100 protein-coding genes and 4 tRNA genes (1 of these 104 running past the window's edge) are annotated in these 115343 nt (G+C 58.3%); 48 read left to right on the top strand and 56 right to left on the bottom strand.

From position 1 onward, the window contains the following. From VGM18_12700 to VGM18_12670, 7 genes are all read right to left on the bottom strand, one after another. Positions 1-2456, bottom strand: partial view of a glycosyl hydrolase gene (locus VGM18_12700; GenBank protein ID HEY3973857.1) — the 5' portion only. It extends 751 nt beyond the left edge of the window; the window shows 2456 of its 3207 coding nt (coding positions 1-2456); its start codon is at positions 2454-2456; its stop codon lies beyond the left edge, outside the window. Positions 2457-2524: 68 nt separating this feature from the next. After that, entirely contained in the window at positions 2525-3292 is a 768-nt protein-coding gene (locus VGM18_12695; GenBank protein HEY3973856.1) for a hypothetical protein, read from the bottom strand. 200 nt (positions 3293-3492) lie between these two features. Continuing rightward, positions 3493-4821 carry an MFS transporter gene (locus tag VGM18_12690; GenBank protein ID HEY3973855.1) on the bottom strand — a complete coding sequence of 443 codons (1329 nt, stop codon included), beginning with the start codon at positions 4819-4821 and terminating at the stop codon, positions 3493-3495. Beyond that, positions 4818-5372 (bottom strand): isochorismatase family protein, encoded by a 555-nt coding sequence (locus VGM18_12685; protein HEY3973854.1) that lies wholly within the window; start codon positions 5370-5372, stop codon positions 4818-4820. Before VGM18_12685 ends, VGM18_12690 begins: the two co-directional genes overlap by 4 nt. A 46-nt stretch (positions 5373-5418) precedes the next feature. Further along, a complete protein-coding gene (locus tag VGM18_12680; protein ID HEY3973853.1) occupies positions 5419-5727 on the bottom strand; it encodes a hypothetical protein in 309 nt (102 codons plus the stop codon). 25 nt (positions 5728-5752) lie between these two features. Further along, positions 5753-6181 (bottom strand): MarR family transcriptional regulator, encoded by a 429-nt coding sequence (locus tag VGM18_12675; protein ID HEY3973852.1) that lies wholly within the window; start codon positions 6179-6181, stop codon positions 5753-5755. Between the two features lie 189 nt (positions 6182-6370). After that, entirely contained in the window at positions 6371-7402 is a 1032-nt protein-coding gene (locus VGM18_12670; protein ID HEY3973851.1) for a VWA domain-containing protein, read from the bottom strand. 287 nt (positions 7403-7689) lie between these two features. Here VGM18_12670 and VGM18_12665 point away from each other — a divergent pair, with 287 nt between their 5' ends. Beyond that, a complete protein-coding gene (locus VGM18_12665; GenBank protein ID HEY3973850.1) occupies positions 7690-8403 on the top strand; it encodes a lipid-binding SYLF domain-containing protein in 714 nt (237 codons plus the stop codon). A 100-nt stretch (positions 8404-8503) separates the two neighbouring features. Beyond that, positions 8504-9085: a DNA-3-methyladenine glycosylase I gene (locus VGM18_12660; GenBank protein ID HEY3973849.1), complete on the top strand. Its 582-nt coding sequence runs from the start codon at positions 8504-8506 to the stop codon at positions 9083-9085. On the opposite strand, the gene VGM18_12655 is transcribed toward VGM18_12660, so the two are convergent. From VGM18_12655 to VGM18_12645, 3 genes are all read right to left on the bottom strand, one after another. Continuing rightward, positions 9076-9564: a DUF4149 domain-containing protein gene (locus VGM18_12655; protein HEY3973848.1), complete on the bottom strand. Its 489-nt coding sequence runs from the start codon at positions 9562-9564 to the stop codon at positions 9076-9078. The genes VGM18_12660 and VGM18_12655 overlap by 10 nt on opposite strands. Before the next feature lie 101 nt (positions 9565-9665). Beyond that, on the bottom strand, positions 9666-10649 hold the full coding sequence (locus VGM18_12650) for a MoxR family ATPase (protein HEY3973847.1): 984 nt from the start codon (positions 10647-10649) through the stop codon (positions 9666-9668). A gap of 217 nt (positions 10650-10866) precedes the next feature. Then, the gene (locus tag VGM18_12645; protein HEY3973846.1) at positions 10867-11739 is read right to left on the bottom strand and encodes a zinc metalloprotease HtpX; all 873 of its coding nucleotides are present in this window, start codon (positions 11737-11739) and stop codon (positions 10867-10869) included. 359 nt (positions 11740-12098) lie between these two features. Between VGM18_12645 and VGM18_12640 the strand changes: the two genes are divergently transcribed. Beyond that, positions 12099-12542: a hypothetical protein gene (locus VGM18_12640; protein HEY3973845.1), complete on the top strand. Its 444-nt coding sequence runs from the start codon at positions 12099-12101 to the stop codon at positions 12540-12542. Positions 12543-12627: 85 nt separating this feature from the next. On the opposite strand, the gene VGM18_12635 is transcribed toward VGM18_12640, so the two are convergent. From VGM18_12635 to VGM18_12615, 5 genes are all read right to left on the bottom strand, one after another. Then, positions 12628-14007 carry a carboxypeptidase regulatory-like domain-containing protein gene (locus VGM18_12635; protein ID HEY3973844.1) on the bottom strand — a complete coding sequence of 460 codons (1380 nt, stop codon included), beginning with the start codon at positions 14005-14007 and terminating at the stop codon, positions 12628-12630. A 116-nt stretch (positions 14008-14123) separates the two neighbouring features. Further along, on the bottom strand, positions 14124-14420 hold the full coding sequence (locus VGM18_12630) for a hypothetical protein (GenBank protein HEY3973843.1): 297 nt from the start codon (positions 14418-14420) through the stop codon (positions 14124-14126). After that, positions 14417-14896 (bottom strand): cytochrome c-type biogenesis protein CcmH, encoded by a 480-nt coding sequence (locus VGM18_12625; protein ID HEY3973842.1) that lies wholly within the window; start codon positions 14894-14896, stop codon positions 14417-14419. The genes VGM18_12630 and VGM18_12625 overlap by 4 nt, the downstream gene beginning before the upstream one ends. Positions 14897-15018: 122 nt before the next feature. Continuing rightward, positions 15019-17076, bottom strand: a complete 2058-nt coding sequence (locus tag VGM18_12620) for a cytochrome c-type biogenesis CcmF C-terminal domain-containing protein (protein ID HEY3973841.1) — start codon at positions 17074-17076, stop codon at positions 15019-15021. Between the two features lie 139 nt (positions 17077-17215). Next, the gene (locus VGM18_12615; GenBank protein ID HEY3973840.1) at positions 17216-17620 is read right to left on the bottom strand and encodes a DUF2934 domain-containing protein; all 405 of its coding nucleotides are present in this window, start codon (positions 17618-17620) and stop codon (positions 17216-17218) included. A gap of 340 nt (positions 17621-17960) precedes the next feature. Here VGM18_12615 and VGM18_12610 point away from each other — a divergent pair. Continuing rightward, positions 17961-18035: transfer RNA gene (locus tag VGM18_12610), tRNA-Glu, on the top strand. A 94-nt stretch (positions 18036-18129) separates the two neighbouring features. After that, complete coding sequence (locus VGM18_12605) at positions 18130-18672, top strand: hypothetical protein (protein HEY3973839.1); 543 nt, start codon at positions 18130-18132, stop codon at positions 18670-18672. Between the two features lie 205 nt (positions 18673-18877). Here the strand turns inward: VGM18_12605 and VGM18_12600 are convergent, their stop codons facing one another. From VGM18_12600 to VGM18_12585, 4 genes are all read right to left on the bottom strand, one after another. Continuing rightward, positions 18878-19912, bottom strand: a complete 1035-nt coding sequence (locus tag VGM18_12600; protein HEY3973838.1) for a beta-propeller fold lactonase family protein — start codon at positions 19910-19912, stop codon at positions 18878-18880. Positions 19913-20137: 225 nt separating this feature from the next. Continuing rightward, positions 20138-21415 (bottom strand): choice-of-anchor tandem repeat GloVer-containing protein, encoded by a 1278-nt coding sequence (locus tag VGM18_12595; protein HEY3973837.1) that lies wholly within the window; start codon positions 21413-21415, stop codon positions 20138-20140. Between the two features lie 249 nt (positions 21416-21664). Further along, positions 21665-22939: a choice-of-anchor tandem repeat GloVer-containing protein gene (locus tag VGM18_12590; GenBank protein ID HEY3973836.1), complete on the bottom strand. Its 1275-nt coding sequence runs from the start codon at positions 22937-22939 to the stop codon at positions 21665-21667. Between the two features lie 104 nt (positions 22940-23043). Beyond that, positions 23044-24741 carry a hypothetical protein gene (locus VGM18_12585; GenBank protein HEY3973835.1) on the bottom strand — a complete coding sequence of 566 codons (1698 nt, stop codon included), beginning with the start codon at positions 24739-24741 and terminating at the stop codon, positions 23044-23046. A 332-nt stretch (positions 24742-25073) separates the two neighbouring features. Between VGM18_12585 and VGM18_12580 the strand changes: the two genes are divergently transcribed. Genes VGM18_12580 through VGM18_12570 form a run of 3 tightly spaced genes read left to right on the top strand, consistent with a single transcriptional unit; the run spans position 25074 to position 28422 of the window. Next, complete coding sequence (locus tag VGM18_12580; GenBank protein ID HEY3973834.1) at positions 25074-26747, top strand: PQQ-dependent sugar dehydrogenase; 1674 nt, start codon at positions 25074-25076, stop codon at positions 26745-26747. Positions 26748-26807: 60 nt separating this feature from the next. After that, entirely contained in the window at positions 26808-27707 is a 900-nt protein-coding gene (locus VGM18_12575) for a nucleotidyltransferase (protein ID HEY3973833.1), read from the top strand. A gap of 7 nt (positions 27708-27714) precedes the next feature. Then, a complete protein-coding gene (locus tag VGM18_12570; GenBank protein HEY3973832.1) occupies positions 27715-28422 on the top strand; it encodes a metallophosphoesterase in 708 nt (235 codons plus the stop codon). Positions 28423-28435: 13 nt separating this feature from the next. Here the strand turns inward: VGM18_12570 and VGM18_12565 are convergent, their stop codons facing one another. The 3 genes from VGM18_12565 to VGM18_12555 form a co-directional block, all read right to left on the bottom strand. After that, positions 28436-31921, bottom strand: a complete 3486-nt coding sequence (locus VGM18_12565; protein ID HEY3973831.1) for an error-prone DNA polymerase — start codon at positions 31919-31921, stop codon at positions 28436-28438. A 97-nt stretch (positions 31922-32018) separates the two neighbouring features. Next, positions 32019-33671: a DNA polymerase Y family protein gene (locus VGM18_12560; GenBank protein HEY3973830.1), complete on the bottom strand. Its 1653-nt coding sequence runs from the start codon at positions 33669-33671 to the stop codon at positions 32019-32021. Between the two features lie 59 nt (positions 33672-33730). Beyond that, positions 33731-34699 carry a hypothetical protein gene (locus VGM18_12555; GenBank protein ID HEY3973829.1) on the bottom strand — a complete coding sequence of 323 codons (969 nt, stop codon included), beginning with the start codon at positions 34697-34699 and terminating at the stop codon, positions 33731-33733. A gap of 370 nt (positions 34700-35069) precedes the next feature. On the opposite strand from VGM18_12555, the gene VGM18_12550 reads away from it, so the two are divergent. After that, complete coding sequence (locus VGM18_12550) at positions 35070-36158, top strand: DUF2911 domain-containing protein (GenBank protein HEY3973828.1); 1089 nt, start codon at positions 35070-35072, stop codon at positions 36156-36158. Positions 36159-36240: 82 nt separating this feature from the next. On the opposite strand, the gene VGM18_12545 is transcribed toward VGM18_12550, so the two are convergent. The 4 genes from VGM18_12545 to VGM18_12530 all read right to left on the bottom strand — a co-directional run bounded on the left by VGM18_12545 (position 36241) and on the right by VGM18_12530 (position 41375). After that, positions 36241-39003: a phosphoenolpyruvate carboxylase gene (locus VGM18_12545; GenBank protein HEY3973827.1), complete on the bottom strand. Its 2763-nt coding sequence runs from the start codon at positions 39001-39003 to the stop codon at positions 36241-36243. Positions 39004-39137: 134 nt separating this feature from the next. Next, the gene (locus tag VGM18_12540; GenBank protein ID HEY3973826.1) at positions 39138-39638 is read right to left on the bottom strand and encodes a hypothetical protein; all 501 of its coding nucleotides are present in this window, start codon (positions 39636-39638) and stop codon (positions 39138-39140) included. A gap of 34 nt (positions 39639-39672) precedes the next feature. After that, positions 39673-40425, bottom strand: coding sequence for a response regulator transcription factor (locus VGM18_12535; protein HEY3973825.1), 753 nt, complete (start codon positions 40423-40425; stop codon positions 39673-39675). Positions 40426-40718: 293 nt separating this feature from the next. Next, complete coding sequence (locus VGM18_12530) at positions 40719-41375, bottom strand: PhoU domain-containing protein (protein HEY3973824.1); 657 nt, start codon at positions 41373-41375, stop codon at positions 40719-40721. A gap of 258 nt (positions 41376-41633) precedes the next feature. Between VGM18_12530 and VGM18_12525 the strand changes: the two genes are divergently transcribed. The 3 genes from VGM18_12525 to VGM18_12515 all read left to right on the top strand — a co-directional run bounded on the left by VGM18_12525 (position 41634) and on the right by VGM18_12515 (position 46162). After that, a complete protein-coding gene (locus VGM18_12525; GenBank protein ID HEY3973823.1) occupies positions 41634-42116 on the top strand; it encodes a DinB family protein in 483 nt (160 codons plus the stop codon). Between the two features lie 213 nt (positions 42117-42329). Further along, complete coding sequence (locus tag VGM18_12520) at positions 42330-45062, top strand: protein kinase (GenBank protein HEY3973822.1); 2733 nt, start codon at positions 42330-42332, stop codon at positions 45060-45062. 59 nt (positions 45063-45121) lie between these two features. Continuing rightward, positions 45122-46162: a kelch repeat-containing protein gene (locus VGM18_12515; GenBank protein HEY3973821.1), complete on the top strand. Its 1041-nt coding sequence runs from the start codon at positions 45122-45124 to the stop codon at positions 46160-46162. 99 nt (positions 46163-46261) lie between these two features. Here the strand turns inward: VGM18_12515 and purB are convergent, their stop codons facing one another. Continuing rightward, positions 46262-47587 carry an adenylosuccinate lyase gene (gene purB, locus VGM18_12510; protein HEY3973820.1) on the bottom strand — a complete coding sequence of 442 codons (1326 nt, stop codon included), beginning with the start codon at positions 47585-47587 and terminating at the stop codon, positions 46262-46264. A 209-nt stretch (positions 47588-47796) separates the two neighbouring features. Between purB and VGM18_12505 the strand changes: the two genes are divergently transcribed. The 5 genes from VGM18_12505 (at position 47797) to VGM18_12485 (ending at position 57021) form a co-directional block, all read left to right on the top strand. Next, complete coding sequence (locus VGM18_12505; protein ID HEY3973819.1) at positions 47797-48261, top strand: MarR family transcriptional regulator; 465 nt, start codon at positions 47797-47799, stop codon at positions 48259-48261. A gap of 67 nt (positions 48262-48328) precedes the next feature. After that, on the top strand, positions 48329-50158 hold the full coding sequence (locus VGM18_12500; GenBank protein HEY3973818.1) for a chloride channel protein: 1830 nt from the start codon (positions 48329-48331) through the stop codon (positions 50156-50158). 18 nt (positions 50159-50176) lie between these two features. After that, positions 50177-51358, top strand: a complete 1182-nt coding sequence (locus VGM18_12495) for a tetratricopeptide repeat protein (protein HEY3973817.1) — start codon at positions 50177-50179, stop codon at positions 51356-51358. Position 51359: 1 nt separating this feature from the next. Then, a complete protein-coding gene (locus tag VGM18_12490) occupies positions 51360-53228 on the top strand; it encodes a chloride channel protein (protein HEY3973816.1) in 1869 nt (622 codons plus the stop codon). 217 nt (positions 53229-53445) lie between these two features. Then, on the top strand, positions 53446-57021 hold the full coding sequence (locus tag VGM18_12485; protein ID HEY3973815.1) for a TonB-dependent receptor: 3576 nt from the start codon (positions 53446-53448) through the stop codon (positions 57019-57021). 184 nt (positions 57022-57205) lie between these two features. Here VGM18_12485 and VGM18_12480 read toward each other — a convergent pair whose 3' ends face one another. From VGM18_12480 to VGM18_12470, 3 genes are all read right to left on the bottom strand, one after another. Further along, positions 57206-58189: a serine protease gene (locus tag VGM18_12480; protein HEY3973814.1), complete on the bottom strand. Its 984-nt coding sequence runs from the start codon at positions 58187-58189 to the stop codon at positions 57206-57208. A gap of 209 nt (positions 58190-58398) precedes the next feature. After that, positions 58399-58656 (bottom strand): glutaredoxin domain-containing protein, encoded by a 258-nt coding sequence (locus tag VGM18_12475; GenBank protein HEY3973813.1) that lies wholly within the window; start codon positions 58654-58656, stop codon positions 58399-58401. A gap of 160 nt (positions 58657-58816) precedes the next feature. Continuing rightward, a complete protein-coding gene (locus VGM18_12470; protein HEY3973812.1) occupies positions 58817-59191 on the bottom strand; it encodes a cupin domain-containing protein in 375 nt (124 codons plus the stop codon). A 238-nt stretch (positions 59192-59429) separates the two neighbouring features. Here VGM18_12470 and VGM18_12465 point away from each other — a divergent pair, with 238 nt between their 5' ends. Further along, positions 59430-60581, top strand: a complete 1152-nt coding sequence (locus VGM18_12465) for a hypothetical protein (protein ID HEY3973811.1) — start codon at positions 59430-59432, stop codon at positions 60579-60581. 264 nt (positions 60582-60845) lie between these two features. On the opposite strand, the gene VGM18_12460 is transcribed toward VGM18_12465, so the two are convergent. Then, positions 60846-61832, bottom strand: a complete 987-nt coding sequence (locus VGM18_12460) for a hypothetical protein (protein ID HEY3973810.1) — start codon at positions 61830-61832, stop codon at positions 60846-60848. Positions 61833-62020: 188 nt separating this feature from the next. On the opposite strand from VGM18_12460, the gene ligD reads away from it, so the two are divergent. Then, positions 62021-63373 carry a non-homologous end-joining DNA ligase gene (ligD, locus tag VGM18_12455; GenBank protein ID HEY3973809.1) on the top strand — a complete coding sequence of 451 codons (1353 nt, stop codon included), beginning with the start codon at positions 62021-62023 and terminating at the stop codon, positions 63371-63373. A 143-nt stretch (positions 63374-63516) separates the two neighbouring features. On the opposite strand, the gene VGM18_12450 is transcribed toward ligD, so the two are convergent. The 4 genes from VGM18_12450 to VGM18_12435 all read right to left on the bottom strand — a co-directional run bounded on the left by VGM18_12450 (position 63517) and on the right by VGM18_12435 (position 69831). Continuing rightward, entirely contained in the window at positions 63517-64599 is a 1083-nt protein-coding gene (locus tag VGM18_12450; protein HEY3973808.1) for an ATP-dependent DNA ligase, read from the bottom strand. Positions 64600-64698: 99 nt separating this feature from the next. Then, positions 64699-67143, bottom strand: a complete 2445-nt coding sequence (locus tag VGM18_12445) for an ATP-dependent Clp protease ATP-binding subunit (GenBank protein ID HEY3973807.1) — start codon at positions 67141-67143, stop codon at positions 64699-64701. A gap of 351 nt (positions 67144-67494) precedes the next feature. Next, positions 67495-68208, bottom strand: a complete 714-nt coding sequence (locus VGM18_12440; protein ID HEY3973806.1) for an ABC transporter ATP-binding protein — start codon at positions 68206-68208, stop codon at positions 67495-67497. A 297-nt stretch (positions 68209-68505) separates the two neighbouring features. Next, a complete protein-coding gene (locus VGM18_12435; protein ID HEY3973805.1) occupies positions 68506-69831 on the bottom strand; it encodes an FtsX-like permease family protein in 1326 nt (441 codons plus the stop codon). A gap of 371 nt (positions 69832-70202) precedes the next feature. Between VGM18_12435 and VGM18_12430 the strand changes: the two genes are divergently transcribed. Further along, entirely contained in the window at positions 70203-71279 is a 1077-nt protein-coding gene (locus VGM18_12430) for a hypothetical protein (GenBank protein ID HEY3973804.1), read from the top strand. A 45-nt stretch (positions 71280-71324) separates the two neighbouring features. Here VGM18_12430 and VGM18_12425 read toward each other — a convergent pair whose 3' ends face one another. Then, a complete protein-coding gene (locus VGM18_12425) occupies positions 71325-71915 on the bottom strand; it encodes an isoprenylcysteine carboxylmethyltransferase family protein (GenBank protein ID HEY3973803.1) in 591 nt (196 codons plus the stop codon). A 194-nt stretch (positions 71916-72109) separates the two neighbouring features. On the opposite strand from VGM18_12425, the gene rlmB reads away from it, so the two are divergent. Beyond that, positions 72110-72859: a 23S rRNA (guanosine(2251)-2'-O)-methyltransferase RlmB gene (gene rlmB / locus VGM18_12420; GenBank protein HEY3973802.1), complete on the top strand. Its 750-nt coding sequence runs from the start codon at positions 72110-72112 to the stop codon at positions 72857-72859. Between the two features lie 59 nt (positions 72860-72918). After that, the gene (locus VGM18_12415; GenBank protein ID HEY3973801.1) at positions 72919-74571 is read left to right on the top strand and encodes a hypothetical protein; all 1653 of its coding nucleotides are present in this window, start codon (positions 72919-72921) and stop codon (positions 74569-74571) included. Positions 74572-74592: 21 nt separating this feature from the next. On the opposite strand, the gene VGM18_12410 is transcribed toward VGM18_12415, so the two are convergent. The 3 genes from VGM18_12410 to VGM18_12400 all read right to left on the bottom strand — a co-directional run bounded on the left by VGM18_12410 (position 74593) and on the right by VGM18_12400 (position 76849). Then, on the bottom strand, positions 74593-74847 hold the full coding sequence (locus tag VGM18_12410; protein ID HEY3973800.1) for a hypothetical protein: 255 nt from the start codon (positions 74845-74847) through the stop codon (positions 74593-74595). A 151-nt stretch (positions 74848-74998) separates the two neighbouring features. Next, positions 74999-76090 carry an anthranilate phosphoribosyltransferase gene (trpD, locus tag VGM18_12405; GenBank protein ID HEY3973799.1) on the bottom strand — a complete coding sequence of 364 codons (1092 nt, stop codon included), beginning with the start codon at positions 76088-76090 and terminating at the stop codon, positions 74999-75001. Between the two features lie 105 nt (positions 76091-76195). Beyond that, positions 76196-76849 carry an MOSC domain-containing protein gene (locus VGM18_12400; GenBank protein HEY3973798.1) on the bottom strand — a complete coding sequence of 218 codons (654 nt, stop codon included), beginning with the start codon at positions 76847-76849 and terminating at the stop codon, positions 76196-76198. Between the two features lie 213 nt (positions 76850-77062). Here VGM18_12400 and sucC point away from each other — a divergent pair, with 213 nt between their 5' ends. From sucC to VGM18_12375, 5 genes are all read left to right on the top strand, one after another. Beyond that, positions 77063-78259 carry an ADP-forming succinate--CoA ligase subunit beta gene (gene sucC / locus VGM18_12395; protein HEY3973797.1) on the top strand — a complete coding sequence of 399 codons (1197 nt, stop codon included), beginning with the start codon at positions 77063-77065 and terminating at the stop codon, positions 78257-78259. A 20-nt stretch (positions 78260-78279) separates the two neighbouring features. Then, positions 78280-79158 carry a succinate--CoA ligase subunit alpha gene (gene sucD / locus VGM18_12390; protein ID HEY3973796.1) on the top strand — a complete coding sequence of 293 codons (879 nt, stop codon included), beginning with the start codon at positions 78280-78282 and terminating at the stop codon, positions 79156-79158. Between the two features lie 28 nt (positions 79159-79186). Then, a complete protein-coding gene (locus VGM18_12385) occupies positions 79187-79441 on the top strand; it encodes a hypothetical protein (GenBank protein ID HEY3973795.1) in 255 nt (84 codons plus the stop codon). Between the two features lie 44 nt (positions 79442-79485). Next, on the top strand, positions 79486-79911 hold the full coding sequence (gene ndk / locus VGM18_12380; protein HEY3973794.1) for a nucleoside-diphosphate kinase: 426 nt from the start codon (positions 79486-79488) through the stop codon (positions 79909-79911). 76 nt (positions 79912-79987) lie between these two features. Continuing rightward, the gene (locus VGM18_12375; protein ID HEY3973793.1) at positions 79988-80179 is read left to right on the top strand and encodes a 2-hydroxymuconate tautomerase; all 192 of its coding nucleotides are present in this window, start codon (positions 79988-79990) and stop codon (positions 80177-80179) included. Positions 80180-80239: 60 nt separating this feature from the next. On the opposite strand, the gene VGM18_12370 is transcribed toward VGM18_12375, so the two are convergent. Then, the gene (locus VGM18_12370; protein ID HEY3973792.1) at positions 80240-80527 is read right to left on the bottom strand and encodes a putative quinol monooxygenase; all 288 of its coding nucleotides are present in this window, start codon (positions 80525-80527) and stop codon (positions 80240-80242) included. Between the two features lie 44 nt (positions 80528-80571). Continuing rightward, positions 80572-81897 carry an adenylosuccinate synthase gene (locus VGM18_12365; protein HEY3973791.1) on the bottom strand — a complete coding sequence of 442 codons (1326 nt, stop codon included), beginning with the start codon at positions 81895-81897 and terminating at the stop codon, positions 80572-80574. Between the two features lie 337 nt (positions 81898-82234). On the opposite strand from VGM18_12365, the gene VGM18_12360 reads away from it, so the two are divergent. Next, a complete protein-coding gene (locus VGM18_12360; GenBank protein ID HEY3973790.1) occupies positions 82235-82594 on the top strand; it encodes a (2Fe-2S) ferredoxin domain-containing protein in 360 nt (119 codons plus the stop codon). A 69-nt stretch (positions 82595-82663) separates the two neighbouring features. Here VGM18_12360 and VGM18_12355 read toward each other — a convergent pair. Together VGM18_12355 and VGM18_12350 are read right to left on the bottom strand one after the other, a co-directional pair. Then, a tRNA-Arg gene (locus VGM18_12355) sits at positions 82664-82740 on the bottom strand. A gap of 250 nt (positions 82741-82990) precedes the next feature. Continuing rightward, a tRNA-Val gene (locus VGM18_12350) sits at positions 82991-83065 on the bottom strand. A gap of 268 nt (positions 83066-83333) precedes the next feature. Here VGM18_12350 and VGM18_12345 point away from each other — a divergent pair. The 3 genes from VGM18_12345 to VGM18_12335 all read left to right on the top strand — a co-directional run bounded on the left by VGM18_12345 (position 83334) and on the right by VGM18_12335 (position 85194). Next, entirely contained in the window at positions 83334-83990 is a 657-nt protein-coding gene (locus tag VGM18_12345; protein HEY3973789.1) for a sigma-70 family RNA polymerase sigma factor, read from the top strand. A 68-nt stretch (positions 83991-84058) separates the two neighbouring features. Next, positions 84059-84538 carry a hypothetical protein gene (locus VGM18_12340; GenBank protein ID HEY3973788.1) on the top strand — a complete coding sequence of 160 codons (480 nt, stop codon included), beginning with the start codon at positions 84059-84061 and terminating at the stop codon, positions 84536-84538. A gap of 29 nt (positions 84539-84567) precedes the next feature. Then, positions 84568-85194, top strand: coding sequence for a DUF3106 domain-containing protein (locus VGM18_12335; protein ID HEY3973787.1), 627 nt, complete (start codon positions 84568-84570; stop codon positions 85192-85194). Positions 85195-85232: 38 nt separating this feature from the next. On the opposite strand, the gene VGM18_12330 is transcribed toward VGM18_12335, so the two are convergent. The 4 genes from VGM18_12330 to VGM18_12315 all read right to left on the bottom strand — a co-directional run bounded on the left by VGM18_12330 (position 85233) and on the right by VGM18_12315 (position 89170). Further along, complete coding sequence (locus VGM18_12330; GenBank protein ID HEY3973786.1) at positions 85233-86084, bottom strand: transglutaminase-like domain-containing protein; 852 nt, start codon at positions 86082-86084, stop codon at positions 85233-85235. 81 nt (positions 86085-86165) lie between these two features. Further along, positions 86166-87092: a proline dehydrogenase family protein gene (locus VGM18_12325; GenBank protein HEY3973785.1), complete on the bottom strand. Its 927-nt coding sequence runs from the start codon at positions 87090-87092 to the stop codon at positions 86166-86168. A 260-nt stretch (positions 87093-87352) separates the two neighbouring features. Beyond that, positions 87353-88285: a thioredoxin-disulfide reductase gene (trxB, locus tag VGM18_12320; GenBank protein ID HEY3973784.1), complete on the bottom strand. Its 933-nt coding sequence runs from the start codon at positions 88283-88285 to the stop codon at positions 87353-87355. Positions 88286-88369: 84 nt separating this feature from the next. Next, positions 88370-89170: a hypothetical protein gene (locus VGM18_12315; protein ID HEY3973783.1), complete on the bottom strand. Its 801-nt coding sequence runs from the start codon at positions 89168-89170 to the stop codon at positions 88370-88372. A 133-nt stretch (positions 89171-89303) separates the two neighbouring features. On the opposite strand from VGM18_12315, the gene VGM18_12310 reads away from it, so the two are divergent. The 3 genes from VGM18_12310 (at position 89304) to VGM18_12300 (ending at position 92313) form a co-directional block, all read left to right on the top strand. Continuing rightward, complete coding sequence (locus VGM18_12310; protein ID HEY3973782.1) at positions 89304-89504, top strand: allantoinase; 201 nt, start codon at positions 89304-89306, stop codon at positions 89502-89504. A gap of 127 nt (positions 89505-89631) precedes the next feature. Continuing rightward, a complete protein-coding gene (locus VGM18_12305; protein ID HEY3973781.1) occupies positions 89632-91857 on the top strand; it encodes a SpoIIE family protein phosphatase in 2226 nt (741 codons plus the stop codon). A 63-nt stretch (positions 91858-91920) separates the two neighbouring features. After that, the gene (locus tag VGM18_12300) at positions 91921-92313 is read left to right on the top strand and encodes a hypothetical protein (protein HEY3973780.1); all 393 of its coding nucleotides are present in this window, start codon (positions 91921-91923) and stop codon (positions 92311-92313) included. A gap of 356 nt (positions 92314-92669) precedes the next feature. Here VGM18_12300 and VGM18_12295 read toward each other — a convergent pair whose 3' ends face one another. From VGM18_12295 to VGM18_12280, 4 genes are all read right to left on the bottom strand, one after another. Then, positions 92670-95756 (bottom strand): vitamin B12-dependent ribonucleotide reductase, encoded by a 3087-nt coding sequence (locus tag VGM18_12295; protein HEY3973779.1) that lies wholly within the window; start codon positions 95754-95756, stop codon positions 92670-92672. 118 nt (positions 95757-95874) lie between these two features. Then, the gene (locus VGM18_12290) at positions 95875-98031 is read right to left on the bottom strand and encodes a tail spike protein (GenBank protein HEY3973778.1); all 2157 of its coding nucleotides are present in this window, start codon (positions 98029-98031) and stop codon (positions 95875-95877) included. A 136-nt stretch (positions 98032-98167) separates the two neighbouring features. Beyond that, positions 98168-98989 carry a hypothetical protein gene (locus VGM18_12285; protein ID HEY3973777.1) on the bottom strand — a complete coding sequence of 274 codons (822 nt, stop codon included), beginning with the start codon at positions 98987-98989 and terminating at the stop codon, positions 98168-98170. Between the two features lie 663 nt (positions 98990-99652). Continuing rightward, positions 99653-100234: a hypothetical protein gene (locus VGM18_12280; protein ID HEY3973776.1), complete on the bottom strand. Its 582-nt coding sequence runs from the start codon at positions 100232-100234 to the stop codon at positions 99653-99655. Between the two features lie 601 nt (positions 100235-100835). On the opposite strand from VGM18_12280, the gene VGM18_12275 reads away from it, so the two are divergent. Further along, positions 100836-100988: a YHS domain-containing protein gene (locus tag VGM18_12275; GenBank protein HEY3973775.1), complete on the top strand. Its 153-nt coding sequence runs from the start codon at positions 100836-100838 to the stop codon at positions 100986-100988. 132 nt (positions 100989-101120) lie between these two features. On the opposite strand, the gene VGM18_12270 is transcribed toward VGM18_12275, so the two are convergent. Continuing rightward, the gene (locus VGM18_12270; protein ID HEY3973774.1) at positions 101121-101771 is read right to left on the bottom strand and encodes a superoxide dismutase; all 651 of its coding nucleotides are present in this window, start codon (positions 101769-101771) and stop codon (positions 101121-101123) included. Positions 101772-101981: 210 nt separating this feature from the next. On the opposite strand from VGM18_12270, the gene VGM18_12265 reads away from it, so the two are divergent. Then, entirely contained in the window at positions 101982-102443 is a 462-nt protein-coding gene (locus VGM18_12265; protein ID HEY3973773.1) for a DUF2127 domain-containing protein, read from the top strand. A gap of 107 nt (positions 102444-102550) precedes the next feature. Here the strand turns inward: VGM18_12265 and VGM18_12260 are convergent, their stop codons facing one another. Both VGM18_12260 and VGM18_12255 read right to left on the bottom strand, forming a co-directional pair. Beyond that, positions 102551-102967 carry a PilZ domain-containing protein gene (locus tag VGM18_12260; GenBank protein ID HEY3973772.1) on the bottom strand — a complete coding sequence of 139 codons (417 nt, stop codon included), beginning with the start codon at positions 102965-102967 and terminating at the stop codon, positions 102551-102553. A 166-nt stretch (positions 102968-103133) separates the two neighbouring features. Beyond that, a complete protein-coding gene (locus VGM18_12255) occupies positions 103134-103604 on the bottom strand; it encodes a hypothetical protein (protein ID HEY3973771.1) in 471 nt (156 codons plus the stop codon). A 272-nt stretch (positions 103605-103876) separates the two neighbouring features. Here VGM18_12255 and VGM18_12250 point away from each other — a divergent pair, with 272 nt between their 5' ends. The 5 genes from VGM18_12250 (at position 103877) to VGM18_12230 (ending at position 106314) form a co-directional block, all read left to right on the top strand. Further along, positions 103877-104110: a hypothetical protein gene (locus VGM18_12250; protein ID HEY3973770.1), complete on the top strand. Its 234-nt coding sequence runs from the start codon at positions 103877-103879 to the stop codon at positions 104108-104110. A gap of 191 nt (positions 104111-104301) precedes the next feature. Further along, complete coding sequence (locus tag VGM18_12245) at positions 104302-104745, top strand: nuclear transport factor 2 family protein (GenBank protein ID HEY3973769.1); 444 nt, start codon at positions 104302-104304, stop codon at positions 104743-104745. 266 nt (positions 104746-105011) lie between these two features. Continuing rightward, positions 105012-105281: a hypothetical protein gene (locus VGM18_12240; GenBank protein HEY3973768.1), complete on the top strand. Its 270-nt coding sequence runs from the start codon at positions 105012-105014 to the stop codon at positions 105279-105281. A 91-nt stretch (positions 105282-105372) separates the two neighbouring features. Further along, positions 105373-105801 (top strand): OsmC family protein, encoded by a 429-nt coding sequence (locus VGM18_12235; protein ID HEY3973767.1) that lies wholly within the window; start codon positions 105373-105375, stop codon positions 105799-105801. 426 nt (positions 105802-106227) lie between these two features. Next, a tRNA-Leu gene (locus VGM18_12230) sits at positions 106228-106314 on the top strand. Positions 106315-106476: 162 nt separating this feature from the next. On the opposite strand, the gene VGM18_12225 is transcribed toward VGM18_12230, so the two are convergent. Then, positions 106477-106680 carry a cold shock domain-containing protein gene (locus VGM18_12225; protein HEY3973766.1) on the bottom strand — a complete coding sequence of 68 codons (204 nt, stop codon included), beginning with the start codon at positions 106678-106680 and terminating at the stop codon, positions 106477-106479. A gap of 775 nt (positions 106681-107455) precedes the next feature. Between VGM18_12225 and VGM18_12220 the strand changes: the two genes are divergently transcribed. Continuing rightward, positions 107456-107821, top strand: a complete 366-nt coding sequence (locus VGM18_12220) for an RNA-binding protein (protein ID HEY3973765.1) — start codon at positions 107456-107458, stop codon at positions 107819-107821. A gap of 60 nt (positions 107822-107881) precedes the next feature. Beyond that, positions 107882-108124 (top strand): hypothetical protein, encoded by a 243-nt coding sequence (locus VGM18_12215; protein ID HEY3973764.1) that lies wholly within the window; start codon positions 107882-107884, stop codon positions 108122-108124. A gap of 158 nt (positions 108125-108282) precedes the next feature. On the opposite strand, the gene VGM18_12210 is transcribed toward VGM18_12215, so the two are convergent. Further along, entirely contained in the window at positions 108283-109503 is a 1221-nt protein-coding gene (locus VGM18_12210; protein ID HEY3973763.1) for a DEAD/DEAH box helicase, read from the bottom strand. Between the two features lie 589 nt (positions 109504-110092). Between VGM18_12210 and VGM18_12205 the strand changes: the two genes are divergently transcribed. The 5 genes from VGM18_12205 (at position 110093) to VGM18_12185 (ending at position 114702) form a co-directional block, all read left to right on the top strand. Continuing rightward, positions 110093-111292 carry a hypothetical protein gene (locus VGM18_12205; GenBank protein HEY3973762.1) on the top strand — a complete coding sequence of 400 codons (1200 nt, stop codon included), beginning with the start codon at positions 110093-110095 and terminating at the stop codon, positions 111290-111292. 16 nt (positions 111293-111308) lie between these two features. Beyond that, positions 111309-112550: a glycosyltransferase gene (locus tag VGM18_12200; GenBank protein ID HEY3973761.1), complete on the top strand. Its 1242-nt coding sequence runs from the start codon at positions 111309-111311 to the stop codon at positions 112548-112550. Positions 112551-112808: 258 nt separating this feature from the next. Continuing rightward, positions 112809-113294: an Rrf2 family transcriptional regulator gene (locus tag VGM18_12195; GenBank protein ID HEY3973760.1), complete on the top strand. Its 486-nt coding sequence runs from the start codon at positions 112809-112811 to the stop codon at positions 113292-113294. A gap of 111 nt (positions 113295-113405) precedes the next feature. Continuing rightward, positions 113406-114047: a TonB family protein gene (locus tag VGM18_12190; protein ID HEY3973759.1), complete on the top strand. Its 642-nt coding sequence runs from the start codon at positions 113406-113408 to the stop codon at positions 114045-114047. 163 nt (positions 114048-114210) lie between these two features. Then, entirely contained in the window at positions 114211-114702 is a 492-nt protein-coding gene (locus VGM18_12185) for an energy transducer TonB (GenBank protein ID HEY3973758.1), read from the top strand. Positions 114703-115343 lie beyond the last annotated feature (641 nt).

Here is a 115343-nt window from a genome sequence, read left to right as displayed (position 1 = left end):
TTGCTCCCGGCGATGCTGTCGACAACCTTGCCGTTCGAGTCCAAAATCTCAATCTTCAAGTCGCCGAAGATGTGACGGCTACGCTGATAATAAGTAATCTGTGCTTCTCCTGGCCGGCTCCGCCCTGTGAAAGTTTCATCCCCTTCCGGCCAGCCGCCGTAGACATCGAAATATTGCACGGCCTTGTTTGGAATCAGCGCCGCCTCTTTTGACATCAGGTCCGGGGTCAAAGCCCGCAGCGGCGAAATGTCATCGATGATCCAGATTCCTCGCCCGTGCGTCCCCAGCACCAGATCGCTCTCCCGCGCTTGTACCGCGATGTCGTCCACCGGCACGGCAGGGAAGTTACTGCCCTTGTATTGTGCCCAGTGTTGTCCGCCATCATTCGAAATCCAGAAACCGAATTCAGTTCCCAGGAAAAGCAGATTCGGTTTTACCGAATCTTCCTTGATCACGTGCGCGAATCCGACGACGCCGCTTTCTTGCAGCGGAAGCGCCGCCCACGTCTTGCCGTAGTCGGTGGTCTTATACGCGTACGGCTTCATATCGCCAAATGTATGTCGGTCAAACGTTGCGTACGCGGTAGCTTCGTCGTAGCGGCTTGCTTCCACCGTCGAGACCCATGAATTTTTTCCCAGCCCGCTGATGTTACCTACGACGTTGGTCCAACTCTTGGCGCCGTCGCGTGTGATTTGCAGGTTGCCATCGTCGGTGCCGGCCCAAATAATCTGCCCGTTCTTCGGCGACTCCGAAATCGAGAAAATCGTGGTATGCATTTCCGCCGACGAATTGTCCACGGTCACGCCGCCGGATTCTTCCTGCTTCTGCTTTTCCGGATCGTTCGTAGTCAGGTCCGGCGAAATGCGATCCCACGACTGCCCGTGATCGCGCGAGCGAAAAAGGAATTGCGCTCCAATGTAGATCGTCCCCTTCTCGTTCGGGCTCAGGTGAACCGGCGTGTTCCAGTTGAAGCGAAGTTTCTTCTCGCCATAATTGGGCAGCGGCACGATCTCGCGAGCCTCGTGGGTCCAGCGGTTGATGCGGCCGAGTTCTCCGCCCTGCGATTCCGCATAGATGTAGTCGGGATCGCTCGGATCCTCGAACATCCAGAATCCGTCTCCCCCGAACATGCTCTCCCAACGCGAATTCGAAACTCCACCCGGATACGAAGAGTCCGCCACCCATGTGCTGTTGTCTTGCAGTCCGCCGTAGACGTGATAGGGATCGGAGTTGTCGGTGCTGACGTGGTAGAACTGCGAAATCGGCAGATTCATCTGGTGTTTCCAGCGATTGCCGCCATCTTCGCTCCGCCACAACCCCCCGTCGTCGCCGGCGATCACGATGTTCGGATTTTTGGGATTGATCCACACATCGTGGAAATCGCCGTGCGCGCCGCCGGAAACCACGTTGAACGTTTTGCCGCCGTCGGTGCTGTAGAGCAGGATGAGGTCGGGCTTGAAAATCTTGTTCTCATCTTTAGGATCAACGATCAAATTGCCGAAATAAAATGGACGCCACACCATGTAGTTGCTGGCGTCAAGTTTCGTCCAACTCGCGCCGGCGTCGTCGGAACGATAAAGACCCCGGCCTTTCTCCGCTTCGATATTGGCGTATACCACCTGCGGCTTCGACGGCGCGACCGCAATCGCAACGCGTCCCCAGGGCTTGGCCGGCAGACCCTTCGCGTTGCTGTCGTTCACTTCAGTCCAGTGGTCGCCGCCGTCGGTCGACTTGAAAAGTCCACTGCCCGGCCCTCCCGAGCGGAACGTCCAGCCCTGACGCCGGAAGTCCCACATCGATGCGAAAATTGTCTTCGGCTCCTGGCGGCTCATTGCGAGCAATGCGCAGCCCGACGAACCATTCGCCCCGGCGAGAACTTTTTTCCAGCTCTTGCCGCCGTCGGTCGTCTTGTAGACTCCGCGCTCGTCGTTATCGTCCCAGAGATGCCCGCTCGCGCACACCAGCACATTATTTCCATCGTTCGGATCGACCAAAATCTTCGCGATGTGCTCGCTGTCCTTAAGTCCAACGTTAGTCCAGTTCTCGCCGCTGTCGGTCGACTTGTACACGCCATTTCCCACCGACACGCTGTTGCGCATCCAGGCCTCGCCCGAGCCGACCCACACCGTCTTCGGATTGGAGGGATCAATCGCCACCGCACCAATCGACTGCACGCTCTCGCGGTCGAAGACCGACTTGTAGGTCGTGCCGCCATTGACCGACTTCCACACTCCGCCGCTGGCAGCGCCCACAAAGACGGTGATGCGCCCGTCCTGCTCAATCGCGTCGAGGGCCGCCACTCGCCCGCTCATCGCGGCGGAACCAATGTTGCGCGCCGGTAGTCCCGACACCGTCGCCGCATCGTAGCGGAGAGGAGCTTGGGCCTGCAAAACCCCACTTGGCAAAACTCCGGCTAGCACAGTCACTGCCCAAAAAAGGTTGACGGATGCTCTCATATCTACAAGTCCCTTTCGACGCGAACGATTTTCGTTGCAGCCTTCAACCTCGGGAATCGCCGATTTCATCAGTGAATCCCCACTATCCCCGACTTCTTCTCCTCGGTTTTCAGCGATGCCGGCACGCTAAAATCCCTGGGATCGATCGGCACATTCACTTCAATCTTCTCGATCGTCGTGGTCTGTTGCGCCGGATTCGCCTTCGATCCCTGCGAAATCGAGAACGGGTACATCACTCCCGCCACCGGCTTGTATGAGCCCATCTCCATCACGCTCTCGCGCACCGATCCGCGGATGAACTCCTGCACTTCCTTCCGAATCTCGAGATAAGTGTCGGGATCGAGATAGTAGTAGATGATATCGCCATCCTTCAGCGTAACTTTCAGGCGAAGGGCGTCGTCGCCGTCGACGACGTCGTGACCCAGAAACTCCACGGTGTTGCCCTTTTCTTTGTAGTCCACGAGCGGCCCGTCGAAATCGGCGTCCAGCAGCAGATCCCGCAGATCGTCCTCCCCCATGAACTCAGGATCTTTATGTCCGCCGAAGGGCTGAATCTGCCAGCCGGTCGTACCGTCATAGGCGGTCACCGCGGTCATTCCCTGCAACGAGAAAGTTTCGCGCACCAGGTTCGGCCGCTGATTTTCCTGGCCCATGACCGCAGTGAAGCCGCCGCCGCCGGTAAGTTTCCCCGTCATTCGAACCGACTTGATCGCCTTGATCTTGTCGATCCCGCCCTTCGCTTCAATGTTTTTGTTGACGAGTTCCTCGGCCGTCTGCGAATAAGCCAAAATACTCAGACATGACACCGCCGCCAGCACAATCACCGCGTGACGCATAGGAGACCGCTCCTGAATAGAACTTTTTCTTGGGAATTAAAGACGAACAGTACTCTACCCGGTAGTAGACGTACTTGCCAAGCCCAGGTGAGCGATTGTCCTTATGGAACGACGGACGCTTCGTCCGTCCCGCCAACGCGAAGTGAGGCAGAGCTATCCAAGCCTGGCCGACAAGAAAAGGCCGCCGGAACGCGGCACCCTCACATCGCCGCCGGATCGGAAATCAATCCCATCTCCCGATAAATCGGCCGCATCACCGCCCTGATTTTCGGCCGCTCGACGGCGAACCACAACGACCCCGCGAGGCAGAATGCGCCCGTGACCATGACTGTAAATGGCGCGCCGATCCGGTGAGCCAGTGCGCCCGCAAACAGGCTGCCGAAGGGCGCCGCGCCGAAAAAAGCCATCGTGTAATAACTCATCACGCGCGCCCGCTTGTCTTCCGTCACGAGCGACTGGATGATCGTATTACTCGCCGCCGCGCACTGCATAAGGCCGAAACCCACCAGGGCCATCAATATTAACGACAGCCAAAGCGTATGCGACGCGCCAAACAGAATCAGCGCTCCTCCCAGCATCGCAGACGCAATCTGCACCATGCGGGTCAGGCCGCGGACCGATTTGCGCGCGGCCAGCGATAGCCCCGACGCCAGCGCTCCGATACCGGAAGCCCCCGTCAACCATCCCAAAGTATGGGCTCCGCCGTGCAGCACCTGGCCAGCAAAAATCGGCAGCAGCACAGCATAAGGCCAACCCATCAGACTGATTAACGCAAACAGCAAAAGGATTGTGCGGATCGGGCGAAAGCCTCGCACATAGTCCCAACCTTCGCGCATTTGTTCGAGCATGCTCGTGGCATGGGGGCGTATGTCCATGGGCGTAATTCGCATCATCAGCAGGGAAGCGACGACTGCAAAATAACTGACGCCATCGATCAGGAAGCACCAGCCTTCGCCGGCGGCCGCGATCACCAATCCCGCGATGGCCGGGCCAATCAGCCGCGCACCATTCGCCATCGAAGAGTTGATGGCGATGGCATTGCTCAAGTCGTTCCGATCCTCCACCATTTGCACGAGAAACGATTGCCGCCCCGGCATGTCGAATGCATTGATAAGCCCTTGAAAGGCGCTGAGAGCGATGATTTCCCAGAGATTGATGACGTGCGCCAGAGTGAGCGCGGCTAAGGCCAGTGACTGGATAGCCGCCAGAGCCTGAGTCCATACCAGCAGCTTGCGGCGGTTCAATCGCTCAACCCAGACTCCGGCAAACGGCCCCAGTAGAAACGAAACAATCTGCCCGGAAAATCCTACGACGCCCAGCAGCAGCGCCGAATGCGTCATCCGGTAAACGAGCCAACTCGTCGCCAGCCGCGTCATCCAAGTGCCGATTACCGAGGTGCCCTGGCCGAAGAAAAAAAGTCTGAAGTTGCGGTGCCGCAGCGCTCGCCAGGCGTATGAGATCGAGGTCGGTGAAGTCGAAGCCCGCGAGATCCTAGCCTTGGACGTCGAACTTCCAGTCGAAGCGTTCACGGCGCCAGCGCTTTCAGCACGTCGTCAGTCGTGTCCGTCTCACCGATTCGCGGAAAAATCTTCTCGACGCTATGGCGGTGCGAGTCCGCGTCCCGGTCCGTCATCGCATCCACAACCAGCACCACGTTGTAGCCGAGATCGTAGGCGCTGCGCGCCGTCGCTTCCACCCCCGCGCTCGTCGCCACACCGGTGAGGAAGACCTGGGTCACGTTGCGTTTGCGGAGGTAATCGTCCAATGATGTTCCCAGGAACGCGCCGACTCGTTGCTTGGTCACCAGATAGTCGTCCGGTTGCGGTTCGAGTTCAGGCACAAGCTCGGTCCAATCCGGCGTGAACGAAACTTTGGGAAACCCCACATCGGTGCGCCCAGGGGCCCTGCCCGCCACGTTGACCAGAACCACCGGCAGTCCTCGGTTGCGGAACGCACGGGCGAGCTGCGCCGCTCGGCCGACGATCTCATGGGCAGGATGGACGGTTGGCAAACCCACGATACCCTTTTGCAGGTCAATCACAATCAGGGCGGCGGTGTCATCGAGTCTTGTAAGCGGCATACTTTCTTCTCCATTGAAACGGCGCCCGTCTTGTTCTGTGGGACGCTTACTGCGATTGCTTCTTCCCAAACAGCACGCTCGATATCAAACTGATGACGGTGACACCCGCGAAGAAAACCGCGACTGCTAAGTTGTCTCCACTCGAAACTTGCCCGAGTCGGAACAAAATGTACCCGACGACCAGATTAAACAACGCCCATGCGACATTCACGGTTGGAGACGACAATCCTTTTCCGGGAGGCTTCGCGAACGGCGTAGGGAAGCGGTTTCCGGAAATGCCGTGCACCAAATGAGGCACAGCATTCGCCAGAAACATGCCGGCGAAGAAACAAGGAACATAGCCGTTCCAGCTCAATTTGCTTCTCCCCTTTCACCCACAGTTACTTCTCCGCCAGACGCCCAATGATCTCGCCCGCCTTGAACAGCGTCTCCTGCTCGTGATCGTCGAGTTGGGCGATAGCCTGCGCCAGCCAGGTTCGTTTCGCGTCGCGTGCGCGGCTCCTCACGGCGGCGCCCTTTGCCGTCAATTCGATGTTCACTTGCCGGCCGTCGGTTGGATGCGGCCTGCGCTCGACCAGTCCCATCTCCTCAAGAGCCGCGATGGTGGTACCCATCGATTGCGGCTTCATGCTCTCCGCCCGGGCCAATTCGGCAGTCGTGGCCGGTCCCTCTCGGGCGAGGCGCGCCATCACGGCAGATTCAGTCAAAGAAAGCTCATGCGCCCCGCTCGCCGCACGGACGCGGCGCACCAAGAGCCCAACGGCGCGAAGGAAATCGGTCACGGCGGAGTCCAGCGTCTTACGTGGCATCGTGATTCAAGGATACACGATGAACAGGCGATCTTGCAAGAATAACTGGCAAGATAAGCTGTTAATATCCGGCCTCCGGCTCTCGGCTTCCGTTCAAGGCCGAGACCATACGGAAAAAGAAGCAACGGAAAACTATTCTGTGGGTTCGAGGTCTGAGGTCTGAGGCCGCGCGAGAGCCGGAAGCCGGAGCTACTGCTGCGGCGCGAAGTATCCCTTGCGCGCCCGCACTTGCAGATCTTTTTTCAGCGAGGAGATTTCAATGGACCGGTAGCGCCCATCCGCATCGAAATTCGCCGGCTTGTAGGAGACGACATACTGGCTGCGCAGCTCATCTTCAATGGCCGCAAACGAGCGCGTGATGTCCTTCATCTTGAAGGGGAAAAATGCGCGTCCGCCGGTGGCTTCCGCCAGTTGCTCGAGAACTTTGTCGCCGCGCATAACCAATCCGCTGTCGTCAGTGGAGATCGCGTAGATAATCACTTCCGAGCGCTGTGCCATCTCGATGGCCTGCGCCTTCGAAATCTCGCTCTGATTATCCTCGCCGTCGCTCACAATCACGATGGCTTTGCGCACCGGACGATCCGAACGGTCCTTCAAGAATTTATCTTTGCACGCATGGTACACCGCGTCGTAAAGGGCGGTTCCGCCGCCGTCGTGCAACTTGTGCACGCCCGCCGAGAGCAATTGCACGTTATCGGTATAATCCTGCGCCATCTGGCTGTGACTGTTGAAGCCGACGATAAAAGCCTTATCGAACCCGGTTCGCAGGGTGTGCTCCAGAAAGCTGGTGGCGGCGGTCTGCTCGAAATCGAAACGGCTGTCGACCGATCCGCTAACGTCTACCAACAGGCCAAGATGCAAAGGCAGGTCGGTTTCCCGCCGAAAATTCAAAATCGCCTGTGGCGGCTGGTGGTCGTCGAGGATACTGAAATCGTTCTGGCCCAGGTCACGCACGAACTTGCCATGCTTGTCGGTTGCGATGAAGAGCACATTGACTTCGTTCACCCGGGCATGCAGCGTGATGAGCGATCCCTGTGGATCGTCGTCAGCGGCATTTTCCACTGCGCCATTTCCTGCGTAGGCGTTGGCGCTGGGCGCTCCCGAAACAAAGGCAGACTGCGCGCCCGACGCCGCAACCCACACAAAGGTTGCCAGAGAAAACGCGAGCAGCCGCATCATCAGGTTCGTGTACTTCATGCCGGAAGAATCCAAATTTTTCACTCTAAACCGCGTCTAGCGACACTCCCAAGCTATTGGATGCACGCCACATGCCGAATCGGGTCCACGCTGCAACCCGCTATCTGATTGACTCTAGGAGCGCGCCACAAAAGTGCCAAGTTACAAAAGGAGCACACGTTTGGTCATGGCGCAAGCCATGCCGATTCTTCCAGTTACGTGGTCTGGATCTCGCCTTTTCGATTCCCAGACCATTGCTCAATCGGATTCTTCGTTTAACATTGTCATACAAACTCAAATACTCTTCCTTAAAATCTGCTTGGAGGAATTCCATGAAGAGATTTATCGCGGGTCTGATCCTCGTGCTCATGTCGAGCGTTGCACTATTTGCCGTCGACGACGAGCACGAAGTCGATCGCGTGAAAGACGCGGGTGCTGTACTGAAAGAGATTCTGAATATTCCCGACGACATTCCTCAGGACCTGCTCGACAAGGCCGAGTGCGTCGTCATTCTTCCCTCGGTGAAGAAGGGCGCTTTAGGCATTGGAGGCAGCTACGGTCGCGGCGTCATGATCTGCCGCAGCGGCCAACACTACAAGGGCAAATGGGGCGCCCCGGCGTTATACGCCCTCGAAGGCGTCAGCATCGGGTTTCAACTGGGCGGTCAGGCCACCGACTTTGTGTTGCTCGTGATGAATCCCAAGGGCGCGGAGTCGCTGCTCTACAGCAAAGTAAAACTCGGAGCCGACGCCTCAGCCGCGGCTGGCCCGAAGGGCCGCACTGCTGAAGGCGCCACCGACATCGTCATGGATGCCGAAATTCTCTCCTATTCGCGCAACAAAGGCCTCTTCGCCGGCGTTTCCCTGGAGGGGTCCACCTTGCGCTCCGATGGCAGCGCCAATGAAAAACTCTATGGCAGGAAGCTGACGGCCAAAGAAATCATTCGTGAAGGTAAAGCGGGTATTCCTCCCGCTGCCCAGGGACTGGTTTCTCTCCTCGATCGCAAATCGCCGATCAACAAGTCGGACCCAAAGTCTCTGGAGTAAATCGAATTCGCAGTTCCCCTGTGAACTCTGTGCCCTGTGGCTAAGGATTGAAACCGCAGAGGGCACGATTCTGGCAAAGTACTCTTCAGCTTGATCGCCAATGGCAGAAAGTGCACGAATTCGCTGCGCCTGGGCCAACAACGACCTCGCCATTCGCTATCACGATGAAGAGTGGGGCATTCCGGTCCACGATGATCGGACGCTGTTCGAATTCCTGATTCTCGAAGGCGCGCAGGCCGGTTTGAGTTGGAACACAATCCTGAACAAGCGCGACAACTACCGCAAAGCTTTCGACGGATTCGACCCCGAGCGCGTCGCCCGTTACGACCGCCGAAAGATTGCGCGCCTGCTGCGTGATCCAGGCATCGTGCGCAATAAACTTAAAATTGCATCGGCGGTGGAAAATGCGAAAGCTTTCCTGCGCATTCAAAAAGAATTCGGCAGCTTCGATGTCTACATTTGGCGGTTCGTGGGCGGCAAACCGAAAGTTAGATCCCCGAAATCGCTCAAGCAGGTTCCGGCGAAAACACTGGAATCTGATGCCGTGAGCAAAGACCTGAAAAAGCGAGGCTTCAACTTCGTAGGATCGACCATCTGCTACGCCTTCATGCAAGCCGTGGGCATGGTGAACGACCACGTCGTGGGATGCTTCCGTTACAAGCAGGCTGGTTCTCAGGGTTGATGGAAGGCGTTCGCCGTTAAGTAAATCGCCACTAAGCCCAGCAGCAGCACCGCACTCTCCACGCGCGTCGACCATGCATGCAAAGAATCAAACTCCGCGCGCGCGGGATTGTCCAGCGGCACGGTCGCGAAATCGCTGACTTGGGCGCGCAGCGTATCCATGCGCGGAATAATCCAGAACTGCGAGAGCAACGTGAGTCCCAGCATGAGGCAGATGAGCACGTGACGAACGGCGAAAAAATGCGCAGTCCCGTCGGTGATGCGGCTATAAAACAGAGAACTGGCAAGAAATATTATTCCCGAAACGATGGCGATCCAGTGCAACTTGCCCAAAGATCGTCCGACAATGTTTCCAGCAAGATGCGTGTTAGGCAGAACACCCGGAGCAAACACCGTGGGTGCCAGCACAAACGCAAAGAAAATCAACCCGCCGATCCAGGCGACCAGCGACATCAGCATGAGAAAGCGAAGGAAGGACATGGCGGGAATTATAGACTCGTCACGCGACCACCAAGAGCTAACCACAGAGGACACTGAGAAACACAGAGGAAGAAGAACTGGCAACTGGGCACTGGCGACTGTTACATCGGCACTGCGACATTCTCGATAATCTCTTTCAGCACCTGATCCGACTGCTCGGATTTTTTCAGGGTCGAGGCGTAGAGGCCGCTGACGGCGACGCGGTGAGCGAAGACGGGGACGACCAGCGGCTTGATATCTTCGGGCGTGCAAAACGTACGGCCTTCGAGAAAGGCCATGGCTTGCGCGGCGCGGTAGAGAGCTTGCGATCCGCGGGGCGAAACGCCGAGCGAGAGAAATTCCGACTCGCGGGTGCGGCGCACGATCTCTAAAGCGTAGGTTACGAGCGAATCGTCGACGCGAACTTGTTTTACCGCCTGCTGCATGGCGAGCACATCCGCGCCGGTGAGAACGGGGCGCAGATCGTCGAGATGCGCGGCGCCAGCTTCAGAGCGCAGAATTTGGCGCTCGGCTTGCGCGTCGGGATATCCCATGCGTACGCGCATCAGGAAGCGATCCAGTTGCGACTCGGGCAGCGGATATGTTCCGTGATGCTCGACGGGATTCTGCGTGGCAATTACCAGGAATGGTTGCGGCAACTCGTAAGAGTGCGCGTCGACGGTGATCTGGGCCTCGTTCATGGCCTCGAGCAGCGCGGACTGCGTTTTGGGCGTGGTGCGGTTGATTTCGTCGGCCAGCAGAACATTCGTGAATACCGGCCCGCGCTTGAATTCGAATTCCTGTTGCAGTGCCGAGTAGACCGAAATCCCCAGAACGTCGGAGGGCAGCATGTCGCTGGTGAACTGCACGCGCTGAAACTTGCAGTCGATGGCGCGGGCGAGGGCTTGTCCGAGCGTCGTTTTGCCAACTCCGGGAACGCCTTCGATCAGCAGGTGTCCGCGGGCGAAAATGCTGACCAGCGCGAGGCGGACGACGTCGTCCTTGCCGCGAATCACGCGCAGGAGAGCTTTTTCGAGATCTTTAGCTTTGTCAGCGGCCTTGTCGGCGGCTTGGGGAGAAACGGCGATAGCGGTCTCAGGCGACATTGTCTGGATTCTACTATTTGCGGCTGTGGACGGCAGAGTTACGTACGTCACAGAGCTTCTAGCTCCTAGCTGTTAGCTTCTAGCCAACCAGATCATGCTGGCCCGCAAGTTCTCGCGCGGGCAAACGAAGAACGCTTGCTTTGCCTAAGCTTGCAAACTCGACCCGTGGGATTGATGTCATTTTTCGTTGGGCAGTAGCTAGCAGCTAGAAGCTCCTTCACTGCACAAACTCCGCCGGTCGTCCCGTCAACCGCTCAATTCTTTTCGCGACTGGAGGATGGGTCGAGAACAGGTTCGCGAAGGCTCCGGCACTCACTCCCAGGAACGGCTGAATGATGAAGAGGTGCGCGGTCGAGGGACTGGCCTGCATGGGCATGCGGCGCGCGTAGGCATCGATTTTTTGCAGGGCGCTGGCCAGGGCGTAGGGATTGCCGGTGAAGTGTGCGCCGGTCGCGTCGGCTTCGTATTCGCGGGAGCGTGAAACGGCCATTTGAATCATCGCTGCGGCGATGGGGGCGACGATCAGCATGAAGAGGGCGGTCAGGCCTCCGCCGCCGCGGCGGTCGCGGTCACCGCCTCCGTAGCCGCCGAAGAGCATGGCCCAGCGTCCCATGCTTGCGAGCATGGTGATAGCGCCGGCGATGGTTGCGGCGACCGAACTGATCAGGATATCGCGGTTGTTGACGTGGCCGAGTTCATGGGCGAGTACGCCTTCGAGTTCTTCGTCATTCAGTAGACCCAAAATCCCGTGCGTGACGGCGACGGACGCGTGTTGCGGATTTCGGCCAGTGGCGAAGGCGTTGGGCGAGTCCGTGGGGATGACGTACATTTTCGGCATCGGAATGCCGATTTTCTGCGTGAGGCGCTCGACGGCGGCGTAGGCGCGCGGCAGTTGCTCGCGCGTGACGGGCTGGGCGTGATACATCGTCAGCGCGATCTTATCGGAGTAGAAGTACGAGACGAAGTTCATGACGGCGGCGAAGGCCAGCGCCAGGAACATCCCGTTCTCGCCGCCGAAGTAGCGACCGAAGAACATCAGCAGCAGCGTCATCGCGGTCAGCAGGAACGCGGTTTTAAACATGTTTCCCATAATTTTGTCGAACTGAACTAGTTCATTTGATGTTACGCGACCTCGCGGGATGCATGGTGCCGGCAGCGAGAGCCAGCCGAGCTTTGCTCGGCCGGGACGGACGAATGCGTCCGTCCCCACAATTTTTTGGCTATTTTCTTTGGAGGTCCCCCCCTCCCCCCCTCATCGATCTCTTAGAATCATAGATTTGGACGGAATTTGCGAGCCGATCTATGGGGCTCAATGAGTTGCGGGCAAAATATTACGGAGTAAGGAGTTAGCTGGGTTTGGCGGGTGGGGCTCACTGTGGGCCTGCACTTTTTTTCTGGACGGCCTCTATACGCTGTATGATGCAGGGCGGTAAAACCTGCGGAGGCACCGTGGACGCTATTCTGATTAGCTGGAGGCCAGACCCAAAAGAGGTCGAGGATGTTTTGGAGCATTTGGCAGATGGGCATGAATATTACTGGAGGGTCAAGTTCAGGTTTGCGAAGAAAAATGATTTCAAATTCCCGATGCTCGGATACGTCCACATGGCGGGGAGGAACGTCGAGCACCTGCTGAGTATTTGCGACATCATTCCGTTTTCGACCTCGCATTACGAGTTATCAGACCCTGTCATACCCGAGTCTTGGATTAAGGAGTGGAATGACAAGCCCAACGAACGCGTTGCGTGGAAAACCCAACTAGTCGTAACGAAGATCGAGCCAATCCGGTACAACACCTTGTCATTTCAAAAGTGCGACGGCACACCGGTTAAGCAGCCACCAATGAACTTCATTCGTGTTCTTGAGCCAAGCGGACCGATGGCCCTCAGCCGCTAAAGCCTATTCCCTGGTGGGCGGCTGAGTGGCACGACTGGAAGTTGTGCCCTTCCGGTTCGTGCCGGACCAGCATTTTGAATGGTCGCTACGCTTTTTGCGCTTCGCGTTTCAGGGCGCGCTGGAGGGTTTGGTCGAGGGCTGCTTTCGCCTGTAGGTATTCTTCCCGCGTGATTTTCCCTTGTGTGTGTTCGACTTCGAGCTGGAAGAGTTCTTCTTTCAGGGCTTCGAGGAGCATGGACGGAGATGCGCCGCGGGCGGATGCCGGTTGCGGGCGAGCGCTGACGGCGCGGGACTCGTGCGCGACGGCAACTTCCGCCAGTTCATAATCATCTTCGCTTTCCAGCGCTGGGAAACCTTTGCCTTTGGCGCGGGCGTCGCGGTTGGCGGCTTGCTGGCGGGAGGCTACGTAGACTCCGCCGACGACCAGCGCCAGGGCTAATCCGCCGAGGATGTACCACTGATATTTCTGCGTGGGCGGGGGGGCGTCGATGGGCGGGCCGAGGCCGCCGCCGGGACGGCTTTCCGGTTGCGCGGCTGAAGCTTGTCCTTGTCCCTGTCCCTGGCTGGGTTGCTGCTCCCCTTCTTCTGCCTGGGATGCCAGCATGCCTTCTCCGCTGAGCTTGAAGGCCATGGGCTGGCCGAGTGCCAGATTGGAGGCTACTTCCACATTGGCATCGGGCTGGCCGGGATAAGGCGCGACCGTAAAGTTGGTGCCGGGCGCGGCGGCAAATTGCATGGCCTTGGGAGCGATGGCGACGAAATGCTCCAACGGATAAACGCTTTTCGCGTCGATGTTAATGCTGCCGGTGTAGGGGACGCTGTAGACGACGCTGAAACGAGTCTCGCCGGGACGAAGCGGGAAGAGGAATGCATAGCGATTCTTGGCATTCGCCCCTTCCGGAACAGGAGCGGAATTTACGGGCTGGCCTCCGGCGGTCATGGCCTGGCCTTCGTTGATGGTGGCGCCGTCGGGGACGTAGAACTCCAGGTTGTGCTCGTTCATCTGGGTGCGCGGCGGTTTGGAGTTGTTCAAGACGGCGAAAGTGCGCTCGACCTGGAGCTGGCCCTGAGTGGCCTGGAAGCGCATGATGTCGGCGACGACGGAGATGCCTTCGACTTTCTTGCCGACGTCGTAGACGGCGACTTCGACCGACGTTGTTCCCGGAGGGACCATGCGGTGGTAGGTGACTTCCTGGTGGATCACGCGGATCAGGTGCGGGCCTTGCGAGTCGAGCTTGAAGGAGAAATTGCCCTTGGCGTCGGATTTGGTGCGTCCGGCTTCTTCCATGCCTTGGCCGAGGCTGAGCAGGATAACCTCGTCGCCGGCGGCGGGGCGGCCGGTGGTGGAGTTCTTTACCGTGCCGGTCAGGGATTGGGCGGAGGCGAGGGTGGAGAGGAGCAGCAGGGCGATCGCGACTTGTAGAGAGAACGCCTTGCGGGGCCTGTTTATCGCGCATGCGGGCACGGGGTCCCCTTCGACAAGCTCAGGGCAGGCTTTCGACTGCGCAGGAACTGCGCTTCGCGCACTTCCTGCTCCGCTCAGGATGACAAGTCTTAATACGGTCAAATGATTTGCTTCTTTCATGATCTCGCTTTTCTGGGCCCATCCGCTTTGGTTTCCAGGCGGGCGATTTCGGCCAGGAGCGTGGCGGCTTCGTCTTGCAGGGAAGACTTTAGGGATTGATAGTCGGACTCGGGCATTTTACCGGCTTTGAATTCGAAGTTCAGGTCGCGGAGATTTTCGTAGACCACATCTTTGCGCTCACGCAGATACGATGCGCGGGTTTTAACACGGCCGACGGAAAACGTCCCGGGGAAAAAAATGTAGAAGAGCGCGGCGAGGGTGGCTAGCAGACAGCAGGCGAGTTCGAAGCTCATAGGTCGGTCTCCTTGCGGGCCTGGTCGCGGAATTGTTCGAGTTCGGCGCCGCGGACTGGGCGCAGGCCGTCGGCGATAGCGGGCGTGGGACGATTCTTCCAGGCGCGAATCACCATCACAACGAGCGTGAGTCCGAGTGCCAGAGCGACGAAGGGAACGATCCAGGCGGTGCGATCGAAGCCGGTTTTCGTGGGAGCCGCGAGAACGGTGGGGCCATACTTCTGCACGAAGGATTGTTCGACCAGGCTGTCGCTGTCGCCGCGGCTGACGGCGGCCATCAGTTCGTTGCGCATGCCGTCGGAGTCGGGGCAGCCGACGTGATTGCATTCGAGCAGAATCTGATTGCAACTGCAGATGCACATCATCTGATGGCCGAGTTCTTTGAAGCGCGTCGCGGGATCGCCCGCGCCGGTAAGGGCGAAGACGGCGAGAGAGAGCAAGCCGCAGGTCAGGATTTGTTTTGGTCGCGTCAACATAATTGTTTCAGTGCCCCGAGTTTCGACCTCGGTCGTGCACGCCCGAGCCAACGAAAAATCAAGAACAAATGCAAAGTCAAAAACCGGACGGACGAATGCGTCCGTCCCCACAATTTGAACCCTCAATCTCCAGTCACGGCAGGGACGGCTTGTTCCATCCGGCGCGCGGGAACTGCGATGCGGACGGGTGCCGGGGCGTTGGGGATCAGGGCCAGGGCGGTGCCGCCGAGGATGATGATTACGCCCAGCCAGATCCACATGACCAGCGGGTTGAGGTGCGCTCGGATGATGGGCAGTCCTTTTTCGTTCTGTCCTTCGTAGACGAGGTAGAGATCTTCTTTCAGGCTGGAGCGGATATCCGGCTTGGTCGACGCCTGCTGACTTGCCTTGTAGAACTCGCGCACCGGATTCATGGTGTCGATCTTTTTGTCGCCCTGGTAGACATCGATGACGGCCCATTCGCTGGCCATGTTGGGGCCGTCGTCCTGGGTGTAGGAGCGGCAGACCAGCGTGTAGCTGCCGATGGTCATCTTGTCGCCGTAGTCCATTCCTTTTTCTGATTCTTTGTCCTGATTGAAGGCGGCGCCGGCGAGACCGATGATGACGACGACCACGCCGAAGTGGACGAGGTATCCGCCGTAGCGGCGCGTGTTGCGATGAGTGAGTTGGACCAGGGAGGCGAACATACCCTGGCCGGTATGGCCTGAGATGACTTTGCCGCCGCGGTAGAACTCGCTTGCGATAGTGAGCGTGACCAGCACGCAGAGGCCGATGGCCATTAGGGAATAGAAGTAGGAAATGTCCTGCCAGGGACGCAGGCCGAAGGGTCCTCCCCAGCTTGGGGGCGTGATCATCAAGAAGGCCATGACTGCGGCGGCGCCAAGCGTGGGCCAGGCGAAATTCCTCCTCAGGCTTTCGAAGGAAGTTTTACGCCATGCGAGCAAGGGGCCAACGGCAGTCAGGATCAACAGCAATAGCGCGACAGGAATCGCGACGCGGTTATAGAACGGTGCGCCGACCGTGACTTTGTTGCCTTGTACCAGTTCGGAGATTTTCGGGAACCACGTTCCCCAAGCCACGGTGAAGCAGAGCAGCACGAAGAGCAGGTTGTTGAAGAGGAAGCTCGATTCGCGGGAGATGAGCGATTCAAGTTTGTGCTCGCTCTTCAGGTGGTCTTTGTTCTTAATGAAGAAGAAAAGAAAAGCGGCGAAGCTGATGCCCAGGAACCAGGCGAACCAGGTTCCGATTGCCGACTGCGCGAAAGCGTGAACCGAGGCGATCATCCCGCTGCGGGTGAGGAACGTTCCCCAAATCGCGAGCCAGAATGTAAAGAAGACCAGCCACATGTTCCAGACTTTCAGCATGCCGCGTTTTTCCTGCATCATGACCGAGTGCAGGAAAGCGGTGCCGACCAGCCAGGGCATAAGCGAGGCGTTTTCGACGGGGTCCCATCCCCAGTAGCCGCCCCAGCCGAGGACGGCATAGGCCCAATGTGCGCCGAGGAAAATGCCGCAGGTGAGGAATCCCCAGGTGACCATGGTCCAGCGCCGGGTGATGTGAATCCACTTCTCGCCGGGATATTTCATGATGAGCGCGCCCAGGGCGAAGGCGAAGGGCACGGTGAATCCGACGTAGCCGAGATAGAGCATGGGCGGATGAATGACCATCTCGGGATATTGCAGAAGAGGATTCAATCCGCTGCCGTCGGCGCGCAGTGGGCCCTCAAGCAGGCCAAAGGGGTTGGCAGCGAAATTTACGAGTGACAGAAAGAAAATTTGCACGCCGGCGAGAACGACGGAGGCGTAGGCGAAGAGGCGGGGATCGGTCTTGTAGCGCAGACGGAGGACGAATCCGTAGCCTGCGAGCAGCAGTGACCAGAAGAGCAATGAGCCTTCCTGCCCCGACCATAGAGTCGCGAATTTGTACCGGCCGGGGAGGTCGCGGTTACTGTGATGAAAGATGTAGGCGATGGTGAAATCGTTGCGGAAGGCGGCGACGACGAGGGCGACGGCGGCGAGAAAAACTCCTCCGAAGACGACGACGCCGGCGCGGCGGGCGGTTTCACCGAGGCGCTCCCATAGCGGATCGCCAGGGAAAAAGAGCGCAAGGAGGCCTACGCCGAACGAATAGATGCTCAGTGCCAATGCGAGAAGCAAGGCAAAACTGCCGATCTGCGCCATGTGGGAGAACCCCAAAGTATTTTTTCAGAAAGACGCGGCGGAGGCAACCAGAGACGTTCGTAAAGTTTGATGCGCGTAAACGTTTCCGCCGGAGTGTGGCGGCCGGGTTCGGCCGCCAGGCAATGTCTCCGGCAGGGCGCTAGGCGCTTTGCTGATGGTAGCGCTGACGGATCTCGTGCTCCGCCGTCAGCCAATCTTCGGCTTCGTGGCCGGGTTCGAACCCGCGGCGCTCGGCTAACAGATAGGCGAAGCGGCGAATCTCTTCCTCCAGATTGATGGGAACAAGATTGGCGCGACCGTCGGTCTTGGCGATGTCAGTCTTAACAATCTCAGGTTTGCCGATGCTGGGTTTGCGGGCAGCGCTTTTCATTTCCGTCTTTGCGGTTTCAGCTGGGGTTGTAGTCGAGGCAGCCACGGTCCCGCTGTTGCTGGCGACATTCACGTCAACGCTGCCATTGGTCTTGGCGTCTAACGCGGGAGAGGGTGTATTGGGTACGGTTTCTTTCACTTCGTTGGTTTTCTTGGGAAATTTTGATTTTGCCATGATGGGATACTCCTTGCATCCTCCTAAATTTAGGAATGATTGGATTGGTTGATGGATGAAGAACATACACTTCGCCCTGCAAGTTCATTGCTGCTGGATTCCAGTTGGCGGAGTTGCATCTAAGTATAACGCGGCGGACCTGTGGAAGAGAGCAGGGAGCAACAAAAAAATGTGATGTAGAGGAGCGGAGTTGCAGAGTGGGCGGGAGCGATTCCGAATCAAATCTCGGACTTTAGGGAGGTATGGTTTGTTTACGCGGCGCGGCAGTTTAGCCTTAGAGCCTTCGGCTGAAGCGAGGCTTTGTTATAATTTGGGTTCGCTTTGGTTGCAGCGGCCGCGTGGCGCTGTCATCTAACGGTTAGGATACCGCCCTCTCAAGGCGGGTATACGGGTTCGATTCCCGTCAGCGCTACCAGAGCTTCGCCCTTCTCTCCGCGCCTGTTCTTGGCGCCAGGTATTCTCCAGTTGTTGACGGAATTCGAACGGAAACGGGGTATAATCGGCGCGTTATGAAGGCAGGTTTACTGGGTGTCTCGCTGTTGGTTTTGAGCGGATCGCTCCTGGCGCAGCGGGCGGGCGGATTTCACGGCGGCGCGGTTGGGCTGAACCCGGGACATGGCGGGCGCGGAGTTTCTGCGAGAGGATTCCATCGGCGCAACGGGGCTGGTTCAGCTTTTCTTCCTTACTATGACATGGTCGGGAATGAGTCGGACGCGGAGGCCGTGCCGGATGCGTCGCAACCGATCATGATGCAGCGGGTGGCCGCACCCCCCACTCCGAATGCGCAAGTGATTGAGGTTCCGGCGGTTGCCATTTCGAATGCGCCCAAGGTTCTGCCGCCGGCTGCGATTTTTGTTTTGACCAGTGGAGAGCGCCTGGAGAGCCGCAGGTTTGTGCTGACCGCCAGCGTCCTGTCGGTGAGTATTGACCGTGAACCTCGCAACGTGCCGATGGAGTCGGTTGACATCAGTGCGACCGTCGCCGCGAATCACGCGCGCGGGATTGAGTTGCGGATTCCGGATGACGGGAACGAAGTTTCGTTAGGATTTTGAGAAAGCGCCTGTGCCAGCCCTACGGGATTCGTTCCCTCCTCCTATCCACCCGGGCTTTCTAATGACGCTCCTACGCGGCCGGATGTCGCCGCGAACTTTCTACCTTCCGCTGATGCGCGCGAGATCCCTCACTACGCCTGAAGTACGGCTCCGTTTGATTGGATAACGACGTTGGATGACGCCGATGTAAAGAAGCAACCCGCTTTCAGTCGGGCAGGACTACCACGCCCCAGGGGCCGTCGCCGACTTTTATTTTTTTCGTCACGGTCTGGGCGGCGAGATTTACGACCGAAACGTCGTTCGAGGGGCCGTTGGCGCTGAACAATGTCTTTGCATCTGGAGAGAGCGCGATGCCCCATGGGCGTTCTCCGATTTCGAACGACGCGGTGACTTTATTTGTGGCGGTGTCGATGACGAATAGTTTGTGGCCGCGGCCGGTGCTGACGTAGAGCGTGGCCCCGTCGGGTGAGAGCAGTACCGACATGGGCTTGATGACGCCGGGCTTGGCGCCGGGATCGAGCGCGATGGTTTGGATCATTTCGTGCTTGGCGGTATCGACTACCGTGACAGTGCCGTCATTTTCGGCATTGATATAAGCGCGGGAGCTGTCGGGAAGAAACGCTACGGAGCGGGGACGGCGGCCAACTTTGAAGGTCTTGATGAGGGTGCCTGTGGCGACGTCGAAGGCGGAGATGGTTCCGGTGTCCTCGGAAGTGACGTAGACGAACTTGCCGTTGGGGCTGACCTTTACGCCTTCGGGTTCTTCTCCGACGGGAACCGACTTGGTGACTTTGCCGGTGGCGATGTCGATGAAACTGGCTTTGGCGTCGTCCTCGTTGGAGACGATGATGGTGTGGCCGTCTTTGGTGAGGTCGAAATTTTCCGGGTCGGAGCCGGATTGAATGGTGCGAATGAGCTTGTTCTGCTGCACGTCGAAGACGCCGATGCCGTCGGCGGTTTTATCGGGCGGCGGAAGTCTGCTTTCGTCGATGCCGGGGCCGGCGATGGGCGATCCGCTGAGCGCGATGTAGAGGAAACGATGGTCGGGGCTGGGGTGAATGCCGCGCGGACGTTTGCCCAGAGGAATGGTCGCGATGACCTGAAGAGTGGAAGAATCGATCACGCTCAGATCGCCGGAGCGTTCATTGGTGGCGTAGATGCGGAAGTGGTCGGATTTTTGGGCCAGGCTGGCGATAGGGAACAAGAGAGCGAAGAAGATTGCGAGGATTGATTTCTGCATAGGTTATTTGAACATACTTTGGGAGCGCGCACGCAACGGGGTGTGGGCACGTCGTGGAAGCATAATTCGGGTCAGGGCATCGCTTTAGCGGTGCCGTTACGGGTGCGATGGGGAACGGCTTTAGCCGCTGACCGGACGACACAGCGGCTAAAGCCGTTCCAATCCTGTGTGCTTTTGCGGCATGCCTGAAGGCATGCCCTGATACGGATCGCTTTAAGGCATATTTTACGGGTTCACGATCTGCCAGATGGTGCCGCAGAATAAATCGCAACCGGTGACGCCGCCGTTGAGGGCGGTGCCGTAGAGCGTTCCGGTGTTGGGATCGCGGGTAACGGTGCCGGTGGGATAGCCGCCGAACGTTGGGTAGGTGAACGGGAAGAGCGTGGATTCGGTCCAAGCGCCGCCTTTCACGGTTGGAGGCAACAATTGGAAGACGGATCCGTCGCCGGTAGTCTTTCCATTTTGACTGCTGGTGGTGCCGAAGAGCGCGCCGTTGCTGGGGTTCCAGATGAGTCCGCCAACGGGATTGCTGCCGCTCTGTTTGTTGAAGATATAAAGAACGGTTTCGGTCCAGGCCGCTCTTGCGGGGGTAAGTTCATACGCGACGCCGGCGTCTTGTCCGGACCCACCCCCGTTGGTGATGCCATAGAGGTTCCCGCTGCTGTCCCAGAGCAGGCTGCCGCTCGGGTTAGTTCCTGACTTTGTACCGGCCTTGAAAGAGAACAGAAGAGACTCGGTCGCCAACTGGCCATTGCTGGCGGGAACGAACTTGTAGACGGTTCCAGCGTTGAAGACGCCGCCAAAATTGGTAACTCCGTAGAGCGCTCCGGCAGAGTCGAGAAGGATCGGTCCGTTGGGAGTGCTGGCGTCTTCGAGATCGCCGAAGGAATAGAGCACGCTTTCGGTGTACGTTCCGCCAGCCGCAGGAGCAAGTTGGTAGATCACGCCACTATCCCAGGTGCCGCCGCGAATGGTGACGCCATAGAGAATTCCCTGCGAAGTCGTGGTCAGCGCCGCAGCGGCGGGAAGATGGCCATCGCCATCATTGGTGGTGAAGGCATACAAAGGCTGCTCGGTCCACGCGCCGCCGGTTTTGGTGGGAGGAATGAGTTTGTAGACTACACCGCAGGCGCAAACTGGGTCGCCGCCGGAATACGTGGTCCCGTAGAAGGCTCCCGTGCTGTCGGTGATGAGATCGGAAATCGGGACGTATCCGCCGCTGCCATAAGGGATGAAGCTATAGAGGGTAGTTAGAGTCCAGGCGCCGCCGGAAATCGCCGGCGGCGACATTTCAAACACAGTTCCCACGCCATAGGTCCCACCGCCGCGCGTAGTGCCGTAAAGATTGCCCTTCGCATCTTCGATCAAAGACCCCTGGGGCCAGAAGCTGGTGGTCTCGGTGAAAGTGTGAATCGTGCTTTCGGTCTGCGCGTGCGCGCACGGGGTGAACGCAACCGCGGTCAGCAGGAGGGCGATCGTAAAGGCAGACATGCGAACGGACATAATGGATTCTCCTAGGTCGAAACCGACCGATCGGCTCATGTTCTTGGGGGGGCATGCCGAAGGGGGCGGCAAAGAGAGGGAGACTGGAGGAGTGAAACTCGCCGGGCGTTATCAGGGGGTACGCGAGCTATAGCTCGCTGCTTCCCGATTTTTCAGAAGGGCAGGCAACTGCGAAAAAGCTAAACGATCGCAGCTGCCAGCCCCTCATTCTTGGTTTGGATAATTGCCTCTATCGAACGCCAATTCAAGCTACGGATTGGTGATCTGCCAGATCGTGCCGCAGTACAAATCGCAGCCTACAACGCCGCCATTCATGGCGGAGCCGTAGAGATATCCAGTCTTAGTATCGAGGGCAACGACGCCGGTCGGATAGCCGCCGCTGACGGCGTAGGTGAACTCGAATTCCGTGGTTTCGGTCCAGGCGCCGCCTTTGACCGTGGGAGGCACCAACTTGAACACGGAGCCGTCGCCGGAGTTTAACCCATTTAGGCTGCTGGTTGTTCCATAGAGATTGTTGTTCTTGTGGTTCCAGGCGAGACCAGCCACAGGATTCACTCCGCTGCTCTTCACGAACGTGTAGAGAATGGTCTCGTTCCAGGTTGGATTGCCGGGCGCGAGCGAGTAAACGACTCCGTAGTCGTTCGCGGAGCCTCCGGTATTGGTCACGCCATACAGGTTCCCACCGGCATCGAAAATGACATTCCCGATCGGATCGGTGCCCGTGCTTTCGGTGCCACCGAAAGAGTACAGGAGCGACTCGACGGCCACATGAGAGAGAGAGGCAGGAACGTATTTGAATACGGCGCCTTGGTTGAATGCGCCGCCGAAAGAGGCCACGCCATAGAGATATCCTTTGGCGTCGACAGCGATGGGACCATTGGGAGTGTTGGCGTCGCCGACCTCACCGAAAGAATACAGAACGGTTTCGGTATAGGTCGTACCATTCTTGGTCGTAAGTTGGTAGAGAGTACCGCTGTCGTAGGTGCCGCCGCGAATGGTGGTGCCGTAGAGGGATCCGTTGGTCTGGAGCGACAACGCGAAAGCTGCGGGAAAATGGCCGTCGCCAACCTCTTTGAAGGAGTAAATCGCTGTCTCGGTCCAAGCGCCGCCCGATACGGTAGGCGCGATCAGTTTGAAGACGCCGCCGCAATTGCAACTGGGGTCACCGCCGGAATAGAAGACCCCGTAAAAATTTCCCTTCTGGTCGCGAACCAGATCTGAGATCGGCATATAACCGCCGCTGCCGTAGGGTTGAAAGCTGTAAAGAGTGGTAAGGGTCCAGGAGCCGCCGGAGACCGTCGGAGGAGAGAACTCAAACACAGTTCCGACGCCGTAGGCTCCCCCGCCGCGGGTGGTGCCGTAGAAATTTCCCGACGCATCCTCGAGCAGCGCGCCCTGCGGCCAAAAGCTGGTGGTCTCGGTGAAAGTGTAAAGCAAGCTCTCGGTGGCCGCATTGGCCAGCGCGGTGAGTGCAAGGGTCGCGACGATCAGCGCGGTCCCCAGGAAAGTTTTGCGAAAGCGCATACTCGTCTCCTTCAACAATGGCGGCGTACTGCCGGAAGTACAGCGGTTCAAGGACGTGCCTTTTTATAGGCCCGCACGAACTGAAGGGCTATCTTGCTCGGGTTTTATCTTTGCCCGCCGCAAGGACACAAGCCATAGACGTCGAGTTCGGTCTGAGTAGCCGCGTAAACCTTACCGTTGGCAATCATCGGAACCTGGAACTTGACCGAAGGACCCGCGGTATCGCGCCCGCCAGCGGCCTGACCGGAGGTATACAACTCCGTCAAAGTCGTGGCGTCAAAGGCGTGGAGAAGCGCGGGCAGGAATCCGGGCAAATGATCCGGGTCTTCGACCCGTTCCAGAGCCCAGACGATGCCGTTAGTGGTTCCGTTTGCCGAGATGGCGGGCGAGACTCCATTCGAGAAGACGTAGCTGCTGGCCAGGACGCCGTTCGTGCTCACGCCCGCAGAAGACACGGTATAGGCGCGAATGGGATCGCCATCGGCGCCGTTGAAGACCCACTGCGTAGTGCCATTCGTCCAGTATGCGGGAGACTGCTCGCCGCCGCCGCTGGAAAGGCTCATCTGGGAAATCTGGCCGCCAGTGTGCCCGAGGTTGTCACGGTTGAGAACATATCCGGCGAAATTGCCGGGCTCGCATACCGAGTCTTGTTTGCCGGTGGTAAAGATCATGTTCGGAACGGCGCCGCTCTGCGGAGGCAGAAGCAGCGGGCCAAACGAACCGTAGTCCTTGCCATGGGCGTATCGGCAGGCTTGATCGCTGGTCGTGAAATAGTCGGCGATGGTCCACGAGTAACCGCTACTGGATGAGGAATTCGCGGTCAGCACGAGCTTGACCAGACTGTCGCCCCAATTGACGGATCCGTCCCAATAACCGTCACCGGTAACGGCATAAACGTTTCCATTCGTATCCGCCACAACCCCGCCGCCAGCACCCCAAACGCCGGAGTGTCCTTCACCCGGAATGCCGGGAACTTTTGAGGCGGTATGGGATTTCTCATTGTCGGAAAAGAACGCAGCCAACAGCTTCAGGCTGTTGGGATCAAAGGCCATAACCCAGCCGGAATCTCCGGCGAAGCCAATGACGAGAATTCCATTCGGGAAGCCAGTCTGGGGAACCAGCAATAGACCGGGGCGGCTTTGTTGGTGGTGCGGTCCGAAAGTGGCGGTGCTTCCGAGCAAGGAGCAACCTGTATTTCCAGTCTGAGAGCAAATTGTGGCCGGGCTGCCGGATTTCTCCGCGCCGCTGGTGATGTCCAGAGCGTGCAGGCGGACGACCCAGTTGGTGGTGGTGCCCGTTGTTTCCTGTGTGCGCACGACGGCGTAGATGGTGTTGGTGGCCAGGTTGATTACCGGCGTCGAAGTGATCCCGACGACCGGGAACAACTGGCAGATGCCGGAGCCTTGCGAACAGGGCACTGGGGTCACGCCCGCCGCAGGATTCAGGAAATTCACATGCCAAAGCGGGTTGGGATTCAACGCGGCGCTGTCGGCGTCAAAGGCATAGATGCTGTCATATTCTGTGGCCACAAAGACGACGTTATGCACGCCGCCCTGGGCCATCGTGAGATTCGACACGTAGAGCGGCTCAGCGTAGACCTGGCCATCCACGGGATAGCTGAAGATTTTGCCGAAGGTGCCGGGATTCACATTGGTCGGCGTCAGAATCGTTTCCTGGAGATTTTGAGCGGTGTGCTGGTTATCATTTTGACGAGTCAAAACGTTCACCGAACCCGTCGGCGCTTTCTGAGCGAACGTGAACGTGGACAGCAGAATCAGGGCAAGGGTCAGCGTACGGCGCATCGGAACCTCCAAACGATTTTGCGATTCCCGGGGGGAGAAGAACCTTGGGATATTGCCGCCTGTCAGAGTGATCGACAGGGAAGCCAGCATATCATTGGATGGCATTCCGGCAATATGAAAAGATTGCGAGAGTATGGCCCGTTGGTGCTACAGTGTGGCACTATCGGGCCATTTCGCGCGGCGCAAAACTATGGGCGCTCGTTTTGAGTATGCAAGGAATTGCAAAGTCGGCACGAGAATCGGGTTCCTGTATGCAGGAAGTTGCAAGGTCGCCTCGCATCCTTTACCCAAACCCGCTAATCTAAAAGGAAACCCAAACCGTGAGGATACTTATGCGTCTGAGGTCAGGCAGTATCGTCTCGCTGGTAGTATTGTCTTTTTTCCCCTTTGCAATAGCGCAGTCCGGCAGTCCTTTCCACGATGCGCCCGCCTCGGCGAAGGCCCAAAAAAATCCTTATGAATCGCAGCAGGCGGCGGCCGATGCGGGCAAGACGATTTATACCCGGAACTGTCTCGCTTGCCATGGAAAAGCGGGAAAGGGCACGGGCAACGTGCCCTCGCTGGTCGATGGCAAACTGAAGGGCGTGACGGCCGGCGAGTTGTTCTGGTTCATCACCAAGGGAGACAAAGATAACGGCATGCCGTCGTGGGCGTTTCTGCCCGAGCAATCGCGCTGGCAGGTGGTGACGTATGTGGAGTCGTTGGCGTCGGGCAAAACAGCGCCAGCGGGGAACGCCGTGCCAGCGGGCAGCGCGGCTCCTGCGGCCGAGGCAAACGCGGCACCGCTGAAAGATCCGGCGCCGCACCCGCCATTCACCGATTTCCGCTACGAGAAGCCGGGAGTGACGCGCAAGATCACGGTGAAAGATCTTCCGCAGCCTTATGCGTCGAAGTCGTCCAGCAACGGGCCCGAATTGGTGGCGCGTCCGGATAACGCGTGGCCTGTGGCGCCTGCGGGATTCAAGGTGGAACTGTTCGCAACCGGCCTCGAAAATCCGCGATGGCTGCGGACCGCGCCGAACGGCGACGTTTTTCTGGCGGAGAGCGATGCGGGCCGCATTCGAGTTTTCCGCGGGATCACCGGCGACGGGAAGCCGGAACAAATGCAGGTTTTTGCGACAGGTTTGAAGAAGCCGTATGGAATCGCATTTTATCCGCCGGGACCGGACCCGCAGTGGATTTATGTGGGCAATACGAATGAAGTGATTCGCTTTCCCTATCACAATGGCGATTTGAAAGCGAACGGCGAGTCGCAGCATGTTGCCGATTTGCCGGACGGCGGGGGACATTGGACTCGCGCCATCGATTTTTCTCCGGATGGCAAGAGACTGTTTGTGGCAGTGGGCTCGGGGTCGAACGTAGACGATCCCGACACGCATCCGGGCGAGAAAGATCGCGCCGACATTCTGGTATGCGATCCCGCGAATTGCCAGTTGAAGGTATATGCCTATGGGATTCGCAATGCCGGGGGCGGAATTGCGATCAATCCGCAGACGGGCGAGTTGTGGTGTTCGGTTAACGAACGCGACGCGCTTGGCGATAACCTGGTGCCCGACTACATCACGCATGTGGAAGAGGGCGGATTCTATGGCTGGCCCTGGTGGTACATCGGTGGGCATCAGGATCCGCGGCACCCGGGGAAGCATCCGGAGTTGAAAGATAAGGCGATTGTTCCCGACGTGCTGTTGCAGCCGCATAACGCGTCACTGGAATTGACCTTCTATGAGGCCGACAAATTCCCAGCGGAATATAAGGGGGACATTTTTGCGTCGGAGCATGGATCGTGGAACAAGGCGGTGCGCGTCGGTTATGAAGTGATTCGCGTGCCGCTCCACGGGACGGGACACGCCACCGGCGAGTACCAGGACTTTCTGACAGGATTCGTGCTGCCGGACGGGCAGGTGTGGGGGCGGCCAGTTGGAATCACGGTAGCGCCGGATGGATCGCTGCTGGTAAGCGACGATGGGTCGAACTCGATCTGGAGAGTCAGCTACACGGGAAAGTGAGACGACGCGGGGCTCAGGTTTCCTTAGCTTAGAAAACCGGATACCAACCAACGCGTACTGATGCCACATCCAAGGGGCGTGCCAGAAGAGCACCAACCCGAGGAACGGCCGGAAGACGAACGGCCCGAAGAGCTGCCGAAGACATCGTCCATGCCTTCGGGGGAACCGAAAGAGCAGGCCGAACTGTTTCGCGACGTCCTGCTGGCGCTGGAGAAGAATCGCGTGCCCTACGCGGTCTCCGGCGCGTTTGCTTTGCGCCATCACACCGGCATTTGCCGGTTCACCAAAGACCTGGATCTTTTCGTTACCGCCAGAAACTGTGCTGCGGCGCTTTGCTGTCTGACTCAGGCTGGGATGGAATGCGACATTAAGGATCCAGTGTGGCTAGCGAAGGCGCGGCGGGATGGATTCTTTGTCGACCTGATCACGGGCATGAGCAACGGGCTGATCGTGGTCGAGGATTCATGGATTGAACGATCGTGTCCGGCCGTGGTCTATGGCGTCGAGACCAGAGTTTTGGCGGCCGAAGAGCTGATGGCGTCGAAAATATTCGTGGCGCGGCGTGAGCGGTTCGACGGCGCCGACATTGCCCACATCGTTTACAGCACCTACGGCAGCTTCGACTGGAAGCGCGAGCTAGAGTTAATGGGCGAGCACTGGGAGATGCTGCTTTGGTCGCTGGTGCTGTTTCGCTATGTGTATCCGGCGCAGAGTCATCATGTGCCCGCCGAGGTTTGGTGCGATTTGCTGCGGCGCTTCGAGCGTGAGCTTCTACATCCGAATCCCCAAGCGCCGTTTCGTGGAAGTCTGGTGGATGACTACATGTTCGCTATCGACGTGAACGAATGGGAGATGGCGAATCTGCTGGAGGAGACGCGAAAGATGCGTTTGGCGCAAATCGGCCGAGTGGAAGCTGTTAATGGGCAGCCGGCGTGCGATGTGACAAGGAAGGCGGTGTGAAGGGAGTATGAGAATTGCCGCCAGCGCCGATTTGCATTTCACTCCGCAGAGTTATGCGAAGCTCAAGGATCAGTTTGAACGCGTGCGCGACGAGGCGGATGTGCTGGTGCTGGCCGGCGATCTGACCAATTACGGTAAGCCCGAAGAGATGGAGCCGCTGTTGAATGTGCTGGTGCGGCTACGCGTGCCGACGATCGTAGTGCTGGGGAATCACGATTACGAATGCGGGAAAGAAGAGGAGTTGCAGCGCATGCTGATTGCCGCTGGCCTTAAGGTGCTCGACGGCAGTGGGTATGAGCGCGACGGCGTAGGATTTGCCGGCACCAAGGGCTTTGTCGGAGGTTTTGGGCGCGGCATGCTGACGGCATTCGGCGAGCGCGAGATCAAAGACTTTGTGCGGGCTTCGGTCGATGAGGCTATGAAGCTGGAGCGGGGAATGTCGCAACTGCGGGCGCAGAAGCGGGTAATTGTGGTGCACTATTCGCCGATTGCGGAGACGGTGCAGGGCGAAGCTCCGGAGATTTTTCCTTTTTTGGGGACATCGCGTCTAGCCGAGGTGATTGACCGTCATGGAGCGGATCTGGTTGTGCATGGCCATGCGCATCATGGAAAAGGGGAGGGCCGCACACCGGGAGGAGTGCCGGTGCACAATGTTGCGATCACGCTGTTGCAGGCGCAGAATCCGTCGCTGGTGTATAGGGTATTTGATTTGTAGTTTCGTTTTGAGATCAGTGAAAATCGTGCGAGACAGTTTCGGCCTTGGTGACGAAGAGCGGAGAGATGCGTTCGGCTTTTACGGAAATTACGTTGTCCTGATTTTGCAGGATGCCTTCGATGGCGAGGAAGCGCTCGCTGGTCAGCAGCAGGCGGTTCTGATGAAATAAATCCGGCGTGACGATGGCGTTCGCGACTCCTGTTTCATCTTCCAGACTCAAAAAGACAAACCCTTTGGCAGTTCCCGGGCGCTGACGGACGATGACACAGCCTCCGATGCGAAGCCGCCTGCCGTTGGGAATATCGCGCAACTCGATAGCGCGGCGAATGCCCATGGCCGTGAGCCAGGCGCGGCGATAGGCCACGGGATGCGGGCCGACCGTGAGTCCGGTGCCGTGGAAGTCGGCGACCAGGCGCTCCTCGTGATTCATGGGGTGGAGCGGCGAGGGTTCATCGAGTTCGGCGGTCTGTTCGAGCAGCGGGCCGGAGGCGCGGACGGCGCGTTCGACCAGCCAGAGAGCGTCGCGGCGGTGAAGCGAGTTGCGAGTTGCGAGTACCGACTGCCGAGAAGAATTGTTGATTGTTGATTTTTGATTGTTGATTGAATCCGTGAAAATCCGTGCAGATCCGTGGCCCTGGTTTTCATCTTTAGCAATTGCATTCAGCGCGCCGATTTCGGCCAGCGTGGTGAGTTCGTCTTTGCGGAGCTTGGGAACGCGGCGAGTGAGGTCGTGGATGGAGGCGAAAGGCGCATGCGCGCGTGCGCGGAGCAGGGCTTGAGCCGCATCTTCGCGGAGGCCGCGAACGTAACGCAGGCCCATGCGGAGGGCGATGACTTCCTGGTCGTTGGTCGTTAGTCGTTGGTCGTTGGCTTCCCAACCCATTTGCCGCGCGTGTTCGGTGTGGTCGGGTAGAGTTTTTTGGCGGCCGACCGACGACCAACGACCAACGACCGACGACCAACGACCGCCGACCGCTTCCAGCGTACACTTCCACTCCGATCGCGTCACATCTACCGGCAGCAGCTTCAATCCGTGGCGTTGCGCATCTTTGACGATTGTGGCTGGGGAATAAAATCCCATGGGCTGATTGTTGAGCAAGGCGGCGGTGAAGGCGGCGAGGTAGTGCGCTTTCAGATAGGCGCTGGCGTAGGCGATCAGGGCGAAACTGGCGGCGTGGGATTCGGGGAATCCGTAGAGCGCAAACGAGGTGATGGAGAGAATAATTTCTTCCTGCGCTTTGGGGGAAATTCCGTTCTGTGTCATCCCCGAACGGAGTTTGGCTTCGATTTCGCGCATGCGGGCTTGCGAGCGCTTGAATCCCATGGCGCGGCGGAGTTCTTCGGCTTCGCCGCCGGTGAAGTTGGCGGCGATCATGGCCAGGCGCAGCAGTTGTTCCTGAAAAAGTGGGACGCCGAGGGTGCGCTTGAGCACGGGTTCGAGCGAGGGATGAGGATAGGTGACGGCTTCACGTCCCTGGCGGCGCTGCAAAAATGGATTCACCATCTGGCCGACGATGGGGCCAGGACGGATGATGGCGACCTGCACGACGATGTCGTAGAAACGCTGCGGATGCAGGCGAGGCAGGCACGACATTTGCGCGCGGCTTTCGACTTGAAAGAGGCCGATGGTGTCGGCTTGCTGGAGCGCGGAATAAACCTGCGAGTCATCTTGCGGAAGATGCGCGAGGTCGACTTCTTCGTGATAGTGGTCGCGGATGAGTTCGATGGAATCTTTTAATACAGCCATCATTCCCAAGCCGAGCAGATCGACTTTGATGATGCCCATGTCGGCGCAATCTTCTTTGTCCCACTGCACGACGACGCGGCCGGGCATGGAGGCGGGTTCGAGCGGGACGACGGAATCGAGTTGTCCCTGGCAGACGACCATGCCGCCGGAGTGCTGGCCGAGATGGCGCGGCATGTCCTGCACGGCGAGGCAGAGTTCGTAATATTTGCGTAGGCGGGGATGGTTGAGGTCGAGTCCGGCGTCGCGGAAGCGGCGGTCGAGGGCATCGTTCTCGTCGCGAAATTCCCAGGTGGCGACGGCGGCGGAAATTTTCGCCAGAGTTTCGGGATCGAAGCCGAGGGCCTTGCCCATTTCGCGCGCGGCCATGCGGTTGCGATAAGTGATGACGTTGGCGGTCATGGCGGCGCCGCGCTCGCCGTAGCGTTTGTAAACGTACTGGATAACTTTTTCGCGTTCGTCGCCGCTGGGCAGATCGAGATCGATGTCGGGCCACTCGCCGCGCTCTTCGGAGAGGAAGCGCTCGAAGAGCAGTTCCATGCCGACGGCGTCGACCGCAGTGATGCCGAGCGAGTAGCAGACGGCGCTGTTGGCGGCAGAGCCGCGGCCTTGCAGCAGAATATTTTGCTCGCGGCAGAAGCGGACCAGATCCCAGACGATGAGGAAGTATCCGGCGAGCTTGAGTTTTTCGATCAGCTTTAATTCTTTTTCGATTTGCAGGCGGGCGCGGTTTTGCAGGTCTTGCGTGGATCGGCCATAACGCTGGCGGAAGCCTTCCCAGGCGCGCTCGCGCAGGAAGGAATCCATGGTCTCGCCTTCGGGCACGGGATAGCGCGGGAATTCGTAGCCGAGATCGTTGAGGGTGAATTCGAGGCGCGAGGAAAGTTCGACGGTGTTCGTGATCGCTTCGGGCAGATCGGCGAAGAGTTGCTGCATGTCGCGCGCAGATTTCAGAAAGCGTTCGGAGTTGCGGGCGAGCAGGCGTCCTGCGGTTGAGAGTGTATGGTGGTGGCGGATGGCCGTGAAGGCGTCGCATAGTTCGCGGGCTTTGGCGGTGGCGTAGCAGACTCCATTGGTGGCGAGCAGAGGAAGATTGAGCGTGCTCGCGATGTCGACGGCGGCGCGGTTGCGAGATTCTTCTTCGCGCTGGAAGTGGCGTTGCAGTTCGACGTAGACGTTGCCGGGGCCGAAGATGCCGACGAGTTGATCGATCTGGCGGCGGGCTTCGTCGATGCCTCCTTGTTGCAGGGCGGCGGCGAGCGGGCCTTCGGGACCTCCGGTGAGGCAGATCAGGCCTTCGGCGTGTTCCTGTAATTCGTCGGCGGAGACTGCGCCTTCGCCTTTTTTGCCGCGCAATTTCATTTTGGTGATGAGGCGGCAGAGGTTCTGGTAACCGGCGCGGGAGGAGACGAGGAGGGGCAGGCGGAATTCACCACGGAGACACTGAGACACGGAGAAAGGCAATTTTTGATGGTTGATTTTTGATTGTTGATTCTTCTCTGTGACAGAGCCTGCCCTGAGCAGAGTAGGGTGCCTCTGTGGTGACAAGTTTGTGGAAACTTCGGCGCCAATGTGGGCTTTGAGCTTGGCTTTGGTTGCGGCGTGATGGAAGCGCGGGGCGCCATAGACGCCGTCGGCGTCGAGCAGCGCCATGGCGGGGAGTTTGAGTTGGGCGCAGACGGCGGCCAATTCCTCGGGCAGGGATGCGCCTTCGAGAAAGCTGAAAGCGGAGCGGGCGTGAAGTTCGACGTACATTGAGTCAAACGTACATTGAGTCATTGAGCCATTGAGTCATTAAGCCAATGAAATCAAAATGACTAATTGATTCAATGACTCAATGATTCACTTTCTCTCAGTCATACGTTCCTTCCACGAACCAGTTCCCGCCGAGCAAGTCGTGTACGAGTCGAAAGAAAGAGACGATGTCTTTTTCTTGTGAGGCCGGGTTTCGCAGAGCCAGGTCCCATTCGTCGCGGGACCAGGCGTCGCGCTCCCACCAATCGCCGGAGGAGCGCCAGGGGCCGGCTTTCCAGAGCACATCACCGTAAACTTCTTTTTTTCTGGCGCAGGCCACGTGTACCGGCTGGCCGTTTTCAAGGGTTACGCTGGCGCGCAGCGGGGGACGGAAGCGGCGCAGGGCCGTGACGGGCGATTTTTCTTCTGTGTCGGGAGTTGCCGAGTCGGGTTTTTTCCCACTCGGACTCTTTCGTGTGACATCGGTTTGCGGAACCCGGGCGGCGAATCGACGCATGCGAAATCCTTCGGGGTGATGCGTGTCGAGAAGTTCTATGGCTCCAACTTTGTGTTCGCCGACCATGCCGGCAATGCGAGCGAGGGTGAGTTCCAGCTTTTCCGGTTCCGGCGACGGAGGGAGAAATAGTCCTCCCTGCGCCGAGCGTGGACGGGCCGGTTCAGCGGCGAGATGAATCTTCACAATAGGCGCGCCAGGAGGATGGGCATTTAAATCGAGCTGCAACAGCTTGAGGAAAACTTTTGGGTCGAGCATGGGAAGTGGCAGGCGCAGGGTACGAAGGAATTGGAGATTGTTGATTTTTGTTTGTTGACGGAAAGGCGAGAAATTTTCGAGTTCCAGTGTTAGGCGTAGTTCTTGCGTGCCGAGGGCTCGTGAGCTTAGACGTGCGCAGAGTTGTTCGAGCAGGCGATTCAGCAGGAAAGCCAGCGGTTCGAGCAGGACGATAGCGTGCTCGAGTTCGATGGCTTCTTCAAAGAGCAGCGGCGATTCCACGGGAATCAGAGTGCGAGTCGCTGCGCCGCGGGCCAGTTGCAGCAGGCGCAGACCTGCTTGCCCAAGGCGTTCGCTGAGCGAAACTTCGGGCAGCGCGGCCAGGTCGCGCAGGTTGCGGATTCCCCAGCGGTCGAGGGTTTCGAGCAGGCGAGCGGCGGATTGGTCGAGCTCCGCTCGACCGGACAGCCGGGGGCGGCTGTCCCCACATGAATCTTTGGGCAGATCGGCAAACAAAACTTTCGTCGGCAATGATCCTAATTGTTCGGCTTCCTGGCCTGCGGAAATTATGGTGACGCCGGGAAAGCCGCGGGCGGCCAGCACGGCGGCATCGGGATTAGAGGCTACTGCGACATTGGCTGCGAGTCCGAGGGCGGTGGCGCGAGTGTGGATGGCGCGGGAAATATCGGGCAACGTTCCGAACAGAGATTCCAGGCCGGCGAGATCGAGTATGGCGGTGTCGCAGGCGGCGTCTTCCACGCAGGGGGAGAACGACTGGGCGCAATCGAGCAAGGTGGCGTGCGCCGCGGATTCCTGCAAAGTGGAACGTGTGCGTAACACGAGTTCGGTGCACAGTTCAGCTTGCGATTTGGTCATGCCGCCTGCGATGCCCAGTCGGGCGGCGTTTTCGTTGACCGCGATGATTTTTTCCAGTGGAGGCTTGCCTTCAAGGATGGCGAGAGCACGAGTCTTCCGTTCAGGCTCGGCGCGGAGTGCGGCCGCCACGGGAAAATTCGGGATGTAGATGCAGGCGAACGGCATGGGATTGCGTCATTTCGTAATTTTGTAATTGGGTAATTGAGTAATTGGTTTCATCGTTTTCATCCGGCCCATGCGGTTTTGGTGGCGAAGGTGATGGAGCGTGCCGGTTTGCGGTCCAGGCGAGAGCGAACTAATTCGGCGGAGATGTTTAGGCCGGTGAGGAGTTGCGCGTGGGTGGGACGTGAAAGATTATTTTTTTCCACGCTCGGCAGCCCCAATTGGAGCAGCAACGAAGAGCAACTTCCGGCGATAGGGAACTGCTCGATCGCGAGCAGGATCGTGGGTTTGTTCTCGATGGCGCGGCGGAAGCGGAACCATGTGGTCAGAGGGATGCGGCGTGCGGCTTGCGAAGGCAGGTCGCCGAGATCCAGAACTATGAGGCCGAAACCGCCGCTTTCGAGAAGCAGATCGGTAGCGCGCAGGACTTGTTCGAGGCGATGTTCGGATTGATTCATGTTCCGGGATTCAATTCGATCTTGCGGAACGCTTGTTTTCTCAGTATCTCGGCGTCTCCGTGGTGAATTTTCTTTCTGTGAATCGCCGTCGCAGCGTATCCAGAGCAGGCGATCGAGTTCTACGCCGGCGGCTGCTACGGAGTGGGGGTCGAGGGCGTCGCTGGCATCGACGACGACGCAGAATTCTCCGCGGCGGGTGGCGGCGGCGAGAGCGGCCAGGAATAAGGTGGTGCGGCCCGAAGAGGACGGGCCGTAGATTTCGGTGAGGCACCCGCGGGGCAGGCCGCCGGTCAGGGCGTCGATGGCGGGGATGCCGCTGGGGGCCATCTCTGGCGCGGGACAGTGGTGGAGTTGCGAGGCTGGGGTAATGCTGGCGGGAGGGATTTTCCCCCCGATGATTGTTGATTGAAGGATATGGTCACGGCGGGCGGTCGAGCTGCGCTCGACTGGACAGCCGAGAGCCTGCCCTGAGCTTGTCGAAGGGGCGGCTGTCCCCATATGAGAGTTGGGTTCAGCATCAAAGAGAAAAGGGCGGCCTTGGGCCGCCGAAGTGGAAACCACTGCGGAAGACATAAGATTCCTCGGAAGATTTCAGGGAACACGCCGAGGGCTGGAGCCGCCGGAGGCTTATTCGCTTTTTATTCGCCTATAAAGATTCTGCCTCCACACCGAGAAGTTTGTCAAGGGGAGTGAGGGAACCGGCGACTCTGGTTGCGCGCGAAGCGCGCAATCGGCGATCAACGGCTTCACTAGGGCTTTCGGCGGTCGCACGCTTCGCGGGGCGGACGAGGCGTCCGCTCCTCCATAAATCTGCGTGCTTACTTTGGGAGCGGACGCGCGTCCAAGCCATCACACGAGAATGAAGACGCCGTGCTCAACTTCTGTTCTCCCAATTCTGTTGTGACCTCTCGGCTGTTCAATCTCAGCCGCAAAAGGAGTTTCTATGCGATATCACTACCGAAGCGTTTGTCTGCTTGCCTTGTTGTCCGCTGTTTTGTTATCCGCGAGTCTCGCTCAGGCGCAAACGGCCACCGGCGAAACTTTGATGCTCGATCTGCCGCGAGCGAGCCAGCATGCGGTGATCACGCAGCGCATCGGCATCACCGATATCACGCTCAACTATCATCGGCCGCTGGCGAACGGGCGGCAGGTCTGGGGCAAGCTTGCGCCTTACGGCCAGGTGTGGCGCGCGGGCGCGAATGAGAATACGACGATTACGTTCAGCGATCCGGTCACGATTGAAGGACAGGCGCTCGATAAGGGAACGTATGGACTGCATATGATTCCGGGCGAGAACCAGTGGACCGTGATCTTTTCAAAGAATTCGACATCGTGGGGAAGCTTTACCTACAAGCAGGAAGAAGACGCGCTGCGGGTCAATGTGAAGCCGCAACCGGCGGAGGCGCACGATGCGCTGACCTACGATTTCGATGATCTGAAGCCGAACTCGGCTGTCTTGACCATGCGCTGGGATAAAGTCGCGGTGCCGTTCAAAGTTACGGTCAACGTAAACGACTTGGTAACCGCTAGTATTCATCGGCAGTTGCACGGGCTCAATCAATATTACTGGGAAGGTTGGGACGATGCGGCTGGGTATTTCTTGGCCAACAAAATCAATCTGGACGAGGCGCTGAAGGATGAGGAGCAGTCGATCCAGTCGGAAGAGCGTTATGACAACGTGATGAACAAGTCGCGCATTCTGGAGGCGATGGGACGCGCTCCGGACGCCGACGCGGCGCGCAACAAGGCGCTGGGTATCGCGAGTCCGCTGCAACTTTATTTTTATGCGCGGCAGTTGCAGGGGCAGAAGAAGCAGGATGAGGCGCTGGCGGTGTTCCGGTCGACGGCCAAGAAGTATCCGGACTATTGGACTTCGCACATGGGCATGGCCCGCGTGTACAGCGCGCAGGGAGATTTTGACAATGCGGTGAAGGAAGTGAAGTTGTCGCTCGTGGGGGCGCCGGATTCGAATAAGGCGAATCTGGAGGGATATGTGAAGAAGCTGCAGGCTAAGGAGGATATTAACCGGTAGCTTGTTTCTGGGCTTAGATCGTATCCTGGGGCGCGGGCTTCGCCTTCGCTGGACGGACGAATGCGTCCGTCGCCACATGAGTTTATCCCGTGTTGTGCAGGCCGGCGGCGATCCCATTGATGGTGGCGCCCAAGGGGTATTCCAGGTCAACGCTTTGTTGTCCGCTTTGTTTGCGGCGGAGGAGTTCTACCTGGATCAGGCTCATGGGGTCGACGTAAGGGTTGCGCAGGCGAATCGAGCGGGCCAGCACGCGATTGCGGGCCAAGAGTTCGCGCTGGCCGGTCACGCGGAGAATCATACGTCGCGAGCGCAGGAATTCTTCCTCGAGCATGGAGAAGACTCGTTTGCGCAGCGCCGCATCTTTGACCAGCCCGGAGTAATCGCGGGCGATTTCGAGATCGGCTTTTGCCATGCCCAGTTCCACGTTGCGGAGCACTTCCGAGAATACAGGAAAGCCGCGGGCGATCTGGCGCAGAAGCTGCTCGTGGCCGGGACCGCCTTTCGCGAATTGTTCGAGAGCATAGCCGACGCCGAACCACGCAGGGACGGCATGCCGACTCTGCATCCAGCCGAAGACCCACGGGATGGCGCGCAGATCCTCAAGCTTGCGACCCTGGCTGCGGCGCGACGGGCGCGATCCGATGCGGGCCGTATCCAGTTCGTTGACCGGAGTAGCCTGCTCGAAGTATGCGAGGACGTCGGGGCTGTCGGCGATCTCGCGGCGATAGATGCGATAAGCTTCCTGCGACATCTCTTCGATAGCCTCTTCCCAGCGCGCAGAATCTTGCCCCTGCTGTTCTCCACGCAGCGTTAAAGTTTCGAGACTCGCCGCTATCATCAGCTCTAGATTCCACTCGGCCAGAATCGAGTCGGCATATTTCCAGTTGAGAACTTCGCCTTGCTCGGTGATGCGAATCTGTCCGGAGAAACAGCCGGGCGGCTGCGCCAGGATGGCGGCGTGAGTTGGACCGCCGCCGCGGCCGACGGTGCCACCGCGGCCGTGAAAAAGGCGAAGTTTCACCCCATGTTTTTTGGCCGCCTGATGCAATTCGCGATGAGTTTTGTAGAGTTCCCACGTGCTGGTCAGCATGCCGCCGTCTTTGTTGGAATCGGAGTATCCGAGCATGATTTCCTGCCAGCGTCCCCAGGAATCAAGCAGGGGTTGATACCCGGGATGGCTCCAGAGTTGGCGCATGACACCGCCGGCGGCACGCAGCGACTCAATGGATTCGAACAGCGGCACCGGCATGAGGCCGGGATCGTCGGGGGATCCAGCGACCTGAACTCCGCCGATGTTTGCGAGACGAATAACGGCCAGCACATCGTCGGCTGATTCCGCGCCGCTGACGATGTAGTGGCGGATGGAGTGAGCGGGATGCGTGCGTTTTAGTTTTGCGATGGTGCGAAAAGTATCGAGCAACTCGCGGCTTTCGGCAGAGTTGGTGCTGCGCTCGGGGTGAGGTCCAAGCTCTTCTAGCGCGCGCTTATGCACCTGAGCATGCTGGCGAATGTCGAGCGTGTGCAGATGAAATCCGAAGGTGCGCACCTTGCGCAGGAGGGAACCGACGTAGGTTCGCGCCAGCCGCTCTCCGCGATTGGATTCAAGACTGCTCTCGACGAGCAGAAGATCGTCCATAAACTCGGCGGCATTGCGGTAGGAGGCAGGGGAGTCCGCGGCCTCGCGGCTCTGCTGTAACTTGTGAAACATGTACGAGAGAAAGCGGCGATAACTTTCTGTCGTGTTGTGCGGTCCCCACGCCAGGTGCACGCCGGCAATCGTCCGCTCGTATTGCTTCAAGCGCGCGAGTAATTCTTCCGATACGCCGGTTTGACGGCGCGAAGAACTAAGGCGATCGCTTAAGGATTCCACGTCGTGGAGATACTCGCGAAGGATCACGCCCCGCGCCATGTCGAGCGCGTCGCGAATGCAGTCCGGCTTGACCAGCGGGTTGCCGTCGCGGTCGCCGCCGATCCAGGAGCCGAAGTGGATGAGGCTGGGCAGGGCGGCTTCGTCGAGTTCGAGTGCATAAACTTCGCGGAAGGACTCGACGATCTCGGCATAGATTTTTGGCAGAGCATCGAAGAGCGAGAGTCGAAAATAGCGCAGGCCGATACGAATCTCGTCGTCGACCGTAGGCTTGGCCAAGCGCACTTCATCGGTCTGCCACAGCGAAGTGACCTCGGCGCGGATGCTGTTCTCGCAGTCTTCGGCTTCCTCGGCGGTGAGCGGAAGTCGGTCGAGGCGCTCCAATTCTTTGGCGACGCGGCGGCGCTTTAGCAGCACCGTCTGACGGGCGACTTCGGTGGGATGCGCCGTAAAGACGGGAGTGATGGCGATCTGGCCGACAGCGGCGAGCGCAGCCTGAGCTGAAATGCCTGCTTCTTTCAGGCGGAGCAGCGTTCCGCGAAATGAACCCGGGAGCGGCGGATGTTCGCGGTCAAGCTTTCCAGCGCGGCGACGGCGTCGGCGATGATTGGTCTCAGCAAGGTTGGTGAGTTCAAAATAGGTGGCGAATGCTTTGGTGACCTGGTAGGCGCGAGTCAAGTCCATGCGGGAGACAATCCCTTGTGCCTGGAGCATGAGTGTGGCAGAAGCGGGCTCCTCCGGAGTGCGGCGGGTTGTCTCGCGATGCGCGATCAGTAGCTTTCGTAATGCTTCTACGGATTCGAAGACCTCCTGACCTGACTGCTCGACCAGCACTTGGCCGAGAATCGCACCCAGCGAACGAACGTCGCGACGCAGCGGGTTATCTTTCGCGGTCTCGTCGGAATGAGCAATGAGTTCTGAAAGCCGTGCGTGCTGATCGTCGGCTTGCCAGAGCGGTTTGGGTTTATGGGGAGCCATTTCGGAATGTACGACAGAATAAACGACAGGAGCGGAGCGTGGGATGAAAAGAGTGAATGGCGAGGAATCGCGTTCCTATGAGGGTAGCGTATTCGACCGATAAAATTCGTATCAAGACAGGTGTAGCCTCCTTGTTAAGCGCGTGCGCGAAAAGCTAGCACCGCGTATCCCAATGTGACTCCGAGTGCACCGTACACCGCGGCGTTCATGGGAGCCAGCAAAAGGAAGATCGAGAGGGGTGAGGGATCGATCGTCATCTTCACGAAATACATCGGGCACAGCGCAAGCATGAGTTGAGGATTGAGATTCCAGGCGTGCGGAGCGAAATAAGCCACGAGCGCCGCGAGATAGAAAATTGCCGCGAAGCCGCCAAGCAGCTTGAGGGGCGCTGAATACAGGCGCGCGTCGTCCCGGTTTTTATTGCAGACTTTCGCAATCCACGAACGGGGCGACACCGCCATAGCCAAGCTGAAAAAGCCCACCACTGACAGCGCTACTACAAAAATCACCCATTCGCTCTGCACTGGCAGTTCGGCGCCGCGCAGCAGCGCATAGGGGTAAACAGTGACGAGTGAGATCAGAGCGCAAACAAAAAAGACAATGCGGGATGTGATCCTCGCCGCGCGTCCGGCCATGGGCGCATTCTAACAGTGGCCGACTCAGTCCACTCTATTTGGGCACTTCGAAGCGGTAGCCGATGCCGCGCAGGGTCTTTAAATATTGGGGATGGCGGGGGTCAAGCTCAATCTTTTCGCGCAGGCGGCGAATGTAGACATCGATGGATCGCGGCGTGACGAACGGGGTTTCCTTCCACACGGCGTCGAGCAGTTGGTCGCGGGTCAGGACGCGGCCGCGGTGGGTTGCAAGATATTCGAGCAGGCGGAACTCCCGTACCGTAGTCATGACGTTGCGACCCTGCATTTGTACGGTCATGGAGGAAACGTCTATTTCCAGGTCGCGCAATCGCAGCACCTCGCCCGGTGCGGGAACATTCCCCAATCCGCGCAATACGCTGCGAATGCGGGCAACGAGTTCGCGCGGGCTGAAAGGCTTGGTGATGTAGTCGTCGCCGCCCAGTTCCAGTCCCTTGACGCGGTCGGCTTCCGCGGTTTTGGCGGTAAGAAAGATGATGGGAGTCGCGGAAAGGATCGGGGTCTGGCGGATGTGCCGGCAGAGTTCGAAGCCATCGGTGCCGGGCAACATCACATCGAGCAGAAACAGGGCGGGCATTTCCCGCGCGGCTTCGGTGAGTACCGAGGCGCCGCTCACAAAACTCTGCACCTCGAACCCAGCCGCTTGTAGATTGTGAGAGATTAGGCGGGCAATATCCTCGTCATCCTCGACGACAAAAATGACGGGACGGAAAGGCGAAGTGCCGCCGGGATTCCCAGTTTTTTCATGGAATTCTGCTGGTTGTTGCATTTGGAATTCAGGGCATCCCACGAAGTCACAGAACTTCGCGAAGCGGGAGACACCCACGACTGTATGGGGGGAATGTTGCGCGAATGTTGCTAGGGTGTTAACGAACGATGAATTTGCGTGGGAGATTGTGGAAGGACGGAGGCCCTTCGACTTCGCTCAGGGCAGGCTCTCGTCCGTCCCGCGGAGCGAAGCGACGTGTGCCACGGCGTCCGCCGTAAATAGGCTCCGGTGTAAAAGTTGCGCGTCGATTTCGCGCTTCGCGCGCAACCCGGACGAGGGCGTCCGGGGCTCCATTAGTTCGCGGCTTTCTTCTTCGGCATGTGCCGCAGGCTGCGGCCTTCGATCAGGCTGTAGAGATCCTCGGCCAGGTTGGTGGTGTGGTCACCGGCACGCTCCAGGGCCTGCGCCATCAGCAACACATCGAAGCCCGTGTTTTCGCCTTGCGCTACGGATCCCGCCAGATGCTTCTGGAACAGGGTGTGGCAGACGCGGTCGATCTCTTTATCCATTTGCAGCACCTTGCGGGCGCATTCGAGGTCGAGGTTGGAGAAGCCCTGATGAATCAGGTCGAGCATTTCTCGCAGCACCGCCGACATTTCTACCAACTGCCGCACGTCGGAGGCAGCCATCTTGGAGGTGCGGGACTGCATCCGCAGTGCCACGCTCATTACCAGGTCGCCGATGCGCTCCAGGTCGGTCGTGGACTTCAGGCTCGATAGCAACTGGCGGGCACGCCCCTCATTTACGCGAGTAATGGCCGCGGGCAAGCGCTCGTCGATTTGACGCTCGATCAGGTCGAGTTCCTTTTCGCAGTCTTTAATGGCGAGAAAAGCCATGCGCGAATGATGGGTGAGCAAGTCGCGGACGTTGAACGCAGCGTCGCGGGCGATCAGGCAGGCTTTCAGCGAGAGGCGCATCAAATCGTCCGAGCCGCCCTTCGAGACGGGCACAGCCTTGGCTATATGCGATCGAGCGCTGGGCTCGTTCGCTTCGGCTACGGCATTTCGCGTTGCAGGATTTTGCGGCTCGAGATTTCGCGACCCGGCATTTCGGGGGGCTGTCGCTTTGCGTGGCATCGGGATGTCATCATTTTATTCCCGAAATGTGAAAGGATCATTACAACATCGCATGAAGCCCGAGCACATTGCCTCGAGCGGAGGCTGGGAATACATTGGTGCTAGCGGTACGCATGCAACGGAGGCGGTTTCGTGAATCTGGCTGATTATCTGCGGCGCCAGTTTGCCTATGATGAATGGGCGAACCGGGAAGTGTTGAACGCGATCCGAAGCGCGGGCGGCGAGAACCAGTCCGCAAATAAACTGTCGCTGCAACTCGTGTCGCACATTCTGGCCGCCGAGCGGCTATGGCTCGATCGCTTGAAGCAGCAACCGCAGAGTATGCCGGTATGGCCGGAGGCGGACCTGGCGCAGTGTGAGGCACTGGCGGCCGAATTGGGCCATTTATGGCTCGAATTTCTCGATCTCATCACCGCCGGGGATGTCTCGCAGTCGATCAGCTACAAGAACAGCAAAGGCGAAGCGTGGACCAGCACAATTGTCGACGTCTTGACCCATGTGGTTCTACATTCCGCCTATCATCGCGGGCAGATTGCCACGCACATGCGCGCCAGCGGACAAACGCCGGCCTATACCGACTTTATTCATGGCGTGCGGCAGGGGCTGGTGAAGTAATACAAACGGACCGCTAGTTTAGCTGGTGATGGGAATCTCTAGCTTCCCAGAAGCGCACTTCTGGCTCAGAATAACTTCCGGTTAACCCGTAATCCTGGAGAAGTCGCGATTTGACGAGTAGTCAATACTGGTCACTTGGTGCCCACCCGGAATACTTCCGGTCTGGGAGCCTGGTATCGGCGCATACGTGGCAGTGTTCTGCGCAAGGCTATAATGCTCGAACGAATGGCGCTCACTTCCGGGACGAAACTCGGTCCATATGAAATCCAATCGCCGCTGGGCGCAGGCGGCATGGGCGAGGTGTATCGAGCGAAGGACTCTCGACTCGATCGTACCGTAGCCATCAAAGTCTTGAACTCGAAACTTGCCGCCAACACGGAGCTGCGAGCCCGCTTCGAACGGGAGGCCAAAATCATCTCGCAGCTTCAGCATGCCCACATCTGCGTGCTGCACGACGTCGGTCATCACGAGGGCGCAGACTTTCTAGTGATGGAGTTCCTGGAAGGCGAGTCGCTGGCCGATCGTTTGAAGAAGGGACGCCTGGCGATGGAGCAGTTGCTGAAAATTGCAACCGAGATCGCCGACGCACTTGAAAAAGCACACCGTGCCGGAGTAGTGCACCGCGACCTGAAACCGGGCAACGTGATGTTGACCAAGTCAGGCGCCAAGCTTCTCGACTTTGGTCTCGCCAAGCCGCTGGGAGCTACGGTCGCGACGAGCGACGGCAGCGGCAGCTCTGCTTCCGTGGTGGCGGCGGCGCTGACGCAGACTATCCCGACTCCGAGTCCTGTATCGCCACTTTCTGCCGCTGGGACCGTGATCGGGACCGTGCAGTACATGTCGCCTGAGCAAATCCAGGGGAACGAAGCTGACGCGCGATCCGATATTTTCGCGTTTGGGCTCATGGTGTTCGAGATGGCCGCCGGCAAACGTGCCTTCGAAGGGAAGACGCAGGCCAGCATCGTGGGGCAGATTCTAGCCTTTGACCCGCCTGCGGTCACAACACTTCGGCCCGATATGCCACTGGCATTGGACCAGCTCATTCGCAATTGCCTGGAAAAAGATCCCGACGAGCGCATACAGACCGCGCACGACCTGAAGCTGAGTCTGCAAGGGATCGCGGTTGAACAGGCGGGGCGAAAGGCCGCGGCCGCGGTGGCGCTCCCTAGTGGGCATCGGCGCGAGCGTCTTATTTGGTCAGCTGCCGTGGTGGCCGCGATTGTTCTTGGTGCGGTCGCGGCCATGTGGCTCTACCACCCGTCCCAGACAGCGCCGCCGATCCGCGCTGCGATCAATCCGCCTGCGAACGCGACCCTGAGTCTCATTGGCGATTTCGCGGGACCACCGGTGTTGTCGCCCGATGGCTCATCGCTGGCCTTTGTGGCCGTCGGTGCTGACGGAAACAACGCAATCTGGGTTCGTCCTTTGAACGCACCGGAGGCGCATGTGCTTGCCGGTACCGATACCGCGACTTTTCCTTTTTGGTCGTGGGACAGCCGTTCGCTGGGTTTCTTCGCGGAAGATAAACTGAAGACAATCAACGTCAATAGCGGATCGACGTTCACGGTATGCGACGCGCGGTTCGGCCGCGGAGGTTCATGGGGCCCGGGCGGAATAATTCTGTTCTCTCCGCAGACGCCCGCTCCGATTATGCGCGTCAGTTCCAGCGGCGGGACTGCGGTGGCCGTGACCAAGAATGATGCGCCGAGTGTCTCCTCGCATCGCTGGCCTTTCATTCTTCCGGATGGAAAGCACTTTCTCTACCTCGCGATCAATATCAATGACCCCGCCAGTGATGCCGTGCACTACGCGTCGGTGGATGGAAGCGCGGATCGCTTGCTGTTTCAATCTCGATCGAACGCGGTTTACAGCAACGGATTTCTCTTGTTTGTTCGCAGCGGCCAGTTGATGGCACAGCCCTTCGATCCCGCCAACGGAACGCTGAGTGGAGAAGCACAAAGCCTGGCCAGCAGCGTGATCGAGGATCTTTCTACCTGGCACATTGACGTTTCTGCCTCCACCAACGGCCTGCTGATTTTTGGCAGTGGCGGAACTGGCGACGAGCAACTGGTTTGGGTGGATCGCAATGGAAAACAGATCGGCACCGTGGCCGGCAAAATGGCCAATGTAACGGCTGCAAAGCTATCGCCACAGGGGGATCGCATTGCGCTTGAGATTGATAATGGTATCGGTGCACACGACATCTGGGTGCTCGATGTGGTCCGCGGAGTCCAGACGAGACTTACCTTTGGACCCATTCAGAATTCGAATCCCGTCTGGTCGCCCGACGGCAAGTGGATCGCGTATTCCTCCATCGAAAAAAACAACGACACAAAGCTCTACCGCAAACCTTCCGATGGAAGCGGCGCAGCGGAACTCCTGCATAGCGATGACCATGACCAGGTGGGCAGCGATTGGTCGCAGGATGGAAAGTATCTTATCTATGCGCGTGGCCATGTAGGCATATTGGATTATGAAATTTGGGCGCTCCCACTTCAGGGAGACCATAAGCCATGGCTTGTGGTTCCGCGGGCTGAGAAATCCATCGCCTACGAGGCACGCCTCTCCCCCGATGGCCGCTGGCTTGCGTACACCTCGAAAGAATCTGGAAATCTGGAAGTGTACGTAGTGGCCTTTCACGGCGGCGAGGGCAAATGGCAGGTTTCAACCAACGGCGGCACTGCACCGCAGTGGAGCCGGGATGGCAAAGAACTCTACTACGCTCACCAGGCCAACCGCTCGATTATGGCCGTGCCGGTAAAGGAAGCGAATGAGGGGCTACAGTTTGGCGCTGCTCAGTCCATCGCCTCCGATGCGAAGAGTTCTACGCCCGGCGTTTACGATGTCGCGCCCGACGGGCAAAAAATCCTTCTCGATCTGGTTGCGCAACAGGTCAGCCCATCCGTTACCGTTATGACGAACTTCACTGCCGCCTTAAAGAAATAGAGTGCGCCCAGGGAAGTTGGCTAGTTCTTTTTTTTCGCCCAAGACGTAATATTTCAGCAATGAAAAAACTTTCTGTCTTCTTCTTGCTGGTGCTGTGCGCCGTATTCCTCCTGGCGGCCGATCAACCGAAATTTCCTCCGATGCCGGTCGCAGTTTCGAGCAATGCCGTGGCATCGCTGAAGAATGGAATCGAAGTCTATTCGATGATGGGAGTCGGCCCCAAGAAGACCTGGGATGACATTACCAACAAGATGTACCTGCTCCGCTTCAAGTCGGGGAAGTGGACTGAAGGCCGGCCCGTGCCCGGAGTGGCCGGCCGCTTGGGCGCGTCGGCGATCGGCGCCCGCGGCCAGATTTTCGTATTCGGCGGTTATGTCGTGGACGCGCAGGGAAATGAAATCACCGTAGCCGACGTGAACTCCTTCCTGCCCCAAGAGCAACGTTGGTATCGCGCCGCCGATATACCGGTGCCCGTGGACAACGCGGTCATCGGTCTGAATCACGACCGCTATATTTATCTGGTCGGCGGACGGTCGAAGAACGGGCCGGTGAATAACGTACAGGCCTACGACGTCGAGAAGAATACCTGGAGCCAGGCGACGCCGCTTCCGGGCAGTGCGGTTTTTGGTCATGCCGGCGGTTTGATCGATGACGCCATCGTTTATGTCGATGGCGCGAAGAAAGATCCTGCCGGGGGAAACCGCTACGTGGTGTCGGACGAATGCTGGATAGGAAAGATCGAAAAGAAAGATCCGAACAAAATTGCGTGGAGCAAAATTTCGGCGCATCCCGGACCGGGGCGGTTCGGCATCGTTGCCGGCGCCTGGGAACACGAGCACAGGATTCTGTTCTCGGGAGGCACGGCCACTGTGCACAACTTTAAGGGCCTGGACTATGACGGCAAACTGGCGGAGCTTTCCCCGGTGACGTTTGCGTTTGAATTGCACGGAGGCAAGTGGGAGACGATCTCAGAGGACACGTTTGACGTCCGCACCGACGGCCGGGGAATCGTGTCGACGCCGCTGGGCCCGCTGATTATTGGCGGGATGCTGAAAAATGGAGCGATCTCGGCGCGCGTGCTGGCATTGCAGAAGAAGTAGTGTGGAGAGGCGGACGCCTCATCCGTCCGAACGAAGTGATGAGTGCCCAGGGTAAAATCCACTTCTCTCAACTGAAAGCGACAAGTGGGGCACCCGCTTTTATTTCTTTTTCTTTCTCGCAGAAGACGTCTTCTTGCCGAAGACGCGGACGAAAATCTTATCAACATTTTTCAGTTGGCGTTGCAGGTTGAAGGCGCGTTCGATTTGCCGGCGCGGAATTTTGGCGGTGATTTCTTTGTCGGCGAGGACGAGTTCATGGAAGTCCAAGTTCTCTTTCCAGGCGCGCATGGCGTGGGATTGCACCAGGCGGTAGGCGTCTTCGCGGCTCACGCCGTGCTCGACCAGGTCGAGCAGCAACTGCCCGCTGAAGATAAGGCCGCGCGTGCTGTCGAGATTGGCGCGCATGCGTTCGGGATAGACGAACATGGTGTCGATCAGGTTGGCCGTTTTGGTAAGGAGATAGTCGACGAGCGTGGTCGAGTCGGGCAGGATGATGCGCTCGGCGGAGGAGTGCGAGATGTCGCGTTCGTGCCAGAGGGCAACGTTTTCGTATCCGGCCTGCGCGTTGCTGCGGACGACGCGGGCGAGGCCGCTGATCTGCTCGCTGGTCACGGGATTGCGCTTATGCGGCATGGCTGACGATCCCTTTTGCTTTTCGCTGAAGAACTCCTCCGCCTCGCGGACTTCGGTGCGCTGAAGGTGGCGAATTTCGGTGGCGATCTTGTCGAGCGTGGAGGCTATTACGGCGAGGGTTCCCAGATAGTGGGCGTGACGGTCGCGCTGGATGACCTGCGAAGAAACGGCGGCCGGTCTCAGTCCCAGGCGGGCGCAGATTTTCTCTTCGAGTTCCGGTGTGAGGTGGGCGAAGATTCCGACCGCTCCGGAGAATTTTCCTACGCGCATGTCTTCGGCAGCGGCGAGGAAGCGCGCGAGGTTACGCTGCGTCTCGGAATACCAGTTGGCGATCTTGAAGCCGAAGGTGATGGGCTCGGCGTGGATGCCGTGGGTGCGGCCGACCATGGCCGTGTCTTTGAACTCCCAGGCGCGGCGCTCCAGGACTTCGGCCAGATGTGCGAGGTCTTTTTTTATAACATCGGAAGCTTGTCGAATCAGCAGAGCCTGCGCGGTATCGACGACATCGTTGGAGGTCAGGCCGTAGTGAAACCAACGGGCGTGTGGGCCGACGATTTCTGCGACGGCGGTGGTGAAGGCGATAACGTCGTGGCGCACTTCGGCTTCGATCTGGTGAATGCGCTCGACGCGGAAGTCGGCGCGCTCGCGAATGGCGCGGGCGGCGTCCCTGGGGACGAGGCCGACTGCGGCGAGCGTCTCGGTGGCGGCGACTTCAACGGCCAGCCAGGTGCGGAAGCGGTTTTCGTCGCTCCAGATGCGGGCCATCTCCGGGCGGGTGTAGCGCGGGATCACTGGCACTCCTGTGCGTGCGGCGGAATTGCGGACTAAGGATTCTATACGGAGGCCTGGGATGGAGGCTAGAGCAGGCGCCGATGCGCCGCCGGCTAAACTTCTTCACCACGGAGGACACGGAGGATCGCTGAGGAGAGCAGCCGAGCTCGCTCATATATCGCCCTACGATATAATAGTTCCAGACTATCGCGGCACGATAGACATCCCGCATGAAGAAGCTCACCCTGTCCGACTATCAGGCACTGGCCGAATTTCGATTCCAAATTCGAAAATTCCTTCACTTCAGCGAGCTGGCGGTGCAAGCGGCCGGGCTGGAACGGGGCCAATACCAGCTCATGCTGGCGATCAAAGGAATGCCGGCGGGAGTTCGGCCCCGGATTCGGGAACTAGCCGACCGCATGCACATCCAGCATCATAGCGCGGTGGAGTTGGTCAATCGGCTGGAACGCGGAGAGTACGTGCGGCGGGAGCGGTCGGAGGGCGACCGGCGCGAGGTATTGCTGGAACTTACGCCCAAGGGCGAGCGGGTGCTGGCGGAACTCGCGCTGCATCATCATAACGAGTTGCGGAACTCGGCCCCCGGCCTGGTGGGAGCGCTGCTGCGGCTGATGCCGAAGAAGGAAAGGCGGAAAGGGTCGGCGCGGAGCGTAGAGTCGAAGTCCTTCAGGGTCTGAACCCCGTTTTCGAGCACCAGGGCTTACCGCGGTGCGGCGCTGCGCACCAAAAAGTGAAGATAAAAATATGACAGACGCAACCAACCCGTCGAACTCGATGCCGGCGCAGTTTCGCATCGTGCTGGTTTCTTTTCTGGCGGCGGCCATCGGGCTCGTGGCCGGCCTGGTAGCTTACGCGCTCTACAAGCTGATCGGGCTGTTCACCAATCTGTTTTTCTTTCATCACTGGTCGACAACTTTCAGGAGCGTGGGCTCACATCAACTGGGAGCGTGGGTGATTCTGGTTCCGGTGGTGGGCGGGCTGATCGTGGGCGTAATGGCGAAGTACGGCTCGTCCAAGATCAAGGGACACGGAATTCCGGAAGCGATGGAAGCGGTATTGACCAACCGCAGCCGCATCGAGCCGAAAGTGGCGATTCTCAAACCGATCTCGGCGGCGATCGCGATCGGAACCGGCGGACCGTTCGGCGCGGAAGGTCCAATCATTCAAACTGGAGGGGCGATCGGGTCGCTGGTGGGGCAGTTGCTGCACACCACGGCGGTGGAGCGGAAAGTGCTGCTGGCTTGCGGCGCGGCGGCAGGAATGTCTGCCACCTTCAACACGCCGATCGCCGGGGTCATTCTCGCGATTGAGTTGCTGCTCTTCGAATTTAAGTCGCGGTCGTTCATTCCGCTGGTGATTGCGAGCACGCTGGCGACGGCGGTCCACATGCAACTGCTGGGCGCCGGACCCATGTTCTCAGTCGGAGAGTCTTCGGGGAAAAGTCTGGATTTCGGGATTCCGCACGCTTTGCCGTTCTACCTGCTGCTCGGGCCGATCTGCGGGTTAGCGGCCGTTGGACTGAGCAAGGCACTTTACTGGGTGGAGGATTCGTTCGAGAAGCTTCCCTTCGATGAATTGTGGTGGCCGGCGATCGGAGCGCTGGCACTTGGCGTCATTGGTTTTTATGTGCCACGGGTTTTCGGCGTGGGGTATGACACGATCGGAGACATTCTCAACGGGAGTCTGGCATGGAAAGTTCTGCTGGTAGTGATGTTTGCGAAGTTCGCGGCGCTGGTGATTTCACTGGGATCGGGAACGTCGGGCGGGCTGCTGGCTCCAACATTTATGTGGAGCGCGGCCATGGGCGGCCTGTTCGCGATGGTAACGAATCATGTGTATCCGGCGGCGCATCTTTCCCCGGGAGCGTTTGCCCTGGTGGCGATGGGAGCGGTGTTTGGGGCGGCTTCGCGGGCCACGTTCTCCTTCATTATTTTCGCATTTGAGATTACGCGGGACTACAACTCGGTGCTGCCGCTGATGCTGGTCGCCGTGATCGCGGACGGTGTCGCCATGCTGTTCATGCCGACGAGTTCGATCATGACCGAAAAGCTGGCGCGCCGAGGACTGCGGGTGCATCAGGATTACGAAGCCGATGCGCTGACCCAGGCGAGGGTGAGCGAAACGATGGAAAAAGATGCTCCTACGATTGCGGCGGATACGAAGGTAGGAACCCTGGCGGAGCGGATTGCGCGGCGTGATCCGGCCGTGGCCCGACATGAAGCTCTGCTCATCGTCGACGACTCCGCCAAACTTGCGGGCATCATCACTCGGGGAGATATTTTGCGCGCGCTCCACCAGGATCCTTCAGGCGCGATGACGGTGCAGGAAGCGGGCAAAACTCTTCTTGTGGTGACCTATCCGGATGAACTGGTATCAGAGGCGGCGGCCAAACTTTTGCGCTTCGACATCGGGCGGCTTCCGGTGGTCGATCGTGCCGACGAACGCAAAGTGTTGGGCTATGTGGGCCGAGCTTCGATTCTGGCCGCGCGCTTGTTGCGTTTTCATGCCGAGCATGTGCGCGAGCCAGGATGGCTTCCGGTCCCAAGGTCTCGAGTCAGTCATGAGTTTCGATAAATGGTTGGGGATGCTGGGATGGTAGAAGCGAAGGCAGAAAATATCGGCGCCGGTTTATCGAACCGAGTGGCGAAAGACGTTCGGCTGTATCTGCGGCAGCGGCCGGTGATATTGACGCTGTTGGCGCTGCTCGCGATCCTTTTCTTCGTGGGCGTGAGCGGACTATCGCGGGCTTATCAAGCGCAGCGAGAGTCTCTGGGAAGCCGATGGTTCAACCGTGGGCTCGGGGACCTGAGCGCGGGCCGATATGATGCCGCAGTCATGGAATTTCGCTCGGCGCTGCTGTATTCCCGCGACAACTACGATTATGAGCGCCATCTGGCCGAGGCCCTGATCGGCCTGAAGCGGACCGGCGAAGCCTCGACCTACCTGCTCAACCTATGGGACCGTCAGCCCGAAGACGGGGTTGTGAATCTCGACCTGGCGCGCATCGCCGCCCAAAAAGGGCAGATCCAGCAGGCGATCCGCTATTACCACAATGCGATCTATGCCGCCTGGCCGAGCGATCAGGAAGCGAAACGCCGCGATGCGCGGCTGGAGTTGATCGAGTTGCTATTGGCGACGGGAGCCAAGGCACAGGCGCAACCGGAGTTGATCGCGTTGCAGGAGAATGTGGGGGAAGATCCAGCGCAGCAGGAACGTATCGGTGATTTGTTTCTGCGGGTGGGGGATTATGAGCATGCGCTGGCGGCATATCGCATCAGCCTGAAGGCGGAGGGCGAAGATCGCGCAGCGCTCGCGGGGGCGGGATTCGCCGCATTCCAACTCGGACGTTATCCTCTGGCGCAGCGCTATCTACAGGCCGCTGTAGCGGCCAATCCCAGCGACAAACATAGTGCCGATCTGCTCAAGTCGACGGAACTCGTTCTGCATATGGATCCTTTCCGGCGGCAACTTTCCGTGGCCCAGCGCGACCGGATTGTGGTCGAGGCATTTTCTACGGCAGGCGAACGGCTCAAATCTTGCGGTCTTATGCGCGGCTCGGCACTGCCCACTGCGGCGCAAACGAGCCTCGCCGATAGCTGGGCCAAAATGAAGCCCGAGATATCGGAGTTGAATCTCAAACGGAAACCCGACTTGGTCGAGCAGGCGATGAATCTGGTGTTTGAGATTGAGCGCCAAACCAGCGCCATGTGTGGAACTCCGGCGGGAACCGATCTGGCGCTGCTGTTGATCGCAAGACTGCACGAGGGTAGTTAAGTTGGATTTGAAAAAGAACGCCCAAGACTTGCTGACGAATGACTTGCGCACGAACGCACAATCCGGCGCCGCAATCGAAAGTCCGCACCCGCTGGAAGCCCAGGCGAACGGCCTGACGACGAACGGGCTGGCGACGGATGACTTGACCGCGAACGGCCTCACGGTGAACGGGCATTCCCCGAAAGCTCTGTTGCAGAGCGTTTTTCGCGAAGACCGCTTCTTCCTTGTGCTCTCGGTATTCATCGGAGTTTTTTCCGGGCTGGCGGTGGTGTGCTTCCGTTTTGCGATTGGCTGGTGCCGGCTTTACCTGCTGGGATCGGGAGCGGTGCTCTCGCCCTCGCGTCTTCTGCTGGCGCCAACGCTGGCAGGCCTGGTGATCGCGGCGCTGGTGATTCATTTCTTCCCGCGCACGCGCGGCAGCGGAGTCAACCAAACCAAAGCTGCGCTCTACATCTATAACGGACACATTCCGGTGCGCACGGCGGTGGGCAAGTTCATCACGGCGGCGCTGGCAATCGGCTCCGGGCACTCGTTGGGTCCGGAAGATCCATCGTTGCAGATCGGCGCGTGCCTGGCTTCGGTGCTGGGCCGGCAGATGCGGTTGTCACGCGACCGCATGCGGCTGATCGCTCCGGTCGGCGCGGCGGCAGGGCTGGCGGCGGCGTTCAATGCGCCGATCTCGGCGGTGCTGTTTGTGATTGAAGAGGTGATTGGCCGCTGGACCGCGGGAATCCTGGGCTCGGTGGTGCTGTCGGCAGTATCGAGCGTCGTCGTGATGCGTTGGTTTCTGGGATCGGAATCTTTGTTTCGCATTCCCCCGGTGCAACTGGAACGTCCGTCGGAGCTGATCGCATACTCGATTCTGGGAGTAGTGGGAGGCCTGGCGTCGGTTCTATTTTCGACGGGCATCGCGACGTTCCGCCCGCGTCTCAAAGCGCTGCCGTTATGGACGCAATATTTTCAGCCGGCGATGGCGGGATTGCTCATTGGCATTATTGCGGTGCTGGGCGCGCCCCAAGTGATGGGTGCAGGCTACGAGGCGATGGATGAGGCCATGCATGGGCGTTTTACCTGGCAATTCCTGGCGATGCTGGCCGGACTGAAAATCGTAGCCACGCTGCTCTCGTTCGTCAGCGGAACTCCGGGGGGGATGTTCGCGCCAACATTGTTTATCGGGGCAATGCTGGGCGCGGCGGTGGGCGGAGCCGAACATGCGGTCTTGCCACATCTGACGGGTTCGCCGGGGACTTATGCGCTGGTGGGGATGGGGGTGCTGTTCGCAGGATTTCTGCGCGCACCGATGACTTCGGTATTCATGGTGCTGGAGGTGAGCGGAAATTATTCGATCATCGTGCCGGTGATTCTCGCCAACACGATCGCGTATGTGATTTCCCGCGGACTTCAGCCGATTGCGATTTTCGATCTGCTCACGCGGCAGGATGGCCTGGAGTTGCCGTCGATGGAGGAGCAGCGCGAAGAAGGCATCCTGCGCGTGGAAGATGCCATGCGGCCGGCGGAAGGGCCCGTACTCGATGGGCAGGAGACGGTCGCCCAGGCGCTGCTGAAAGCGGAGCAATCGGCTGCGAATGACTTCCTGGTTCGCCTGAGCCCGACCGGATGGAACAGCGTGACCCGGCAGCAACTACGCGTCCTCGCCGGTGAGGGCAAAGGAGAATCCGCACTCGGTTCGGTATTACCGATTCGGAAGATTCCAGAGTTGCATCCCGATCATCCTCTGGAGACGGCGCTCCGCTACGTGGATCGTTGGCCGCTGATGCCGGTAGTCAGCCGCGCCGATTTGAGCCAACTGGAAGGTGTCATCACGGAGCGCGATGTGCTGGAGCGCTACCGGGAATTTGGCGAAGGCTGAGCGCCACGCCGGGTTGCTGCTATCAGTTTTGTGTATTGCAGGTACGTGAATTGTTACCTCGGTTTGCGATCCGCGCTTGAAAACCTCCGCTTACATTCGGTAAGCTTTCCCCAATCCACGCAAGCAGACTAGCGGTGTATCCAGCGGAGCTTTCGATGAAGACAGGCGGTCCCTGTTTTCAATCTTTCGGTTTCCAGGTCTATCCAGGAGAAAGAGAATGGCAAGTTATCTAATCAGGCTAGTAGTGGTAAGTTTGCTGGCTGCGCTTCTTACGGGGCAGGGTCTTGCGCAAGGCGGAGCCACGGGGGCTATCGAGGGGACGGTACAGGACCCGAGCGGCGCAGTGGTCGCCAACGCCGAGGTGCGCGTAACTAACCAGGACACGAGCGTGCTGGAGCGCACGTTGCAAACCGGACCGGACGGAACTTTTGCGGCGACGTTGCTGCCGGTCGGCACTTATACGATCGCGATCAAGAGCGCGGGTTTCGCGGAGGGAAAGTTTTCCAACATCGTTGTGCGGGTAACGGAAACGACGCGCTTGACCGCGAAGTTGTCGACCCAGGCCGTGCAACAGCACATAGAAGTCGCGGCGGAAGTGCAGGCGGTCGATACCAGCGATGCGACCACGGGACAGGCGGTCGACAGCAATACTATCCGGGCGCTTCCTCTGGCGACGCAAAACTTCCAGCAGTTGCTGACTCTGTCGACGGGGGCCCAAGGCGAACTGAATTCTGCCTCGCAGTTGGGACGCGGCCAGGTACATATCTTCGTCAATGGGCAGCGCGAAGATAACAACAATTATTTGATCGAAGGCATCAGCGCCACCGACTACAACGTCGCCGAGTTGACCACTACCCCGTTGCCGAATCCTGACGTTGTGCAGGAATTCAAGGTGGCGACCTCGCTCTACGACGCCAGCCAGGGACGCAACGGCGGCGGGAATATCAATGCTATTCTCAAGAGCGGTACCAATACCTTCCACGGCGATGTGTACGAGTTTTTTCGCAACACGGCGCTCGATTCCAACGAATATTTCCTGAAGGGCAGCGGGTCGCCGCGTCCGGTAATTCAACAGAACATTTTTGGCGGAAGCCTGGGCGGCCCGGTGAGCCCAGGGGGAAAGCTGGGTTTCTTTTTTGTGAATTATCAGGGCACGCGGCAGCGCAGCGGCGAGTCGCCGGGGACGCTGATCAGCACGTTCGTTCCCTACGTGCCCGCTGCCGACCGCGGCACCGACAGCGTGTCGATGGCGAATCTTTCCAACGATTTCGGGGGCGTCGCGATTGATCCCGTGGCCGCTTCGCTGATGGCGTTTCAAAGCAATCAATTCGGCGCTCCCGCCAACGGCTATCTTTTCCCCTTGCCCAGTGTTCCGGCGGGCACGGCTGCCGGAACTCCGGTGCAGTTCACGGTCAGCAAACCCGGCAGATTTACCGACGATCAATTCACCGGCAACTGGGATCATGAGTTTCACCAGTCCCGGGACACAGTTTCGGCGCGCTTCTTCTTTTCCAACTCCGAGCAGGACATCCCCTTCGGAGCGGGAGGATTGCAGGCTTCCTTGGGCGCGCCCGCCAGCGGAACCGATCTGAACTTTCCCTACGACCTGCCGGTGCATGACCGCTTCTTCAGCATCGCCGAGACGCACGTCTTCAGTGCGAGGCTGGTCAACGACTTCCGCTTCGGGCTGGTTCACATCGACAACAGCGGCATCAACGTGAATCCGGTCACGGCGACGGATGTCGGAATCGACCGGCCAACCAGCAACTTGACGAGCAGCATCTATAAATTCACCTTTGGCACTTCGGGCTTCCAGTTTGGCCCAACTCCTCCCGCCAATCAATACCAGACGCAGAACAACTACAACTTTGTCGAAAACCTGAGTTGGGTCAAGGGTGCGCACACCTTAACCGTTGGCGGGCAGTACGTTCGCGTGAATCTCGATAAACAGTTTCCGCAGGTCTTCAACGGGCAGCTCTTCTTCACGAATACGTCGAACGGACTGACGGATTTCGAGAATTTCCTGAATGGCAACGTGCAGTTCAGCTTTGGCGGCGGCGGTGTGTACAACCACAAGTATCGGCAGAATGATTCGGCCTTCTTCGCGCAGGATGACTGGAAGGCTACGCGCGACCTGACGGTGAATCTCGGCTTGCGGACGGAATTCTTAGGAGCCTGGACCGATGGCGACTGCCACATCGGCAACATCGAATCGGACCTGACCAAGTCGAACACCTATCCCTTCATCTATCCCAGTTGCGTGAACAAGCTGGGAGTTGCCGGGCTGACCGGCAACGCCGCCGGCTCGACCTTCAAAAACAGCGTCTCGACAGGATGGGGACCGCGCGTCGGATTTGCCTGGGATGTTTTCGGCAAGCATAAGTCCACGCTTCGCGGCGGATACGGCATTTACTATGTTCGCGAAGACATTGGCGCCGTCGACCAACTCAGCTTCCAGTCGCCGTTTATTCCGATCGTGTTCTTTGGGACCACGCCGGGAATCACGCTCTCGAACTTTTTCACCGGAACGCCAGCCACCAATCCCAACGCGGTGCCGATGGCAGGACAACTGTCAGGCGCATGGATTCCCTGCCTGGCGCAGCTCACCAGCTTTACGCCGAACAGCCCGACCGGACAGGACGGCTCTTACGCCTGCACGGGCGGACCGGGAGTCAATTCGACGCAGAATCTGTTTGTGCTGGAAGTGCCGCGCCACTTTGTGGTGCCTAACACGCAGCAGTGGAACCTGACTCTCCAGCAGGAACTCGGTAAACGCTGGGTGCTGGAACTCGGCTATGTCGGCACACGCGGACTTCATTTGCGCGAAACCCGCGACGCGATTCAGTCTGTAAACGCCAGCCCGACCAATCCGTTTACCGTCACTGACATCAACAACAACAGCTATCAGATCACCGACAACACATTCTCCAACGCGATTGCGCGCACGCCTGCACCCGGTCTAAACGGCTACAGCGGCTACCAGCTTTTCGCCAACGATGCGTACTCGATCTACCACTCGCTCCAGGCGACGGTCTCGCGGCGCTGGGGACAGAGCTATCTGCAAGGCGCCTACACATTCTCGAAAAACATCGACGCGACTTCGAGCGGCAACACGGCCTTCAACACAGCCTACAACGACCAGAGCAACATCAATGCGTCGCGCGGGCTGTCGGATTTCGACCGCACTCATCGGCTCTCCGTCACCTATGTTTACGAGCTGCCGATCTTTCAGCACTCGACAGGCCTTGCGCACACGGCGCTCGGCGGCTGGGCGCTGAGCGGCGTGACCATCTTCCAGTCGGGCAATCCGTTTTCGATTCTCGACTCCGGCGCGGGAACGGGGTTCCTGGGGCAAGGCAGCACGCCCCTGCTGGGTGCAAGCCTGGCTCCGGGCGCGACCATTGCCAGCGGCTTGACCAGCGGAAGCATTCAAAGTCGCGTGGCCAACGGATATTTGAATGCCCCGGCGTTCACGCCGGCGCCATTGCTCTATCCGACTCAGTGCGATCCGATTAACAACCCGAACTACTGCACCACCGGCTTTGGCGACCTGGGCCGCAATATTTACCGCGGTCCGTTTGAGCAGAACTGGGACGCCTCGCTGATCAAGTATTTTAAGTTCGGCGAGCGCCAGGAAGTGCGCTTCACCGCTGACTTCTTCAACGTGTGGAACCATCCGACCTTCGCGAACCCGGCCGTGCTCGACGTTGAGGCCGGATCGTCGTTCGGAAAAATCGTAAACTCCACCGGCACCCCACGCCTGATTCAGTTCTCGCTGCGCTGGGCATTCTAGAAGCCGTTTAACGGGGGGCGACGGCCTCCCGTCCTTTTGAATCGACCCAAGTCTTTGTGGCAATCGAAGACGAGCACCGGCCCTAAAGGGCTCAAAATTTCTCGCGCCAACGCGGCCCTAAAGGGCCGCTCTTCCACGAAGATTCTGTTTTATTTTCCCGATTGGGCTTATTCCCGATTGGGCTTTATTTTCCCGACTGGGTTTCTTGCACGAGCGGGCGGAGGGAGTCGACCGAGACGCCAAGCGTCCCGCCGCTAAAGCCGTCCATGTAGGCGGAGTTGACGCCGATGACTTCGCCGCGCAAGTTGAAGACCGGCCCGCCGCTGCCGCCGTGTGCAGTGGGAGCGTCATAGATGAGCTTGTCTCCGACTACGTCGCCGAGATGTCCGCAAGTGGTCGAGGGACGAATCAGCGACAGGGCCGCGAGTTCACTGGCCGCGCTGATGTCGTTGTGGCGATAGGCGAGGCGCTCATAGATTCCGCTGGGCGACTTGGCGACCATTCCCGCAATGCCCATGGGATAGCCGATCACCGTGACCAGTTGTCCGGGAGAGCCGGGCGACTTCGCCAGCGGCAGAACCGGCAGGCCACGAATTGCGTCGGAATCTTCAGCCCGCAAAACCGCCAGATCGGAACTCTTCGAAACCGAGCCGGGAGTCAACGCCACCGGCGTCGGCGAACCGGGAAAGAAAACCACGAGGCTTTCGATCGTCCCAGTGGCACCCTGTTCGATCAACTTTTGCGCTTCTTCGTCGCCGTACCAGGGTTCGGCTACGTGGCGGTTGGTGGCCACCAGCCCACGGCCGACCAGAAATCCTGTGCCGGAAACGCGGGCCCGAACCATCGGGCGCTGGTTCGCGAAGCCGACCTGATAGACGCCGTAAATATATCCGATGGAATTGCGATAGCGGTTCAGCACCACGGCCGGCATGGCCTGATCTTGCTTGAGTTGCTCGACCTGCGCGGTCAGATCGTGAACCTGCTTTTGCAGGTCGCTCGGGGGCTCTTCCAGGGCGGTTGCGGGAGCGTAATAGTGGACCATCGCCAGGGCGCCGACCAGCAGCACAAATCCAAGAATGCCCTGGACCATCTGCTGCCAACAGTCGCTGACCGGATTGGCTCCCGCTACGGGAGATGAGTCCGGGTCTTGCATTGGGGATTCGGGCATGGAGTGTCTAGAAGCGTCCTTCGTTCCAAGCCATTGTTTGTAAGCTACTTAAGCGCCGAGCCTTGATGGCTGGCCAGGCGGCCGGCTTGGAATAAGGGCATCTTCGCCGGTTTGGGGGGCATTTACCACGGTACTGAAGACAATGTACGGGTGAGTTTGTCGAGGCTTGACGCCGGCTTAACCACAGCCAGAGTCACTGTGGAATCGGTTTACGGGAGCACGATTCCAAGGCGCTTCGCCATTTTTTCGTAAAGGAAGCCGTGGCGGGGATCGTAGGGCTGGACCCATTCGCCGTCGATGACAAATTGAGGGATGGCGCGCTTGCCGGTGCGCTTGAGGATTTCTTCGATCGCTCCGGGCGTGGTCGGGACGTCGACTTCTTTGTACGGGATATTGTGCTTGGCGAGGAAGCGTTTGGCCTCGCGGCAGTCCGGGCACCAGGCAGAAGAATAGACGATGAGGTCCATGATGGTTTTATTCGATGCCCGATATTAGCAGAGACTTCAAAAGGGGGGCACCCTTCGACTCCGCGCGAACTCGACACGTGGGATGCGGCGAGAACACTTAGTTTCCCGATCGCGCGCTTTGCCCGCAAGCCCGGACGAATGCGTCCGGGGCTACGTAGTTCTAGACTCGCTCCAGTTCGGCGTGGGTGCGCTCGTTGACGACGTTGCCGGTGTTGAGCGTACCTGCGGGCTCGAACAGGATCAGCCAGCATTCCTCATCGGCTACGGGACGGTGCTCGGTGCCGCGCGGCACGACGATGAACTCCCCTTCTTCGATCCATTCATGGCGGTCGCCAAGTTCTTTGTCCCGGTAGTCCATTCGGAAACGGCCTTTGATCACCAGAAACATTTCGTCTTCATGCTCGTGGTGGTGAAAGACGAATTCGCCTTTCAGCTTGTCGAGTTTCACGTGCTGGCCGTTGAGTTCAGCGGCGATGTAGGGCTTCCAGTATTCGGAAATCTTGTCGAATTTTTCCGCGAGGTTAACTTTGTGCATGGATTCGGCTCCCGGGGTAGAAGGACAGCAAGAATTGTCTCGGATTAAAGGATAATTCACGGACGGGGGAAAATCATCATCGAGACGGTTCGTGCGGCTTCGGGGGCGTCCGGGGCTCCAATACGGCTTTGTCAGGCGTGTCTTAGGTAAATCAGTGGATTGGCTCCTGATGCAGTTCTCGGATATTGTCACTCGCAATCGGTGAACCCCGCATCGGTAAACCCGTAGGAGAATCGGAATGAAACGCGGTACCAATATGCTGCGGACGGCAATGGCCGTAGCCGCGATCGGAATGTTCAGCGCCACCCTGTGTGCCGCCGAACCTCATTACCTGATCACCAACAATGATTATTCTTCCGGCAATTCCTCCACTTCCTATTCCATCCTGGCCCAGGGCATATTAAAACAAATCGCGGTGGTTGGCACTGGCGGAAACGGCAACAACGGACTGGGCGCCGTGGCCACGAAACGCGTCAGCATCCTAAGTAAGGGGGCTGAGAATTGCGCCTTCATCTCCGATGCGGGCAGCAATGATGTAGCTGCGATCGCAATCGCCACTCTCATTCTCAGCGGAACCTTCCCGGCTTCCAGCACCGATAGCGGCGCCTCGGCCGGCGTAGGAATCGTAAATAACGGCAGCTACCTTTATGCCAATTTCACCAGTTCCGAGACTCTGGCGACGTACAAGATCTTATCCGGCTGCAAACTCACGTTCATCGGCGACACGCCCGCAGCTGGATTGAAGGGCGGCCCCATCGTCGATATGTGGGCCCACGGAAATATTTTAGTCGCAAGTTTTCAGGACGGATCCATTGGGTCCTTTAACATCACCAGCGGGACGCCGGTTGCGAACGGCGACCTGCAACTCTCGACCGGAAACATTCAGGACGGCAGCTCTCCCGAGGGCGTCGATATCACCGCAGATGGGCACTATGCGATCTTCGGCGGCACCGTGATTCCGGAACTGGTGGAAGTTTCCGACATCTCTTCCGGAAAACTGACGCCGACCGTCGTCTATTCGGACATCGGGGCCGGAAGTGGGTCGGAGGCCATCTGGATAAGTCCCGACGAGACATTGCTCTATACGAGCAGCTTTAGCTCCAATCAGGTTACGGCGGCGCACTTCGACAAGACCACGGGAGTAGTGTCGAGTGGCTGCATTTCCGGTACTTTGAGAGGATTCGAGTTCGAAGCCGGCCTGGCTACGGCGAGCAACTCCGGAACCGGCGGAGCGCTGTACGTGGCAGAGCCTGACAGCGACATCGGCATCGTGAACGTAACCGAAAATGGCGGCAGTTGCACGCTGACGGAGTCTCCGAAGTCGCCGGTGCACGACAATAATACGATTACGGTGGATTCAATCGGAGTGTTTCCGCCGCGAGCGTTCTGAATAGCTTGGTTGAGCGTTCTCAGCAGGGCGCGATCTGAAAAGGTCGCGCCCTTTTCTCCGCCGCTGCTTTCCACAGTCTGATCCCAAAATAAATCCCAAACGTGCGACGAATGACCTTGAATGAGACTCAATTCCGGTGAACAGATCGACAAAAGAAAGCCGCCAGCTTGCGCCAGCGGCCGCTTAGGTTAGAGCCAAGGAGTAAGAGCCAAGAGCTAGAAGCTAGAAGCTAGAAGCTAGAAGCTAGAAGCTAGAAGCTAGAAGCTAGAAGCCCTGCGACTCCTGCGCGATCTTTCCTCCGTGGAGAGTTACCCGCACTCCGCGCTGGGCGTTGAGACGGGTGGTGGTTTGCCAGTCGACGTCGTCGGTACTGATGACGCCGGTGCCTCCGCCGAGCAGGGAATAGCTGATGCGGCTGTCCTGGTAGCCGTATCCGCTGACCGCCAGCATGGCGCCGGTATTCAGGACGAAGACGGGCATGCCGGGGGCGCTGGTCAGATCGGTGGGCAGAGCGGTGCGCGTCACGTAACTCGCGTAAGAAGCCTGCGGAGCGGCGGCTGCGGAGCTGAGTTGGACGGAGGCGGACGCACGGACCGTAAGCTGCGGCCGGAAATTATTCGACTGGGCATTGTCATAGGACTGGTTCTGCGGTCGTCCGAAGAAATGCCAGCTGGGGCCATAGGTCTGCGCCACCTGTGGAATTTCAACATCGTCCATGAGGCGCAGGCTGAGTTGGGTCTCGCCTTTCAGCTTCGGTCGCGGGCCACGGGCGGGCAGCATAATCACTTTCCATGGCCATAGCGGCGGAATCATCCATTCGACCACGTCGCGCACGGGATGGCCTTTACCGTCGATCTTGCCTTGTTTATCGACTTTGTAGCCGCGAGTGGCGATGACCTTGGCCTCAAGCGGCAGGTCGCCGGTGGGCAGGCCGATGCGGTCGAACTGGAGTTTCAAATATCCCTTGCCCCAGAAGTGGCCGGGATCTTTGGCGGCTTCGAGATGGCCGACAAGATAACTTCCGCGCGGGAAAGCCTGCTGACCGAATTCGGTCTGGGCTCGGAGATGGCAAAGAACGGGGTCCCCGACGTCGACTGTGGCCGAGGAGAAGTTGGGTTCGTTCAAGGTACATTGCAAAAGAGTACCGGCGGGCAGGACGACTTCCCGTGCGCTGGCACCCAGGCTGAGAGAGAGAACGATCAGGCCTAGCAGGCTTACAGCTAGGGCCGAGTGGACCAGACGAGAACACATAAGAATCACCTCGGTCGCACGCCCCAATTGTGGCGGGTCCTGGCGCGGAACCCGCACTTTGATTCGCGCATCTTGTCACAGTTGAGGGCCGGGGGTCAATCGGAGTTTTGGTCGGGCGGGCTACGGAGGGGTTGGATCCGGACCGGGCCGATCGAGTGTTACACCTGTCATTAGTGTAGCCTTGATTGGTGGCGAAAGAAGAAGCTGCCGAAACGCTGACCATCGAGGGACGCGAGGTCCGGGTGACGCATCCGGAGAAGCTGTATTTTTCGCGGCAGACGAAGCTCTCGAAACTCGATCTCATTCATTATTATCTGGCGGTTGCGCCCGGTGCGCTCGGCGGAATTCAAGATCGTCCAATCGTTCTCAAACGCTTCGTCAACGGCGCCGAGGGTGAGGCGTTTTATCAGAAGCGAGCGCCCGCCGAGCGGCCCGAGTGGCTGCGAACCGTAACTTTGTCATTTCCTTCGGGCCGAACGGCGGAAGAACTGGTAATCGACGACACGGCCGGTCTGGCTTGGATCGTCAACCTGGGCTGCATCGAGTTGCATCCGCACCCGGTGCGTTCAGGCGATCTCGACCATCCCGACGAATTGCGCATCGATCTCGATCCCGGACCCGGCGTGAGCTGGGCCGACGTTCGCAGCGTGGCGATGGAGGTGAACGCTCTGCTCGAGGAGATGGGCCTGCAGGGCTGGCCCAAGACCAGCGGTTCGCGCGGGATGCACGTGAATGTGCGGATTCAGCCGCGGTGGACTTTCAGCGAGATTCGCCGTGCGGCGCTGGCGGTCTCGCGGGCCATTGAGAGACGGGTGCCGGCGCTGGCCAGTTCGAAGTGGTGGAAGGAAGAGCGCCACGGCGTATTCCTTGACTACAACCAGAATGCGAAAGATCGCACCACCTGCTCCGCTTATTCTGTGCGTCCTTTGCCGGACGCGCGAGTTTCTACGCCGCTGGATTGGAGCGAAGTTCCGAAGTGCGATCCGGCAGATTTTACGGTGCTCACCGTTCCGAAACGATTTGCGGAGTTGGGCGATCCGCACGCGGGCATGGATGGCTCGGCTGGTTCGCTGGCAAGGTTACTGGAACTCGCGGCGCAAGATGAGGCTGCGGGGCTGGGGGATGCGCCGTGGCCTCCGCACTTTCGCAAGATGGATGGCGAAGCGCCGCGGGTTGCGCCGTCGCGGGCCAAATCCTCGCGATCGTCATCTTCCCGGTCGTCGTCTTCGCAGCCAAAGGCTAACGCGAAAAAGCCGCGAACGAAGATGCCACTGATTGTCGTTGCGAATTCTCCTGATAAAGAGGCCGCGGTGGCAGGTTTGGAGCGGTGGAGAAGCAGGCACTCAGATGTGGCCAAACTTCTCGCGGTGGACGACGTGCTCATTGACTCCATGCGGGGCCGATCATCAACGTGGACTCGCATCCGCGTGAACCTGCGCCATGTGCCCGAAGCGCTGCGGCCCGCGCAGGAGACGCCCGATCCAGATGATGATCCGACGCGGGAATGGCGGGCGAGGCGTGGTTCGCGAAAAGGGGCGTGAGCGGGATTCGGTCGCGGGGCTGATGCTGATGCGTTGGCTGACGCGACAGGCCGGTTAAGCGGGAGATCCTTCGCTTCGCCTGAAGAACGGCTACGCTCAGGATGACATCGCTACCTTAGAAGCTCACAACTGCGAACGGAAACTCAGCGGCCGCTGGCGAAAATCTCCATCAATTCCTGGGGCGGAACAACTTCGAGTTGCGCATAGGTGCAGGCGCTGGGCGGCTTGTCCGGGCGCCATCTGCGAAACTGGGCGGTGTGACGGAAGCGCGTTCCCTGCATGTGCTCGTAGGCGACTTCAACGACGAGTTCGGGTCGCAGCGGTTCCCAGGATAAATCCTTGCCCTGGCTCCAGCGGCTTTGGCCTCCGGGCATGCGATGTCCGGCTTCGGCCTCTCCTGCCTCAGCCCAGAGCTTCCAGGGATGATTGTCGAGAGCGTGCTTGCGATAGGGAGCGAGGAATTCCACCAGTTGCCTCCGCTTCTCGAGCGTGAAGCTGGCACAAACGCCGACATGTTGCAGCGCTCCGGAATCGTCGAAGAGGCCCAACAGCAGCGAGCCGACCAGGGTGCCCTCGCCCTTCTTGTGCCAGCGAAAACCGGCGACAACGCAGTCGCAATCACGCTCGTGTTTGATCTTCAGCATCAGGCGCTTGTCGGGTTCGTAGGCGCCGGCGACCGACTTGGCCATCACGCCATCGAGCCCGGCGCCTTCGAAACGCTGGAACCAGTCTCTGGCTACGCGCGATTCGCGGGTTGCCGGCGTGAGATGAAGCGGCGGCTTGGCGGATGAGAGCAACGCTTCCAATTCCTGCCGGCGGCTTTGAAAGGGAACACTGCGCAAATCGCGATCGCCAATGCAGAGCAGGTCGAAGAACACGACAGACGCGGGAATCTCTTGCGACAAAAGTTTTACGCGCGATGCTGCCGGATGAATGCGAAGCTGTAACGCCTCGAAGTCGAGGCCGTCGTTGGTGGCAATTACAATTTCGCCATCGAGCACGCAGCGCGTCGGTAGTTGCGCCTGTAGCGGCGGAATCAACTCCGGGAAATATCGGTTGAGAGATTTTTCATCGCGGCTCTGGATCAGAATCTCGTCGCCGTCACGGAAGATCAGGGTGCGGAAGCCGTCCCACTTCGGTTCGAATATCCAATCGCCGGACTCGGGCAAGTCGTCGATGCGCTTGGAGAGCATGGGCAGGATCGGCGGGTTGACGGGGAGATTCATGGGTCCATGCTATACCGTGGGAAATGTTCGCCGCGAGTGGAGCCACAAAACAAAAGCCGTCAGCAGTTGAGCTGACGGCTTATGTTTCTTAATGCGATTCTACTTTTCGTACAGCAGCACGCCTTCGGTTTTCTCCGAGTCGACGGGGCGGTAGAAGAGTTTGTTGTCTTCCAGGAAGACCTCGATGAACGCGGGGCGCGTCGTGATGGTGCCTTGAATCAGCGCCTCCGACAGCGGGTCTTCGATGTACTTTTGCAACGCGCGGCGCAACGGACGCGCGCCGTAGCTGCGGTCTGTCAAGGTCTGGTTGAGGATCCACTTCTTGGCATCGTCCGCAACCGTGACCGTGATGGATTTCTGCGCCAAGTTCGTGTTCAGTTGGGTGACCATGAGTTCGAGAATCTGGATGAGATCGTTCTCGCCCAGGGCCAGGAACAGAATGATTTCGTCCAAACGGTTCAGGAACTCGGGGTTAAAGGTGCGCTTGACTTCGCCCTTCACCAGTTCTTCAACTTTGTCGGAGATCATGTCTTCTTTCGAAGACTGGAAGCCGAGCCCCTCGCGCTTCTGCAAGTGCCGCGCGCCGATGTTCGAGGTCATGATCAGAATCGTGTTCTTGAAGTCGACGGTGTTGCCCAGGCCGTCGGTCAACTGGCCGTCTTCAAAAACTTGCAACAGGATGTTGAATACGTCCGGGTGCGCTTTTTCGATTTCGTCGAGCAGGACGACGGAGTACGGCGCGCGCTTCACGCGTTCGGTGAGCTGCCCGCCTTCTTCGTAGCCGACGTAGCCGGGAGGCGAGCCGATGAGCTTCGAGACCGAATGCTTCTCCATGAATTCAGACATGTCAAAGCGGACCAGAGCCTTTTCGGTGCCGAACATGAATTGCGCCAGCGTGCGGGCGACTTCGGTTTTGCCGACGCCGGTGGGCCCAAGGAACAGGAACGAGCCGATGGGGCGGTTCGGGTTCTTGAGTCCGGCGCGCGAACGGCGAATGGCGCGAGCCAGGGCGCTGATCGACTTGTCCTGAGAGATGATGCGCTTGTGCAGCTCTTCTTCGATGCGGAGAAGTTTCTGGGTTTCTTCTTCCTTGATCGAAGTGATGGGAACGCCGGTCCAGCGCGAGACTACATCTTCGATGTCTTCGCGGTTAACGACGCCCGTGGACGACTCGTCGAGATGATACTTTTCGCGGAGGGCGCGCAAGTTCTCGCGCTCTTTGCGTTCTTCATCAGAGTAGAAACGGGCCTTCTCAAATTCGTGGTTCGCGATGGCGTTCTCCATGCGATGAACGATGAATTTGATGCGCTTCTGCACTTCGGTCAGCTCTTCGGGCAGTGAAGTCTGGCGCAGCTTGACGCGGGCTCCTGCTTCGTCGACCAGATCGATGGCCTTGTCGGGCAGAAAGCGATCCGGAATGTAGCGGTTCGAGTGCGAGACGGCGAAGTTGATGGCTTCGTCGGTGTAGGTGACGGCATGGAATTTCTCGTAGCGATCTTTTATTCCGAACAGAATCTTTATTGCATCGGTCTCGTTCGGGGGTGGGACTTTTACGGCCTGGAAGCGGCGTTCGAGGGAACGGTCTTTTTCGATCGACTTGCGATATTCTCCGGGCGTGGTCGCGCCGATGCACTGGATTTCTCCGCGAGAGAGCGCGGGCTTCAGAATGTTGGCGGCGTCGAGCGAACCTTCGGCCGATCCGGCGCCGACCAGAGTGTGCAATTCATCGATGAAGATGATGGAGTTCTGATTCTCCATCAACTCCTTCATGATGGTCTTGAGGCGCTCTTCGAACTGGCCGCGGTATTTGGTGCCGGCGACGATGAGTGAAAGATCAAGAGCAAGAATGCGCTTGTCGGCGAGGAACGATGGAACTTCACCGTCAGCGATGCGCTGGGCCAGCCCTTCGACGATTGCGGTTTTGCCGACGCCGGGCTCGCCAATCAGCACGGGATTGTTCTTGGTGCGGCGGCAGAGAATCTGGATTACGCGGTCGACTTCGCCGTCACGGCCGACGAGCGGATCGAGCTGGCTGTCCATAGCGGCCTGAGTGAGGTCGCGGGAAAATTCCGCAAGTAGCGAACTTTCGCGCTGACGCTGCGGCTGGGCTTTTTCCTGCGTGCTGCGGGCCAGTTCTTCGCGGATGGTGGAGAGGCGCAGGCCACGCTCGTGCAGAATCTCGGCGGCGAAGCACTTTTCTTCCCGCAATAAACCCAATAGCAGATGCTCGGTACCAATATGGCGATGCGAAAGGCGCTCGGCTTCTTCGGCAGCGTAGGCGAGAACGCGCTTGCATTCATTGCTCAGCGGCAGATCGACCGAGGTCGAAACCTTCTCGCGGATCGTGGTGTGTCCCTCGATCTGCTTGCGGATGGACTCGACCGAGGCATGGGAGCGCAGAAAACGATTGGTCAGGGCCTTGTCTTCGCGCAGGAGTCCGAGAAGCAGATGCTCAGTCTCAATATAAGGAGACCCGAACTGACTGGCTTCGTAGCGTGCGAAAAAGATGACGCGCCTGGCTTTCTCCGTATAGCGTTCAAACATAATGCCCCTTCCCCTGACCTTCCTGGCCGAGAAAAACCGTGCTTGCCCGACCTGCCGAACCTAAATCCTGCAAAACCTAAATCCCGCTCACCTTATATTCTATTCCTAGTATGCAATCAAAGGGCCTCAAAACCAAGAACGGAAACCGCGCCGCAACCCTTTGATCACGTTACCGAAGGAACTCATGTTTAGATCTTTGCGCTGAAGTTCGTTTTGACCATTTTTATGCACTTTCTCTGACTAATCTTGCGTTTCGAAATCAATTTCGGCGCTCTCTCCACGGCACTTCCGTGCCGGGCTTTCACATGCCGCCGCTTCGCGGCTCGAATCTTGCGATTACACTCCAAATCCTCAAGCCGGTAACGACTCCGGCGAAATCTCTTCCATCTGGCCGCGCTGCAAGCGCAACACGCGCTGGCAGCGGCGCGCGAACGACAGATTATGTGTAGCGATGAGGGAGGTGAGTTGGTGGTCGCGATGTAGGCGCGCAATCAAACTGAAAACCGCTTCGGCTGTCTGCCCGTCCAAGTCGCCCGTTGGCTCATCGGCCAGCAAGAGCTTGGGACCGGTGATGAGCGCGCGGGCCAAAGCGACGCGCTGCTGCTCTCCACCGGAAAGCTCGCCTGAGCGATGATGCGCGCGCTGCTCCAGTCCGACCTCGCGCAGCCAGCGTAAAGCTTCTGGCTCGACCTGCTGCCAACTCCGCCCGCGAAGCAGCAGCGGCATGGCAACGTTTTCTGCCGCCGTGAATTCCGGCAGCAGATAGTGGAACTGCCATACGAAGCCGGTTTCCCGATTACGGAAGTCGGCGGCTTCGTCGTGCGATAAAGTATTCAATCGCAAGTGGGCGCAGTATACGTCACCTTCGGAAGCGCGATCAAGAGCGCTCAAGATGTGCAACAAGGTACTCTTGCCGGCTCCGGATTCGCCCACAATAGCTAGCATTTCGCCGCGTTTCACCTCAAACGACAAATTTTCAAAGAGCACCAGGTCCGCCTCACCGGACCGGAAAACCTTTTTCAGGCCTTCCACCCTAAGCATCGAGTCTTGGTCCGTTAGATGCATGATGTGCCTGTTCCGTTCCAAGGGCTAGAGCGTGGCGGATTTGATCCTACGGTCGCGGCAGTATTCGCGGCCGTAGAGATTAGTGCTGGGTGGATGCAAATCGTTTCGAGGGGGACGAATTCCAAAATCCATACGGATGGACCTTTACAACGAGGCAGGGGTACGGTCAGGTGATGAGGAACACGGGAGATTTCACGCGAAGCAAGACCCCAGGGGCCAAAGTCCGCATTTTTTATTGCGTTTAACGGTACGGCTGAAGCCGTGCCCTTCCACAATCCGCCACCGGCGCAGCATAGTCTATTCATAGCGCAAAGCCTCGGCCGGAAGGATGCGCGAGGCGGACCACGAGGGGTAGAGCGTCGCAACAAACGAGATCAGCAGAGCGAACGCCGCTACCTTCACTCCCTGGAGCGCTTGCGGTGCGAAGGGCAGGTAGTCGATGGAGTAGACCTCGGGCGATAAACGGATGACATGGTAATGGCCGCCGATGTAGGCGAGGATGTAGCCGACGACCAAGCCGATGGCGGTGCCGATGATGCCGATCAACATGCCTTGTGCGATGAAGAGATTGCGTACCTGCGTTCGGCGCGCTCCCATGGAGATTAGCACCGCGATATCTTTGGTCTTCTCCATAACCATCATCACGAGAGAGATGAGGATGTTGAGGCCGGCCACGAAGACGATCAATCCGATGGTGATGAAGGTGAGAAGCTGCTCCTGCTTCAGGGCCTGAAAGAGCGGCTTGTTCTGTTCCTGCCAGTTGGTGGCCATGAAGCCTTTGCCGGCGGCGTCTTCGATTTCGCGAGAGATGGCAGCGGCCTGGTAGATGTCGTCGACTTTGAATTCGATGACGGAAATCTCGTCGCCCAGGCCGAACAGTTTCTGCGAATCGGCGAGGCGGACGAAGGCCCAACTGGAATCGTAGTCGAAGAAGCCGGAGTCAAAGATCCCGACCACGTGAAAGCGATTGTACTTGGGAACCATGCCGAAGGGAGTGAGTTCGCCCTGAGGGCTGGTGACCAGCACAACCGAACCGACCGTCGCGCCAAGGTGATCGGCGATGTCCTTGCCGAGAACGATAGGAGGCATTGCTGCGACGCGTTGCTGCACGCCTGCAAGAGAGTCGGGCGATTGCGAAGTTGCGGATTGTGGAAGGGCGGACGCCCCGTCCGCCCTCGCCGAAGGCGATTCGATCTGTTCCTCTAGCGGCACTGCGGAACCTTCTTTAACCGAGTTCAACAGATCGCTGACGCGGCGCTCGTAGCGCGGGATCATCCCTTTGAGTACGGCTCCGCGGGAGCGCGGACCGCGCGAGATCAGAACTTGTTCGAAAATGGCAGGGGCCGCGGCGAGGACGTGCGGTTGTTTGGAGAGGCGATCCATGAGCGCCGGCCAGTTCTGGATGCCGTCATCGGCAATGCGCTGAAGACTGATGTGCGAGGTGGAGCCGAGCAGGCGCTGCTGGAGATCCTGGCGAAATCCGTTGGTGATGGCCATCGCGACCACGAGAGAAGCAACGCCGGCTGCGACGCCTGCGATGGAGATGCCGGTGATGATGCCGATGAACGCCTGGCGTCGTTTTGCGCGCAGATAGCGGGTCGCGATGAAGAGTTCGAAGCGCATGAAAAAAAGCTATCAGCTGTCAGCTATCAGCTTTCAGCCAAACTGGGATTATAGCGGGAGGGGCTGGTGTGGGGCGGGCACTCCCTTCGACAAGCTCAGGGCAGGCTGTGCCCGCTGCTTTTATGGCTTTGCGCAGGATTTCGCTCACGATCGAAAACCAAACTATAGTCAAAATCAAAGTCAACACCAAAACTAAAGCCAAAACAACGGTGGCGGGCAGAGCCTGCCCTGAGCTTGTCGAAGGGAGTGCCCGCGCCACGCTTGCTGCAACACATCTTTTGTAACCTCTTAGTAAGCGTGCAACCTCGGCTGGTAAGTCAGCAACTTAATGCCGCCACCTCTGCTAAACCTAATCTCAGGAGTTACCCTCGATGTGTGCACGATTCCTTCCCTTTCCTCTGCTGCTTAGTGCAATGATGGCGCTCGCAGCAGTCCCCGCCCAATGCCAGAACTATCAGAACAACCTCACCAAGACAGGACAGTACATTGCAACGCAGCAGCTTTCCGATGGAGCAATTCTTTATAGCGCCACGGAGATCGACCCGTACTTCGCTAACTTCGCGGCCATTGGTTGGCTCAAGGACAGTTCGACCAACCGCATTTCAGCGGTCGAAGCCTGGATGAACTGGTACCTCGCCCACGTGAATTGGCCCGACTATAACGGTGTTTATGGAACTGTCTACAACTACAGCGTGTCCAATGGCGTGGAGACCTCGACCAACAGCTACGACTCGGCGGACTCCTACGCCGCGACGTTCCTGAGTCTGGCCGAAGCTTTGTGGAACACCGGGGACTCAGGCGCTCAGTCCTTTATTAAGAACACGGTTGGCGAATACATTCTGAATGTCACGGGCAACATCGTCACCAATCTTCAGCAAAGTAACGGCCTGGTTTATGCCAAGCCGGATTATCAAATTGAATACTTAATGGATAACTCGGAGGATTATCGAGGAATATCTGATTTTGCTACGCTGGCGACGCAGGCCTGGAATGATACTTCCACCACTTCGTGGTATCAGGCCCATGCTTCCAGCATTTTGTCGGGTATTCAGTCAGTGCTCTATAACTCTTCCACTAAGTTGTACCTTCCGTACGCGGGCTCGCCAGCTCCGAATATGAGCACCTTTTATCCAGATGCGGTAGCGCAGTTGTGGCCGGGGCTCGAGAAAGTGGTTACGGGAAGTCAGGCGAATACGAGCTATTCGAAATTCGATGCCGCGTGGCCAGGCTGGCCCTCGTTGTCGTTCACGACGCAAAATAATCCGTTCCCGTGGTGCGCCATTTCATACGCGGCTTATCTGGCCAACGACAAGACGAATGTGAACAACTACATTGTCACCATTCAGAACAAGTACGTGAATGTAAACCCCGATTTTCCCTGGCCGTTTTATCCAGGCGAAGGCGGTTGGTTCATGCTTACGAATGCGGCCATGGGAGGACTGAAATAGCCGCAAGGAGTCGGACGTGGAGCGTGGGCGAAAAAGCCCGCGCTCTCACGGACGCGGCAGAATCGCGGGCACTGACGCTCGATATCGTTTCCACGCTTCCCCAAAGCGCTTCTCCAGTTCGGCATCTTCCATGCGAATCATGACTGCGCCGGTGACGATGGCTAAGGCGGTGAGGAGCCAGCAGACGGCGAGGCCCGTTCCGATGCTCCAGGCCAGCATCTCGCAGAGATGGCCGAGATAGATGGGGTGGCGAACTCGGGAGCGGATGCCGGTGGTGATGAGGCGCTGAGCATGGTTTTCGGCGCGAACTTCTCCAGGGCGAATCTCGGGGAGGCCTCCGAGTTGGGCCCAACTGAAGTGGGCGCCGGCGCGCTTGTAAATGGAGATTCCGGCGGCGAAAAAGAGTACAGCAGGAAACCAACTCCACCAAGTCGAATATATCGTCACAGCGCGCCACGGGGCGGTAACCGCACCTACCGCGATCCACATCACCATCCAGGCGGGCAACAGTAGGCGGAACGGCGAACGATGGCTTTGCCGCCAGCGCTCGACTCGGGGATGGATCATCAGCCAGAACGCAGGGATGGTCGAGTAGACGACGCAGCAGAGCCATCCCAGGGTGCGGAGCAAGTACATGAGAGAATTTTACAAAATCACATAGCCGAACCGAACTTGTGCGGGAGCGTGGAGCTGTAAACGGCCCCGGACGAATGCGTCCGGGGCTGCCTTTCAGCGAAGAGCTGGAGTCCGGTGAAAACCGTTGCGTGACTGGCTCACTGAAACTACATCGCAACCGCATTGGCGTGCCAGTTTCGATACACTGAATGCTCATGCACTACATTTATGGCATCAACTCTGTGACCGAGGCCCTGAAGGCGCGCGGACGGGCGTTTGAGTGGGTTGGGATGGCCAAGGAGCGGCACGACATCCGCTTGCAACGTCTGATTGAAGATTGCCGGCGGTTGAGCGTGCCGGTGCGTTTTCTTCAGCGTACGGAACTTGACCAGATGGCCGGCAACGCGGCGCATCAGGGCGTGGTCGCCGTCACATCCGCCAAACAATATAACGATCTTGAAGACGTCATTGCCGCCAAGCGCGCGGAATATTCGCTGGTGGTGGTGCTCGATGGCGTGGAGGATCCGCACAATCTCGGTGCGATCCTGCGCACGGCGGACGCCGCCGGCGCCAACGGCATTGTGATTCCCGAACGTCGGGCCGCGAGCGTGACCGGGACAGTCACTAAGGTTTCGGCGGGAGCGAGCGAGCACATGCCGATCGCGAAAGTCACGAACATCGCGCGCTCGATCGAAGAACTGAAAGAGCACAATGTGTGGACGGTCGGGCTGGACGAACGTTCCAAACAAACCTACGACGCGCTCGACTACAACATGGACTGCGCGCTGGTGCTGGGCGGCGAGGGCAAGGGGCTGCACGATCTGGTGAAGCGCAAGTGCGATTTCCTGGTTTCGATTCCCATGCTGGGTAAAGTGCCGTCCCTGAATGTTTCGGTCGCTGCCGGCGTTGTGCTGTATGAGATCGTGCGGCAGCGGCGGGCGAAGCAAGCATCTAATCCCGAATGAAGTTCTGCGAAATAAGGTCGCGCGTTGTACGATTCGGATTATTGTGCCTGCTTTGTTCTTTGGCGCCAGGCGCACTTGCCCTCGACCGCGAGGCCTTCAGCATCTCCAATTACGATCTGAACGTCCGGATCGAGCCGGAACAGCATCGCCTCGGAGTGCGCGGCAAAGTCATTCTGCGCAACGACTCGCAGAGTGCGCAGAAGATTGCCGTGCTGCAGATTTCGTCGTCGCTCGATTGGCGCTCGGTAAAAGTGAGCGACCAGGCGGTGCAGTTCGTCACGCAGACTTACACTTCCGACATCGATCATACCGGCTCGCTCTCCGAAGCCATCGTGACGCTGCCGCAACCGGTTGCTCCCCAGGGAACCGTCGAACTGGAGATCGCGTACGAAGGCGTCATCCTGCTCGATGCGACTCGACTGACGCGCATCGGCACGCCCGAGGAGGCGGCAAACAGCACCGACTGGGACCAGATTGATGAAAAATTCTCAGCCGTGCGCGGAGTGGGGTACGTGGCGTGGTATCCGATTGCGACCGAAGTCGCGAATCTTTCCGAAGGCAACAGCTTGTTTGAAGTTGTGAATCGATGGAAAACGCGAGAAGCCGGATCGAAGATGCATTTGCATTTTGAGCGGTCAGGGATTTTTGTTCCAGCTTGCGGATCGCATGACATGGACGCAGGAGTCACTCATGCACAGGAGACAGTCTGCACGTTCGACCGGCTCGGCGCAGTTGTTCCGAGCTTCGTGATAGCGGATTACGAAATTACCCGTCGGCCAAATATCGACGTTCACTACCTGCGAGGCCACGACTCGTCGGCCGTCAATTATGCCGACGAAGCCGAAAAGATCTCTCCCTTGATCGCGGAATGGTTTGGAACGATTCGCGAAAAAGCTCAAACCGCAGACCTTCCCGATCCTAACGCCGCACCCTTTGAGAGCGGCTCCTTTTTGCTGACGCCATTTGGAAACAGCGATTCAAAACTGGCAGGCCTGGCCGCGGCCCATCAACTTACGCACGCCGCATTCTTTTCATTCCGTCCCTGGATCGAAGAAGGCCTGGCCCACTTCGCGCAGGCGCTCTATCTGGAACGCGAGAAGGGACGCGCCGCGGCAATTGAATACATGGGATTGCATCGCTTTGCGCTGGGGCAACTCGAGCAGTCGACGGCCGCTCCGCGATCGGAAGATGAAGTGAAGCGCTCGCTGGTGAATACTATCAGCGAGGAACTTTATCGCAGCAAGGCGATGTTTGTCTGGTGGATGCTGCGCGACATAGTCGGCGACGCGGCGCTGAAAAAGGCGCTGGCCGCTTACCGTCCCGAGCAGGATAAAGAGCCTTCCTATATGCAACGGCTGATTGCCGCGCATACTCCGCGCGATCTGGAGTGGTTCTTCGATGACTGGGTCTATCGCGACCGCGGCCTGCCGGACTTTAAAGTGGACTCAGTCTTCCCGCACAAGACGATGACCGGCTTGTTCATAGTGACCGTCACCATCGACAATTCGGGAACCGCCGGGGCGGAAGTTCCCGTTATCGTCAAATTTGCCGGTGGGGAGATCATGCGGCGACTCGTGGTGCAAGCCAAGAACAAGGCGGTGATTCGGGTGGAGGTTGCGGCCGCTCCCCAGGAAGTCGTGGTCAACGACGGCAGCGTGCCGGAGAGCGACGTGACCAATAACGTGTTCAAAGTTGAATCGGTTGAAAAGTAATTCTTGACCGCAGAGGCACGGTTAGTGCGCGCGATAATGGGAGACCACCAATCCGATACGCAAGTTACCCAATAAAAGTGCCAGTTCAGCAGGAAATGTGTCACTCTGGACAGGAACGTCTCGGTTCTCCACCGGAAAATCGAGCACAATCCGTTGCAGTTCCGGAAAGCCGACGAGCCGGTCAAGTTCATAGGTGTTATCCAACAGGAACTGGATCGCATTCCGAATTTGCCCTGGCAGATCCGAAAACTCTTTTGCGCTCACCTCGACATTCATCCCAGACTCCTCTTCCAACCGCTGGGTCCGATTTGAGGATGGGAAACGAACGGACCCGCGGTGATAGACGATCAAAGGCCTAAGAGTGGAGTCTTTCAGGAAAGAATCCACATCGAAATTCGCTCCGCTCGCCCGAAGAACGCACGACATGTCAACTCCTCGCCGAGTGGGTAAAATTTATCAGTTTTTCCAGCTTTTCTGCGGCGGCGCCGGAATCGATGGATTTCGCTGCGAGCGGAATGGTCTCGGCAATATGATTGCCCTTTCCCGCGGCGACCAGGGCCGCGGCTGCGTTCAGGAGGACAACATCCCGCCGCGCCGACTCTTCCCCAGCCAGGATCGCGCGAATGATCGCGGCATTCTCGGTGGCATCGCCTCCGGCAATATCACTCAGGCTGGCGCGCGGCAGGCCGAACTCTTCGGGCTCCACTTCATAGGTTCGGACTGCTCCGTCGCGAGCCTCAGCGATGCGCGTCATGCCGGTGATCGTGATTTCGTCGAGTCCGTCGAGTCCGTGCACCACGAGCGCGCGGCGCAGGCCCAGCAAGCTCAACGCTTCGGCCAACTTCTCGACTAGAGCCAGCGAATAAACTCCCACTACCTGCCCCGAGGCTCGCGCTGGATTGGTCAACGGGCCAAGCAGGTTGAACATCGTTCGCATGCGCAGCTCGCGGCGAACGCCCTGCACTTGCTTCATCGCAGGATGCAGATTCGGCGCGTACAGAAAGCAGATGCCGATTTCGCGCAGGCATTCTGCGGCGCGTTCAGGCGAAAGCTGAATGTTCACGCCCAGGGCTTCGACCACGTCGGCGGAGCCGCATTTCGAGCTGATGCTGCGATTGCCGTGCTTGGCGACGCGTACGCCGGCTCCGGCGGTGACGAGCGCCGTGGCGGTGGAAATGTTGAAGGTGCCGCTGGCATCGCCGCCGGTGCCGCTGGTGTCGACGAGAGATTCGTCTTCGAGAGATTCGGCGAGAGCATCGCGACCGGTGCCGGTTACGGCGAGCTCACTCGGTCCGCTGTTGCGCTCAATCGGCAAAGGTGAGGCTGCTGCGCGGATGGCTTCGGCAAAGCCTACGATCTCTTCGACCGACTCGCCTTTCATGCGCAGAGCGGTGAGCAGGGCGGCGATTTGAGCGTCAGTGCATTGGCCGGCCAGCACTTCCGCCATTACCTCGCGAGCCCCGGCCCGGCCGAGCGATTCGGCGTTGTGCGCGATGCGATGAAGAGCGTCGAGGATCATGCGGTAACGCCGAATTGTACGGCATGACTGCGGTTCCCGCGATGTCTTCGAACAGACGATGAGGGCTACCGACCTGCGCTACTCACGATTTCCGATTCGTGATCGCTATTTCGAGATCGCCGGGCGATCGACTCGTGCCGCGAAATATTCGCGCCAGTCTTGCGGCAGGGCCGGAGTTTGAATCGCTTTGCGAAGCAGATCGTGATTGTATTTTTCGTGCACGAACAGCCGGTTCATTTCTGCGATCGTGATTCCATCCGGATTGCGCTCGATCAACTCGAAGGTGTCCCCGGCTGCGACTGTGCCTTCCTGCTCGACAGAGAAGTAGAAACCGCTGCGGCCGCTGCGCAGAAACCGCCCGATCATGTCGTCGCGCTGAAACTTGGCGGCGAGCTTGTAGCAAGGCATTCGCGGCTGTCGGACCATTAGGGTTGCGGAACCGAGCCGCAGGCGATCGCCTACGTGAAGGTCGTCTTCTTTCAAACCTGTAGTCGTGAAATTCTCTCCAAACATTCCCGCCGGCATATCCAGGCCCGGAAATTCCTGTTGCCAATATGGGTAGTGCTCAGCAGGATAACCGTAGACCGCCTTATTCGGCCCTCCATGAACACTGAGGTCGGCCTGGCGGTCGCCGTCGAGATTCAACGTGCGCAACTCCAGCGGACCCGACACCGGCTTCTTCGCAATAGCCGTGTTAATGGTTTGTTCTTTGAAAACCATTAGCTGCGGACGCGCCACGTTCAAGGACACAAGCTTCACGCGAAAACCTCTTGACCCTCAACCGGGTGCGGCCGGTTAAGGCGGTTACTTGGATGTGTTGTTACGGAGAAAGTCGCACCCCGAAAGTGGAGCACTGCGTTTGCCCTAATTCCCCGGCGTTCTATAGAATTGCAGGTTTGCTGCCGTAGCGCGTCGCCGCAAGCAGGGGTCCTTTCCGATTTCTAACTAACGAGCTTCATACTGAGCTTCATTATGAAAATCCACGAGTATCAGGGAAAAGCAATTCTCAGGAAGTATGGAGTCAGCGTGCCCCGGGGTTCGATGGCGGCAACCCGCGACGAGGCCGAAGCCGTGGCCCGCGAACTGTTCGGCGAAGGTTCGACCGGAGTTGTGGTCAAAGCGCAGATTCATGCCGGCGGGCGGGGCAAAGGCGGCGGCGTAAAAATCGCCAAGTCGGTGAACGAGGCGGGTGAACTCGCCGAAAAGATGCTTGGCATGAAGCTGGTGACGCACCAGACCGGGCCAGAGGGCCGCATCGTGCGCCGACTGTTAATCGAAGAGACTTTGCCGATCGAGAAGGAATTGTATCTGGGCATTCTGGTCGACCGCGCCGAGGGCAAGCCGGTATTTATGGCGTCGGCGGCGGGAGGGATGGAGATCGAGCAGGTCGCGGCGGAAAATCCGGATGCGATTCTGAAGCAGCACATTGATCCCGGCATGGGCCTCGAGGCGTTTCAGGCGCGCAAGATCGCATTCCAACTTGGATTGAGTGCGAAGCAGATCAATCCTGCGGTGCAGTTCCTGACTAGTCTTTACAAGGCGTTTCTCGATACGGACGCCTCACTGCTCGAGATCAATCCTTTCATCACCACGACCGACGGGCGACTGTTTGCGCTCGATGCGAAACTCACCTTCGACGACAACGCTTTGTTCCGCCATGCCGACCTGCGCGAACTGCGCGACATTACGGAAGAAGATCCGCTGGAAGTCGAGGCCTCGAAGTACAGCCTGAACTACATTAAGCTCGATGGCAGCGTGGGCTGCATGGTCAACGGCGCCGGCCTGGCGATGGCGACCATGGACATCATCAAATACGCGGGCGGCATGCCGGCGAATTTTCTCGACGTCGGTGGCGGCGCGAATTCCGAACAGGTGGCGCATGCCTTCGAGATTCTGCTCAGCGACAAGAACGTGAAGGCGGTGCTGATCAATATTTTCGGCGGCATCCTGCGGGTGGATACGCTGGCCAGGGGCGTGGTCGAGGCGGCGCGCAAGACCAACATGAAACTGCCGATCGTGTTGCGACTGGAAGGCACGAATGTGGTCGAGGGCAAGAAGATTCTGATGGAGTCGGGACTGAACTTTGTGGTCAGCGAGACGATGAAAGACGCGGCCGACAAAGTGGTAGCTGCGGCTCGAGGCACGGCTGGCGTCTCGGAATGGCGGTAGAAGCGTAGCGAGGATTATTTATGGCAATTCTGGTCGATAAGAATACGCGGGTCATCGTGCAGGGACTCACCGGGCGCGAAGGAACGTTTCATGCCAAGACGAGTGCCGCCTACGGCACCCAAATCGTAGGCGGAGTGACCCCCGGCAAGGGCGGGACCACGCACGAGGGCTGGCCGATTTTCAATACGGTTCAAGAGGCCGCCGACAAGACAGGCGCCAACGCCACGGTGATTTTTGTGCCGCCGCCGTTCGCCGCCGACGCCATCATGGAGGCGGCCGATGCCGAAATCGATTTGATCGTCTGCATCACCGAAGGCATCCCGACGCTGGACATGGTGAAGGCGTGGGAATTCTTGCAGGATCGGAAGTCGCGGCTGATCGGGCCTAACTGTCCGGGAATTATTTCGCCGGGGAAATGCAAAATCGGGATCATGCCGGCTTCGATTCATAAAGAAGGCTCAATCGGAATCGTCTCGCGCTCGGGCACGCTGACGTATGAGGCCGTGCATCAGCTTACCCAGCGCGGCATCGGACAGTCCACCGCGATTGGGATCGGCGGCGATCCGATTATCGGAACGAATTTTATCGATGCCCTCGACTTGTTCAACCGCGATCCTGAGACCGAAGCCGTGATCATGATCGGCGAAATTGGCGGCAACGCCGAGGAAAGCGCCGCCGAATTTGTGAAGGCGAAAATGAAGAAGCCGGTGGTCGGATTTATCGCCGGACAGACGGCGCCTCCGGGACGGCGCATGGGACATGCCGGAGCGATCATCTCCGGCGGCAAAGGCACAGCCGCGGAGAAGATGAAAGCGCTGGAAGACTGTGGCATCCGCGTGGCGAAGTCGCCGGCGGCGATTGGTGAGGCGCTAGCAGCCGCGATCGGAGCCCCTGTCTAGTCCGAGGGTGCGTTCGCAGATCCCCTTTATGTCTGCTCAGCCTCCGAGATACCGATCGGGCGAAGAGATTAAGAAAGGCGACCATGTGCGTTTCCATGGAAATGCGGCGGAGATTGAGCTTGTGGCCTGGGATCCGAATGACGTCGACCCGGAAATTGTTTGGTACATCAGGGAAGATGGGGGTGGGATTGGCATTCTCGACCCTCTAGTATCTGGCAGGACTTTCATTCCGAGCGACCAGATCGGAGAGTACGAAGACCTGGAATTTGTTTCGCGCGCCTGATCCTCGATTACAGACAATATCATTCAAGGACCAACGACCGACTTATGAAAACTCTGCAACGCACTTTCACTATCGTTAAACCCGACGCCGTACGCAAGCATGCGGTCGGCGACATTATTGAGCAGTTTGAGAAAAATGGCTTCCGCATCCTCGCCATGAAGATGCTGGAAATTTCCAAGCATCAGGCCGAGCAGTTTTATGCCGTGCATGCCAGCCGGCCCTTCTTCGGCACGCTGACCGATTTCATGTCGAGCGGACCGATCGTTGTGCTTGCTCTGGAAAAAGAAAATGCTATTGCCGATCTGCGCAAACTGATGGGCGCGACCAACCCGGCCCAGGCCGAGGAAGGCACCATCCGCAAGAAGTGGGCGACCAACATTGAGCACAACGCGATTCACGGATCGGACGGCGAAGATACAGCGCGGTTTGAACTGAGCTTTTTCTTTGCGGGATACGAATTGACCCAGTAGCGCCGCCGTCTCGGCGGCTGTCGCGAGGGCATCTTGCCCTCGCTGCCGAGCCCAGAGTGAATTTGTGGAGTTTCTTATGCCGATGGTTCAAGTAACAATGCTGCAAGGCCGAACCGCCGATCAGAAGCGTAAGATCGCGAAGCGCATCACCGACGCTCTGGTGGAAGAAGCGGGCGCGCGCCGCGAGGGGATTATCGTGGCGTTCAACGAAGTTTCAAAAGAGAGTTACGCAAGCGGCGGGGAACTGATGATTGATAAAGCGAAATAGGCGTTCGAGTCGGCTTGCCTCGCGGGCAGCCAACGCAGGCGGGAGCGCCCGCGCCCACAATCATCCCAACGGCTCATACAAATGCCCTTCCACGCGATCGCCAACCTTGGGCAGGTCTTTCTTCGCATACTGTAGGAAATGCGGCGTGGTGCGATGGGCTTCGAGCGCGGCGTCATCTTTATATTGCTCGTACACGAAGTAGCGGCGCGGTTCGGTCTTGTGCCGGTGCGCCTGGAACATGAGGACTCCCGGTTCCTTGCGGGATTGTTCGGTCAGCTTCTCAAAGATCGCGGCAACTTCGGCCTCGTGCCCAACCTTCGCCATCCACGTAACAGCCAACACCACCATCGTTTCGCTCCTTCCCCGCTCGCGGGTCAGCTGGGGAGCACATTCTAGGCTTTCTTTGCGGCGGTCTTCAACTCCGTAACGAACTCATCCAGCAAAATCGTATGGCCGCGATCGGGACCGGTGGAGATCATGCCGACCTTCGCTCCCGCTTCCTTCTCGACGAATGCCAGATATTCCCGCGCTGCCTTGGGCAACGTTTCATAGTCGGTGATGCCTTCGGTTGCAGTCTGCCAACCCGGCAGCTTCCGGTAAACGCATTCGATTTTCTCGTAGCCGCTGGCCTGCGCGGGAATTTCGGCAGTGGGTTTGCCATCGATTTTGTAACCGATGCACACCGGAATCTCCGCGAGGTGATCGAGGACGTCAAGCTTGGTCACGACCAGCCATGAGGTGCCGTTGATCATGCCCGAATAGCGCAGAAGTGGCAGGTCGAGCCATCCCGTACGTCGCGGGCGTCCAGTCACCGCGCCATATTCGTTACCGCGCTTGCGCAGTTCATTCCCGGCGTCGCTGCTGTCCTCAGTGGGGAACGGTCCCTCGCCCACGCGAGTGCAATAGGCTTTTGTGATGCCGATCACGGAATTGATGGCGTTGGGCGCAACGCCCGTGCCAATCACCGCGCCGCCGGAAGTCGCGCTCGAAGATGTGACAAAAGGATAAGTTCCGTGATCGATGTCGAGCATGGTGCCCTGCGCGCCTTCAAAAAGAATCGATTCGCCGCTATTCAGCGCCTGGTTCAACAGGACTGCGGTGTCGCAAACAAAAGGTGCGATCTTCTCGGCTGCCTGCGCGTATTCGGTGTACATCTTGTCGGCATCGAGCGGTTCGGTGTTGAAGAGCGCGTGCGCGATCATATTTTTCTCGCGCACCGCAGCTTCGATGTGTTTTTTCAGCAATTGGAAGTCGAGCAGATCGGCGACGCGCAGTCCGCGGCGACCCATTTTGTCTTCGTAGGCGGGGCCGATGCCGCGCGAAGTGGTGCCAATTTTGACGCGTCCTGGCGCATTCTCCGCCGCCAGTTCGATCATGCGGTGGTAGGGCAAAATCACGTGAGCGCGGTTGGAAACGAAAAGATGGCCATCGATTGCCACACCGGCCTCCCGCAGCGCGCCCGCCTCTTTCAGGAACGCCAAGGGATCGAGCACGACGCCATTGCCGATTACGCTGCGACAGCCGGGCCGGAGCACGCCGCACGGCACGAGCTGAAGAATGAACTTCTTGCCATTGATGATGACGGTGTGGCCGGCATTGTGTCCCCCGGCATAGCGGGCGACGACGGAGAAGTTCTCCGACAATACGTCGACAATCTTCCCTTTGCCCTCATCGCCCCATTGGGCGCCTACGATCACGGCAGTCTTGCCTTTTTTCAATTCCAGCTCCGTCAGCGAGATTTCAAGCGCAGGGATACCTGCGCTGCGCCCGGGGTCGCACACTCCTTGCCCGCGGGGAATGCTGCACCAAAAATTCTAGGGATAAGAGCGGAGAAGATGTGTACGGATTATCTTATCGTGTTGAGATGGAGAATAGCAACGCGGCGGCGTACGCTTGGGGAAGAACTTCGCTTCTCAGGTAAGATGACAGTCAGAGTCTGCTTCGTCGGGGAGATGTTTCATGGAAAAAGTATTTCACTTTGACGCCCTGCGCGAAAAATTCCATTGCGACACGGCTATCCCGCCATCGCAACCGCCTGTGCCTTCTCGATAACCCATGGCAAAGTTCGAAAAACACATCTTCGTTTGCGGAAACCAGCGTCCCGCGGGCCATCCCCGCGGTTGCTGCGATCCCACCGCCGAGGCCAGGCTTCAGAAGGTCTTCAAACAAAAGCTGGCTGAACGCGGTCTGAAGGGCAAAGTGCGTGCGAACCAGTCCGGCTGCCTCGATCAGTGCGAGCACGGCCCCAACATCGTCGTTTACCCAGACGCTGTCTGGTATGGACACGTCACCGAAGCCGACGTCGAAGAAATTATCGATTCGCACATTCTCGGCGGCAAGCCGGTCGAGCGGCTGCGCCTGGCCGATTCGTGCCTGAATACTGCCACGTGCGAACACCGCGGGCCGAAGGTTTAGAACACGCGGCGATCAAAGAGTCGACTAAGCCTGGCGATCGCCCGGCGGATTCGTCAGGTATGAAAAATATGGTAGGCCCGGCAGGATTCGAACCTGCAACCGCCGGATTAGAAATCCGATGCTCTATCCGTTTGAGCTACGGGCCCTCTTTTCTGAAACATAGCACATATTGAAAGTCCCACGCATCGAAGGGCCAGTCAGCGGAGCTACGCTTCCCAATTTTAGATTCGACTCGCGGCCGTCACGAATCCTCCTGCTCAAGGCACTATTAAGAGTTGAGTCCAGATTGCGATGGGGCGTCGCTTTGGGGTTGATTGAAGTTTTAATCCGGGGATGATCAGAAGAGCCGAAAGTTGGATGGCCTCGACCGCCGGACTCGACGACTGCGGAAAAAGATGGTGGGCGCTATAGGATTCGAACCTATGACTTCCACCGTGTGAAGATGGCACTCTACCGCTGAGTTAAGCGCCCTGCGAGAGTCATTTCATTCAAACATTTGCGCGCGGATTATGCAAATTGCGGAGGGGCGGAGGTCGCGTTCCGAGTTTCGGCGCTATGGCCTTGCGTGGTAGCCTAGGGTTGCGGTGGCGAGGAACGCCTTCGCAACCTTCGCTTTTGCATGGCGCTTGAGTCAAAACCTCCGCGGGCACTCGTATCTCCTTCCTCTACAGGGACTTCTGCCCATTCTCCAATCCCACCTGAGACGCAACTTTCGGGCCGCAACGGGGTTGACACTGGTGTGAGCACCGCCGCACTTGACCGGGGCATGCTGATCTCTGCTGCGACGGCGTCGTCGGCTGCATTCTCGGCCGTGGCTGGCGCGGAATCGCCCTCCGACGCCGAAATCATGCTGCGGGCCAAGGCGGGCGATCAGTCGGCCTTCGATTATCTGGTGCAGAAGTATCGTCGGCCGATGGTGAGTTTTATGTACCGGATGGCGCGTAACTCGGCGGCGGCCGAAGATCTGGCGCAGGAGGTTTTCTTGCGCGTGTATCGCTCGCGCGCCAGCTATGAGGCCAACGCGAAATTTACGACCTGGCTTTATCGCATTGCGACCAATCTGGCGGTCAACCACGCGCGCGATACGCGGCACGAGCGGCCCGAGGTTCAGGTTAGCCTGGACGAACCGGACGACGATACCGGCGCCACGCTCGAACTGCCAGACGGGCATTTGACGGCCGAGCAAGCCATGGTACGCCGCGAGCGGATGCTGGCGATCCGAAGTAAAGTAGAGGCCCTGCCCGAGCAACAGAGACTAGCGGTGATCATGCACAAGTATCAGCAGATGGATTACAAGCAGATTGCCGATGTGTTGAAGAAGAGCGAGTCGGCGACGAAGTCGCTGCTCTTTCGAGCATACGAGACTTTGCGGGAACAGTTAAAAGAATTCGTTTAAGCAAGTACATTGTTTTTGTGAGCGACAGGCAGAAGGCGAAGAGCGAAGCGAGTTAAGGGGAAGCAGTTATGAAATGCGATGAGATTCGTGAACGAATGCCCGACGTGGCGGCTGGGTTCGGCGAACCCACCGTGGACGAGGGCCGGCATCTGGACAGTTGCGCTGCGTGCGCGGAGGAATTGAAAGCCATGCGGGCCACCATGGCGCTGCTCGATGACTGGCAGACGCCGGAGCCGTCGGCTTATTTCGACACCCGTCTGCAAGCCCGTCTGCGGGAAGAAATGGCCGAGCCCCATGCCGGATGGTTACAGTGGTTCCGGCGTCCGGTGCTGGCGGCCGCGCTGACCGTAGTTATGGGAGTAGGCATTGGGCTGTACTTCGCGCGCAGCGGAATCTACGGGCTTGGGCCTACGGAGAGTTCCTTGCCCGCAGAGCGCGGCACCGCCGTGAGTGATTTGCAAGACATGGAACAGAATCACGATTTGTATTCCAACTTCGAAGTACTGGATGACCTGGATGTGCAGCCCGATGCGGTAGCGAACCCGTAACCGACTCGGGGGCTGGAATGAACGAATGAGTGGCGCAGCAGAGAGGAACGCTGACGGAGCAAATGAAGCGCGGAAAATACAGAATGGGTTGGCTGGCAGCGGCCGGTCTGGCGGTGGCTCTCGCCATTCCTCGTCCCTGCCTGGCGCTGAAGGGCGCGTTCCATCAGCAGAGACATGTGTTACCGCCGGCAGCAGCACAGCGGCAGCCGGGACGGGTGCAGGGCCACGGGGGCGACTGGCTGCGACGCTATAAAGACATGCCGCCGGCGGAACAGGAGCGAGCCTTGCAAAACGATCCTGCATTCCACCGGTTGTCTCCCGAAAGGCAGCAATTGCTGCGCCAGCGCCTGCAACATTTTTCGAGCCTGCCGCCGCAACAGCAGTTGCGCATGCTCAATCGTCAAGAAACCTGGGAACACCTGAGCCCGGAACAAAGACAGCAGGTGCGGCAAATTCAGCAACTTCCTCCCGATCGCCGCCGCATGGTGACCGCCGCGGCACGTGACCTGGCAGCGATGCCTGCGCAGCAGCGCGAGCAGGTCATCAACTCCCAGCGTTTCCAGCGACTGTTTTCCGATCGGGAGCGGGAAATGTTGCGCGGGGCCAGCCGTCTGCCTTTCGCTCCCGCGGACGGCCCGGAAACGGCGCCGCGGTGAGGAAACGGTTCTCACTTCTCACTTCTAAAATTTTCTTTCTAGTTCGTTAGTGCCTGCGCGCGGCGGATCGACAGCGTCATCTGCCGAACATCCTCGGCATCGGACGCGTGCGGTGAAAGCTTCAGATATTCCTCCAGGTCGTCCACCGCCAATCCCTGCAGTCCCATGCTGTAGCGCAACAACGCCCGCTGCTTCACCTCTGCCGGCGATCGAGGGTGAATAAGGAGGATAAGGTCCGCAACCGGCAGAGCTTTGCGGAAATTGCGCGTGGAGAGATACACAGTTTTTAGATTATTCAGCATCCGCGTCAGAATCTGGCGCCGGCTGATGGGGCGCAGAAACTCCGGCCGCATCGTCATTCCGCCGGAGTAGATTTCATCCAGACGACCCTGGCAATCCTGGCGGCTGAGAATGTCGCCGCGGTTGAAACAATCGATCAGCATCTCCTGGCCATCTTCGTTGTAGCGCTTGAGCAGGAAATGTCCCGGCAGGCCAACTCCGAAAAGATGCAACCCGACGCGACGCGCCACTTCCATATACACGATCGACAGCGTGATCGGAATTCCCAGGCCGCGGTCGAGGACATCGTTCAGGAAAGAGTTGCGCGGATCGTAATAGTCCTCGCGATTGCCACGCAGCCGCAGCTCTTCGAATAACACATGCTGGAGGGCGGCGAGGATGCGTGGCGGGCGTAGATCGGGAGCCAAAGCCGCGACGCGACGAGCCAGTTTTTCAATGCGAGTGGCGTAGACTTCGATGTCGAGACCGGGATATTCCCCGCGCGCGATCAACAGCGCAGCCCGAATCAAGTCAATCTTTTCATCTTCCAAATCCGGAGCAACGAAGACCGAAAAGATGTCCAGCAGCTCTGCCGGGGCGGTGTAATGCATAGCCTGATTCTACTAAGGCCGGTGAGGCAAGCCATTGGCCCGGACGTGCCATCGCCTGGCACTTCTGACCGCCCTGCCCGGCTATGAGCGCAGCAGATTGCGCGCGATGAAAAATACGTTGGCCGGACGCTCGCCCAACCGGCGCATAAAATACGGATACCATTCGGTGCCGAAGGGAACGTACACCCGCATACGCCAACCGTCGCGTACTAACTTCTGTTGCAAATCGCGCCGGATGCCATAGAGCATCTGGAACTCGAAGGCATCGCGCGAAATCTCTTCCTGCGTGGCGAAGGCCTGCCCGGCGCGAATCATGTTCTCGTCGTGCGTCGCCATCCCGTGATAGATGCCGCTCTTCATTAAAATCTTCATCAGACGGATGTAGTTCGCGTCCACGTCGGCCTTGCTGGCGAAGGCAATGTCTGCGGATTCTTTGTAAGCTCCCTTGCACAGGCGGATGCGAATTCCCTCCGCCAGCAGCTTTTCGATATCGCTTTCGGAGCGCTTCAGATAAGACTGGATCACGGTGCCGACGCTATTCTGATTTCCCGGCATGCGGTGCAGTTCGTGAACAAAATCCAGCGTGCGTTGCGTGTAGGGCGAACCCTCCATATCGACACGGACGAAGCCGGGTGGGTTCAGGGATGCCGCCTTGGCCACCAGGCCGGCAACCAGATCGCGCGCCAGTTGCTCGTCCACGTCCAATCCCATGTGGGTAAGCTTTAGGCTGATGTTGGCATTGAGATGGTTGGCCGCGATGGCGTCGAGAATCTGGTGATAGAGCTGCGCGCTCTCGCGGGCTTCCTCGGGATTTGTCGTGTTCTCGCCCAGGTTGTCGATGCTGACGCTCATGCCGCCGCGGTTTACGGCCTGGGTGACGCGCACGGCGTCGTCAATTGCGGTGCCGGCCACGAAGCGGCCGGAGACGCGGCGTCCAATCGCAGAACGCTCGGCAAAACTGCGCAGAGAACGATTCTCAGAGAGCCCGACGAAGAGCGCCCTTAGCATGCGAGACCTGCCAGGGCCGGAAATATTGGAGAAGAAAGGCTGGTTACGTACATGAAGGTCACAGAATTTTGTATCACAAATGAGGATTTAGAGACCCTCACGCGATTGGCTGACAGGATGCGGATTCGCCGTGAACGACGAACTGAAAGCCACGATCATTCCACTAAAAAAAACACGATGGTGGTTTGCGAGGACGGACCGGCATAGGCGATCGTCAAGGATAAGGATAATGGTCCTCCGGTGGCGATCATTCCGGATCTCTATTTGCCATGTTCTTCCAGGAACTTCTCTACTTCCAAGGCGGCCATGCAGCCGCTGCCCGCGGCGGTGATGGCCTGGCGATAGCGTCGATCCTGCACGTCGCCGCATGCGTACACGCCATGCACGCGGGTGAAGACGTAGTTGTGAGTTTTCAGGTAGCCATCGGCGTCAGTGTCGAGTTGGCCGTCGAACATCTTCGTGTTGGGCTCGTGGCCGATGCCGAGAAAAAGCGCGCTGGTGGGGAAGTCCCAGATTCGATCCGTCTTCACGTCGCGCAATTTCAACCCCGTGACTTCCTTGTGGTGAACGTCGTACACATCTTCCACAACCGTATCGAGCAGGAATTTAATTTTGTCATGGCGCTGCGCGCGCTCAAGCATGATCTTCGACGCGCGGAAGGCATCGCGGCGGTGGATGACTGTCACCTTGGTGGCGAAGCGAGTCAGAAACAGCGCCTCTTCCATGGCGGAGTCTCCGCCGCCGACGACCACGATTTCTTTTCCCATGAAAAAGAAGCCATCGCAGGTGGCGCACGACGAAACCCCGTGGCCGATCAGTTGCTGCTCATGCGGCAAGCCCAACCAACGGGCCGAGGCGCCGCTGGCAATAATCAGAGTCTGCGCGTGCACTTGATGAACTCCCAAATGCAGAAGAAATGGCCGCTTGCTAAGGTCGACGCTGCTGAGATGCATCATGCGGTACTCCGCGCCGAAGCGCTCCGCCTGCTTGCGCATGTTCTCGACCAGTTGCGGGCCCAGGATGCCGTCGGGGAATCCCGGAAAATTCTCCACCAGCGTGGTCAACGCAAGTTGTCCGCCCGGCTCGTGGCCTTCCACCACCAGCGGCTTCAGATTGGCGCGCGCGGTGTAGAGTGCGGCAGTGTGTCCGGCGCATCCGGACCCAATGATGACTACGTCTCGAGTTTCGCTCATGAATTTTGCAGTTGCCGATTAGATGGTTGACTCCAGCTTTCGATGCAAGACGCTCCAGTTAACAGCTGCGCCGTAACCTTCGAATTATTTGTTGGGTTGCGAGGCCTTGTCATGCGCAGGTTTCGCCGCTTTGCCTGCCGGAGCAGCTGTCTTCGGCTTCGATTCCCCGCTGATGTTCGCCAATTCTTCGGGCACGATTTTTTTCACCCTCAACAGCGCGCGATAATTCGCCAGCACTTCCGACGCGGTGCGGAACAAGGGTTCATAAGCGCTCTGGTCGGGCGCCGCAGCTCCCTCGGCGGCCTGGCATCGGGCCAGCGCCACCGACGACTTGCCGAAACGCTCCAGCCGAACCCGAGTGGCCGGCGTATTCGACGCCAGCATCGCCTCCGAACTGGTCACCGCCGAGGCGCTGTCTTCGAGCGAAACCTGAATCAGATCCTTGGGATCGCGCACGTGCAGCACCAGCGTCTCCACCATGGTTTGACCGTCGTTGCTGAACGAATATTGCACGCTGGAAAAAAGCGCCTGCACCGAAAACTCGCGCCGGATTCGCACGTAACTCGCCACCGATGGATCGCCGGAGACATGGGCGTTCGATCCTGCGGGCAGAAAGCTGGGCATATCGGTCAGCGTCGAGCGTCCCCGAGAAACCTCGAAGTCCATTCCAAACAACGGCTGCTTCGGAACGCGAGCCAGCGCCGCCGCAATTTCTTTTTGCTCCTCGGTCGAAGGCGTACACACGTTCAGCATGTTCATTTTCACCTGCGGCTGAGTCGAATTCTGAGCGGCCGGCGGATTGGCAGCGGGCTCCTGCGCGCCAGCCTGCGGCGCAGCCAGGGAAAGAAGCCCGATGCCGGCAACGGAAAGCAGAGTTCTACGCACTGCGGAATTCTAAACGAGAAACATCGAAAAAGCTTGGATGTCTCTGTCGCGATTGTCATCTTGAGCGGAACGGCTGCTTCGCAAACTCTGCGAACTATTTTTCTTCGCAGGCAAGGAAGACTTAGAATTAGCTATGGCGAATTTGACACTGATTTATGGCATGAGGCTGTTGCCCTCTGAGGATGTGGCCGAGGTGGGGCAGGCTCCCGTGAAGCTGACCAACGGCCGGGAGGCCCGCGTCACGATGCACGTGCTCGAAGGCAGCAAAGAAGAGATCGAAAAGCAGTTGCGCACCAGCCTGGAAGCTTTTTTCGATCTCTATCCGGAAATATGATCGGCAAAAAGTCTGAACGGTGAAGGGATGGCGCGGATCAATGCGCCTTTGAAGCCGATTCACCGATCGGATCGAACTGGCATCGCCGTATAATCCAAGTCCTCTGCGGACTGTCCAACTTTTCAGCATGCAATGGTCTTATCCAGAATTGCGCAGCCGGTTGATCCAGGCCGAACTGTGGCCCCAGGGCCGCATGGCGCGAATCGCCTGCTATTTCGCGGGCATGGCCGCTGTGCTATACGCGCTACAGAAGTTCCTGGGATTGTTTGCACGATCATGGGGCGAGCATTTGAGTGGATGGGTCGGCTTCCTCGTCTTCGTCGCGACGGTATTGTTTTCGGTTCTCGCATTTCGCTGGTTGAAGCGCAGAATCCTATGGCGGCTGCGCAACCGCCTGATCGTCACGTATGTGTTCATCGGCGTAATTCCTGCGGTGCTGCTGGTCACCATGGCAATCGTCAGCCTGTACGGGCTGGCGGGACAGTTTGCCGTGTTCGTGGTGACCTCTGAAATCAATTCCCAGTTGCGAAGCCTTGAGGCCGCTAATGCCGCGGTCAGCAATGAATTGGCGGCACGATTGGAGCATGGAGCCAACCCCGCCGCGGAATCTCTGTCCGGACTAAGAAAGCGCGATCCCGCCTGGGGACGTCGCGCTGTCTGCGCCTGGTATGGGACCAAACCCTTGCCAGTCTGTGATGAATTCAATGGCGAGAAGCTGACGTTCCCCAGCTTCGCCAAAGGCAAGTTCCGTGACATGGTTCTGGACCAGAACCGATTGTACCTGCGCGTCATCTCCTCACTTCCCGTCGGATCGAGCCAACTGACGGTCGTTACCAGCGAACCGTTTGACCGCGAGCTAGTGGGAAACATCGCGTCCGATCTCGGCGAGATCACGCTCCTGGCTCCGTCCTGGCTGAGAGATACAGAAAAAAGTAATACGCTTAACCAGGAAAAATCTGGACAGGATAGTTCCGGGCAGAAGAGTTCCGGCGCTCAAACTTCTTTGTCAGTCAATCCGCCGAAGCGTCAAACTATCGTCATCAGTTCAAATCCGCAGGATGAATCGGTCGCAAACAACCAGAACTTATTTCATCCCATCTTCAGCGTCGGCACGCTGCCCAACCCGACGGGCACGTTTGATCGCGAAATCCCCCTCGCCGGAACATCGCTGTCGGTGATCGATTGGAAAACCGGAACCAGCACTACGGGCGCAGTCGTGCGGGTCCGCACCCGGCTGTCGGTGCTGTATAGCCATCTGTTTGCCGCTCTGGGCGTCTTTGCTCGCGGCGTGATGTACATCCTGCTCGGCGTAGGAATATTTTTCGCCATCATCGAGCTGATCGCGCTGATCATTGGCACCCGCATGACACGTACGGTCACGCGGGCCGTGGCGCAGTTGCACGAAGCGACGACCCACATCGACCGCGGCGACTTCAGCCATCGCATCCCGGTCAAGTCCGACGATCAACTGGCGCATCTGGCGCTGTCGTTTAACTCGATGACAGCTTCTATCGAGAAGCTAATTCTGGAGCAGAAGGAAAAGCAGAGGCTGGAAAACGAACTCGTGATCGCGCAGGAAGTTCAGGCTCAGCTCTTCCCGCGGCAAATTTCACAACTCGAGTCGCTCGAAGTGCACGGCTTCTGCCGCCCCGCGCGCACGGTCAGCGGAGATTACTACGACTTTCTAACCGCCAGCTCCCACAAGCTGATCCTCGCCGTTGGCGACATCAGCGGCAAAGGAATTTCAGCCGCCCTGCTGATGGCGACCATTCACTCCGCGGTTCGCGCTTACAGCATGGAAGCCATGCCGCAGTTGCGCGAACCGGTAGCCGTGGGCGCAGTCGCAGGCTCTGGCCGTGCGATGGCGGCATGGCCCGAGGGCGTCGAGATTTCTCCAGGAGCCTTGCTCAGCTTGCTCAACCACCAGCTCTACGAGAGTACTCCGCCGGAAAAGTACGCCACGCTTTTCCTGGGAATCTATGATGGGCGCTCGCACGAGCTGACCTACAGCAACGGCGGGCACCTTCCTCCTATCCTGATCGCCAAAGATGGCGCGATCCGCCGGCTCGAAGCCGGAGGAACTGTGGTGGGCCTGTTCGACAACATGACGTACGAAGAGGGATCGGTCGAAATGCATCCCCGAGAGATTTTTCTGGCCTACAGCGATGGCGTCACGGAACCAGAAAACGACTTCGGCGAATTCGGCGAGCAGCGCCTCATCGACCTGGTCCGCGACAATCGCGACTTGCCCCTGCCGCAGATCAGCCAGATCGTAACCGCCGCAGTCGATACCTGGATCGGCGACAACGAACAGCCGGATGATGTAACGCTGGTATTAGCCAGAGCACGGTGAGCAAACTTGGCGGGTTTTTGCATATACTTGGGCCGCAGAATTCGCGCCGTGGAGGTGTAGCCGATGCTCAAGTCTATAGCCGTCGTCGCTGGCAGTTACGTGCTCTCAATTATTCTTGTTCTCGGAACTGACCCGTTGCTCTCGCGCCTGTTTCCCGGTGACTTCGTCCGAGGACGCATTCCCTCCGATTCCGCTCTGATGGCCAGCACCGGTTTCTTCGTCGTCATTTCGATCCTCTGCGCCTGGCTCTGCGCCCGCTTTGCCCCCCGCCGCGCCGCTCGGCATGTGCTCTGGTTCTTTGTCATCGGAGAAGTCATGGGAATCGCAGCGACTATTCCCAACTGGAGCAAAGGCTGGCCGCACTGGTATTGGCTGTCGTGGCTGCTCACTTGGCCGGTGAGTTGTTGGATCGGCTTGCGCCTGGCCGGTCGCAGGGCGGAGTCGGTCGCAGCCTGAATTTATGCTCCGCGGCACCACCCCAGCGGGGCCATATATCCCTCCTGGCTCATTCTGACTTATTTGTCTCCGGTTTCAGCCGGGGAAGGGACTTTCGTGTCATCTGCATTCAGCGTATGCCCAGCAGCGGAAAAAGGGGCCACGGCGTCGCCGTGACCCCTCACAGTCGTTGTCTCTTTACACTTCTATTTGGAGATGTTAGGCATCTTTGTGCCAGTCATCCCCACAAACGAGCGAGCGAGTTCTCGTCCGCAACTCTTGTTCACCTCAGCGGCCAAAAGCCGGAGAGGATGGTGCCCCGGTGGCACGGCTGAAGCCGTGCTCTTCCACAGAACCTTGTCCTTTCAAATTCAAGCTTACGAACAGCCGCTGGTGCTGCCGCAGCTCATGCATCGATAGCAGCTTCCATTCCGGGTCATGATGCTGCCGCAGAAGCTGCAACTGGGGGCGTCGCCCATGTCGATCATGCTGGAGAGGGCGTCGGCGGCATGGGGTGAACCGGACCTCGGACCTCGGGCTTCAGACGTCGACCCCGACACTCCCGTTGCGCCATTCACATCTCCGGCGCCTTCGGGCTGAGGTCCGCGGTCTGCGGTCCGAGGTCGGAAACTCTCGAACAGCAATTGCTGCTGGCCGGTCAGGAAGCGCATTTGCAGCCAGCGGAAGATGTAGTCCATGATGCTCTTGGCGTAGCCGATGTCGGGATTGCCGGACCATCCACTCGGTTCGAATCTAGTGTGGGCAAACTTTTCGCAGAACAGTTTCAGCGGGACGCCGTGTTGCAGCGCGATCGACACGGCGAGCGCGAAGCTGTCCATAAGGCCGCTGACCGTCGATCCTTCTTTGGCCATGGTGATGAAGAGTTCGCCGGGCTCGCCGTCGGGGTAGAGGCCGACGGTGATGTAGCCCTCGTGGTCTCCGACTTTGAATTTGTGGGTGATCGAGGCGCGTTCTTCCTGCAACTTGTGGCGCACGGCGCGCGGAGGAGCGTTGAGATCGGCCTCCTCGACTTGCGGCGCAGCCGCAGCGAGGCGGGCGTCGTCCTTGGTGGAGTTCGCGGTCTTGCTGCCAGCCGACGACAGCGGCTGGGACTGTTTGCATCCGTCGCGATAAACGGCTACGGCTTTGATGCCCAGCTTCCAGGCCTGAAGGTAAGTCTCCATGATGTCGTCGACGGTAGCGTTGTTGGGTAGATTGACGGTCTTCGATATAGCTCCGGAGATAAAGGGCTGCGCAGCCGCCATCATGCGGAGATGTCCCATGTAGGCGATCGACCGCGTCCCCTTCGCCGGCTTGAACGAGCAATCAAACACCGCCAGATGCTCATCTTTAATGTGCGGCGCCCCCTCAATCGTTCCAGTCGCGTCGATGTAACTGACAATCGCGTCAGCCTGATCGTGGTTGTACCCCAGCTTGAACAAAGCCGTGGGCACAGTGTTGTTGACGATCTTGATCATGCCGCCCCCAACCAGCTTTTTATACTTAATCAGCGCCAGATCCGGCTCGATTCCCGTAGTGTCGCAGTCCATCATGAAGCCTATTGTGCCGGTTGGCGCTAACACTGTTACCTGGCTGTTTCTGTAGCCGTGCTTTTCGCCGTGGGCGAGGGCTTCGTCCCAGCACTGTTTGCTGGATTCGTAGATTGAGCTTGGAACGTTATTTTTGTTTATTGCGTTGACGCTAGCGCGGTGCATGCGGATTACGTCCAGGAAGGGTTCGCGGTTGATGTACCAGCCGGGGCAGGCGCCGCCGGGCATGGTTTGAGTTGTGGTCGAGTTGCTCGCTTCGCTTGCTGGACGGACGAATGCGTCCGTCCCCACGTGGGTGATGCCTGCGCCTAGATTGGTTTCGGACAAGTTCTTTTTTGTTGGTTCCGTGGCTGGGACTAACGGCTCGCATTGTTCGGCGATGCGGCTGGATTGGAGGTAGGCTTCGCCGCACATGATGGCGGTTACGCAAGACGCGTAGTCGCGGCCGGCGTCGCTGTCGTAGGGGAGGCCTGCGGCCATCAGCAGGGCACCCAGGTTTGCGTAGCCTAAGCCTAGCGGGCGGTAGTCGTGGCTGTTGCGCATGATCTGTTCCGTCGGATATCCGGCGTTGTCTACCAGAATTTCCTGGGCGGTGATCAGGATGTCTACTGCGTGACGATAGGCTTCAACGTCGAAGGTGCCGTTGGGGGCGAACTTCAGCAGATTCAGACTCGCGAGATTGCAGGCGGAGTCGTCCAGGAACATGTATTCGCTGCACGGATTGCTGGCGTTGATTCTTGCTGTGTTTTTCGAGGTGTGCCAGCGGTTCACCGTGGTGTCGTATTGCATGCCGGGATCGCCGCAGTGCCAGGTGGCTTCGGAAATCTTGTTGAGCAGATATTTTGCTTTGAAGGTTTTTGCGGGCGAGCCATCGGTGACGGTGCGCGTGGAAAAGTCTGTATCGCGGACTACGGCGTACATGAAGTCGTCGGTGACGCGGACAGAGTTATTCGCATTCTGGAAGAAGATGCTGGAGTAGGCGTCGGAGTCGGGGTGGGAGCCGTCGTATCCCTGGGCGACCAGGGCGTGAGCCTTGGCTTCTTCTTTTTGTTTGCACTCGATGAATTCGATGATGTCGGGATGGTCGACGTTGAGGATGACCATCTTGGCTGCGCGGCGAGTCTTGCCGCCGGACTTGATGACGCCGGCGAAGGCGTCGAAGCCTTTCATGAAGCTGAGCGGGCCGCTGGCGGTGCCGCCGCCGGAAAGAGTTTCAGTGGATCCGCGTAGAGGCGAGAGATTGGTGCCGGTGCCGCTACCCCACTTGAAGAGCATGCCTTCGGTCTTCGCGAGAGTCAGGATCGAGTCGAGGGAGTCTTTCACCGAGTTGATGAAGCAGGCAGAGCACTGGGGCTTGGAGTATCCGGTGACGCCGAATTCGACTTGCTGGGTTTGCGGGTTCCAGTGCCAGTTGCGGCCGTCGGAATTGGGCTCGATGCGATCGCAACCTACGTTGAACCAGACCGGGCTGTTGAAGGCGGCGTACTGGCGGACGAGGATGTGCACGAGTTCATCGTGGAACGTGGAGGCGTCGTCGGCGGTGCGGAAATAGCCTTGCGCATGTCCCCAGTCGCGGATGGTTTCGGCGACGCGGGCGACGAGTTGGCGAACTCCGGTTTCGCGCTCGGGAGTGCCGATCTTGCCGTGCAAATATTTCGAGGCCACGATGTTGGTGGCGGTCATGGACCAGTCTTTGGGGACTTCGACGTCTTTCTGCTCGAAGATCACGTTGCCCTGGGCGTCGGTGATGGCGGCGGTGCGGAGTTCCCATTCGACTTCGTTGTAGGGAGAGACGCCGGGCTTGGTGAAGAAGCGGCGGAAGGCGAGACCGGGAGCCTTCTTCTTGTTGTTATTAACGGCGGCCGGGGCGGCGGCGACGGGGGCGGATTCGGTGACGGTTTTCAATTCTGCCATGGGGCTCTCCATTAATTAGATTCTATGTGACTCAACTCGATGCAGGATCCGGATACGCTGACTCTGGCGCGCCGATGGCGCCATCGAGCACGCACTCATTTAAAGATCTTTCGTGTAATCACTTCTCGCCTTCCGGATAAATCTCCGGGTAAAGATAATGGCCGCGTTCGGATTCTGGTTTTTCCATCTCAGGCAGGATTCGATGTGCCTGGGAGTAGGGGTCGCGACGAATGCCGGTGACCTGCCACGACACGCGCGTACCCCGAGTGCCTCCGGCAATCAGAAACTTGTTGTCTTTTACTTCACGTGCGACATAGACGGGGCTGGATTTGCCAATACAAGTTAATTGGTAGCGGAAGTCGCCGTTGAGGGCTTCGAAATAGGAAGGCAGGGTGACTTCGGCCCGTCCTTTAGAGTCAAGTTCAACGATCCCGTTGTAGATATTCAACATGTCGGGGGACTCAACGAATGAATGCAGCAGATACTTGTTCAGCGGATCCAGGGGATGATCGATTCGAAAGCTCCCGGCGGCCTTCGAGAGCGTTCCAATGACGCCCAGATTTCCATTGATGGTGACATTGCCGTTAAACGTGGTAGGCCAGCCGGTATTTCCGCTCGAACTGGTTGGGGGAACATTAAACCAGAGACCTCCCTCGCCGGGGAGTTCCTGCACGACATTGTTGTTGGCCGTTACAGTGCTGGATCCGACCCACATTGCGTCGCCGCTGATGCCGGCGATGGTGAGTGCGATCAGATTATTCTCGATAACGTTGTTGGAGGTAATACAGCATCCTCCAATAACGAACTGATTGTCCGAGTTGGGAGAATTGAGGCTATTGAGATTGTTGTTCAGGCTGACATTTCCGGAGATCACGCTGTTGGAGTAATCCAGATAGAAGCCCTCGATACCGTTGGAACTGGCAGTATTCGCGGTGAAGTTCCAATTGGTGCCGTCGCTGAAATATCCGGTGCTCTGGTTGTTCTGGGAGAGATTTCCCATAACGGTGGCGTACTCGGGGAAGGTGGCTTTATGAGGGTAGTCCGCCGAAAGATCAAATCCGTCGAAAACGGAATAGCGTGCGATGTTGTTAGTCACAGAAAGGTTATGGGTAGGTCGTGTGGCACTGCCTTGAAAGTTCTTGTACCCGGATTCACCCGAATACTGCGAAATGTTGTCGGAAACGACCAAGCCGTCTGCATTCGACCAGAAAATGTTGCTGAAGCTGCAATAGCGAATGTTGTTGCCGCTAATGGTGTTGCCCACATTCGAATATTGCCCGGAGCCGGTTAGGGTTGCGATGCCAAGGCAGCCCTGGACGCCTCCTGTCCCTTCGTTCGCATTGGGGCCGTAACCACCGGTAAAGTCGTTATTTTGTAGAGATGAAGAGGTCACATCTTCGAGCAGAATGGTTACCTGGTTTCCGGTGATAGTGCTGACGTTGACGTGATCGCCGCCCTGAATCGTAATTGTCGGCCCCAGGATCTGAGTTTGCTGGAAGGCTGAGAGGCCATTCCAAAAAGTCGGGTACTTCGGAGCAAAATTGAAACTGGGCTGCATCCCAGTTCCCGTTCCAAAGATGTCGACTAGAACGGGAGTGCCGGAGGGTGGGGGCACAGCGTTCACCGCAACGACGGCGAACTTGGCGATCGGCTCCAGATCAAGGTTCTTGACGGAAGAGCCCGAGGTACTGGTCGTTAGAGAGAAGATCGGATTATCCGAGAGCAATTTGGAGTCTGCACCGGTACCAGCAAGGATAAGCGGCTGGGTGCCGGTGATGGTTGCGGGCACGGTTTGGGTGCCTGCAACGATCAGATAGTTTCCTGCAGGCACGAACATAGGCTGGCCAGACTCGTAGGCGGAACGGAACGCAGCCGTGTTGTCGGTGCCATAAACAAAATGCAGATTCGATCCCGCATAAGAGGCGGCATTCCCAAGAATGACGGTATGACTGTTCAGCACGGATTGAATCGTCGTGGCTAAGATGCCGTTTGCGGTTCCAGCCCCATGCAGCATTCCCGCGTTCGAACCTGCGCCCGTAATCTCGGTGAACTTTCCTACATCGGCGGAGCTAAACGACGACGATTGTGAGCTGAAGTTTGTGGAACCGGCCACGGCGACACCGTCATCGTGAGTTATCGCATCTCCTTTTGCGCCGAAGCTCGTGAGGCTGCCGGATGAACCGGATTGGGTTTGAACTGGTCCACATGAGGCCAGCAGAAGAATGACCGGGATGCAAGCCCGAGTTCCCCAAAATAAGGCCTTAGTATGTGGCATATCGTTCCATCTCCAGCAATCAATCAACTCGCAAACGAGCCGCGCACGGCAAGCCCGACAGGTTCGACTGTCACGCCGGTCTGGCTCAAGAAAACGTGAACAACCACGGCAGAATTGCCTATAACCAGTCCCGAGCCTAGAAGCCGGAGGGGAATGGAGTTGGACAGTGAATGTTGGAGGCGGCTCCGGAGTCCAGATGCGGGGCCGCGGCGTGGGTCGGATGCTTGGCGTATGTGGTGTTCGTGGCTATGGGGGACTGTATCGTGCTCGCCGCGTCAGTACCGATGGTGTCGGGAGTCGCGGGCAGGAGTGCCCGCGCCACATTGGGATCGGCGCTTTCTAAATTGTTATTGACCCCGAAGAGGGTGCGTTGCGCGGCATCGGGCTGGGCGATGTGTTCAGTTGCGTCGGTGAGTTCCAGGGAACTGGCGAAGTGGGAGCCGATGCCGGTGACTTTCTCGGCAGAGGACACGATCCATTGATTCAGGGCGTTGCAGATGCTACGGCGCTGCGTGGGGTCGGCGATAACTACGAAGCGGGCGAAGTAGCGGCCGGAGGTCAGGCGCGCAGCCATGGGGTTGTGGATTGAGAGCATGCGGTCGAGCACGAAGGCCATGTCGTCGTCTTCGAAGAATTGGGTTACAGCTAGCATGCGGCGGGGACGGGCTTCGGGCTCCCCGGTGGCGGCCCTCGGAACGGTGCTGCTCGCTTCGCTTGCTGGACGGACGAATGCGTCCGTCCCCACATGAGTCGAGGCGTTGGTCCCCACATGGGCATTGCCAAGGTCCATGACTTCTTCCGCCAGGGCGAAGACGCCGGGTTTGCTGGGGACAAACAGGAGGCTGTGAGGGGACTCGCAGCGGAACCAGCGGGACCATTGCAGGCGGCGGTAGTCGAGCGGACGATCGAAACCGTGGCGCGCTAAAGACTCTGTGACTAAACGAGTTAGACCTTCCATTACGGGCTCCTGAAACTCGGCTTCCGGCGTTCGGCTCCGGAGGATGGCTGTACTTCTACTTCGAAGATCACTCTGTCGTCGTACCCCGGGGGGAGTCGGGGACGATCACCGCATTTATGTCCGGCTTCCGGAATCTCCGGAAACATGTTCAGGTTCGGGTCCCGGCCTACGGATCTGGAAGCCGGGAGCCCTGGCCCTGGTTGTACCGAGCAGGATGCCGAGTCACCTCTGGCTGGGCATCTTGCCGGATCGTTTTGCTTTACCGCTCCTTACTTCTACTTCACTACTTCACTTCTATTCACCTTTAGTGCTGGGAATTCCGTCCCATTCCCGTGGGGCGGAATTTGTTGCTTGGGATTGCAAAGTTACTCCCGCTGGTTGTGCCTGTCAAGAGGGAAACACTATAGGTTGTATCTATAGCAATGATGGGCTTGATGCCGGGGTGGAGACCCGGTTTTCCACATGTGGAAAATCGGGGATGGCGGCGATTTGGTAAGAATGCCATTCTTGGGGCCCGGTTTGGACGGCAGGGCTGGAGTTGCTGCGCGGTTTCGGCGATCGATGGATGGTTCAGTCGTGCCTCCAGGACGGGTTTTAATTTTCTCGTCCGTTTTTGGGTTCTACTGCCGCAAGCGCCGGGTTATTTTCGGCGCTCCCTCGCTACTAAAGGACTCCCATGAGACTCAGGCGCGACGAAGAAGGGCGACGGTCACGATAGGGTTGCGGGAGTTTACGGCCGCGGGGTGGGGCGCAGGCTTCGTCGAGAATTGAAGCGGGTTCCGCCTCGCTTCGCTTCGGTGGGACGGCCCCATTCGACAGGCTCAGGGCAGGCTTGGCGGCCGTCGCCATTGTCACGTCCCTGGACGGCTGCTTTTTGAACGATGCGGAGATTCGTTGGCGAGCGGGCGGCGTTCTGGGCAGGGTTAGCCGTTCGATTTCCAGTTCTTCGAATTTGGGGCGGTCAAGCCTTCGGTCAATCGGCTTTCGCTCAACCAGCGCGGTTTCTCCGGAAATTGCCGGGAACGCCGCAAGTGGTTGGTTCGATGGAGACATTGGTACGTAAATATCTTCGAAGATGCGACGGGGGGCGATGCTGAGGACGCCGTCGGAGGATTCGACGAGGTAATCGCCTTTGCGTCCGCAATGCTGGCGGCCGAGATGGTCGACGAAAGTCAGAGTGGAGCTGATTTGTTTGGCTTGTACTAGAAAGCGCGTGCGGTAGGTCTTCCATTCCTCATGTTTCATGTGGTTGCTGCCTCGATCTCGTACTAATTACGTTCAAATCGCAAACGGGTTTATCCGATCAGAAGGTGCTCTGCTTGAGTTGATTATTTTTGTGAGAGCGACAGTGACTGTACGAGCGAAAGGCGCGGCGGTCAATTCAGTATTTTTGGTGCAAATGAGGAAAAAACTGGGCTCGGCTTTCCCGGATTGGCACTGATGAAGGAAGGGATGAAAGGCGTGTGATTGTGGCTCTGGATGGCTCGGTTTTCGTGGGAGTGGGAATGATGCTGGGGGAGTTCGGGTTCTGAGGGTGGTGGGTTGTCCACAGGGAGTGCACAGGAAATGCAGAAAAGGCGAAACCCAAAACCTCCACCGCAGAGGGCACGCAGGGCACAGAGGAATCATCCGGGAGAGTCACATGTTTTTCTGTGGTATGGAATGCCAGTTGCGTCGTGAGCTGAGTACAACCTGCACGGGGGTGGAACAATTTTCCGGGAGGGATGCGGTCGGGGGTGGGAGAGGCTGAGCAATGCGAGGGATAGCAGCCACTTGGAGAAGGCGGGAAAGGAATGGTCCTTGCTACTTGAAGGGGGCGAAAGCAAATAACGATCCAGGAGGAGCGATGACCATCGATCCGGTTTGTGGGATGAAAGTCGACGAAAAGAATGCCGAATATCAAACACAATTTGCGGGAAAGAAATATGTTTTCTGTTCGGAGAACTGCAAGAAGGAGTTTGACAAGCGGCCGGATGAATATGTGAAGTCGGCGGCTTAACGGCAGGATTCATGGTTGGACAAAAAGGCCCTCGCTTGGCGCGAGGGCTTTTTTCTTTTTGGAACAATCTTTTCGGAACGACGACCCTTGAAAGAACCTGCGGGCGGACGAATGCGTCCGCCGCTACGTGTTTTAGCGGTGCGCGAGGGCGGGCTCGTGCGCGGCTTTGCCGGCCTTGAAGGTGGCGTAGCGCTTGTTGATCTCGTCCCAGTTGAGGACGTTCCACCAGGCCGCCAAGTACTCGGGGCGCCGGTTGTTGTATTTCAAGTAGTAGGCGTGCTCCCAGACATCGTTGCCGAAGATGGGATAGTGGCCTTGACTGATCGGGTTGTCCTGATTGGGGGTGGACATGATGTGAACGGAGCCATCGGGTTTGCCGGCGAGCCAGACCCATCCGCTGCCGAATTGTTTTGTGCCGGCGTCGTTAAATTTGGTTTGGAAATCTTTGAAGTTGCCAAAAGTTTTGGCGATGGTTTCGGCGATGGGGCCGGAGGGGTCGCCGCCGCCTTTGGGTTTCATGATCTTCCAGAACATGCTGTGGTTGACGTGGCCTCCGCCATTGTTGCGGACGGCGGCGCGAATGTCTTCGGGAATGGCATTGAGGTCTCGGATAAGATCTTCGGCGGACTTGCCGGCGAGGTCGGAATGCTTCTCGATGGCGGCGTTCAGATTTTTCACGTACGCGCCGTGATGCATGTCGTGGTGAAGGGTCATCGTCTGCTTATCAATGACGGGTTCGAGGGCGTCGTAAGCGTAGGGAAGTGCGGGTAATTCGTGAGCCATGATTGGTCCTCCAGTGGTGAGATGACGCTTGGTGGCGTTTCGATGCAAGGGTTTACAGGGTGATTATATCGCGGGGCGATAGGTTGGCCGCCGGGCTGCCAGCAGAGGCGGCCTTACTTTGCTCGGGGGCGGACGCTTCGACTGCGCTCACGGCTAGCTGCGTCCGCCCCTCCACAAAGCCATCCCTCCACGAGATATAGTGATCGGCATATGAAAGCGAACCACGACCGGGTTTTGCAGATGATTGCGGTGTTCAAGTTCTTCAAGGCAGCGACACTGGTGGCGCTGAGTTTGGGCGCGTTCCGGTTGCTGCATAGAGATGTAGGTCAAGTGGCGGAGCACTGGGTTAAAACGATCGGGCTGGATCCGGGGAATCGGTGGATCGATATGGCGCTGGCGAGGGCGGCGAGCTTGCGTCCGGAGCAGATTAGAAAACTTGGATTGGGCGGCTTATTGTATGCGGCTTTGTTTTTGACCGAGGGAACTGGCTTGTGGCTTCAGAAAAGGTGGGGAGAATGGCTGACGGTGATTATTACAGGCTCGCTGGTGCCGGTGGAGATTTATGAGATTTATCGCCATCCATCAGCGGTTAAGGTGGCGGTGCTGGTGATTAATGTGGGGATTGTTTTTTATTTGATTAACAGGATTCGGAGAAATGGGAGCAGGGTTTAACTACGCTACGGCAGAGGTCGGAGTACAAAGGGAGACACTGGCTTCGCGCGTGGCGGACCCTTCGACTTCGCTGAGGGCAAGCCGACTCCGCGCCTCCATCAAACATTTTAAGATTTGCTGGCCAGGTAGTCACAGACGCGTTTGATGGTGTCGCGCTGGCCATCGTTGAGCGTTAAGAATTCGAAACCGTAACGGAGGCCTTGGCTGTAGCGGACGATGGCGCGGACTTTGATGGGGTAAGGAGTGAGGGGCAGAGGAATTTCGAGCGTGACGATTTCGCCGGCTTCGAGACTGCCGGTCAGAGTGGCGCCGATGCCGTCCTGTCCCATTTCGGTGGAGCGGCCCCAGCAGGAGCGGAATTCTCCCGCTTGAAACATTTTGACTTGCAGGCGGACGTCAATCGTGAAACGGGGAAAACGGCGGGTGAAGGTGACCTTGGCTGGAGGTGCGTCGCCAGACAAGCCAGTGCGAGTGCCGGAGGCGAAGGAAGCGGCGGCGGCTTTAGCTTTTTCTTTCTTGCTCATCTTGTTTCTTGATGTCGTTGACTCTTCGACCCAGTTTATGAATTCGCTGAGGGGCTAAAAGCCAGGCCCTTCAAATTAAACTCGCTTTTGGTGTGGCATCGGCGTATGAAACTCGAGCCCTTTCAAATCAACCCGTTCAGATAAGACGTCGGCAATCAAATTGCGGTTAGTTGCCGTGCAGCAAATAGCCGGGCTCGAGTGGCAGTTTGCCGGCGAGCCTGACGACTGCGACGCTGCTGTTGATGGCGTACACGTCCACGACGCCAACGGCGCCGGGGATGGATGCGACCTTGTTGACCAGATCTTCATCGGAATCGACGATCATGACGGCGGGATGACCCATGCGTCCGTGATTGGCGGTGGCGATGATCTCCTTCACCTCGGGTTCGGGGACTTCATAGATTTTTTCGAGGAAGAAGCGCATTTCGGGTGCAGATGGGTTGCGCATGATGAAGGTCACCGATTTGCCATCGGGCCAGCGGCTCGTCTGCCCCCTGCTGATCTTTACCAGCTCGGGCAGAGTGACGACTGACACGGTATTGGTTTTATTGGAAATCAGCGCGAGATCGCGCGCGGAAGCCAGCGAGACGCCGGCCGCGAGAAATAAACAGGCGCTTAGAATGTGACGCTGAAACACAGGTTTTCCTCGCACGGCGTAGTCCGCAAGGCATTCCTCCGCGAGAAGGAATCGGCCTGCCTGCGATCTTAACGAAATCTAGTAATGTCTCAACATCACTAAAGTCATATAATGATTGAAGATCGGGACTATTTATCAACAGGTAAACCCCATCCGGGAAGCAAAGAGCGCCGGTTTTGGTCCAATCAGGGCTTGGCAAGTGTCGGGGGATCGGGTAGGCTATGCCTTCTCTTTGGTAATCTAAAGACGTTAGTTTTAAATGAGGCTCCCCCATGACCAATCGCATTTCATATGCTCCCCACGATTTCCAGCAAATGTGCAAGCAGGCAGAGCGAGACCACGAGTCGAAGAAACTGGTACTGCTGATGGCCAAAGTGAAGCGGCAGCTTGCTGAACGCGAGGATCCGGGTTCGACAGCAGAACGAGCTAAAGGGCCGGTAGGAGTGCCAGCGGCCGACGCCGATCTGTCGCGGCTGCCCAACCGCACCGCTCCGTTCGAAAGATAATCCGCGACAGATAAGACACTAGCGAGAATGATTTTTCTGCACTTTTTTTTGGAATCATATTTTCGAATGAGATAGAGGAAAACTTTTTTCTTTCCACAAGTTGGTTTTGCGCTAGAATGAGCGAGCTTTTCGGTTGACTCGTCCACCTGGCCTGGCGAGTTTACCGTGTGCCTTCCCCCAGGAGGTTGTAGATGTACCGGCCTTACATGAGTCCCTCGGTGGACTCTCGTCCCTTTCGGGATGTAGAGTCCTTGCTTCGCGATCTTTCCCAGGATTTTGCAACTTCTTTCAACACCGGAAACTACGATCAGGCTGCCGGACTGTTTGCCAACGATGGCACGCTAATGGCACCCCATTATGAAGCGGCCTACGGACAGAAGCCCGTGGAACGGCTGCTGCGGCAGTTGGGCGAAGCGGGCTATAGCAATCTGCGGCTGGAAACGCTGCGCGTGGAACATTCGGGCGACATGGCGATGGAGCTTGGGCGCTTCTCGGTGGTCGTGCGCAAGGCCGATGGAACGATGGCGCCGGAGCGTGGGAAATATGTGAAAGTATGGAGGCGGCTGGGCGTCTGGCGGCTGATCGCCGACTGCTGGAGCCGGACGCCCTTAGCGGTGAACGATCGGGCGGCGTGAGATTCGATCACGGCTCGCCTGATAAGAGGGACGATCTGTGGAGATTAGCGAAGACAGCGGCCGGCGCGGCGGCGATACTTTGTCGGCAGCCAATGAGAGTGCGAAGGCGGACCCGGGGCAGTACTGTCCGAACTGCTCGATGAAGTTGCGGGAAAGCCGGTGTAAGTTGAAGTGTCCGCAGTGCGGGTTTTATTTGAGCTGCTCGGATTTCTACTAGCTGTCAGCTATCAGCTACAAGTCTCGGGAATGTTTGCACTCTTCCTTGCATGAGTTCCAATTCTAAATACGGCGCGGGTATCCTCGCAGCGGCCTGCCTTTTCTGGATCGTGAATCATTTTCACCTCTTGCAGCCTGTTAGATGCTCTGACTGCTTTTTCCGCTATGGCGTGCCTTTCGCATTCTTCAACGAGGGCGGGTTCGGTGGTGGAAGCGGCATCATCTGGCTAGGTGTCCTGGGCGATGCGCTGGTTGTCGTGGTGGCCGGAGCGATTCTCGGGTGGACTTGGAATCGCGGTTTGCGCAGAAGGTCAAACTAATCGGCTAACGAGACTTGTCATCCTGACGTGGCTGCCGGTTCCCGTCTACAATGGTGGACAATTCAGTGAAATCATAAATCAGGAGAAAGATATGCAACGGAAGGCTAGCGCGGTTTGGAAGGGTGGGTTGAAGGATGGGAAGGGTTCGTTGTCGGCGCCGGGCGGCGCGCTGAATAATACGCAGTATTCGTTTGCCACGCGGTTTGAGAATGCGGCAGGGACGAATCCGGAGGAATTGATTGCGGCGGCGCATGCGGGATGTTTTTCGATGGCGCTGTCGGCGCAGTTGGGCGGGGCGAACCCTCCTCTGACGCCGGAGAGCATTTCGACCAATGTCACGCTGACGATGGACAAGCTGGATTCGGGATGGACGATTACAGCGAGCCACATTGATGTTGTCGGGAAAGTTCCGGGCGCGGATGCGGCGACGTTTCAGAAGTATGCGGAGGCGGCGGAGAAGGGCTGTCCGGTGTCGAAGGTGCTGAATGCGAAGATTACGATGACGGCGAAGCTGGAGTAGGGCCGGCTTCTACGGGGCCGTGTTTAGCGCTTCTGTCAAGCTGAGGTCTTATGGGGAAACAAAATGGTCCCATGAACGCGGACTTTCCCTTGGGCACAAAAGTCCGCATCAAATCGCGCGACTTCTTGGAAAAGTTTCAGCGCACTTGGAAATTCCACGATCCTCTGAAGGATTTCCAACTGGACTACGCAGGACGGATAGGTACTGTATCGTGGCTTGGCTATTACTTCGGCGCGGATGAGCTGTACGCACTCGAGGATATCCCTGGAATCTGGAACGAGCCTTGTCTGGATTCCGCGGAAAATTCAGGGTGAGGCAGCCCGTCCCACGGTGTTGTTTGACACACAGCTTCGCGCCTGTAGAATAGAAATGTAAGTCTTCCTGATCGGCGGCCTTGGGGCCGCCGCTGCAATGTAAGTCCACAATGCCATCGTGGCGGAATTGGCAGACGCGCATGGTTCAGGTCCATGTACTCGCAAGGGTGTGGGGGTTCGAGTCCCTTCGATGGCACCAAGAAACTTTGTAGATTGTGTTGTCAGCACGACAGGGCCGCTCTTCCACGTCGAGCGGCGAACGAAACGTCGCTCTTTTACGACGATCTGCGGCGGCAGCCGAGCGAAAAGTGAAAAAGGCGATCTCTGGTTGGAGATCGCCTTTTTGCAATAAGGGAATGGTTTACAGCGGCTGGACGTTCTCAGCTTGCCAGCCCTTGGGGCCCTTGGTCACGTCGAACTGCACGGTTTGGCCCTCTTGCAGGCTGCGGAAGCCGCCCGCTTGAATCGCCGAGAAATGCACGAAAACATCTTCGCCGGACTGGCGGCTGATGAAGCCGTAGCCCTTCGCGTCGTTAAACCACTTTACTGTTCCTTGTTCTGCCATGGTGTTAGGTTGTTCCTTTAGTTTTTCAATTTACGCTGGAGAGATTCGGAGGTACTGCGAGAGGTTACTGTTTAGCAGGAACGGCTCACGTCCGATTCGGACTAACGTACACAACCATAGTACACGCGGAAGATAAAATTCGCAAGTCAATGGCGTTTCACCACGAAGCGCGCGAAGGTTCACGAAAGAAACGAGAAATGGGGAAGGCATCTTCTCCGATCTGCGGCCCTGAGAGTAGAATCGTTCGGTTTTGATGAGCGAAGTGGGCGAGATTGGGAATTACGTGATGAGCGCAAACAGGGTATACTTGAAATACTTAACCTCGAAGACAACGCCATCATGAACATTGCGCCTTCGCGATTGAGAGATCGAGAGGCGTCTTTTCTCGAGTTTTGGTGAGGAGCGCGTGTTCCGGCCTGCGCTTTACGATGAAGCGCTGGGTTCCGCGGCGGTCACGCCGGTGGTCCCGCGAAGCGGCAGCAGAAAAGATCTTCAGGCAAAATGCAAAGGGGAGTTCCACTATGTCCGGAGTGAATGGCGACAAGTCGAGATTTAATCGAATGCGAAGGCAGAAACTGGCGCGGAGAGTGCGCAATCGCAAACTATTCAAGAACGCAGCAACGCCGGCGAAACCGGGGGCAGTGGCGGAAAAGAAGCCGGTAGAGGCTTAAGCGGGTTGCGGAAACAGCAGGTTTCTCGACTGCGCAAAATGGCGCGCGAACGCGCCATTTTACTTCGCTCGAAATGACAACATTGTTCTGAAAGAGGAAATGCGATGAAGAATCTGTATGTAGGAAATTTGCCCCACAGCACGACCGAGTCTGAGTTGCGAAATGTATTCGAGGCTCATGGTGCGGTGGAAAAAGTGAGCATCGTAACCGATCGGGAGACGGGACGAGCACGGGGATTCGGATTTGTGGAAATGACCAATGCAGGGGAAGCCGACAAAGCGATTGCGGCGTTGAATGGAACGGAGTTGGGCGGACGAGCATTGAAGATCAACGAGGCGCAGCCGAAGACGGATCGTCCCCGGAGTGGTGGGGGCGGGGGGAAAAAGTTTGGCGGCGGAGGTGGCGGCGGTGGACGCGGGCGGGATGATTATCAGGGACACGCACGGCAGCCGCGCGAGCCTCGCTGGTAAAAAGTAAGGCCCGAGAATTCAGCAACAGAAGTCTGCAATACGACCCAGGAGGAATTGTGAATGCCACGAGGACGATCAACCTTTAATAAACGCCAGAAGGAACAGACGCGGCAACAGAAACAGCGCGACAAAGCCGAGCGCAGAGTGCAGCGGAAAGAGAACAAGCCGGAAGGCGCCGTCGTCGACGAGATGCAGGAGTTGCGCGAACATGCCGAGGCGCAGGCGGCGCTGTTCAGGATCGGAGCCGAAGACGAACCAGGAGTGGAAGTGTTCATTCCGGGCGTGGGGAAAGTCGACCGCTAGGTTTTGAGAAACGCTGGCGCAAGAGTCAAGGCAGCCTACGGGCTGCCTTTTCCATTGGGGCTCGCGGAAATGGAGCAAATCTGAAGATCGAATGGAAGAGCCCCACTTCTCGCAAGGACGGGGGAAAATGGGGCACCTGGTTTCCAATCACTAAATTCCTAGACGAATACTTCGCCAGGCAATTTTGTCAGAGTGCGTGAGGCCAGGGTGTTTTGCACGAAGCGCTTGGGCTGAGAGGCGGCGGAAGGATCCATCTGCATGCGTTCGATGCGGAGTTTCAGGGTGCGCTCGATGTTGCGAAGCTCAACGATTTCGACGCCGGCGGCCAGAGTAGTAGCGCGTCCGGAGAGTCCGGCGCGACCCGTGCGGCCGACGCGGTGGATGAAGTCTTCGGCGATTTTGGGAACGTCATAGTTGACGACGTGGGCGACGTCGTCGCAATGCAGTCCGCGGGAGGCGATATCGGTCGCGACCAAGACCTGGAAGCGGCCTTCCTGAAATCCGCTGAGCGCGCCGTTGCGCTGCGACTGGGAGCGATCGCCGTGAATCATGGTGGCGCTGAAGCCATCGCGGGCGAGATCCTGGGCGAGACGCTGGGCGCCGCGCTTGGTGCGAGTGAAGATGAGAGTCTGTCCTTTTTCGCCGTAGAGAAGCTGGCGGAGTACATCGAGCTTTTCGCCGGGCCGGACTTCGTAGGCTCGCAGTTCCACGCTTTCGGCGGGCTTCAGGACCGAACCCAAAGCGACGCGAACCGGGTCGCGCATGTAGTCGTGAACAAGGCCGGCGACGGAGGCTTCAAGAGTGGCCGAGAAGCAGAGAGTCTGGCGATTCTTTGGCAACAGCGCGAGAATGCGGCGGATGGCGGGGAGGAAGCCCATGTCGAGCATGCGATCGGCTTCATCGAGGACCAGCACTTTGATGTGACCCAGGTCGGCGAAGCGACGATCGGTGAGATCCTGCAGGCGGCCGGGAGTGGCAATGATGAGCGAAGAGCCGGCGCGGAGGCCCTGAATCTGAGTTTTTTCAGAGACGCCGCCGATGACGAGCGCGGCTTTGGACATGGATTTCGTGCGCAGTTGCTCATACTGCTCATGAACCTGCATCGCCAATTCGCGGGTGGGCAATAGAACGAGCGCCGTGGCGGCAGCTTGCTTCGTGGTCGATTTTTCCAATGAAGTTTCGCGGCGGAGCATTTCGATCACCGGGATCAGAAATGCGAGGGTCTTGCCGGTGCCGGTCTGGGCGGTGCCGATTACGTCTTTACCATCGAGAGCGGGCTGGATGGCGCGCTCCTGGATGGGGGTTAAGGTGATGAATTCTGCTGCCGCGAGTTTCTGCTGCAAGGCGGCGGACAAAGGCAGCTGGGTAAATGTGGTCATTCTAGATTGTTCTTTCTGGAGGGGCCTGTCGAAATACACGTTCGGTTTTTGGATACACGTGAAGCGTTCATGCCGCTCGCTTAAGGTTCTTCTGAACCTGTCTTGGATGTACGCTGGAACTAAACGGCGGGCAGGAAAGGCGGAGATGGATCTGATCCAATCTGGTTTACAAAACCTGGTCTTACAAAACCTGGTTTTACAAACCCTGGTCTTACAAACAGTGGATCACCGCGTCACGAGCAAACCGTGAAATAAGCGTCAACGACAGTATAGCACAGAGCAAAGGTAGGGAAAGTTACGTGAGTAAGTGCATGTTGGCCAGTTTGGTGCGCGAAGATTTTGTCTGCCATTTATCTTGAAGGAAGCGGGTGGACGCATCTAAACAAATAGTGAACAGAGCGAAATATCAGACAAGCATCTCCGCCGGAAAAGCGGGTTTCTCGACTTCGCAAAATGGCGCAAAGCCGCGCCGTCTTGCTTCGCTCGAAATGACAGATTTAGTTTTTGGAACAGCGACCATAAAGAATTGATCGCTATGGAAGCCGTCCTAGGCTAGAATTAACGAACCCGTACGAAAAAACAATTGCGAATGGCCGAAACAAAACTCTCTTGCTTCTGGCATGGACCGAACCTTGGCCGGGAAACACAGGCCGCGGTTTCGCTTCACGGGCACACCAACCGTTCCAAAGAAAGTCTGCAATTCATCCCGGAGCTGGCGCACAAGGGCCCCGGTTTGCATGCGGCTTTGGAGAAACAGTGCCGCAGATCGAGGATTCCGATCGATTTCTCGCGGGCCTACTGGACACCTCCGCTAACCCCGAAGCTGGCGTATGAGACTGAGAAGAATCAGGTCGAGAATCTACTCGGGCTGAAGAGTCTGGTTTCTCTGACCGATCACGACAGCATTGAAGCTCCTCTGTTGCTGCGAACGGAGCGGGAGACGGGGCATACGCCGGTGTCGCTGGAGTGGAGCGTACCCTTCGCGGGAACCATTTTTCATCTCGGCGTGCACAATCTGCCGGCGAGGCGTGCGCTGGCCACCATGGACGATCTGGCCGACTATACCCGGAAGCCTGACGATCGCCGCTTGTGCGAATTACTGGCGATGCTGGACTCGTTTCCGGATGTGCTGGTGGTGTTCAATCATCCGCTGTGGACGCAGACTTGCTTGGGCGTGCATCGCGACGCGCAGGTTCTAAATCGATTCCTGAATTGTGCGGTTGAGTTTCTGCATGCGTTTGAAATCAACGCCACGCGCAGCGCCAAGGAAAACAATCGAGTGCGGGAGCTGGCCGGGTGTTGGGGACGCCCGCTGGTTTCGGGGGGAGACCGGCACGGGTGCGCGGCGAGCGGAGCGCTCAACCTAACGCGCGCGGAAACGTTTGCGGAATTTGTGAGCGAGATTCGGCAGGAGCAGCGCAGTCACGTGCTGCTGATGCCACAGTATACGGAGCCGGTCTCGATCCGCACCACGCGCACTTTGCTCGATGTGATCCGCAATTATCCGGAATATCCGATTGGATCGCGGCGCTGGGACGATCGCATCTTCCATCCCGATGCGGATGGCGGACCGGACCGGCCGATATCATCGTTATGGAACGCGCCTCCAAAGTTTGTGGAACGGATCCTGTCCAGTATCCGCATGCTGGAAAATGCCACCGTGCAACGGGCGATGGAAGCGATGTTCCGGCGCGGGGCAGTCCAGGATATGCCGCGTGAGATTGTGTCGGAGGTAATCGCTGCGGAGGCGGTTGCTGCGGAGGCGGTTTCGTCCGAGGCGCTATCGTGAAGTGCGAGGCTCGGCCGTGAAAAACGATTGTCCGCGAGTCGCGTTCTTTCCCTGCGTCTACCATGAGGTGGACGGTGTGGCGCAGACCAGCCGGCACTTCGAGGCTTTTGCGCGGCGGCAAGAGATTCCTTTTCTGATGGTGCATGCGGGGCCGCAAGATCAAGTCACCAGGTTTGGGCCGGTGACCCGTGTCGAACTGCCACGCAGTCCGGTGCAATTTCCACTTGATCGGGCACACGATTACGATCTGCTTTTTCTGCGGCATTACCGGAAATTAGAACCGATGCTGCGGGAATTTCGTCCGGACGTGGTGCAGATCACGGGGCCAGGGGATGTGGGGACGCTGGGGGCTTACGTCGCATACAAGATGAAGATTCCGCTGGCGGCGTCGTGGCAGACCAATGTTCATCAGTATGCGCGCCGGCGAGTGGCGGCGGCAGTTTCGTTTCTGCCGCAGGGGATTGCCGGGAAGCTGGCCGATCTGGCGGAGCGTTGGAGTTTTCGGGCGTCGGCGCGCTTCTATCAGATTCCGCGTCTGCTGTTTGCGCCGAATCAGGAGATGATTCGGGTGCTGGAGGCGGCGACGGGCAAGCCATGCTATTTGATGTCGCACGCGGTCGACACCGGGGTGTTCAGGCCGGAGCTGCGCGACCGGGACGGGGGACCGGACAGCGAACGGCGGTTCCGCATCGGCTATGTGGGACGGCTTACTGCCGAGAAGAGCGTGCGCTCGCTGGCGCGGCTGGAGCAGGCGCTACTGGGTCAACGGAATCCGGCAAAAGGCCATCGCGATTTCGAATTCGTGGTGGTGGGCGAAGGCGCGGAGCAGGAATGGCTGCGCAACCATATGCGGCAGGCTGAGTTCACGGGCGTGCTGACCGGGGCCGAGTTGTGGCGGACGTTTGCGAATTTCGACGTGCTGGCATTTCCGTCAGAGACCGATACGTTTGGGTTGGTCGTGCTGGAGGCGTTTGCGTCGGGCGTGCCCGCGGTGGTGACGGATCGCGGCGGCCCGCAGTTTACGGTACGGCATGGGGAGACGGGATTTATTGCGCATGATTTCGACGAGTTCGTTTCGTACGCGACGCGGTTGATGGACGAGCCCGCTCTGCTGGCTTCGATGCGTGCGGCCGCGCGGCAACAGGCTCTGGAAACTTCCTGGGACCGCATTTTCGAGGGGATGTATGAGGCTTACGAGCGCTGCCTGTGCAGCGTTCCTGCCGAGAGCCACAGTGTTTTCGATGTGGCGACCACCTAGACGCGCTGCGTCATGATCCATTCAGATTACGCATTGGCGGGTCCTAGGACGCGCTTCGTTTTCCCGAATCCCCGCACTTTCGTTGCAGGTTATCGCATGTTGCCTGTTCGTGGCTGCATTTTGGGGGATTTCCAACCCCAAATTTCTGCGAACCGTTGCTGTACTTTTCTAAGACCCAGGGTCTTCGTCTGCTGCAATGGTGCTAGGCAAGGGGCTGGAAATGGGGCACAATCAGGGCGGGGCGGAGGGTGAGTTCACTTGAAGATCTCGCAAAAAGGATTGTATGCGCTGCAAGCGATGATGACGCTGGCGCGGCGGCATGAGCAGGGCGCGATCAAGATTCGCGAGATTGCGGCAGAAAGCGATTTGCCGGAGAAGTTCCTGGAATTGATTCTGCTGGAATTGAAGAATGCGCGCATTGTGGACAGCGTACGCGGGGCGCGCGGCGGCTACCAGTTGCGGCGCGATCCGGCGGAGATTCCGCTGAGCGATATTATCCGGCTGGTAGATGGTCCCCTGGCTCCGATGGGAGATGCGGAGCAGTTGCGGAGCCTGATCGCGAAAGACGCGGATCATCGGGCGCTGTATGAAGTGTTTCTGGCGGTGCGGGACGCGGCGGCCAAGATTCTCGAGAATACGAGTGTGGCCGATCTGGTGAAGCACGCGAAGGGTAAGAAGGGAGCGGGTGCAAAAGCTCCAGCTGTGGGGAAAAGAATCAAGGACGGGCGGACGGAGGTTCGATGATGAGGTCCAGGCCTGATTTCGAGAGCTCCTCCTCAGTTTCGATGTCGCGGTTGAGGTTAAGCCCTTTAGGTACTTAGTCGACGGTTTTACTTGTTTACTTGGAGGTAAGCGGTGAGAACGTTGCGGCCGTTGTTCGCGGTGCTACTGTTTTCCACTTCTCTTCTTTCACAGTCGGCGCAAATGCCTGCGGAGGTTGCGGTTGTCCCGGCGCCGGTTCGGCGCGTGAAGGTTGCATCAGCGGACGCAACAGACCTCGTCGTTCAGAAGGTACCTGTCAAATATCCGGATGCTGCTCGCGACGCTGGCACCGAGGGAGTGGTCGTACTGGGAGTGATAGTCGGGGATTCTGGTGAAGTCAAGGACGTCAGGGTTATCTCGGGAGAACCCGCATTGGCACCGGCGGCCGCCGAAGCCATGAAACAGTGGAGGTACAAGCCGTATCTGGTAGATGGTTCACCGGCTGAGATGGAGACTGAGGTCACGTTTACGTTTCGACTCCGGGGAAAGTCCGGACCGGCGCGGGCATCGGCGCCGGCGCTGGGCATGTTTAGGGATGACACGTACTCCAACGAGTATTTCGGCCTCGCGTATCCGCTCTCGCGCGACTGGATACGGGAAACACAACTCGTACAGAAAAAGATGGCCTCGGAGGCCTCCCAACGAGGCACCTATGTGCTTCTTGCCGCCGTCTATGTTCCACAAAACGCCGAGCTGTCGCAGGTGAATTCCTCCTTCACTTTGCTGGGCGGTTGACCGCTTAGGCACCGATTGCAAGGCGTACCTGGACGCGGTCGCTACCAGCCTTCAGCGGCACAAGCAGGCGAAACTGAAGGGCGAGTTCGATCGATTCGAGGTCGCCGGACGCGACTTCTATCGTGGGGACTTTGAATATCACGACGGCGCTAGAGAGGGCTCCGTGATTTGCAGTGTGGCGAAGGATTACTTTTTGCTGTGGAGTATCCGGGGAACAACCCGAAACGCGGTGGAGAAGGCTTTCGCAACTCTGAGTTCGCTGACGGCTGAGCTGCCGACCGCAAACGCGCCGTCCTCGCAAGCGCCGGCAGTACTGCCAGTCACCAAGCCGAACGCCCAACCAGTGAATCCGCTACCGACCGTCCCGCAAAGAGTCAGGGTCTCTTCAGGGGTTACAACTGGCCTGCTGATCAAAAAAGTCCCGCCCATATATCCCATTGAAGCCCGGTACGCTCATATTCAAGGCACAGTGACTATGCAAGCGGAAATCAACAGGACGGGGGATGTGATGGATATTGAGGCTCTCGATGGCCCGCTCGAGTTAGTTGTCTCTGCCGTTAATGCCGTGCGCCAGTGGAAGTATCGTCCGTACCTGCTGCTAGGGGAGCCAGTAATGGTTGAGACCCAAATCCAGGTCAACTACCAACTGCAATGAGCCAGTGTGCAGCGAGTAGTCTCGGTGATTGGTGACTCGCATCCATTTGCATTGCACTTGTGGGCCGCGGCTGCGGGGGCTTCCCGGCCTCCGGAGTGCCAACGCAAACCCCCGCCAGACGCGGGAAGCGCGCGATATTCACAAGGCTGTAACCGAGCCCAGACCTACCCTTAACATCGATCCAGGTCGATAGATGTGGGGAAAGCCGCGTCGGGCGCGGACTTTGCAGAAAGAAGAATTGGCACTTGCACTAAAATCGGTCATCCCCCTGTGGACGCGCTGCACTCGATTGAAAACGCATGTACTTACAATCGCGTATTTTTCGTTGACTGAAAATATAGAAGGAGTACAACGGAATCGTTCTTTGACAGCTTCTTAAGTTTTTCCGGTTGGTGCGGCGTCCGGGGCTCGAGCGAAGTCACTTTTCCGATCGCGAGATTGGGAAGGAGGGCGAGCAAGGGTCTATAGCAAAGTGCTGGTCGAGGAGAACGTAGAAAATCTGTTGAAGGCAAGATAGAGTTCCGAGGCGTAGGGTAGGTTTATCCGGTTGGCGGTGAGCCCGGAGCCCAAGCGAAGATCGCGCGTTGCGCCCCGCAAGGGCGAGCAACGAGAGCAGGTCGAGCAAGGGTCAAACGCGAGCT

It is taken from the genome of Candidatus Sulfotelmatobacter sp. (genome assembly GCA_036500765.1).
Lineage (GTDB): Bacteria > Acidobacteriota > Terriglobia > Terriglobales > Acidobacteriaceae > Sulfotelmatobacter.
This window is presented reverse-complemented; position numbering and strand designations above follow the sequence as displayed.

Coding starts and splice junctions, on each gene's coding strand:
- VGM18_12695 (HEY3973856.1), bottom strand. CDS start 3,292: ATGCGTCACGCGGTGATTGTGCTGGCGGCGGTGTCATGTCTGAGTATT.
- VGM18_12685 (HEY3973854.1), bottom strand. CDS start 5,372: ATGCCGCTTACAAGACTCGATGACACCGCCGCCCTGATTGTGATTGAC.
- VGM18_12675 (HEY3973852.1), bottom strand. CDS start 6,181: ATGCCACGTAAGACGCTGGACTCCGCCGTGACCGATTTCCTTCGCGCC.
- VGM18_12665 (HEY3973850.1), top strand. CDS start 7,690: ATGAAGAGATTTATCGCGGGTCTGATCCTCGTGCTCATGTCGAGCGTT.
- VGM18_12660 (HEY3973849.1), top strand. CDS start 8,504: ATGGCAGAAAGTGCACGAATTCGCTGCGCCTGGGCCAACAACGACCTC.
- VGM18_12655 (HEY3973848.1), bottom strand. CDS start 9,564: ATGTCCTTCCTTCGCTTTCTCATGCTGATGTCGCTGGTCGCCTGGATC.
- VGM18_12650 (HEY3973847.1), bottom strand. CDS start 10,649: ATGTCGCCTGAGACCGCTATCGCCGTTTCTCCCCAAGCCGCCGACAAG.
- VGM18_12645 (HEY3973846.1), bottom strand. CDS start 11,739: ATGGGAAACATGTTTAAAACCGCGTTCCTGCTGACCGCGATGACGCTG.
- VGM18_12630 (HEY3973843.1), bottom strand. CDS start 14,420: ATGAGCTTCGAACTCGCCTGCTGTCTGCTAGCCACCCTCGCCGCGCTC.
- VGM18_12625 (HEY3973842.1), bottom strand. CDS start 14,896: ATGTTGACGCGACCAAAACAAATCCTGACCTGCGGCTTGCTCTCTCTC.
- VGM18_12620 (HEY3973841.1), bottom strand. CDS start 17,076: ATGGCGCAGATCGGCAGTTTTGCCTTGCTTCTCGCATTGGCACTGAGC.
- VGM18_12615 (HEY3973840.1), bottom strand. CDS start 17,620: ATGGCAAAATCAAAATTTCCCAAGAAAACCAACGAAGTGAAAGAAACC.
- VGM18_12605 (HEY3973839.1), top strand. CDS start 18,130: ATGAAGGCAGGTTTACTGGGTGTCTCGCTGTTGGTTTTGAGCGGATCG.
- VGM18_12600 (HEY3973838.1), bottom strand. CDS start 19,912: ATGCAGAAATCAATCCTCGCAATCTTCTTCGCTCTCTTGTTCCCTATC.
- VGM18_12595 (HEY3973837.1), bottom strand. CDS start 21,415: ATGTCCGTTCGCATGTCTGCCTTTACGATCGCCCTCCTGCTGACCGCG.
- VGM18_12590 (HEY3973836.1), bottom strand. CDS start 22,939: ATGCGCTTTCGCAAAACTTTCCTGGGGACCGCGCTGATCGTCGCGACC.
- VGM18_12585 (HEY3973835.1), bottom strand. CDS start 24,741: ATGCGCCGTACGCTGACCCTTGCCCTGATTCTGCTGTCCACGTTCACG.
- VGM18_12580 (HEY3973834.1), top strand. CDS start 25,074: ATGCGTCTGAGGTCAGGCAGTATCGTCTCGCTGGTAGTATTGTCTTTT.
- VGM18_12575 (HEY3973833.1), top strand. CDS start 26,808: ATGCCACATCCAAGGGGCGTGCCAGAAGAGCACCAACCCGAGGAACGG.
- VGM18_12570 (HEY3973832.1), top strand. CDS start 27,715: ATGAGAATTGCCGCCAGCGCCGATTTGCATTTCACTCCGCAGAGTTAT.
- VGM18_12565 (HEY3973831.1), bottom strand. CDS start 31,921: ATGTACGTCGAACTTCACGCCCGCTCCGCTTTCAGCTTTCTCGAAGGC.
- VGM18_12560 (HEY3973830.1), bottom strand. CDS start 33,671: ATGCCGTTCGCCTGCATCTACATCCCGAATTTTCCCGTGGCGGCCGCA.
- VGM18_12555 (HEY3973829.1), bottom strand. CDS start 34,699: ATGTCTTCCGCAGTGGTTTCCACTTCGGCGGCCCAAGGCCGCCCTTTT.
- VGM18_12550 (HEY3973828.1), top strand. CDS start 35,070: ATGCGATATCACTACCGAAGCGTTTGTCTGCTTGCCTTGTTGTCCGCT.
- VGM18_12545 (HEY3973827.1), bottom strand. CDS start 39,003: ATGGCTCCCCATAAACCCAAACCGCTCTGGCAAGCCGACGATCAGCAC.
- VGM18_12540 (HEY3973826.1), bottom strand. CDS start 39,638: ATGGCCGGACGCGCGGCGAGGATCACATCCCGCATTGTCTTTTTTGTT.
- VGM18_12535 (HEY3973825.1), bottom strand. CDS start 40,425: ATGCAACAACCAGCAGAATTCCATGAAAAAACTGGGAATCCCGGCGGC.
- VGM18_12520 (HEY3973822.1), top strand. CDS start 42,330: ATGCTCGAACGAATGGCGCTCACTTCCGGGACGAAACTCGGTCCATAT.
- VGM18_12515 (HEY3973821.1), top strand. CDS start 45,122: ATGAAAAAACTTTCTGTCTTCTTCTTGCTGGTGCTGTGCGCCGTATTC.
- VGM18_12505 (HEY3973819.1), top strand. CDS start 47,797: ATGAAGAAGCTCACCCTGTCCGACTATCAGGCACTGGCCGAATTTCGA.
- VGM18_12500 (HEY3973818.1), top strand. CDS start 48,329: ATGACAGACGCAACCAACCCGTCGAACTCGATGCCGGCGCAGTTTCGC.
- VGM18_12495 (HEY3973817.1), top strand. CDS start 50,177: ATGGTAGAAGCGAAGGCAGAAAATATCGGCGCCGGTTTATCGAACCGA.
- VGM18_12485 (HEY3973815.1), top strand. CDS start 53,446: ATGGCAAGTTATCTAATCAGGCTAGTAGTGGTAAGTTTGCTGGCTGCG.
- VGM18_12480 (HEY3973814.1), bottom strand. CDS start 58,189: ATGCCCGAATCCCCAATGCAAGACCCGGACTCATCTCCCGTAGCGGGA.
- VGM18_12475 (HEY3973813.1), bottom strand. CDS start 58,656: ATGGACCTCATCGTCTATTCTTCTGCCTGGTGCCCGGACTGCCGCGAG.
- VGM18_12470 (HEY3973812.1), bottom strand. CDS start 59,191: ATGCACAAAGTTAACCTCGCGGAAAAATTCGACAAGATTTCCGAATAC.
- VGM18_12465 (HEY3973811.1), top strand. CDS start 59,430: ATGAAACGCGGTACCAATATGCTGCGGACGGCAATGGCCGTAGCCGCG.
- VGM18_12460 (HEY3973810.1), bottom strand. CDS start 61,832: ATGTGTTCTCGTCTGGTCCACTCGGCCCTAGCTGTAAGCCTGCTAGGC.
- VGM18_12450 (HEY3973808.1), bottom strand. CDS start 64,599: ATGAATCTCCCCGTCAACCCGCCGATCCTGCCCATGCTCTCCAAGCGC.
- VGM18_12445 (HEY3973807.1), bottom strand. CDS start 67,143: ATGTTTGAACGCTATACGGAGAAAGCCAGGCGCGTCATCTTTTTCGCA.
- VGM18_12440 (HEY3973806.1), bottom strand. CDS start 68,208: ATGCATCTAACGGACCAAGACTCGATGCTTAGGGTGGAAGGCCTGAAA.
- VGM18_12435 (HEY3973805.1), bottom strand. CDS start 69,831: ATGCGCTTCGAACTCTTCATCGCGACCCGCTATCTGCGCGCAAAACGA.
- VGM18_12430 (HEY3973804.1), top strand. CDS start 70,203: ATGTGTGCACGATTCCTTCCCTTTCCTCTGCTGCTTAGTGCAATGATG.
- VGM18_12425 (HEY3973803.1), bottom strand. CDS start 71,915: ATGTACTTGCTCCGCACCCTGGGATGGCTCTGCTGCGTCGTCTACTCG.
- rlmB (HEY3973802.1), top strand. CDS start 72,110: ATGCACTACATTTATGGCATCAACTCTGTGACCGAGGCCCTGAAGGCG.
- VGM18_12410 (HEY3973800.1), bottom strand. CDS start 74,847: ATGAATGTCGAGGTGAGCGCAAAAGAGTTTTCGGATCTGCCAGGGCAA.
- trpD (HEY3973799.1), bottom strand. CDS start 76,090: ATGATCCTCGACGCTCTTCATCGCATCGCGCACAACGCCGAATCGCTC.
- sucC (HEY3973797.1), top strand. CDS start 77,063: ATGAAAATCCACGAGTATCAGGGAAAAGCAATTCTCAGGAAGTATGGA.
- sucD (HEY3973796.1), top strand. CDS start 78,280: ATGGCAATTCTGGTCGATAAGAATACGCGGGTCATCGTGCAGGGACTC.
- VGM18_12385 (HEY3973795.1), top strand. CDS start 79,187: ATGTCTGCTCAGCCTCCGAGATACCGATCGGGCGAAGAGATTAAGAAA.
- ndk (HEY3973794.1), top strand. CDS start 79,486: ATGAAAACTCTGCAACGCACTTTCACTATCGTTAAACCCGACGCCGTA.
- VGM18_12375 (HEY3973793.1), top strand. CDS start 79,988: ATGCCGATGGTTCAAGTAACAATGCTGCAAGGCCGAACCGCCGATCAG.
- VGM18_12370 (HEY3973792.1), bottom strand. CDS start 80,527: ATGGTGGTGTTGGCTGTTACGTGGATGGCGAAGGTTGGGCACGAGGCC.
- VGM18_12360 (HEY3973790.1), top strand. CDS start 82,235: ATGGCAAAGTTCGAAAAACACATCTTCGTTTGCGGAAACCAGCGTCCC.
- VGM18_12340 (HEY3973788.1), top strand. CDS start 84,059: ATGAAATGCGATGAGATTCGTGAACGAATGCCCGACGTGGCGGCTGGG.
- VGM18_12330 (HEY3973786.1), bottom strand. CDS start 86,084: ATGCATTACACCGCCCCGGCAGAGCTGCTGGACATCTTTTCGGTCTTC.
- VGM18_12325 (HEY3973785.1), bottom strand. CDS start 87,092: ATGCTAAGGGCGCTCTTCGTCGGGCTCTCTGAGAATCGTTCTCTGCGC.
- trxB (HEY3973784.1), bottom strand. CDS start 88,285: ATGAGCGAAACTCGAGACGTAGTCATCATTGGGTCCGGATGCGCCGGA.
- VGM18_12310 (HEY3973782.1), top strand. CDS start 89,304: ATGGCGAATTTGACACTGATTTATGGCATGAGGCTGTTGCCCTCTGAG.
- VGM18_12305 (HEY3973781.1), top strand. CDS start 89,632: ATGCAATGGTCTTATCCAGAATTGCGCAGCCGGTTGATCCAGGCCGAA.
- VGM18_12300 (HEY3973780.1), top strand. CDS start 91,921: ATGCTCAAGTCTATAGCCGTCGTCGCTGGCAGTTACGTGCTCTCAATT.
- VGM18_12295 (HEY3973779.1), bottom strand. CDS start 95,756: ATGGCAGAATTGAAAACCGTCACCGAATCCGCCCCCGTCGCCGCCGCC.
- VGM18_12290 (HEY3973778.1), bottom strand. CDS start 98,031: ATGCCACATACTAAGGCCTTATTTTGGGGAACTCGGGCTTGCATCCCG.
- VGM18_12285 (HEY3973777.1), bottom strand. CDS start 98,989: ATGGAAGGTCTAACTCGTTTAGTCACAGAGTCTTTAGCGCGCCACGGT.
- VGM18_12280 (HEY3973776.1), bottom strand. CDS start 100,234: ATGAAACATGAGGAATGGAAGACCTACCGCACGCGCTTTCTAGTACAA.
- VGM18_12275 (HEY3973775.1), top strand. CDS start 100,836: ATGACCATCGATCCGGTTTGTGGGATGAAAGTCGACGAAAAGAATGCC.
- VGM18_12270 (HEY3973774.1), bottom strand. CDS start 101,771: ATGGCTCACGAATTACCCGCACTTCCCTACGCTTACGACGCCCTCGAA.
- VGM18_12265 (HEY3973773.1), top strand. CDS start 101,982: ATGAAAGCGAACCACGACCGGGTTTTGCAGATGATTGCGGTGTTCAAG.
- VGM18_12260 (HEY3973772.1), bottom strand. CDS start 102,967: ATGAGCAAGAAAGAAAAAGCTAAAGCCGCCGCCGCTTCCTTCGCCTCC.
- VGM18_12250 (HEY3973770.1), top strand. CDS start 103,877: ATGACCAATCGCATTTCATATGCTCCCCACGATTTCCAGCAAATGTGC.
- VGM18_12245 (HEY3973769.1), top strand. CDS start 104,302: ATGTACCGGCCTTACATGAGTCCCTCGGTGGACTCTCGTCCCTTTCGG.
- VGM18_12240 (HEY3973768.1), top strand. CDS start 105,012: ATGAGTTCCAATTCTAAATACGGCGCGGGTATCCTCGCAGCGGCCTGC.
- VGM18_12235 (HEY3973767.1), top strand. CDS start 105,373: ATGCAACGGAAGGCTAGCGCGGTTTGGAAGGGTGGGTTGAAGGATGGG.
- VGM18_12225 (HEY3973766.1), bottom strand. CDS start 106,680: ATGGCAGAACAAGGAACAGTAAAGTGGTTTAACGACGCGAAGGGCTAC.
- VGM18_12220 (HEY3973765.1), top strand. CDS start 107,456: ATGAAGAATCTGTATGTAGGAAATTTGCCCCACAGCACGACCGAGTCT.
- VGM18_12215 (HEY3973764.1), top strand. CDS start 107,882: ATGCCACGAGGACGATCAACCTTTAATAAACGCCAGAAGGAACAGACG.
- VGM18_12210 (HEY3973763.1), bottom strand. CDS start 109,503: ATGACCACATTTACCCAGCTGCCTTTGTCCGCCGCCTTGCAGCAGAAA.
- VGM18_12205 (HEY3973762.1), top strand. CDS start 110,093: ATGGCCGAAACAAAACTCTCTTGCTTCTGGCATGGACCGAACCTTGGC.